Raw genomic sequence first — 115,343 nt, forward strand, 5'->3', positions numbered from 1 at the left:
TTTTAAATTCTTTGTTTTTAAATTCTTTGTTTTTAAATTCTTTGTTTTTTTGGGGGGATTTGATGAAAAATCTTTTTTAGTATTTTTTATAACCAATGATAAAAGAGCTTGCCAAAAGCAAGAGATAATTTTAAAAATGAAAAAATCTTTTTTTAGCGTTTTTGTATTGTTAGTGTAAAACTTGGCGTTAATTCAAGCGGTAATCTCTTAAAAAAGTGCTTCTTTAGGGGTTTTAAGTTGGAGGTTAAAAGGGTGAGAATGGTTTCAAATACCCACTACACTTTTAAGAAAATGCATTTTATTATAAAATCAAATCTAAAACGATTATTTTTCACTCACAAAACTTTTATTCTTTTAAACTTTTTTAAAATTTTTTACTAACAGATCTTTTGATCTTTTCACTGATTTTTCAATCCGCTTTTTAATCTTTTGATCTTTAATTTTTCATTAACTTCCCAATCCGCTTTTTAATCTTTAAGTTTTGATTTCTAGTTTATCCCACTCTATCGCTTGCGCTATAATGAGCTGATATTTTAAAAAAGGAATAAGCATGCCTAACACCACCGCCAAAAAAGACTACACAAAATACAGCGAAAAACAGCTTTTTAACTTTTTAAATTCTATCAAGGTTAAGCAAAAAAGAGCGTTAGAAAAATTGAAGGAAATCCAAGCTCAAAAACAAAGAATCAAAAAAGCGCTCCAATTTAAAGCACTCCATTTAACCGAAAACGGATACACCATAGAAGAAGAGCGAGAAATCTTAGCAAGGGCTGAAGATACCAAGAACCACCTTTGTTTTAAAAGCATAGAGGATTTTAAAAAGCATTGTGAAAACTTAAGATTTAAAAATGCTGATAATTGAAACCAGTAAAAAATTTGATAAGGATCTTAAAATTCTTGTTAAAAACGGGTTTGATTTAAAGCTTTTGTATAAAGTGGTTGAAAATTTAGCCAAAGAGCAACCCCTAGCTCCCAAATACAAAGACCACCCGCTCAAAGGCGGTTTAAAAGATTTTAGGGAATGCCACCTAAAACCGGATTTATTGCTTGTCTATCAAATCAAAAAACAAGAAAACACCCTCTTTTTAGTAAGGTTAGGCAGTCATAGCGAGCTGTTTTATAAACTACCCATAACGCTTAAAAAGAACACAACAATCGCAGTTAACTCTAAACCGCTATAAAAAATAACTTAAGCGTTCAACTCTACTTTTTCTCAGTGATGCTCTCCTTTAAGCCTAGCCCATAGTTAAATCTCTGTTTCATCAATTGATCACCACCGCAAAGAAGCCTTATTCTAGTAGAAGCCTTGTTTTTATGAAGCGCTTTTGAAACAAGCTCTGTAACGCTAATAACCAACTCTTTTTCATTCAATCATGGGGTCTCTTTAATGATACACGCTCACTAAATAGCATGAACGCTCCTTGAATTTATTCTCATCTCGCTCCCATTATGCGCTATCAATTAACAAGTTTCAATATAATATAAGATCTTGTTTTTTTATAACTTTGTTAAGGATTAAAATGCGCGTGTTTGTTTGCTTTTTAGGGGTTTTTGTGTCTAACGGCTTGGCTCGTTTTGGCTATGTGGTTTTAATCCCCCTACTCATTTTATCAGGGAGTTTAACCCCACACCAAAGCTTCCAACTGGGTATTGCGGTGCTAATGGGCTATGTTTTTGGGAGTTTTTTAATCCAATTTTTAAGCCCGTTAATGTCATTAGAAAGCATCGCTAAAATCAGTTTTGGCTTGATCGCTTTGAGTTTTTTAGTCTGTTATTTTGATAGTATCCCTTTCTTTTGGCTTTGGATCTGGCGTTTTATCGCCGGTGTGGCTAGCAGCGCGTTAATGATTTTAGTCGCTCCTCTCTCTTTGCCCTATGTCAAAGAACATAAAAAAGCCTTAGTGGGAGGGCTTATTTTTAGCGCTGTAGGCATTGGATCTGTCTTTAGCGGGTTTGTTCTGCCTTGGATCAGCTCTTATAATATCAAATGGGCATGGATTTTTTTAGGGGGCAGTTGTTTGATAGCCTTTATCCTTTCCTTAGTGGGGTTAAAAACCCGTTCTTTAAGGAAAAAATCCGTTAAAAAAGAAGAAAGCGCGTTTAAAATCCCCTTTCATTTGTGGTTATTGCTCATTTCTTGCGCGCTCAATGCGATTGGTTTTTTACCGCACACGCTTTTTTGGGTGGATTACTTGATTCGTCATTTGAATATCTCCCCCACTATCGCTGGGACTTCATGGGCGTTTTTTGGTTTTGGAGCCACGCTTGGCTCTTTAATCAGCGGCCCGATGGCTCAAAAGCTAGGGGCTAAAAACGCCAATATCTTTATCCTCATTTTAAAATCTATCGCATGCTTTTTGCCCATTTTTTTCCACCAAATCTCTTTACTCAATTTAAGCATCTTTATAATGGGAGCAGCCACAACCGCCAATATCAATTTATTCAGCATGATGGCTTTAAAAATTGCAGGCGCGAAGCATTTCGCTCAAGCGTCTTCGTGGGTGGTGTTTTCTTTTGGTATTTTCCAAGCGCTTTTTTCGTATCTTTTTACGATCTTTTTAGGGGATTTGGGCTATGTTTTGATTTTTGTTATTTGTGGGGTGTGTTTGGTTTTAAGCTTCATCGTTCTTTTCCCTATCAAAATGCAAACAGCTACCAATAAATAGAAAAATTATGGGGTTTCAAAACCCTTGATGCCGAGAAAATCCTTAAAACCCTTTAAGGAATTTAAGATTTTTTCACGCTCTAAATGGCACATGATAAAAACGAGGTTAGAGCCGTTTTGATCCTTTAAAATATGTTTAGGCGGGTAAATGACATGCATCACGCCGTTAATACTCACTAAAAGATCGCTTCCAATATCAATAATCCCCTTTATGCGTAAAATCTGCGTGCCGTATTGATGCAACAACAAACTCAGCCAAATCCCAAACGCGCTCCATTCCATCACCCCTTCAAACCTGATGCTTAAAGTCTCAAAGCCTTGCGAGTGTGAATCTTTTGGCATTCTTGGCATAAAATTTCGCGCCCTATTTTTGCACGAAAAAAAGCTTTCGTAATCTATATTTTTCTTGTCAAAAATTTCTGCGCTAGGGTTAAGGGATTGTATTCGCTCTTTTAGTTTTATTAGATCCACGCTGTCGTTTTGCAAATCCATTTTGGTCAATAAAACGCTATCAGCAAAAACGATTTGCTCTTTAGCTTCGTTGTTGGTTAAATGCGTTTTAGCGTTCAATGCATCCACGCAAGCCACCACGCTTTGAATCTCAAAATGTGCCCCTAAAAAAACATCGCTCAAAATCGTCCATAAAATCGGTGCCGGGTTGGCTAAACCGGTGGTTTCAATGATGACGCGCTTTAAAATTTCGCCGCGCCATTCATAGTTATTGAGCGTGGCTTTTAGAGACTCCACTAAATCTAAGCGTTTGTTGCAACACACGCACCCTGCGTTAAGATAGAGCATTTTTTCACCGCAATATTGAACGCTTAAGATGCGCTGATCCAAAGCGGCTTGCCCGATTTCATTGATGATGAGGGCGACGCCTTGGTGATCCATTTGGTTTAAATATTCGCTTAAAAAACTCGTTTTACCGCTGCCTAAAAAACCGGTGATGAGCGTGATAGGGATTTTAGGCATCAGTGAGTGGCGTGTGGGTTTTGATTTAAAAACGCTAACAGATTAGAATCTAGCGCGTCCATTTCTTTTTTGGATAAGTTTTGTGCCTTACCCCATAAATCGCCTAAATCATTCACGATCACGCTCTGCCCTTTTTTATCGCGCAGCACAAATTTTGCGCCTTGCCAATCATCAATTTTTAGCCCATAAAACGCCAAAATTTGATTGAGCAACCCCACCCGTTTGAGCCTCGCTCTTTTGCGTTCTCTGGCGTTTTCATTCGTGCTAATAAGTGCATTTGGCTCTTTCAAATTTTCATCACTCCAATGAAAAGAGCTGATAAGTTCCCCGCATAAAACGCACATCTTCCAACCTTTTAATCAAACGCCAAAAATCTTTTTGGCGTTATCGCTATTTTTTCCTAGGGTTTCGTTTTAAGAAATCATCAGCGATTTCATTGAATGTTACCCAACGCACGCCCTCGTGCTTGTTGATATGCTCAATGATTTTTTCATGCATGAGCAACACTTGCGGACGGGCGCTCACATCAGGGTGGATTGTCATGCTAAACACCGCATAATCCATCTCACGATAAACCCAATCAAATTGATCGATCCACATTTGCCCTATATCGTGCGGGCTTACAAAACCAAAACTATTGGGGGATTTTTTGATAAACATCATCGGTGGCAAATCGTCCAAATACCAGTTCGCAGGGATTTCCACTAAATTTGTTTCCACCCCACGGATTAAAGGCTTCATCCAATCCTTGGCTTCCAAACTATAATCAATCTTGCTCCAACTATCCCCCACGCGCACATAATAGGGCGTGAAATCATTGTGCATGAGCGAGTGGTCGTATTTGAAGCCGTGTTTTAAAAGCAATTCATTAGTGATATTAGAAAACTCCCACCACGGCGCCACATAGCCTGTGGGGGCTTTGCCGGTGAGATCTTTAATCAATTCAATGCTTTTTAACAAAACGTCTTCTTCTTGCTTAGCGCTCATAGCGATAGGGTTTTCATGCGAATACCCATGTGCGCCCATTTCATGCCCTGCATCCACGATCATTTTCATTTGCTCTGGAAAAGTTTCAATAGAATGCCCCGGTGCAAACCAAGTCGCAGGGAGATGGTATTTTTTAAACAATTTCAAAAGCCGTGGGATCCCCACTTCACCCGCAAAAAGCCCGCGCGAAATATCATCAGGCGAATCCTCTCCACCATAGCTCCCCAGCCAACCAGCCACCGCATCAATATCCACACCATAAGCCACTAAAATTTCTTTTGCCATAATCGCTCCTTTTTAAGTGAGTTTTCCAAACCCCTTTTTGGTGAGTTTGGTGTCAAAATCTTGTAAATAAGGGATTTTTTGGCGTTGCAGTGCCGCTTCGTTTAAATCCATTTCAGCGATAATGACTTCATTAAGCTTGGTGGCTTGCGCGATGATTTTCCCATTGGGTGCGATGATTCTTGAATCGCCGGCAAACTCTAGCGTTTGTTTTAATTTAGCGTTAGTTTCTTCCCCACTATGATTGCACGCGCACACAAAACAGCCATTTTCCAACGCTCTAGCCCTGCTCAATAAATCCCAATTATAAGCCCTAGCTTTGCCAAACGCGCTAGGATAGATTAAAACCTCAGCCCCTTGTAACGCTAAAAGATTCGCACCCACGCCAAAGCCGATTTCATAGCAAATTTGCAAACCCACTTTCGCGCTAAAATCCCCAAAATCCAGCGTAAAAACCTCGTATTTTTTGCCCCTTCTAAAGCGCGATTTTTCATCGCCCCACAAATAGATTTTACGGTGTTTGCCAACGATTTTACCTTTTGGTGGAATGATATAAGCGCTATCGTAAAGTTTTTGATTGGTTTTTTCAATGCTGCATGCCACTAGATGCACTTTATTAGATTTTGCAAAATCGCTTAACGCGCTCAACGACTCGTTTTTTAGCTCGCCATGCTCTATCGCTTTAAAATCCAACCCAAAATCCGCGTCTTTATCATTCACGAAATAACCGCTATCAAACAATTCCGGTAAAACAATGAGATTCGCGCCTTTGTCGTGGGCTTCTTTGGCTAGGTTGAGCGCTAATTGCAGGTTTTCATTTAAGGCGTAGGGTTTGGATTGCATTTGAATCACGGCGGTTTTTAGGATTCTTTTAGCGGGATTTTTTGTTTTCAAGATCCACTCCCATTTTTGTTTTTATTGTATAGGATTAAAAATTAAAAGAGGGTTAAAGGGGTTAAAATCCGCATGCGTTTGTGTCAAAACTTACCATTATTGTTTAAGAATCGTAATAACGCGCTAGAGAGCGAGCTCACAAACACGCCGATAAGAAAGATTAACCCATTAAAAAGATGCAAGAATAAAAGTGCTCCTAAAATGCCTAGTAAAACCCCATACCCCCCTAAACGCCACACATTGAAAGACATTTCCAAACCCAGGGCGAATTTTTGAAATTTTTGCTTTTCTTCTTTTTCTCCTGAATTTTGTTTCCTTAAATCCAAACGCTTTTTAACGCCGTAATACGAAGACAACGCCACGATAAAAAACCCCAAAAACCCCCCCTCAAAATTCAAAACCCCTTGAAATGCTTGGAAAAAATAAACGATGATCGCGCTAACTATATTGATAGAAAGTAAAACAAGCAAGCATTGGATTTGGCACATGGGCTTTTATGGTATTTATTTTGTTTTGTTTTGTGTGTATTTAGGGTCTTTGGCTAATTCTTTATAGTCTTTTTGCATGTTTTTATAAGCTTTATAGACATTAAGAAAGCTCGCTAACACGCCCCAAATAACCCCAAGCCAAAAAAGCCACGAAATATGAGTGAGCTCTTTAAGCCCATAGCCTATAGCCACGCCCATAAGGATCGCTACCACCATAGACAGCCCTAAGCTCAAATAATTCGCCCCCTCTATGAATTTATAATACTTTGGCTTTTTCAAAAAAATCACACGCCCTTTATGATTTCATCAAAACTTTCATCGGCTTTTGCGATCGTAAAATCAATCATCTCTTCAGTCATAGGCTCACAAATAAAGCCGGTTTCAAAGCTTGAACATGCCAAATACACGCCCTTAAAAAGCATTTTTTGATGGAATTTTGCAAACATCTCCGTATCGCTTTTTAAAGCGTCATCAAAATCACGCACCGCATTTTCATTAAAGAAAAAGCCAAACATGCTCCCCATGTTAAGCGTCTCTAAAGCGATGTTATAGTTTTGAGCGCTCTTTTTTAAACCTTGAGTCAAACGAACGGCTAAAGCGTTCAAGCGAGTATAAAGGGTTTTGTCTCTTTTGATTTTATAAAGCGCGCTCAACCCCGCGCACACCGCTAGGGGGTTACCGCTCAAAGTGCCTGCTTGATACACGCCTCCAATGGGCGAAAGCAAGTCCATAATTTCCGCACGCCCCCCAAAACACGCCAAAGGAAGCCCCGCGCCTATCACTTTACCAAAGGTTACCAAATCCGGCACGACGCCATAAAATTCTTGCGAACCGCTCAAACTCGCTCTAAAACCGCTCATCACTTCATCTAAGATCAGCACCGCTTGGTATTTTTCACACAAAGCCTTTAAGCCTAGTAAAAACTCTTTTTGAGCCGGCACTAACCCCATATTCCCAGCAATGGGTTCAATGATAACACAACCCACATCGCCTTTTTTAAAGCATTCTTCTGCGGAGTTCAAGTCGTTATAACGAGCCACCAGAGTGTGTTTGCTAAAATCGTTCGGCACGCCTAAAGAAGAAGGAGAGCCAAAAGTAGTGCACCCGCTACCCGCTTTCACCAACAAAGAGTCGCTATGCCCATGGTAGCACCCTTCAAACTTGATCAAATCGTCTTTTTGGCTATAAGCTCTAGCGAGTCGTATCGCGCTCATGGTCGCTTCTGTGCCGCTATTCACTAAACGCACCTTATCTAAGCCTTCATAACAAGAAATGATTTCCTTAGCTAAAGTGGTTTCTAACTCCGTGGGAGCGCCAAAAGAAGTGCCTTTTTTTAATGCATTAATAATATTTTCTTCAATTTCTTCATCAGCATGCCCAAAAATCAAAGGCCCCCAGCTTTGCACAAAATCTATATAACGGTTGTTATCCACATCATAAAGATACGCCCCCTTACCTTTTAAAATAAAGGGTGGAGTGCCTTTAACGCTCTTAAACGCCCTAACTGGTGAATTGACCCCCCCAGCGATCACTTGCTTAGCTTCATTAAAATCATTAATGCTGTGCAACAACTCCATGATTTTACATTATCCCTTAATCATGCTTTCAAATTGGATTTCCACTTGCGACCAAGTCAAGCCCTCATGAAAACTTTCGCATCGTTTAGCCAAGCTCGCTAATTCGTTTTTCAAGCCAAAATTCAATAAATCCAAGACCCCTTTAACCACGAGCTTATCATCAGCAATCGTGTATTGCATAGGCACTTTCACTAGCTTTTCATTCATCCTCACATAAGCCGTAAGAGAACCTGCATGATCGCCTTCTATCACATTCCTAAAAGTTACTTTAATGTTAGTGTTTTTAAAAAGAGCGAAAAAAGCTTCCTTAACGTTTTTGTTTTTAGTGTCATCGCCCAAATTGACTTTCAAGCTATCCATGCTCGCGCTCGCCCCTTCTAAAAGGGTTTTCAAACTATCTTGAGATTTGCCTAGTTTATAAGTGATGCTTTCAAAACTCCCACTCACTGGCGTTTTAGCCTTAGTTTTAAAGGCTGTCCATGTCGTTTTAGCTGAAGATAGATCCAAATTCACCGCTTGCAAAAACCCTGCTAGTAAAACCGATACCAAAACCATTTTTTTCATTCATTATCCTTTAATGTGGTCTTATCAAAAACGCCTATTATTTTAGTGTAAAAATACGCATGCTTACAACTAAAATGATTCATTTTGATAATCATTTGCACTCTAAATACGACTTAAAGATACAATTGCGTTTATTTTAAACTCTTTTTGTAAATAATGCACTGAACCAAACATTTTCAATCAGTAAAAAAATATTTTTATTGGAGCGCATGACTTAAGAAAAGGGAACAACCTCTACGCTATGATCTTGAATGCAGAAAAATTCATGGCGATCGGAGTTTCAGCCTGAAGCCATCTTCATGCAAATCGCCTTGCTCTAAAAGCTCATCCGCGCTAGGGCTAGAATAATGTTTGGCTAAAATAATGAAATAGGCGTTGTTATGCACCCCAATGAGGTTAGGCTGGAAATAGGGGAAAGTTTCAGGGTTTAGAATCCATGTTGCGGCTTTGTTATACGCCACAGAGAGCCTTTGTCCGGCTCCACTACCCCACAAATCATACCCGTTCTCAAAAAGCAATTCTCCTGATATAGTTATCGCAAGAAGCGCAAAATTGGTATAAGCTATCCCCTTAATGCCCTTTGTAGGGCCACCATGATAATCGCTCGTATCGCTCCTAGTGATCGCGCTAGGGATAACCCCGTTCTCATCTATGGCTTTAAATATCCAATCCTGCCACCGATTAGCGCTACTTTGCAAAAGGGCATGATCGTCTAGCGCTAAAGCAGAGCTCACATCAAAGAGAATCCCCCACGCCCCATGGTTAGTGTTAAGAGCCGATTGAGAATACTGACGCATCCGCCTAATGAAATCTTCATATTCTGGGCTAGGAAATTCTTTTTTGACAAACCAATAAGCCATGTTCATATAAGGCATGTAAAAATTGATATTGTCCTCGCTTTGATAAGTGTCCACGCTTTGAAGCTCATTAGCCCAAGCGTTTAAAATCTCTATAGCTTTTAAGCCGTATGGTTTGTTTTGGCTCACTAAATAGCCTAGCGCTAAGTCATAGGAAACCATAGCGGATTTTTTAAAACTCTTGGTGCAAGAATCAGGCTCTCTAACCCCAGTAGCAGTGTAGTGTTTTGATGCGTTAAGTTGCGCGCATGGCTGTATTGTTTGGGAAAGCTTTTTATCAAGGTGGAGTTTTTGGGGCAAATCTATAGATTTAAAATCCCTAAAAAAGTAATCTTGCTCAGCGTAAGCTTGAACGCAAACGCAAACACATATGAATAATAAGAATAAAACAAATCTTTTCATCTCTCGCCTTTGCTTGAATTGATTAAAAAATAGCGTTTTATGGCAACGCTTTTAACAACAGAAATTTCACGCCATTACATTATGCGTGTGTCTTTGTGCATCTTATGAAACACCCTCTATAATCCCACCCCACACGCTATAATTTAGTGGAGTGTATCTGGCTTGATTAAACTATTTTCAAATACAACAGGGCTTCATTGTAACGTTTTCAACAACACAAATTTGAGCGCATGCGTATTAAGGGCGCTAGCCGCTGAAAGGGGCAAGACAAAGAGCGCTGATTGTTCATTAGGGCTATTTTCAAAATCGCTGGTTAAATTGGGGTGTAAAAATCCTAAATACGGCTCTAAATCAAACGCCTCTAATTTTTGCGCTTCCAAGTTTAAAAAGGCGCAAAAATCCTTAGTCATCTCATCAATGTTTTCTACAACATCGCATTTATTGAGCAACACCCCAAAAGGCTTATTGGCCAGAGTGGGTGAAAATTTTTCCAACTCCAACCTCAAGCGTTTGTATTGCTCTTTAATGCTCAAATCCAGCCTGGAAGCGTCTAAAACAAAGGCTAAAACTTTGGTGCGTTCAATGTGCTTTAAAAAGCTAATCCCTAAGCCTTTTCCCTCACTAGCCCCTTCAATAATGCCAGGAATATCCGCCATTAGAAATCCGCTTTTTTCATCCACGCTCACAACCCCTAAATTAGGCACTAAAGTCGTAAATTCATAGTTAGCGATTTTAGGCTTAGCGTTAGAGATGGTGGAAATGAGCGTGGATTTACCCGCATTAGGGAAGCCCACTAACCCTATATCAGCGATGAGCTTTAATTCCAAACGCACGCATTTTTCAACCCCCTCTAAGCCTTTTTGCGCGTAAGTGGGTTGCTGTTTAGTCGCGCTTTTAAAATGCGCATTCCCTAACCCCCCCTTGCCTCCTTTTAAGGCTAACACCCTTTCTTTAGGTTCCACCAAATCAAGCCACAACTCATCACCTACAAAAACCTGCGTTCCTGGCGGCACGACAATAATTTTGTCTTCGCCCTTTTTACCCGCGCAATTTCGTGTGCCTCCTGGAGCCCCGTTTTTAGCCTTATGGTGTTTAGTGCCTCTAAAACTCGCTAAAGTGTCGGTATTGTTATCCACTTCAAAATACACATCGCCCCCATCGCCTCCATCGCCTCCGTCAGGGCCTCCTTTGATGACAAATTTTTCTCGCCTAAAACTCACCATTCCAGGCCCCCCCTTACCCGAAGCGATGATGATTTCCACGCTATCTACAAACACAGCTTAAATACCCTTTCTTTTATTCAGCAAACCTTTGCATGGATTTTTCCAAATGCGGCACCGCATTGAGTAATTTCTGCGTATAAGGGTGCTTTGGAGCGCTTATCACGCTATCCACATCCCCGGTTTCTACGATTTGCCCTTGATTCATCACGATGATTTTATCGCTAATATGCTCCACCACCCCTAAATCATGGCTGATAAAAATATAAGTCAGCCCCATTTCTTTTTGCAAATCCAAGAGCAAATTCAACACTTGCGCTTGAATGGACACGTCTAACGCAGACACAGGCTCATCGCAAATCACCACGCTAGGATGCAAAATGAGCGCCCTAGCAATGCCGATTCGTTGCCTTTGACCGCCTGAAAATTGGTGGGGGTAACGATCGATCCATTCTAATTTCAAGCCCACTTTTTGCATGATCTCTAGCACTTTTGCTTTGATTTCTTTTTTTGAAAAGTGAGAATTTAACAGCAAGGGTTCAGCGATAATCTCGCCCACTTTCCAGCGAGGGTTTAGGCTAGAATAAGGATCTTGAAAAATCATTTGCACCTTTTTGCGGTAATCAAACCAATCCTGTTTGCTAAAATGCAAATGGCGCTTGCCATTGAAATAAATCGCCCCGCTATCTTGCCTTTCAATCCCGGCTAAAATTTTAGCTGTCGTGCTTTTCCCGCAACCGCTCTCCCCCACGATGCTTAAAACTTCATTTTGTTCCACTTCAAAACTGATCCCATTGAGTGCATGGATCACTCTTTTAGGCTTGAATAACCCCCTGTCTATCGCATAGGATTTTTTCAATTCTTTAATTTCTAAGAGCTTCATCGCAACTCCTTTGGAAAACTCAAATAATCTGTATTTTCATCCACGGTTTCTAAGCGTTTTTTGCGGTATTCTTTGCCCGGTTTAGGGATCGCGCTTAAAAGAGCTTTCGTGTAAGGGTGTCTTGGATCAGCAAAAAGCTCTTTGGCACTCGCTTGCTCCACCACATGCCCTTTATACATCACCACCACTTCATCAGCGATCTGTGCCACCACGCCTAAATCATGGGTGATAAACAAAATAGAAGTGCCTTTTTTTTGTTGCAATTCTTTCATCAATTCTAAAATCTGCGCTTGAATGGTTACATCTAAGGCTGTCGTCGGCTCATCAGCGATCAAGATTTCAGGCTCACACACCATAGCCATAGCGATCATCACCCTTTGGCGCTGCCCCCCGCTGAGATTGAAAGGGTATTCATGGTATTTATCCCCGGCATGGGGAATGCCTACGCGTTCTAACTCATAGACCACCCTTTCTAATCGTTCTTTTTTATTAAGGTTAGGGTGGTGGATTTTCAACACTTCATTGATTTGAAACCCCACCGTGTAGGAAGGGTTTAGGCTCGTCATAGGCTCTTGAAAGATCATGCCAATTTTCTTGCCCCTGATTTCTTTTTGCATCTGTTTTTCTTTGAGTTGCAACAAATCCTGCCCTAAAAATTGAATGCTCCCCCCTACAATTTTCCCGGGCTTTTCAATCAACCCTAGAATAGAAAGCGAAGTGATGCTTTTCCCGCTCCCGCTCTCCCCTACAATGCAAAGCGTTTGAGACTTTTTCAAGCCAAAACTCACGCCATCTACTGCTTTATTCACGCCCTTATCGGTGAAAAAATAAGTTTTTAAGTCTTTAACTTCTAAAATCATGCAAGCTCCTTTTAAGAGGCCCGTTTAGGATCTAAAGCGTCCATGATGCCATCGCCTACCAGATTAAAACTCATGACCGTTAAAAAAATCATCACCCCAGGGAAAACGAGCATCCAAGGAGCGGTAGCGATATACTGCATGGAGTTCATCAGCATCGCCCCCCATTCAGGTTTGGGAGGTTGCGCCCCAAGACCTAAGAAGCTCAGCGCGGCCGCTTCTAAAACCGTGGAAGCAAAACCCATTGTAACTTGCACGATCAAAGGGATAATGCAATTAGGGAAAATCACCTTACACATCAAACGAAGGTGCGAAGAGCCATTGATCTTAGAAGCGATCACGTATTCTTTCTCTTTTTCGCTTAACACAGAACTGCGCACCAATCTTGCAAACCCAGGGATCCCTACAAACCCAATAGCGAGCATGGCGTTAGTGAGTGAGGGCCCTAACACCGCAACCACAATCACGATCAATAAAATAGAGGGCAAGGCGAACATAATATCCATGATACGCATGATAACCGCATCCGTTTTCCCCCCAAAATACCCCGCTATCAGCCCTAGTATCGTGCCAAAAAAGACTGCAATCCCCATAGACACAATCCCTATGGTTAAAGAAATCCTAGCCCCATAGATCAAGCGGCTCAAAATATCGCGCCCCAAATCATCGGTGCCTAAAAGGTATTTAGCATTCCCCCCATGCTCCCATATAGGTTTTAAAAGGCGATCTTGCGCGTTTTGCGCATAAGGATCATAAGGGGCTAAAAGGGGCGCAAAAACAGCGCAAACCACCAATAAAAGCACAATCCATGCCCCAACGACCGCCGCCTTATTTTTTTTGAATTGTTGGATAAATTCTCTAAAAGACTCCATTATGACAACCTTATTCTAGGATCAATAAAAGCGTATAAAATATCCACTAAGAGATTAGCCCCAATATACATCATGGCAATAATCAAAGACATGGACTGGATAATGGGGAAATCGCGCTGGTTGAGCGCATTGACGATCCACTTGCCAATCCCAGGCCATGAGAAAACCGTTTCAGTTATCATGCTCCCCCCTAAAAGCCCGGCCAACATCAAGCCTGCGACAGTCGTTACAGGGATTAACGCATTACGCAAAGTGTGCACAAAAATCACCCTAAAGGAGCTGCACCCCTTAGCTTTAGCGGTGCGCACGTAATCTTCTTTAGACACTTCTGCCATGCTCGCGCGAGTCATTCTCGCAATAACAGCGGTAGAAACCGTGGCTAACACAATGCTAGGCAAAATCAAGTGCTTAATCGTATCCACAAACGCCCCATAATCTCCTGCGATCAAGCTGTCTATCAAATAAAGACCTGTGGGGCCATCTAAATAATACACATCGCTCAAACGCCCAAAAACAGGCAACCACCCCAATTGCACGCTAAAGATATAAATCAGCATGAGCCCTAGCCAAAACACCGGCATAGAAATCCCGGCTAAAGCGAAAGTCATGCTGGAATAATCAAACACGCTATAGCGTTTGATCGCAGCCAACACGCCAACGCTAATACCCAAAACAAGAGCCATAAACAAAGCGATCAAGGCTAATTCCACCGTAGCCGGGAAGCGTTGCCAAAACTCATGCATCACAGGCTCACCAGTCATGATAGAAGTGCCAAAATTGCCATGCAACACGTTATTGATAAAGAAAAAATACTGCTCTATCAAGGGCTTATTCAAGCCAAACTGCTCCCTTAAAGCGTCAATAGCGGCTTGATTGGCCTTTTCGCCTAAAATCACTAACGCCGGATCTCCTGGCACTAAATGCACCATCATAAACACGATAATGCTCACTCCAAACAGCGTGGGAATCGCCCACAAAATACGCTTAATGATAAAACTCAGCATGCAACCCCTTTCATTTTTCTAAATACACCTTAAAGAAGCGATTCACGCTCACTCCGGTCGTTTTATAGCCTTTGACTTTAGACAAGTGCGGCACCACTGAATAAGGATAGGCTAAAGGCACATAGGGTGCGTCTTTATGGATAATTTCTTGAGCCTTTAAATAAAGGGCTTCCCTCTCCTTTTGATCCGAAACCCGTTTAGCCTTTATGAGCAGATCGGAAAAGGCGTCGCTCTTATAAAAGGAACCATTTTGAGTGGGTATAGCTGAGGCGGCTTGCTTGCTCCATAAGGTGTATAAGAAATTATCCGGATCCGCAATGTCTGCCATCCAGCCTGCAAACGCCATTTCATGCTCGCCCAGGCCCGTTCTTTTCAAATAAGCCCCCCACTCATACACTTCAATTTTCACATCAATGCCAATTTTAGCCAGGCTCGCTTGTATGAATACCGCTCCTTTTGGGTTACGAGTGGAAGTGGTAAAAATGGTGGTTTTAAAGCCGTTAGGATAGCCCGCTTGTTTCAGTAACTCCTTAGCCTTTTTCAAATCGTATTCGTAGGGTTTGATATTATAGTTATAACCCCATATAGTGGGCGGGAAAGGATTGACCATTTTTTGAGCAAAGCCTTCATAAATCACCTTGATGTAATCATCAACATTGATGGCATGATTGATAGCCAAACGCACCAAAGGGTTGTTAAAATACTTTTTTTGCGTGTTCAATGAAAGCCAGTTGGCGATTAGTCCAGGGCTTTTATCCACCACGATATTAGGAAGTTTTTCTAACTGCTCCACTTCATTAAGGTTAGGCCCGGTCATTAGCATGATTTCGCCGGTGCGTAGCGCCAAAGCGCGAGTGGAAGAATTAGGAATGGTGCGCACCACCACCTTATCCAAATAAGCTTTAGGCCCCCAATAATCCTGATTTTTTAGAAGAATGATTTTTTCATCTTTATTCCACAAAAAGAATTTGAAAGGTCCTGTCCCAACAGGTTTTTTGGCTAATTCGTCTTTTTTATTATTTTGAGCCAAATAATCAGCGTAATCCTTACTCAAAATGCTCAAAAAGTCCATGCCTAAATTGGCTAAAAACGGAGCTTCTGGCCCATTAAGCGTGAATTTGATCGTGTAATCATCTAAAGCTTCAATGCTCTTAATAATATGAGACATGCCCATGCCTTCCCAATACTTATAGCTTTTAGCCCCTGGGCTATAGTATCGTTTAGCCTTATCCATTTGGCGCTCAAAAGAAAACAGCACATCTTTAGCACTAAACTCTACTTTTTTATTCCAATACTTCGTCTGGTGGAAATAAACCCCTTTGCGTAAATGAAAGGTATATACAAGACCATCTGGGGATATTTCCCAGCTTGTCGCTAAAGCGGGTTCAATTTCTGTGGTGCCGTATTTGAATTGCACGAGCGTGTCATAAATATTGCCTGTCGCCACATAGCTTTCGCCATCAGTTACTAAAGCAGGATCCATGCTTGAGCCATCAGCGCCTCTAGCAAAAACTAAAACGCCTCCAAAACGCTTTTGCTCTTCAACAGAAACATTGGACGGATTAAGAGTGGTGTTTTCTGAAGCTTTTAAAAAAACCCCAAACAATAATAAAACAGAAAGGGATAAACCCTTGATAAAAACGCTATTCATAAACTAGTCTCCACAACACATATTCTACAAAGAGTAGAGATCTAAATTATAAATATTTTATAGCGTTTATAGGTGTTTCACAAACACCTAAAGGTTTAATTGACCTTTAAAGGTTACCCTATTCCCCAAAATTTTGACTAACCACAGAAACCTTCTTGCGGTTTCTGTCTTTATGCTCAAACTTCACAACGCCATCTATGAGCGCGTATAAGGTATGGTCTTTCCCCATGCCCACATTATTACCGGGGTGCATTTTAGTGCCTCTTTGGCGCACGATAATATTCCCTGCTCTCACAAATTCTGAGCCAAATTTTTTCACGCCTAAGCGTCTTCCTGCAGAATCTCTGTTATTCTGCGTGCTCCCTTGACCTTTCTTGTGTGCCATTGTTTAATACTCCTTTATGCTACAATTTTAGTGATTCTCACACGAGTGAAATCTCTTCTAAAACCACGCTTGGTTTTGCTGTCTTTTCGGCGGCGTTTTTTGAAAGTGATGACTTTTTTGCCGCGCCCTTCATTGATCACTTCCGCTTCAATTTTAGCCCCATTCACAAAGGGTTTCCCGCAAGAGAACTTGCCCTCTTTGGATACGGCTAACACTTCCACTAATTCCACTAAAGCCTTAGGCTCTTTATTTATTTTATCCAATAAAACAATATCGCCTTCAACGACTTTATATTGCTTACCGCCATGTTTGAATATTGCGTATGACATTTCTATTCCTTAAAAATTGAACGCTCTTTTTAAAATAAACGCTTATTATAGTGAGTATTTGCTAAAATGTAACTTTAAATTGAGATTAAATTCACATTAAAAGAATTTTTTTACTCAAAAACACCCCATTTAACCCGCCATTATTAACCCGCATTGCCCCACTCAAACCACTCACAATTGCTATTAACTTGTTTTGGAATACTTTTAGCTTGTTTGTTAAAAAACCAATAAGGATTTGATCATGCGCGTTACCTTTGGCTCAAAATACAACCAAATGAATAATTATCAAAACGCTTTACAAAATAAAATCAACGACGCTAACACGCAGATCGCTTCAGGGCTAAAAATCCGTTATGGTTATCAAAACAGCGACATTAACAACCAGAATTTAAAATTCCAATACGAAGAAAACACCTTAGATCAAGGCATTGATGTGGCTCAAAACGCTTACACTTCAACGCTCAATACCGACAAAGCCTTGCAAGAATTTTCTAAAACGATGGAGGCGTTTAAAACCAAGCTCATCCAATCCGCTAACGATGTGCATTCAGAAACTTCTCGCGCCGCTATCGCTAACGATTTAGAACGCTTGAGGGAGCATATGATGAATGTTGCTAACACTTCTATAGGGGGGGAATTTTTATTTGGGGGCAGTAAAGTGGATAGACCTCCCATTGATAGCGAGGGGAAATACCATGGCAATGGCGAAGATTTAAACGCGCTTATTAGCTCTGATAACCTTGTGCCTTATAATATCAGCGGGCAAGATTTGTTTTTGGGCACGGATAAAGACAAACACAAGCTCATCACCACCAACATTAAATTATTCAATCAAAACAAGCTCCACCCTGATGTGATGGACGCTTTAGAGCATTCTTCATTGCCTGAAGAAGTTTTTATTAAACCCGGTGATACCTTGCGAGAACTCATCGGCGATAACGACAAAGACCCCACTAATGACCCTAAAGAGTTTTTTTATTTGCAGGGCGTTAGGCCTGATGGCTCTAGTTTTAAAGAAAAATTCGCACTCTCTAAAGCCTACCAAAACAAAGAAAGCGCGACTAAAGTGAGCGATTTGTTGGATAAAATCGGTCATGTTTACGGGAACACTTCGCAAAATAAAGTTGTGGATGTGAGTTTGAATAATTGGGGGCAAATTGAGATCAAAAATCTAACGCCTGGCAGTGAAAATTTGGATTTTCATTTGATTTCTAGCGATGGGGATTTTGATGATTTAGACGCCTTGCGATCGAGCGGTAAAAGGGTTACTGAATACGTCAAAAGCGCGTTTGTAACGGATAGGAGTTTGAGCCAAGTTAAAGCGGTGCCTAACATGTATAATCCCAAAACGCTTGAAATCCCTAGCGTGTTTGTAACTAAAGACAATGTTTTAGCCAACAAAAACACTAAATTGAGTGAGATTTTTGGCGATAGCGTGGAAACTTTAAAAATCAATGCCAGCCGTTTGGACGAAACAAGCACTATTAAAATCCCAAACCTCCCTGTTTATTTGGATATTCCCATTCTTTTAGATGTGAAAAATTCTACAATTAAAGATTTGAAAGATGCGATCAAAGAACGCTTTAATAATGAAGTGGATGTGGAAATTGAAACGAACGGGCGTTTGAGGATTATTGACAATTCTTCTAAAGAATCGCCTATTTCTTTGGCTTTAAGCACCCTAGATCAAAAAGGGCTAGAAGTGGCCGGTATCCCTACCAATAACGCGAGCGAATACCAAAAAACCTATTTCAATAAAGAAGGGGCAAAATTAGAAAGCAATGTCGCTCAAACCGCTCAAAATGGCGCGGCTAATGGCTCTACTAAACTGAGTGAGGTCGCTAAGGGGAGTTTAGAAAATAGCGTTTTTAACATGAAATTAAACGATGTGAATGGCTTATTTTTAAAAGCGCAAATAAACTTGGATAATAATGGGGCTTTTTTGAGTTTGCCTAATGGCATTAAAATCCCGCTTTATGACCCCACAAGCACTGATATTCAAGCTTCTAAACCCAATGAAGTCACTTACAGGCAACTTATGGATGCGATGAGTATCGCGCTCAATTACAGCAATACTGACCCAGCCATCTACCAACAAATCAGCGATAACCCTACTTCCAAAGAAAGCAAGGAGCGCTTTATTGAATTGTTAAAACAAGCTAAAGACAACCTTTCTGTCAATTTGAATGAAGAGGGAAAAGTCATTATCCAAGACAACATGCATTCCAACACCAAAATGCAGTTCATGCTTTTTGATAAAGACGCGAATGATTTTTCTCAAAACGCCTTGCACAGCGACAAACCAAGCCTTAAATTAAACGCTAATAACGCTTTAATTATTGACAAGCCCAGCGTGAATTTTTTTGATCAATTAGAAAATATTATCACTTCTGTAAGAAAAGGGATTTATCGCCCGGACGCTTTAGGGGATACTTATTCTAGCGATATGCGTAATTTAGGCATTCAAAACGGCATCACCCTTATAGATCACTTGAGCGATCACATAGAAAAAATGATCGCTAAAAACGGCTCTCATGGCAAAGCGTTTGAAAACATTATCAGGCGTAATGAAGTTTTAAAAACGCAAGTTCAAAGCATTCGTGGGGAAACGACCGGCACGGATATGGCAGAAACTTATAACAAATTTTCCAATCTCACTAACAACTATAACGCCGTTCTGGCTTCCACGAACAAAATCAATAATTTGTCTTTAACGAAATATTTGTAACCTTTTGGTGGTTTTTAAGCGTTCTAAAAAGAGGTATTAAAAATGCTTTTAAGCTTCTATGAAGCCCCCCCCTCCTTTTGCCCTTTATTTCGTGGGCAAATCGCCTACAGGACAAGCGGCCACGCCCACGCTTGGGCGAGTGAATTTTTCTACATTTTCTTGAGCTTTTTTGGGGTCATTAACCCAAGTTTTATAGAACTCAAAAGGGCATTCCGCCACACCCTTATCCCCATCGCCACTAGCAAAAACCCCACTATAACCTCTGTGCAAGAGTTTGAAGAGTTGGTTTTGGCTTTGGTCGTATTTCCTCGCATCACGGATTTGTTGCACAGAAAGTTGAGCGTATTGAAGACCATTTTCTTCTTCCCCGCATTCGCCCAGAGTATGCCCGTCAAAACCAATAATGCTAGAATGCCCGAAATAGGAATACACCCCATCAAAACCGGTCGCATTCGCTACCGCTACATAACATTGATTAGCCCACGCCATAGCTTTCACTATCGCAATTTGTTGCTCCTTAGCAGGATACATGTAACCTTGACAGCGCACAATAAGCTCTGCCCCACGCATCGCGCAATCGCGCCAAATTTCAGGGTAGTTCCCATCATCGCAAATGATCAAAGAAACTTTCAAGCCCTTAGGCCCATCAACCACATAAGTTTTATCCCCAGGATACCAGCATTCAATAGGACACCAAGGCAAGATTTTGCGGTATTTTTGCACGATCTCACCCTTATCATTGACAAGAATCAAAGTGTTATAGGGATTCTTTTTGGCTTGCTCGTGTTTTTCCCCAGTCAAAGAGAACACTCCCCAAACCTTGTTTTTCTTACAAGCCTCAGCAAAGATTGCGGTTTCTTCTCCAGGAACGCTTGCAGCTGTGTCAAACATTTCTTGTCTGTCATACATAATCCCATGCGTGCTGTATTCGGGGAAAATAATCAGATCCAATCCGGGCAAACCTTGTTTGACCCCACCAATCACCTTAGCGATATTGCGACAATTTTCCAACACTTGTTCTTTAGTGTGGAGTCTAGGCATCTTATAATTGACTACCGCTACACCCACAGTATCGGGGCTGCTACTAATATCTCCATGTCTCATATTATGTTCCTTGTTTTTTTTTGATGAAAGTTCCTAAAAACCCTCTATTGAATTTATAAAATAATTGTGTAAATGGATTCATAATGAATGTGAAAACTTTAATCATTATAATTATTATAGGCGAGTTTTAACTTTTTTGCTCCATTGGGTAACCTATTTCTAGAAAAATGAGGTTTTAGGCGCTTCTATTTTTATGGTTATTTGATTTTCACCTCCACTAAACCATATAGCGCATTAATGCAATAGATTTTAGCCGCTCTTTGCAAGTCTTGTAATTTTAAGCTAGCATGCTCAACAAGACCCTTTTTTAACAACCCCACAACACCCGTCCCGTTTAACGCGCCCGCGCTGAAATAAGGGGTTAAAAGCTTGTTATGGATTTCTAAAATAAGATTGCTCCTAGCGCCCTCAGTGAGTTCTAGATCCTGGTTATAAAAGATTTCATCAAACATAACGCCTTTTTTAATGAGCGCTCGAGCGTTTTGATAAAAAGGGGCGTAAGTGGTCTTATGGTATAAAAAATCATTGTGTTTATCAATGGGGGCTTCACTCAAACGGATTTCTAGGCTTTTTAAAGGCTCTAAGGTTTTGTATTCTTTAATGAGCTTGCCCTTTTTATTGAGTAAAACCCTTAAAACCCCTTCTTTTTCCAATTCAAAGTCTAAAAGATTGTTATCGTATTTAAAGTTAAAATATCGAGCGCTATGCATTAAGCGTTCTTTATGGGCGTTTTTATTGTTAATCTCTAATTTTTGATCCCTTTTGATAATTTTCATCGTCTCTATAATCTCAAATTCTATTTTAGGCATCACAAAAAAGCTTTTTAAAAAGCTCTCTTCATATTCTTTTAGCGCTTTACTTTGATAAGTTACCCCACTCCCTACCCCCAAATGCAAAAAATCTTCGCATGCTCTTTTTTCTAAAGTGCGGATAGGCACGCTAAAAAGGGCTTTTTTTCCTCCAACCATGCCTATCGCCCCGCAATACACCCCCCTAGGGCGTTTTTCTAAATCTTCAATGATTTGCATGGTTTTGATTTTAGGGCATCCGGTCACAGAGCCGCAAGGGAACAACGCCTTAAAAATCTCAAACAAGCTTGTTTTTAGGGGCAATTGAGCTTCAATCTCACTTATCATTTGATACACGCTCGGCAAGCTGATGATTTCAAACAATTGATTGACTTTCACGCTATTTTTTAAAGCTAAGCGGCTCAAATCGTTACGCAATAAATCCACAATCATCACATTTTCGCTTCTATTTTTGTCGTCATTTTGCAAAAACAATCGGTTTTTTTCATCTATCAAGGGGTTATTTGAGCGAGCGATCGTGCCTTTCATGGGTTTTGTGATAATCTTAATCGCTGTGTCTAAAAACTCTAATTCAAAAAACAATTCCGGCGAAAAGCTTAAAACGCTCCCAAACTCATTTTCTATCAAAGCCTTAAAAGGCGTGTTTTGGTTGTGTACCACTTCCTTAAAAACGCGCTTTGGCTTGGCTTTAGTGTCTAAAAATAAGTCCATCGTGAGATTCACTTGATAGGTATCGCCGTTTTTGAGATGCTCTTTAACGGCTTTAAACTGCTTGAAATAAGTTTTTTGATCTAAAGGGCTGTGGATTTTAGGGTAAAACGCATGCTCTTTTAAAGGCTCTAAAGAATATTTTTTTCTTTCTAAAAATTGTTCAAAATACAAAAAAGGGGTTTGGCTTTGAAAATTTTCATCTAAAAACGCTAAGCGCGCTTCATACAAAAGATACCCCACAAAATACCCATTCCCCCTATTTTGAGAGATGAAATCCAGGGCGTTTTTCAGCTCATTAAGATTAGTGGCTGTGAGTTTTTTAACGCTTTTTTGATATTTAAAATCCCCAAAAATCATTTAATTTCTAGCAATGGCTTCGTATTTGTCTATCAAAAACACCGGGTTATAGCTCATTTTAGACCTTCTTAAGCCCTCTAATCCTAGATCTTCTTCTCTGTTAGCGTAAGTTAAATGGCTAAACTCATTCAAAAGCAATTGCTGGTTGATGATTTGATACGCGCCTGCAATATCTGTGCGGGCTTTTTCAATGTGGATGAGCGCGGTCTCTTCGTTTAAAACTTCCCCAAAACTAAACGAGACTATTTCCCCATTAACCCTAATAAGCCCCCCCTTTAAATCCAAGCTTTCATAATTTTCTAAAACGCTTTGAATGCCTTTATTTTCGTTGATAAGCCCTAGATCATCGGTCTGGCTTTCTAAAAACCACTCCTTGGAGGCTTCTAAAACTTCCTTTCTGTTTTGAGAAGAAATTTTTTCATAAACAAAATTCGTGCAATTGGTTAAAAACTGGTTTAAGTGGTTTTTTTTCTTATGGTATTTTTTCCCTTTGAGCGCGATTAGTTCTTCAATAGAATAAACATAATCGCTCCTGTCTCGGTTGTAAGTGAAATCAAACACCCCTACAAAATTGTCTTTCAAATCGTCTTTTTGCTCTAAAGTCAGGGAGTGGAATCTTAAATTTTTTTCTAATTTCAAAAGCTCTTCCACACATTCAAACGCATTCTTACCGATAGGATAGAAATAAAAGGGTTTTTGATTTTCATAAGTGGTTTGAATCACCAAACAATCCCTAATCACCGCCACTTGAATGAGCCTTGCGTGCTGCCATAAAAAGCAATTGGTAAAACTCACATCCGATAAAACGATTTTTTGAGCGCTTAAAAACCTTGAAAACAAGTCCTTATGCGCTAGGGTAATTTTTTCAAACATAACAACTCTCTTTTATTTTTTTAACTCTTTTAGGGCGTTTTCTTGAAATTTTCTAGAAATCTTAAAAACCTCTGCATAAAAACCCGTAAGAATTTCTTCATTCAAATGCTTGAAATCCCTTTGGCTGAGTCGTTTTAAAATTTCTCGCTCTCTTTTAGGGCAATAAATGGGGCTTTCTTGTTTGATGAGAGCGATTTTTAAAGCGATTCCTAAGCGTTTGTCTAAAAGATCGCTCAATTCATTATCTAATAAATCAATTTCAGCCCTTAAAATTTCTAAAAGACTATCCAAATTCTTTTGCATCTAATCAAACCCCTTTTAAGCTTTCTTCTTCTAACCGCCATAAATCTTCTAAAGCCTCTCTTTTTCTTATCACTCTGATTTTGTGATCTTCTAGGGCTAATTCTAAAAGTTTGGGGCGCGAATTGTATTGACTGGCCATGCTAGAGCCATAAGCCCCAACCTTCTCAATCGCTATTTTATCGCCTGGCTCTAATTCTGGCAAATGGGCGTCTTTTAAAAAAGTGTCGCTGCTCTCGCACACAGGCCCTACCACATCGCAAGGCGAAATCTCACGCCCCTTAGAGAGCGTTATAACCCTTATGGCATGCTTAGCATGATACAAACTGGGGCGTAAAAAATCATTCATACCCGCATCTACAATCACAAAGCGCTTGTTTTGAGCCTTTTTTTCATACAAAACCTGCGTGATCAATTCCCCACTCTCAGCCACGATGGATCGGCCCGGCTCACAAATAATCGTCAAATCCAAGCCTTGAAGCGCGTTTAAAATCCCTTGCGCGTAATCATAAAGCTTGATCGTTTCTTCATTTTCATAGCTCACGCCAATCCCTCCGCCCACATCAAAAAAGCGCAAATCTATCCCTAACGCTATCAAAGATTTAGCGATTTTAGCCACCTTTTGGCTCGCTTCTATAATCGGCTCTAAATCTAAGAGCTGTGAGCCGATATGAAAATGCACGCTAACAGGCTCTAAAAACGCGCTTTTTTTAGCCCAAAGAAACATTTCTAAAGCTTCTTTTTCTCCCACGCCAAACTTATTTTCTTTCAAACCGGTAGAAATATAGGGGTGCGTTTTAGCGTCAATGTTAGGGTTGATTCTAATGGAAATCCTGGCCTTTATCCTTAAAGATTGGGCGATTGTTTCAATCGTTGTTAATTCCATAAAACTTTCTACATTCAAAAATAAAATGTTGAGTTTTAGGGCTTGTTCTATTTCAAACGCGCTCTTACCCACCCCGCTAAACACGATCCTATAAGGCTTGATCCCAGCTTTTAAAGCCCTATATATCTCGCCTATGGAAACGCAATCCGCCCCGCTCCCTAAATGGGCTAATAAAGAGAGGATACTCAAATTGGAATTCGCCTTTAAAGCGTAGCAAATCAAAGATTTACGCCCCTTAAACGCTTCTTTATAATTCAAAAAAGCCTGTTTGATCTTGTCAAAATCATAGAGGTAAAAAGGGGTTTTATAAGTTTGAAACAGCTCTTCATAATTAAACATAGAAAAACCTAGCCATAAAATTTGAACGAAGCATTATAGCAAAAAAGCTAAAACGCCACTCGCATGCCCACATTCCCGGTTATATTAATGTCTTGGTATTGCAAGCCCATCTTAAGCCCCACCCCCGCATTCACATACATCAAACGCCACAAATGCATTTCGCCTCCTGTGATCACGCTCGCAAAAGTGTTGAAAATTTCCCCCTTGCGATACAATAAAGTGTTTTCACCCACAAAACGCACCATATTACCGCCTTTAGATTTGATCAAAAGATCCCTACCCAATCTCGCCGTTACAAAATAATAGGAATTTTGACCAAAATACTTACGGCTCTCCAACCCCATGTTGAGCGTTAAAACCGATTCGTTAGAAGGGTTTGAATGCATGAGAAATTGTTTGTAAGAGGCATCATTCATTTTGCCCTTCATGCCGCTCAAGCCTATGAAATGATAGCTCAAACCCACTTGAGGTTTTAACACCACGCTTTTTTGTTTGAACATGAAATCATAGCCGTAATTCCCATTCACGCTCGTTGTCCAAGTGTTATAACTATAGCGTTGGTTCAACACAGAAAGCAAGGGATTAGAAGAATTGATATTATTTGCATTGCCTCCATAAGTTTCATTCGCACTCAAAGTGAATTCGTTCCTTTTTAAAAAAGCCCTCGCATACATCCCCACATCCACATTATTACCCAAAGAATGCATGATGTTCCCATTAAAGTCGCTATACCCATAAGCCACATAACCCCCAAGGATCACATTTTTAACTAACCTGTCATAGCCCACATTCAAGCCATAAAGCGTGCCATTGCCCCCAGAAATAAAGCTCGCTCCCCCCACCCCTTGAACCCAAAGGTTATTTGGGTGTTTGCTGAGTTGAGAGTATTTGACAAAAACCTCTAAAGTGCTAGGGTTAGAATCGCTAAAACGCTTGTTTTTAAGCTCTAACAAAGAAAAATCAGACTCTCCCTCTCTAGCCCTAAAATCAGAGAGTTTGGTTAAACGGCTGGTTTGTTGGGTGTAACTCGCCAATTCTAAAAGATTGGTAGCGTTATCCCTAAAATTAGGGTTAGAAATCAAGCTTGCGGTGTTTTGAAGATCTTTTGTTACGCCTAAGATTTCATTTAAAGAGTGGTTTTTTAAATAAATCGGTGCAAAAAGCGGGTTTTCTTTAGTGTCCATCATCAATGTTGAAAGCCAATTGATAGCGCTATTCCCCCCAACAGCCTCAATTTGATTCAATGCACTTTGCCCTTGAATGCCCACAATGTAATCTTGTAAGGTAGGGGGGGTAAAGTCCATGATCTTGTTGCCGTAAGACATTTTAACCTGGTCATGAAGAACAGAAAGACTTAAAATGTTGTTTTGATGGGCGTTGTTTGAGTTAGGTAGCGCTACGCTTAATAATAACCCCTTATCTTGTAATAAAACCCGTTGGCCTAAATAAGTCAATACGCCGTTTTTTTCCTCTATGTGGTTCCCGTTGATATTGATTAAGGTATAGAGCTTCAAATACGATTGCAAGCTGTTGGGGTTGATATTGTAATCAATGTAACGGCTGCTTTTTAATAAAGTGTAAGTCGTATTATTGGCCATGCTGTTATTGACATTGATAAAAGGCGTTTGGGTGGTGTTGAGATTAATGATCCCCTCTGCTTGAATGAGTGGCGTTGGCGTTTGGATATTTTCTAAATTAAAATGTATCGTTCCCAAATTATTCAACGCCCCCCCCACTTCTAACCCATAAATCCCAGTGCTTAAAGAAGCGTTTGAAGCGATCACTAAATTTTGAAGCACCCCTATTTTTTGCGTGGCGTTGTTGTTAAACGCCCCTTGAATGTTTAAGTTATTCGTTACAAAGCTGGCGTTTTTTTCTAACACCGCTTGGTTGGAAATCGTGAGATTGTTGGCTTGGAATTGAGCGTTATTGTAAAGATACAGGTTTTTAACGTTTGCAGAACCTTTAATCTTTGAAAAATCAACCACCCCATTAGCGTAAATATTGCCTGAAAAATTGAAATCATTCGCCGTAACCATCAAGCTCTCATCGTTATTGTTTAAGGCGATTGGCGCGTTACTTGATGCATTACTAGAAGAAGCGTTATTTTGAGTGGTGAGCGCACAAGGGTTTGTAACGCTAGCTGCAGTTGGATCGCTTTGTTGCGCGCAACTAGCGTTGATAAATAGATCGCCTTGAGACACGGAAACATTGTTACTAGCGGCATTAATCTCAAGGCCGTTGCTAGCGTTAAGCGCGGTGATGTTAATGTTAGAAACTTGATTAGACAATAATTGAAGCGTTCCAGAATGGTTAGTGAATGAGATATGATTGTTTCCGGCAAAAATGAGCGAATTTCCTGCGTTAAAACTAAGCGTGCCTCCATTAGCGTTAGAGAAAGTGGAATTTTGCACAAAAACATTGCCTTGCGCGTTGAAACTAAAATCCCCTTTTTGCCACACTTGACTCAAGCCATAGGGAGCGAAAAGCCCCTTTTTACCAAGATTAGGGATCAAATCCCCCAAACCTTGTTCATAAATAGGCCCTAAGCCTTTAGCCGCTAGGACTTTGTCTAAAACGCTTTTAATCTGCTGGTTTTGCAGCAAGCTTTCTAAAGAATTGAGCGCATCTTGCCCTAAAAATTCGCCAATCATTTGTTTGCCCAAAGCCACTACATCGTTTTTTAAAGCCTCGCTCGGTTTGACAATATCTTGCAGCATCACGCTTATGATTTGCCCTATATCGTTAGCGGAAATAAAGCCGGTGATCTGATTGAACAACCCCTTTTTACTCAATAAATCATTGATGGACATGCTCCCTATAAGCTTTTCAGGGTTTTGCAAATCAATGCCCCCTAGTCCGGCTAATCCCCCCACTAGCCCGGTCCAAAAGCCTAATTTTTGCCTGATCAAATCCTTAATCGCCGTGTTCAAACCGCTATCGTTCATGAGGTTATCAAAATTATTCTGCCCTAAAAGCTGGCTTAGGGTTTGATTTTTTTGCTCAGGCGTTAAATACCCCCCGATCACGCTATTGCTCCCTAGCGTATTTACTATCAAATTCCCTAATCCCCCGGCTTTATTGATGGATTGCATTACCACTTCGCCCAAAATATTAGCGAGCCCGGCTTGATTGAAAACCTTATTGATGCCCTCTTGGCCTAGCATGCTAAAAATCCCATCGGTTTGCGAGCTTACGATATTCGCTTGGTTGAGAATGAGCGAAGTTTGGCTGTTAAAAGTTACGCTAGCGCTCCCCCCAGTCCCCCATGCGTTCCCACTCCCTAAAGTGCCGGTAAGATAAATTTCTTTAGCGTTAAAAGTCGTGTTAATATAGCCCAAATCAGCCGAGCTAGACTCCAAAAGCTGCCCTAAATAAGTGCCTCTAAATTTTTGGCACACAATATCAGTATAATCACAAGGTGTTTGATAGCCCAAGCCCCCAAAAACCACCGCGCTATTGGTGTCTGTTTGCCCTATTTTAGTCGCTCCTATAATCAAAGTGCCGTTATTGAAATTTTGCACCACCGAATTGTTTGCGTTATCAATCAACTCGTTAATGTTTTTCCAATCGCTAGGCGTGATGAGTTTGGTAAGCTGGTTTAGTGCATCGCCTTTTAAATCGCTCAAACTTGAAAGCGAAAAATCATTCCCTAATATCTTTTTGATTTCAGGGTAGAGTTTGAGCGCCATTTGCCCTAACGCTTTGATATTATTGAAATTATAGCCCTTGTTATAGATGTGCAACGCGCTAATAGGGTTGCCTTGCGCGTTATAGGTTTGCGAAATGATAGAAGATTCAGAGCTTATATTATTATTTTTCGTGGTGTTATTACTGCCGCTGGCTTGATAGGATTGGTTGGGGTTGTAATAGCCTTTCACGCTGCTAGTGAGGTAAAACACGCCTTGTGCATCATCGCTATAAGAATACACGCCATTAGCGTTGTTATAAACCTTTTGGTAGTTAAAGATTTCAGAGCCAATGTTATAGAGCGTGTTTTTAATGCCCGGGATTTGAGAGAGCGTAACGCTCAGTTGGTTGTCTTTAAAACTCTCGGTGATTTTTAGGGCGTTATTGAGAGGGTTAGTGAAACTATAAGTTTGGTTTTTAGCATCATAAATCCCGTCATTGATGCGCATGCCAAAGAAGCTGATACGCTCATACCAATTGTTATTCATGTCCGCTTGAATGATGTTATACACACGATTTTTATTGTCGTTTAGATCGCTTAGTAAATCAATGTTAGCGATATTCAAGCTCCCTTGATTACCAAAAACAAGCTGGCTGTTTTTCAAATTCAGCACGCTGTTATTGTTAGGGTTTAAGAGGTTGCCCCCCAAACTCAAGGGCGCTTTAATATCAAGGGCTTGATGGAAAGTGATGGGGCTTTGAGAAAAAGCGTTATCATAGAAATTAAACGCCGTGTTAGAGGTAATAGCGCTAGAGCCTTGAAAATCTAAAGAAGAGTTATTGCTTAAATTAAACTGCCCTCCTAAAGAGCTCGCTCCCTTAAACACGATAGAGGAATCACTCAAACTCGTAGTAATATTCGCTGAATTGAAATTAACCGCCCCGTTAAAATTAAGGTGAGAGCCATTACTCGCAATCAAGCTCGCATAATCGTTGATCGTGGCGTTGTTGGAAACATTAATCGTGCTTTGGTTGAGGTTGAGCGAGCTGGTGTCGTTCAAATTCAAATCGCCTTGAAGATCCAAGGTTGAATGGTTGCTCGCATTGATAGAGGCGTTTTGAGAAAGATTGATTGCATTGGCTTTAATGCTGCTTGTCCCCACTGAAACGCTTAAATTGGAATTGTCAAACAACACGCTTTTAGCTGAAATTTGATACAAACCAGAGCTTAAATTAGAGCTGTTAGTGAAACTGATCGCATTAACGGCATTGAATTGAAAAACAGATTGCGTTTGCCCCACATAGCCCCTAAAAGAGCTGTTAGAAAAATCCAGATTCAAAGCGTTGAAACTGAAATTAGGGTTGCCTCCATTTTGCGCGGTATCATCTATAAAATAGGAGTTTTGAGCCTGAATGTTCGCGCTCTTAGAGGTAAAATTCATAGATGAGCTTTGCGTGCCAGCGGCGCGGTTATACAAAGTCGCGTTCGTTAAAAGAATGCCTTGAAGCCCGTTAAAATTAAGGCTCGCGCCCCCACCGCTAGAAATGCGATTCCCGCTTTCAATGCTGCCGGTGATATAAATCTTTTGCGCTTCATAATACCCTGTAATAAAGCCTATGCATTGCAAATTCCAGCAATGCCCGCTCGCATCATTACTCCCTGCCCCCTTATTGTCCCCAAAGCGAATGATTGTATTGGATTGTGGCACATCGCTTGCATTGGTCCATATGCTTTTAGCCCCAAAAACGATCGCGCTGTTTTGCCCGGTGAATGTTTGAGAAAATTCCGCTTTAGTGAATAAAGTTTTCCCGCTCGCATAAAAATCAATGCTGTTGTCGTAATAGTAAATGGTGTTGTTTGCATTCCCTAAATTATTGTTATAGCTGTTAGGCATGTAGGTCATAAAACCGACAACATCTTTATAATACAAGTGATCCGATTTTTCCATATCCACATAATCAAACACCATGCCAACGCCCAAACGCCGGATAGAAATGCTGTTTTGTGAAAAAATCTCTTGGAAATTGTAGGTTTGGTTATTGAAAGAATACACCACATCATAAACGCCATTACCCGCGCTAGAAACGAGCTTTTCACTGCTTGCCCCATGCCCTTGGTAGTTGATGAGCTGCCATAGATTTTTACTGAAAGCGTTGTTGTATTCAATTTCTTTAGAAGAGCTTACAAGGGTGATAGGGTTGCCATTAGTGATAGCTTCACCAATATTAATCACCGAATGAGCGCTAAAAGCAATCGTCCCATCGCCAAAAGACAAAGGAGCGTTCAGGTTTTTTAAAGTGATGTTATTGAGAGTAACCTGCCCTTTCACGCTCGTGTTCGTAGGGCCATTAAAAACCACATTATCAAAGGTTGCATTCCCTGCAATATTAACAGAGCCGGTATTATTGAAATTAGCGGTATTTTGAGAACCATTACTATTGGTAGAGTTCCCAAAAACAGCACTCCCAGCGATTTGCAAATTTGAATGAGCGTTAGTGAAATCCCCCACAAACGAAGTGGTAGCGTTAGAATTATTGAAATTAAAAGAAGCGCTATTGTTGAAGTTAGCGTTATTGAACGAAGCGTTTTTTGCGCTAATCTCAAACGAACCGCTATTGAACTGGTTGTTATTTGAAAAATTCAAGCTATCGCTGCTGAATTGGTAATTCCCTCCATTAAAGTTGGTGTTTTCAAAAACCGCTTGCCCTGCATTGAAAATGAATTTCCCATCTTTAGCTTCGTTAGTGAAAGTGGTGCCATACACGGAAAGTTTACCGTTAGCGTTTAGGCCATTCAAATTCTGCGAATTGTCCATGTTTTGCGTGGAAAAAGTCATAGAGCTTGAATAGATTCCGGCGTTATGTTGCGTGATGGTAGCGTTAGCGATATTGATACTATCTACCCCATTAAAGATTAGATTAGCTGCCCCACCGGTGCCTATACGATTGCCAGAACGCAGATTCGCTGTGATATACACATGATAAGCGCTATAAGTGCCATCAGTCGTGCCTGTGCATTGGTAATAGGGCCAAGGCCCGCAATGCCCATTAAGAGCGCTCCCTGAAGTGTCCCCAAAAGACACCGTGTCGCTAGAAGAAACGCTATTTCCAGTCCATGTTGAGTTATACCCAATCACCAGATTACTACCACTAGCGCTAAAAGTTTGTTTAAACGAGTTAGTGTAGCTCCCCCATATTTGAACGCTCGGCAAGTAATAAGTCCCGCTCTCTGTAAAATTTTGAGATTTAGGAATATAATATTTATGGTTATACCAAGGCATGTCAGCATTAATATAATTTGAAGCGGATAAGTCAAATTGTGATCCGCTGATTGTAGGGGGTGGCGTGTAAGTCCCGCTCTCTAAAGCTTGGATAATAATGGAATTAGGGCCAAAAGTTTCTTGCAGTTTGTAGATAGTATCCCCTATTTTGTAGCCCACTTGATAGACTTGTGCAGGGTTTGTAGAGGATTTAGGGGTCGAAGAGTCAGTGGGTTTAGAGGTTGTAGCGTTTTCATTCAAAAGCTGCCCGGTAACCCCATTGTAAGTGATCATATCCCACAAACCTTGAGTGAAACTTTGCGGTTTTGAAGAGCTTTCGTTCGTTTTTAGGGCGTTTGTCAAGCCGTTGATCGCATGGTTTAAAAGATGATTATAAGTGATCCCACCGCTAGAATTTAAAATCGTTACGCTATTTTTATCCCCTAAACTTGTGAGATTGAAAGTCGTCCCTTGAGTGAGAGTGATTTTAGAACTCCCAAAATCAAGGGTTGAACCATTGTTCAAATCATTCTTACCGCTTAAAGTAACGCCACCGGTAATGGTCATGTTGCTTGTATTAATAGAAGTGTTAAAAGTCGTGTTGTTAAAACTCGCGCTCTCATTAATGGTGATTTTACCGGTATTGTTAAAAGTGGCGTTATTAAAGGAAGCGTTTTGGATCGTTAGTTGGTGGTTTGAATTGTTAAAGGCTTGCTGGAAAATTACAGAACCCTTAAGAGTGGTAGCGCTGCCACTAAAGGAGCTGTTTTGAATTTGGGGGTGCTGAGCGCTGTTAGCTGGATTAGTTTGGTTATTAAAAGTAAAAGTCCCCCCATTAAAGGAGCTGTTTTGGAAAGTGGCTTGATTGTTAAAAGTATAAGAAGCGTTACTAAAATTCGTGCCATTAAAAGAGCTTGTGCCTTTAAAAGTGAAGCTACCGCTATTAAAGGCGGTATTATTGGTAGCGCTAAATTCTTTATTGAAAGTGAATGCCCCCCCATTCAATTTCGCCCCGCTAAAAGCGGCGTTCTCTTCAAAAGTGAAACTGCCGCTTGCATTGCTAAAAGCCGTATTAGTAGCGTTAGTCGTCCCTTTAAAAGAATAGCTAGGCCCAGAAGTGGAGCAATTAGCCCCTACGCCAACACTAGCTAAAGAACTGCAAGTATCCCCATTTAAAGAAACCGAACCGATAGTAATAGCGCTGTTGGCATTGCCTATATTCACTTGTGAAGTTTTAAACGCACTGATATTAGAATTGATATTGACCTGATTAGCGTTCAAGTTTAAAGTGGCTGTGCCGGTGTGCGTGCCAGCTCCAGATCCCACACGATTGCCCACTTCTAAAGCGCCGTTTAAATTGATTGCGCCAACATTAAAGCTTACATCATCTTTGCCTTGATTATAACCTTGATACGAAGTGAAACTATTAGAACCGCTCAAATCTAAAACAACGCTATTGCCTAGATTGATCGTGAGATTGCCCCCAACATAATTGGTAAAACCGCTTAAACTATAAGTCCCCGTTTCATTCCCGCTACCCACAAAAATAGCTTGATAGTTTTGAGAAGATAAATAGTTAGCGGCATTTCCAGCATCATAGCCTTTATGATTTGCCCCCCACACGTTCTTTAAACACCCTGCAAATTCCCACCATGCACAATACTGACTGCCCTTAACCCAATGCACATACTCACCCCCCACTTTTGGGTTTAACAAATCCCACAGATTATTCGCATACACCCCACTAGCAAACCCGCCAATCAGTAAAGGCATAAGCCATAAAGGACGCTTTAAGATTGTTTTTTGCTTGCGTGCTATCTTTTTTGGTTTCTTTTTAAACTTTTTCATTAAATGCTACCCTCTCATTTCCTAGATAGTAAAATCTCCCCTTTAAATCAAAGCGCATTTTTTCCAAACAAACGCCAAAAAAACAAAGCGCACACCAGCACAAACAATTCCTTAAACAGCCATTCGCTTTGAGCGTGCGAGCGGACAAATTCAGCGCTTTGAAGCGCGGCTTCGCCTATTTTTTGAGCGTTTAAGATATAAGGCGTGTAATAAAAAACAAAGAGCAAGCACAACGCCCCTATCGCCACGCCAAGGATCAAATACACTAACGATCTTTTATAGTAAATGAACGAAATGATTTCATAAAGTAACACCACAAAACCGATCGCACCCAAAAGATAATTGAAACGCACAAAGATTTGCGCCATGAGTTTCCCGCTCTCAAAGGGAGTTAGATTCAATTCAGGTAAAATACTTGAAGCTTTGAAAACAATGGGTGCGACTATCGCTCCTAAAATGATCAAAGAGCCGCCCAAAATACCTAAAAGAAGCAAATACACCCCTAAACCAAATTTTTTCATCTTCCACCTTTTTTAAGATTTTTGCAACAAATGGTTGCAATCCTTAAACTGCCACACTTGAACTAAAGGCATAAAAAATTCTAAAAGGGCTTGAATGTCAGTGATTCTGTCTTTTAACCCGATAAACACTTCAATCTTCACGCCTTTTTCTAATAAAAGTCTAATTATAGAATCACTATACTTGTAATCCAATAAAAATTCTAATTCTTCTAAAGAACCCTCTTTTTTAAAACGCTCCAATTGGGCGTTCAAGCCCACTTCCTTATAAAAGTTATCCATGTAGCTTTGCGGATCTTTTTGAAACGAAGAAAGTTGTAAGCGTTTGAACGCTAAACTCTTATGCGCTAGCATGCAAGGCGAAAACAATAACAAGGAATTGATGCGGCGCTGTTGTAAGATTTCATTATAAGCGTATTCTATCGCCTTAATCGCCCCCATAGAAAAGCCTGAGATATCATAAGCCCCTTTTAAAAGCCACTCTTCAAACAAAACGCTTTCATTAATGAACCCAAAACCACTAAAAAAACGCATTTTCATCCGTTCAACAAATCATACAAATGAGAATGTTCTAAATATTCTTGCTCCAATAACAGAACGCTTAATCGCTTGCAAGCTGCAATTTGCGGCTTTAAAAACTCCAGTTGCTCTTCATAAAGAACGCTTAAAGACTCTTTTGTAGGGGCTAAAAGAAGCTCACTGGCCATAAATTCGTTCAAAAATTTCGCTTTTTGCAAGTCTTGTTTAGACAGACTATAACGCTCCTTATAGAGCAACTCTAAAATAATCGTCCCGCTCAAATACACTTTAATGTAATTTTTAATCTCGCTCTCGCTGTGGATTTTATTTTCATTAAAAGCGATAAATTCCCCTAATATTGGCGCTTTATCAAATTCAATTTCTAGCCAATACGCACTCAAGGCTTTCGCGCTTTGATACAAAGCGACTAATTCCTTTTGGTTTTCGTCTAAAGTTTGGGGCTTTTTCTTGCCGTAAGCGATCTTGTCTTTCACTTCTAAAATGTCGCTCTCAGTGATTTCGTTTCGTTGGTGTTTTAGGGCGTTTAGAGCGCTTTCATTGATTAAAGTCGCTAACATCGCCCCGCTAAAACCCACGCAAATTTTAGCGATCTTAAGATAATTGAGCGTGTGCTTTTTGTTTTCTAAAAGCTTTTCTAAAATGCTCTGCCTTTCTAGTAAATCCGGTAAAGAAATGAAAATACGCCGATCAAATCGTTTGCTCCTTAATAGCGCTTCATCCATCACTTCCATTTGGTTAGTCGCTCCTATCACCACCACCTCATCGTTTTGTAAAAACCCATCCATTTCGGTTAAAAGCTGATTAAGCGTGGCCTCTCTTTCATCGCTCCTATGCCCTCCCCTAGCCTTACCCAAAGCGTCAATTTCATCAATAAAAATAATAGAGGGGGCATGCCTTTTAGCGTGCATGAAAAGTTCATGCACTTTTTTAGCCCCAGCCCCCACATAAATTTGAGAAAACGCGCTCCCGCTTTCATAAAAAAACGGCACTCTGGCTTCACTCGCTAAGGCTTTAGCGATCATGGTTTTCCCCACTCCAGGAGGCCCGATTAAAAGCACGCCTTTAGGGAGGAAAATCCCTAAATCCTGGTATTTTTTAGGGTTTTTTAAATAATCTATCACTTCTAATAATTCTTCTTTGACTTCATCCACCCCTGCAATGTCTTCAAAACGCACCCCTAGCGCATCGTATCGCTGGAATGCATTTTCTAATTCGTTTTTGTGAGCGCTCTCTAAACTCATTTTAGTGTCCAATCGTTTGGGCAAGCGCCAAAAGATCCCAAAAAGCATGCTAGAAATGAAAAAAAGCAACGCTAAAAAGATTTTAGAAACCTTGCTTAAATTTTCTCGTCTTTCTATGGGCATGCTTTCTGGGATTTTATAAACCCTTAAAAAGGCTTCTTTGTTGGTTTTATAAAGACCTTTGTTAGCATAAAAATAATTTTCATCTTCAATTAGAGTCTGTTTAGGGTGAGACTGGATCACATAAAAAAAATCCTTACTGGATATGAGCCTAGAAACATCGCTTAAAATTAAAAAAAGAAGCAAGCAAAAAGTAAGGATCAAAAACCCTAACGCCAAAACAAGCGAGCGGTTTTTGATGCGTTTAAAGGGAGCGGTGAGGTCTTCTAAAAATTTAGAAAACGGCATGATTTTCCCTCTCCTTAATTTCATACTCTTTGATTTCTAAAAAACTGGTCCTTAAAGGCTTATCGCTTTTGATTTTAATGGGGTTGAAGAATTGATCTAAGGCTTTAAATTCGCCGTCTTTTTGCGCTTCCACTAAGGCTTTTAGGGGCGTGTTGAGTTTGAGTTGCAATTGCCTGAACGCCTTATTTTTATGAAAAATCAAATCTTTGATCGCATTCAAACGCTTTTTAGAATCTTCCAAACTCACGCTATCGTGCATCAAACTAGAGGGGGTGTCTTTTCGTTTGCTGTAAATAAAAGGGTGGATGTGCGTTAAAGGCAAGCTTTCTAAATTTTTAAACGCCTTTTCAAAAACGCTTTCGCTCTCGCCCGGATGCCCCACAATAAAATCCGTGCCGATAGCAAAATTCTTAGAAGCGATTTTTTCTAATAATTCCCTATCGCTTTTGGTGCGGTTTCTTCGATTCATTCTCTCCAACATGAAATCATGGCTATGCTGTAAAGCGATATGCAAATGTTTTTCTAAAAAATCCTCTTCTAAAAGCTCTAAAAATTCATCGTTGATTTGATTAGGCTCTAAACTCCCAATCCTTATGCGTTTTAATCCAGCAATCTGGCTTAATTTTTTAATCAACCTTGCAATATTGCTTCCCCTATCTTTCCCATAGCTCCCCACATTGGTGCCGGTTAAAACCACTTCTTGAACCCCTTTAGAGCATAAAAGGCCCACTTGCTCTAAAATTTTCCCCTCTTCAAAACTCCTAGCCCTCCCTCTCACGCTTGGGATAATGCAATAATTGCAATCAAAATCACAGCCTTCTTGGATTTTGATAAACGCCCTAGTTTTTCCCACAAACTCGCTCACCATCGTGGTGTCTAAGTGCTTGTTTTCTAAATTGTCATCTATAAAAAAACGCTTTTTTTCTTGTAAAAGCGCATTAATCTTTTCTTTATTGTCATGCCCAAAAACGCCCTTTAAAAACCCTTTTTCAAAAAGTTCTTTGCCTTGGGTTTTCACCCCGCAGCCAGTAAATAACACTTCTTTATCCAATCGCGCCATTTTTTTAGCGTAACTCCTTACCGCGCTATCGGCCCCATTGGTTACGGTGCAAGAATTGATCACAATAATATCGGCTTCTTGTTCTTCTAAAGTCGCGCTAAAATCCTTTAAATTTTCGCCCATCACTTGCGTGTCAAAAAGATTCGTCCTGCACCCAAAAGTTTTGAAATAGACTTTTTTCATTTTTGTTCCCTTTTATTCCCAAAACCATCGCCTAGAGCGTCAGCATCCACTTTAAGCAGCTTGCTGGTAGTATAAGCGATATGGATATTTTCTTCTTTCAAAAAGGCTTCAACGATTTCAGCCACAATCTTGCTCCTTAAAGACATGGTCGCATACGAATTGGTTTGATACCACACCGAGATTTTTATCCCGTTATTTTCAGGCATCAAAAAGCATCGAGGCTTCACACTCAAACTCCTTAAAGAATACCGGTCGCGCATTTTATTGAGCTGTTTATAGGTAATATCCGTGTATTCTTTAGACAATTCTGTAGCGATGTTGAGCGCAATTTTAGAAGCTTTTTTAAAATCAGAATCAAATGTAATGCAAAAATCCACGCCATCCCAAACCGTTTTCATCCCAAAATGGCTGTAATTAGCGAACATGGTGGTGAAAATATAATTATTAGGCACAAAGATAATTCGGCCCGCTCTCCTGTTGTTCGTGTAGGTGGTAAAGGTTACATCTTCTAAAATCGTAATGTGCAACATAGAAATATCCAACACATCGCCAATAAAAATATCCGTCCCCTTAGCGATACGCACCCTATCGCCCACATGCACGCTCCCTCCAATCAAAATGATAAACCACCCAAGCAAACTCATGAACAAATCCTTCATCGCAATCGCTAAACCTGCGCTCGCAAAGCCTAAAACCGTGACCAAGTAAGTAACGTTTTCCAAATAAGAAAAAAGAAAGATCAAAATGATCACGCTCACATTCACGAAGTTAATGGCTTTATTCACGGTATAGACGCGTTCATTATTTTCAATGTATTTACTGGAAATGATTTTTAAAATCCACGCAAACACCACGCTCAAAAGGGCCGCTAAAAACACATAAACCAATTTAAAAAGCTGGTTTTTAACTTGAGATTTGACAATGCTTATAGCTTCATCGCTGTCTTTTTGAAAAATCCCGATCGTGGTTTTTAGAATGTTTTGAGCCCCTTGCAATTCCAGGCGTTTGGCTTGAGTTTGATAAATCTCATCGCTTAATTTCGCGCTTTTATCCAAAGCGTGCCACTCATTTAAAAGCTGGTGTTTTTGATCTAAAAGTTTTAAAACTTCTCCTAAAGAAGTCTGGTTATTTTTAAGATTTTCATGCTTTAAACGCATGCTTTTAATGAAAGAAATGCCATCAATGATCGCAATAGGGTTAGCGATATTAGGGATATTGGGGATATTGGGGCGCTCTATCAAGTCCTTAAAAGGATTGACCCCATAGCTTTCAAACATTTTTTGCTGAGATTCTAAAGCCTTTAAGGTATGCTCCAAGGTGCTAATCTTTAATAAATCCTTGCTTTTTTTATTTTTTAAGCGCCTTAATTCCTGCCTCACGCTCTCTTTTTCGGTATAAATTTGATTGTAAATCTTGTAGTTTTCAAATTTTTTCAACCACACGTTATCGTCTTTGGCGAGTTTTTTATCCACCAAAGCCATTTGTTTTTGTATAGAGGATAATTCTTGGCTCTTATCCTCTGCTTGCAAAAACAAAAAACAAAAGAATAATAATACCCTTAATGCCATTTTTCTAACACCTTTAAAATCGTTTCTTTAGGGATATGAGAGGCAATCTCAAACGCTCCAATGCCTTTAGGCAGAATGAATTTTAGGGTTTGGTTCTCGCTTTTTTTATCTAAAAACAAGCGTTCGTAAAATTTTTGAAGATCAAGGATTTGGTAATTGAATATCAAATCAAATTTTTTCAATAAATTTTCTATGCGTTCGCATTCTTTTAGAGTGAGCATGCCTAAAGAAATGGCTAACTCATTAGCCATGCGCATGCCAATAGCGATCGCTTCGCCATGCAAAAATCGCTCATAATCAGTCTCTTTTTCTATCGCATGCCCAAAGGTATGCCCATAGTTCAACCCAGCCCTGATGTTTCGCTCTTTTTCATCTTGAACAACGACTTGAGCTTTGATACTGACGCTTTGAAAAACCACTTCTTCTAAACAATCTTTTAAATCCTTTGTTTCTAATATTTCTACCAAGTTTTTATCAAAACACACCGCCATTTTAATGATTTCAGCAACCCCCGCTTGAAATTCCCTTTTTTCAAGGGTTTTTAAAAAAGCTAGATCCATATAAACCGCTTTAGGCTGGTGGAACGATCCGATTAAATTCTTGCCATAAGGCGTGTTGATCCCCGTTTTCCCCCCCACGCTCGCATCCACTTGAGCGAGTAAAGTCGTAGGGATATTAATAAAATCAATCCCCCTAAAATAAATACTGCTCGCAAACCCCACCATATCGCTTATGACTCCCCCACCAAGGGCTATCATTAAAGAATGGCGGTTTAATTGCATTTCAAAGGCGTTGTTTAAAATCCGCTCTAACGAATGGAAATTTTTGTATTTTTCCCCGGACTCTATCACGCACACTCTGACTTCTAAGGCGTTCAAGCGCTCTAATAAATAGGGTAAATGCAACCCAGATACGATGCTATCGCTAATGATGAGTGCTTTTTGTTTCAATTTTATTTCAGGCAGTTCCCCCAAAAACACTTTATAGCTTTTTTCTTTTAAAGGGATTACAATTTCTTGCATTCTTTCACTCCGCTACAGGGATAAAAATTTGAGGGTTATCGTCGTTTAAAAACGCTAATTTTTCCACTTTAGTGGATAAAAACCACCAAAAGCGCGTGTGCGTGATGCACTCTTCAAAAGGCATGAAATGCAAAATGGGATTTCTTAAAGAATTGAGATACATGATAGGGTTTTTAATATCGGTTTGAAAAATCTCAATCTTGCGGTTAAAGGTGTTGGCTAAATTTTCGTAATGATTGACAATCTCGTTTTTATAGCGCTTGTTAGGGTCAAAATCATAGAGCAACAAGCCCAAATCCATTTGCATAGACACATCAAAAATCACTGAAGACATGTCTTCATTAATGCTTAAACTTTCATTCAAAACCACCACGCTTTGAGTGGTTTTAGACAAGCCAGAAGTGTTGGTTTTATAAACCGGGGTGGCTGTTTTATACAAGGCTTTTCGGTGTTTTTTAGATAAAAAAAGCTCTCTACCCACCACGATTAGGCCCATTTTTTTTTGGTGGTCTTCATGGAGTTTTTGGATAAAACTTTTCCCATAAAAATCAAAATTCACTTCAATGCTTTCGGTTTCTAGCGATAAGAATTTATGATAAAACTTAGGGCTAGTGGGGTGTAAAACCTGAATGTAGAGCTTGTAGCTCTTTAAACGCTTGTGCAAAAACAAGGCTTGATACACATCGCGCATCATCGCTTTTCTGTTCTGCAAACGCATATCAATGTATAAATAAATGCTCTTACCAAAGGGGGCTGGGAACTGCCCCACGTTGCTTTTGACTTGATGATACACCGCGTTTAAAATTTCTGGATTGCCCGCCACTAAAAGAATGTCTCGTGGCTGGATAACCAAAGATTTAGTGGAGAGCAACAAAACATCGTTGCGATAAAGCCCCACAATCCTGTATTCTTTTTGCCTGATAGAGCCAATATGCCTGTAAGCAAAAATGCTCCCAAAAGGCACATCAATCTCCATGATCTCGCCCTTGCCTAACCCAAACTCTCTAGGGGTGCTAGGGATATTAGGCAAACGAGAAATGAATTTATTGGCTAAAACTTCAAACTCATCAATCAAAATAAGCTTTTCATCTTTATTTTCTTCATTGTTTTCTAAAGTTTTTTCGCTATCTCTTTTCACGCTCAAAACCACGCGCATGCGTTTGAAATGGGTTTGAATGATTTTATGAATGATGCGTTGCTCTTTAAAATCTTGTATGATTAAAAACGCATCGCTCACCTCATCGTTTAACACTTGCAAAAGCCTGAAACTAGAAGTCGCATCAAAACAATAAAAAGCGAAAGTGCTCGGGTAGTTTTTAGGGATAAGGCTCTCATTTTTGACGACCACTATATAAAAATTATGATTAGAATAATGCCTTAGCACCAAGTCTAAAAAATTTTTTGCTACAATGCCATCTAAAATAAGGGCGATTTTTTTCAATTCCAAACTTCCTAAAAAATGATTACGCCATTATATCCAAGATTAAGGCTTAAACGATGGATTTTCAACTCCAAGCTATTGACAAACACGCGCGAGCTGGTCTTTTAAATTTAGCCCATTCTCAAGTGGCAACGCCTGTTTTTATGCCCGTAGGCACGCAAGGCTGCATCAAATCTTTAGACGCTACAGATGTGCAAGAAATTTTAGGCACTAAACTCATTTTAGCCAACACCTATCACATGTATTTAAGGCCGGGCGAGAAAGTGGTTGAACAATTAGGGGGTTTGCATCGTTTCGCTCAATTTCATGGGAGTTTTTTAACCGATAGCGGGGGGTTTCAAGCCTTTAGTTTGAGCGATAATGTCAAATTGCAAGAAGACGGGATTATTTTTAAATCCCACATTGATGGGAGCAAGCATCTATTCACGCCCGCTAAAGTTTTGGACATTCAATATTCTTTGAATAGCGATATTATGATGGTTTTAGACGATTTGGTGGGCTTGCCCGCTCCGCTAAAGCGCCTTGAAGAATCCATTAAAAGAAGCGCTAAATGGGCGAATCTTAGCCTAGAATACCACAAAGAAAAAAACCGCCCGAGCAACAACCTTTTTGCCATTATCCAGGGCGGCACGCATTTGAAAATGCGAAGCCTTAGCGTGGAATTGACGCATAAAGGTTTTGATGGCTACGCTATAGGCGGTTTAGCGGTGGGGGAAAGTGCTGATGAAATGCTAGAAACCATCGCGCACACCGCCCCCTTGCTCCCCAAAGACAAGCCTCGCTACTTAATGGGCGTAGGCACGCCTGAAAATATCCTAGACGCTATCAGTTTAGGAGTGGATATGTTTGATTGCGTGATGCCCACCAGAAACGCCAGAAACGCCACCCTTTTCACGCATTTTGGCAAAATTTCTATCAAAAACGCGCCCTATAAATTGGATAATACCCCTATTGAAGAAAATTGCGCTTGTTATGCTTGCAAACGCTATTCTAAAGCCTATTTGCACCATCTCTTTAGGGCTAAAGAACTCACCTACGCTCGTTTAGCCAGCTTGCACAATTTGCATTTTTATTTAGAGCTGGTTAAAAACGCCAGAAACGCCATTTTAGAAAAGCGGTTTTTGAGTTTTAAAAAAGAATTTTTAGAAAAATACCACTCTTGTTCGCATTGAGTGGTAAAATGTAAAAAATACTAAAAAGCATTTTTTACAATCAATGACAAAGAGCTTGCGTGAGTAAGCGATAACTTTTTAAAAAAAAGCGGTCTTCTTGGGTTAGGGGGTTATTTAAGGGGGGTTGTAGGGGGAATTATTTCAAAATACCCCCTATCCCCTTAAGGAAGTGAGTTTTTACTATAAAAATTAAATTTAAAAACCCTATTTTTTGAAAAAATGTAAGGTTTTGAGTATCCATTCAAGGATAACAAAACCCTATCTTTGATAAATCTCAGGGTGGGTGCTTTTAAAACGCCTGTGAAACCAAAAATAACTTTCCGGGTGGTTTCTAATCACCTCTTCGCACAAACTCGCTTGGGCTTGCGTGCATTCTAAAATATCGTTTTGTGCGTTATCAGTGATTTGAGAGCGGATACTTGGGTAATAAGTCGCTGTGTAATGCGAATAATCGTCATTAAAATCAATGAATACTGGCTGGATGTCTATATTGTAACGGCGCGACAAAATAGAAGCGATCGTGGTGTGCGTAGCGTCTCTATCAAAGAATTTCACCACCACCCCGTCTTTAGGAACGACATTTTGATCCACTAAAATCCCCACAAGGCCATTGCCTTGATTATACATTTTAATGAGTTCTTTCATCGCCCCTATTTTATTGACAAAGCGCACCCCAAACGCCTCTCGCCGGCTCATGATCATGTGGTTGATGGGAGCGAATTTAGTCAAACGCCCCAAGCACCCCCTACCATAGTTCTCATAATATTGCGCTAAAGTCGTGCCTACCGCTTCCCAATAGCCAAAATGCATGCATAAAGTGATCGCTTGGCCTTCCTTGTTTAAAGACTTCCACACGTTTTCTTCATTGATGAGCGTGAAACGAGCGTCGTATTCAGCCTTAGGGATAAAGATCACTCTAATGGTTTCTAAAATGATGAAAGCAAAATTTTCATACCCCTTTTTAATGATCCTTTTTTTCTCTTCTTCGCTTTTAGAATCCCCAAACACAAAATCCAAATTGGCCTTAGCGTCAAAATAACGGCGCCTATCAAAGGTTTTCATGAGCCATGCTAAAGCTTTAATGCACCTTAAAAACCAAAAATGAGGCATTTTAGCTAAAACAAACCCCAGAATATTCACTAAAGATTCCACGATAAGAATATTCAAAATGCGCAGTTCTGTTTTAAAACCCTTGTCGTCTTTGTTCAATATCTTTTCGTGTATGAGTCGTTCTTTATAAGTCATTCTTTTTCCTTTAAAACGTTTAAAACGCATTCTTTAATTTTTTTAGGATCTATGTTTTGGATAGAAAAATCCTTTTTATGGTAGTTGGCGTTTGAATTACCGGTGAGCGAAACATTGATCGGGCTTTCTAATTTAAAACGCTCCATGGGCGTGTTGCCATAAAGGGTGATACTAGCCTTTTGTAACGCCCATGCTAAATGCGTGATACCCGTATCGCCCCCAATAATCACATCCATTTTAAAGAGCAACGCCTTAACCTCGTTTAAAGTGAGTTTAGGGAGCAATAACACATTGCGCTGGTGTTTTAAAGCGTGATAAAGCGTAATGGCCTTCTTTTCATCAGCATGCCATAACAAGCAAATTTGAAAATTTTCTAAAATTAACGCCAACTCTTTAAAACGCTCTATGGGGTAAGTTTTATTGATTTTAGAAGTTTCTAAAACAAAAAGGATTTTTGGTTTATTTTTATTCAAGTTTAACGCGTTGATTTTTGGAGAAGGCTGGTAAGAAAACGCTTTAGCCCTAGAGCTTAAACCCTGTGAAATTTCTTTTTCTGGCAAGTTTAGGGCTTGAGAAAGGAGCGTGGAATTACGCTTTAAAATAGGTTCATCATAAGCGATAGAAACTTTTTGCGAGTAAAAAAACGCGCTCAAACCCTCCCTAGCCGAAGCGTAATCAAAGCCGACTTTTTTAGGGGCTTTCAACATTTGCGTGATGAGAGCGGATTTGACTAGGCCTTGCATGTCAATGATTGTATCGTATTCATAAGCCCTTAAATTTTTAAAAAGCTTGAAAATCTTCAAAGGGTTCAAGGTTGTAAGCACGCTTTTTAAAGCGATGGGGTGTAATTTATCAATATAGGGGGAATGCTCTAAAATCGTGCTAAATCTTTCATCCACGAACCATTCTATTTGAGCGTCAGTGAAACGCTCTTTAATAGCCGCTAAAAACACCGCACTCACGATAATATCCCCAAGCGCTGAAAGCCTGACAATCGCTATTTTCAAGCAAACTCTATCGTCAAAGGAATGGGCTTAATGAGTTTGGGGAGCATTTCTTTAGCCAAGTAAAGCGCATCATTAGAATGGATCACAAGCTTGTTTTTTTCTAGCGTGTATTTTAAATGGTGGCTGTCTGTTAGGCACAAATTTTCGGCTAAAGAAAGGATAAAACTCAGCCATTGCAAGGTCAAAAGGCTTGGCATCATCGCGCTCATGTGGGCGATAGCGTTGTCTTTAGGGATTTTTTTATGGCTGAATTGGGCTAATAAGCAAATGATCGCTCTATCCTGGTGGCTAAAGCCATAACTCAAAGCGTTTAAAATGAAATACGCGCTGTGCTTGTGGGCTAAATAGACGCTTAAAATCTTACCCATGCTCGCTAATTCCCCCGCAATCTTTAAATGGAAAAGGTATTTTTCATCTATTTTATGCAAAGGCGATAAGGCTTCAAACAATTTCATGCATTCTTTTTTGACCTTTTGGCTGTGCTTTTCATGGGGCAAAAAGCGATCTTTTAAAGAGATGAGAGAGGGGTTGATATTGGGGGGGAATTTATGGTAATGGTGGCGCAACAAATCGCTCAAAAACACGCCTTCTCTCACCCCCACCCCACTAGTGATCATTAAAGAAGTTTTTAAATGCTCCAAAACGACTGATAAAATCAACGCCCCACTCCTAATGCTATCCAAACGCTCTTCATTCACCCCTAAAAGCCGTAATTTGTCTTCTTTGAGCATGACGATTTTTTCAATGAACGCTAAATTTTTATGTGCATCTATTTCATAACCATGCAAAGAATCTATAGGGTAACAAAAGCGTTTCATCAGCACCTTACTCAAGGCTCTGATCGTCCCCCCCACCCCAAAGGCGTTTTTATGCTTAAAGGGCAATTTAGAGACCTCTTTTTGGATAAAGGCTTTAGCCAATTTGACATCTAAGGCTTTGTCTAAAAACATTTCTTTAATGCGAATCGTGCCGACATCAAGCGAGATGAGATCCTTAATCTTGCCTTTTTCAATCAACGCGCACTCGGTGCTACCCCCTCCAATGTCTATCGTGATCCCTGAATTTTTATGCAACAAATTCGCGCACGCGATTCCGCCATAGAGCGCTTCTTTTTGCCCATCAATGATTTTGATTTGCAAACCGCAAGCCTTTTTCACTCTCGCTACAAACTCTAACCGATTAGGGGCATCGCGTACCGCTGAGGTCGCCACGCACAGGATTTTTTTGCTTTTGTATTTGAGAGCGATTTCTTTAAATTCGCTCAAGGCTTTAACGGCTCTTTGCATGGGGATTTCTTGTAAGATTCCATTAAACGCATAACAACCCTCTGAAATCCTAACCTTAGACTTAGTCTCAAAAAGCAAGTAAAACCCAAACTGGCTCGTCTTTTTAAAGACTGCCAAACGCACTGAATTAGAGCCTATATCAATCACGGTCGTGATTTTAGCCATTACTAGCCTTTAATCTTGCTCTTTTAAGATTTCGTATTTGTATTTCAATTCCTCTTTGCTCTCTGCGTTGTTGGGATCCGGTAAAATCGCATCTACAGGGCATACGCTCACGCAACGCGGCTCATCATCATCATACCCGTAACACTCTGTGCATCTGTCTGGATCAATATTATAAATGGGATCGCCCTCTTCAATCGCCTCACTAGGGCATTCTTCTCTGCAAGCATCGCATGCAATGCATTCATCGTTCACCAATAATGACATGACTAACTCCTTTTAAAAAGTTTGAATACGATTTTTACTCTAAATTAGCTTAAAATTCAATCTAAAAAGACTATTTTTTTTTGATTATAAGAATGGGGGCTAATTTCTAGCACGCCTAAAACCCCTAAATCTTTTAAATGAGTGTAATCTGGCTTGTGGGTTTCTACAAACACGCTCAAGCCCAAACGCCAAGAAAATTCTACCATGCCCTTTAAATCTTCTTTCAAAAGCTCTTCATCTAAAATGACCCCATCAGAGCCTTGAACAAGCGATTCTAAAAGCTGGTAATGGCTGATAAAAAGATCCTCATGGACAATCAAAGAGTTCGCATGGCGGCGCAACAACCCTAAAACTTCTAAATCAAACACGCTTGGCGCACCTATTTCGTATAATCCTTTGAAATTGACAATGACGCAATCGGTGTGGGTGTTTTCTTTCAAAAGCTTTTCTAAAACCTCATCAGGGGTTACAAAAACACAATTTTTGGTTTGAGGAATGATTCTAGGCAAGTAAGGGTTATACGACAGGCTTTTACCTAACATTTCATAAGAAAGCATGCCCTCTTTTAAGGCTAAGCTTTTTTGTAAATTTTCTAAAATCCCTATTTCTTGCATTCTTGAATGATCTTATTGTGTTCTTTCAATTCGGGTTCAGTTTGGATAAACTCTTTAGCGATGCTAGAAAAGATTTTTTTAGCCTCCAAACAATTCCCTAATTTGTAATAACCCCACGCCAAAGAGTCTAAATAGATCGCTGAATTGTAGTCGCTAGTGTCTAGGGCTAAAGCTTTTTTAACCAAATCTATACCTCTTTTAACATCCATGTCATAATCTATTAAGGAATACCCTAAAAAATTATAAAAGAAAGCGTCTTGCGCGTCTTCTTTATCTTTAGTTTTAGCAAGCCATGCTTGGCGCTCTTTGGTGGCTTGCTCTAATTTTTGAATGATGGGCAACATCTCTTCTTTGGTGAGCTTTTTATTTTTCGCGCTCAAGCTTTCATAATGATAAATGGCCTCTAATCCTAAGAATTTAGGGTCTTTTTTTTCTTGATAGATCAAAGAAGCTTGTTTGGAAGCTTGAGCGAATTTTTTTTGCGCGGTGTATAAGTCTAATAACAAACGCCTATCAAAAGGGAATAATTCTGCGATTTTCTGGGCCTTATCAAACTCTTTTAACAAGATTAATACCCCTATGTAAAATTGGGCGTTTTGAACAATAGGGTTTTTTTCATACAAACGAGCGAAAGTCGTTTTAGCCAAATCAAGCTCGTTAAATTGCGTGAAGGTGTTGAGTGCTTTTTGGCACAATTGTTCTGAGCAACCATACCTGTCTATATGAGATTGCAACAAATCCAAGCCCTCTTTTTTACGATTTTGCAAAAAATAGATCGTAATGAGTTTTTCTAGGCTGTCTTCATCATGCACTTGGTTATAAAACTTATTCAACAACGGGAAAGCCTTATCCAAACGCTTTTGAGTCAAATACAAAGTCCCTAACACATTGTCTGTGGCTATGGTCTTTTCTTCTTTACGGATTTTGTGTAATAGTTCAATCGCCTTATCAATCTGCCCCATTTGCACATAGCCATCCACTAAAATCTTATTGATAGAAACATCGTTACGATTATTGGTGATTTTTTGATAGAGCATGGCTAAATGCATAGCGGTTTTAATGTCCCCTAAACTCGCCGCTGAAATGGCCGCTTCTTTAGCATACACCACTTTATTGGTTTGCTTGTAAAGATTCATATACCCTTTTTGAGCGGCTGCAAAATCCCCTCTATGGAAAGCGTCTGAACTCAATAAAATTTGATGGTCTTCTGAAAGGGTTTCAGCCTTAAGGCAAAACAAGCTCAAAAACAATAAATTTGCTAAAAATCTTTTCTTTATTGGAATATCCATTATTTTATTTCCTTTTTTGTGTAACTAAAGTGAATTTTAGCGCACTTTAGTCTCTTTGGTTTTTTGTGTGATGCCCGGACAACTTTGACAAAAAGCTTCTTTTTGCTCTTTAGAGAAAGTTTTCACGCTCTCCCAAAAAGGAAAAGTTTGGCATTGCTTAGGGCGCACGCTATAAATCTGGCATTTTTTGGTTTCTAAATCCAAAAACACGCACGCCAAACCCAACTCTTTAGCGTCTTTTTCTAATAAAGAGAACTTATAACCCACCTTTTTAACGTATTTTTGACTGAATTCTTCTAATTCTAATTTTAAAAAAGCGCTAATTTTTTGCATTTCTTGGATACTTACAAAAATATACCCGCTTTCTCCCACGCAACACTTTGCCCCACAACCCTCGCATGCCTTAGAATTAAAACTGAAATCAAAATCTCGCATTAAACTACCCCTATCCTATTGGAGATCAATACTCACGCTAAATTGCACCAACAGCCCTTCATCATCTTTAGAAATTTTTAAGGGCAATTGGCTTTGAGCGCTCGGTAAATATTTGTTGATTAAGGTGAAAAAAAGATAGGTTTTTTCCAATTCGCTCGCTCTGGCCATGATAAAAAACTGGGTTTTTTGAAGAGGGTTTTGAGAGAGCAAGGGTTTGATTTTATAGGCATCAAAACATTTTTTTAAAATCTTTTCTAAAATCCGCCTGGACTCTTCATCATTAAAAATCTTTAACAAGGATTCGCTTGTTTCTTTTTGATTACGATAGTTTGTTAGAGCTGTTTCAAAATGCCTTTGCGCGTATTCTAAAACGCTTTTTTTACGATTTTCTTCTAAAAGGATTTTTTTTAATTCCAGCATGCTAGGCCACAGAAAATACTCGGTGTTCAACCAACCCAATAAGGAAAAAACCCCTAAAAAAACAAGGTTTTTGATGATAAACCCTACATCGCCTGATTGTTCTCTGTCTAAGTGTGAAAAATGCAATGGCTTCATTTAATAGACTCCGGGTTTTTTATCAGTAAGGAATTAGAAAAGTTGGTGGAAACAAAATTAAACCACCCATCGCTTAAAGGGAAAAATTCCGCCCTAGAATAATCAAACATGGGGTTTAGTTTGTTTTGAAACAAAAAATAAAAGGCTTCTTTAGAAGGGGTTTTACCACTAACCACCACGCTTTGCTGGTCTATTTCAATGCTATTAATAGTGATGGAATCCGGCACAATATTCAAAAGCCCTTGCAAAACATCTCGTATATCATCGTTGTAATTCAAACGCTTTTTGGCTTCTTTAATGAGTTTTAAGGTTTCATCAGTCTTAACCTGTAAGCGGCTGATTTCATGGCGGTAGAGCCTTTCTTGGATCGTCAAACTGGACACATTGTCTTGAGTGTTTTTAATGGCGTTGTGCATAAACCACACTAACCCCCCTATCACCACAAAAGATAAAAAAATGTAAAAAACCCAAATTTTAGAAAGCTTGCTGATAAGGTATTTCGCTCTTGGCTCAATATAGCTAAAACGCATGCTTTTCATTCTCCATGCGCGCTAAAATATTCAAGCGCTCCACTAAAGAAAAATCAAGCCTATCCACTTCTATCATCAAAGTTTCTTGCAAATGCATTAACGCTTTGTGGTGGATTTGACAACTGTCTAAAACAACCACCTTTTCTACAAAGTCTATCTCTCTAGAATGATAGACGCTGCGCAATCCCTCTTGCAAAACATCTGCAATTAAGGGGATATTCGTCATGCCTTCAATCAAACTATAAGCGTCCTCATTTTTTTCTTTACTATCCTTACTGCTATCTAGCCCCATCGCTTCTTCAAGGCTGTCAATATCTTCTTGGATTTCACTCAAAAACAAATTCACAGTCTCATTATCCATTCCCATAGAATCTTCTTCTTTGCTCTCTATAAACTCTTCAGGTTGTTCTTCTAAAAACACGGATTTGGCTAAAAAAATCTCTTTTTTATCCGCAATCAAAAAATAAAATCTTGAACGCTCCAAAAGCAAATACAACAACGGCTTATTTTCTAAATGATCGCGCACAAAATCATAAATAAGGCTAAAAGGCGAAAACAAAAAATCCACATCCTGGATTTTAAAACGCTTGAAATCCTTTAAAAAATCCTTAGATTCCACATAAACGCAATACTTTTGATTGACTTCACAAGCATGATAATCTTGATTTTCTTGTTTGATTTGTTCAAACGCCTGTTTTTCGCATAAAACCTCTTTAGCTTTACTCATCGCGCTGAAATAAGTGTAGGGGTATTTTTGGCTATAAGTTCTGGCGATTTTTAAGGCTTGAATAGGGACTTCACCATTTTTAGTCTCCACTTTAGTCTCAAAAGTTTTAAAAAATTTCTCTTTAATGCGATCGTTTTTGATCCTTATGACTTGAGTGGATAAAAGATTGTGATCCACATTAAAAGAGATATACACTTGAGAGCAAAATCTCTCTTTAAATGTTTTTTTTAACCCTTTAAGCACCCAAACCCCTTTGAGATTCTTCAAATCCAACAGAATCCATGCGCGTCTTTAAATATTCTTTAGCCTTTGAAAGCTCCCATTCTTTAGGGATGATCACAGATTCTAGCATGTAATAGCGCACTTCGCTAAAAGGCTTAGGGATTTCAAATTGATCCCAAGTGTTCAACCGCCATGCGTTTTTACAAACCACCCGACAAGCGCTAATCCCCACGCCTGATTTTTGAGCTAAAGCGATCACCCCATCCGCTATGCTGTGCCGTGGGCCTTTAGGGCCATCAGGAGTGATAGCGACATCGCAACCTTCTTTCAAGCGTTTGAGCCCCTCTATCAAAACCTTAACCCCTCCTTTTTTGCTAGAGCCTCTAATGTTTTTAAAACCAAAGCTTTCAAACAAACCCGCCGCAATAGAGCCGTCAAAATGCTGGCTTGCGATCACATAAATACAAGGTTTTTTAAGTTTTAAATAAGCAAACCCAATCATGCCAAGCTCCCCATGCCAACAGCTTACAATAAAGGGTTTTTCTTTTAAATTTTGAGCTAAAAAATAGCGGTTTTTGCAAGTTTTATGCAACAACCAAAGGACTCCAAACGCCAAACGAGGGACAATCTTTAAAACGATATTTTTCCTGAAAAATTTTAAGCTCAATTCTCGCCTTTAAACCCGCTTTTTCATTGGTTATTTTGATTAGTTGCCTTTAATGGCCGCTATCAAGCGCCCTTTAGAATGAGAAATAATCTCCACTTTTACAAGCTCGCCCGGATTTCTTTTTTCCTTACAAGTTACTTCAATGAATTTCCCCGTATCGCTGCGCCCCTCAAAACCCACGATTTGATCATCCATTTCACGCCTGTTTTCCACCAACACCACATGCGTTTTACCCACTTCCAACTTGGCTTTTTCCTCTAAAATTTCTTTGTGCCTGTTTTGCAGCCTCTCTAACCTTGAAGATGAAACCTCTAATGGCACTCTTTCTTTCCAAGCTCCCGCTTCAGTGAAAGGGCGTGGGGAATAAATGAAACTATAGAGCGTGTCAAAGCGCACTTTTTCTAGCACCTCCATCGTGTCTTCAAAATCCTTATCGCTCTCATTAGGAAAGCCCACGATAATATCCGTGCTAATGCCCACTTCAGGCACTAAAGCCTTTAACCTCTCCACCCGATTTAAAAACCACTCTTTACTATAACCTCTTCGCATCATCTTTAACACCGCACTAGATCCGCTCTGTAAGGGCATGTGGATACTCTTGCACACTTTAGGGTTTTTGGCAAAGCGTTCTAAAAATGCATCATTCATGTGCAAAGGGTGAGGCGAAGTGAATCGTATCCTTTCAATGCCTGAAATTTCGCTCAATTTATCCAGTAAATCGCTAAAATCCACTTTCGCATGCTCGCTACTGAAACGAACGCCGTAATTATTCACATTCTGCCCTAAAAGCATGAGCTCTTTAGTGCCATTACTCGCCAATTTCTCAGCTTCTTTTAAAATCAAATCCATAGGGATAGAAATTTCTTTCCCCCTAGTGTGCGGGACGATGCAATAAGCGCATTTTTTATCGCACCCTATAGAGATGTTTAGTAACGATCGGATTTGAGCCTTTTTTTCAAAAAATTCAAACGCATACGCGCTTTCATCATAATCAATCGCCACTTCAACCGCTTTTTCTTTATGGATCACTTGAGAGATTTTAGACACATTCCTAGCCCCTAACACAAAGCTCACGCTTGGGGCTTTTTTCAAAATGTCCGCTCCCATGTGGCTTGCGGTGCACCCGCAAACCCCGATTTTGGCGTTGGGTTTTTTGATCTTAGCGAATTGCCCGATTTCTGAAAACAATTTCCTTTCAGGTTTTTCGCGCACGCTGCAAGTGTTGATTAAGATCAAATCCGCTGTTTTAGGGTCGCTAGTCTCTTTATAATCCAGTTTGGATAGTTCGCTTAGTAGATGCTCGCTATCCCTAGAATTCATGGCACAACCCATCGTTTCAATATAAACTTTCAATACGAGCCTTTAAATAATGTGCAATTCATAAAGAAAATCTTTTTCATCAGTGCTGACCCTCACCTCATCTAAATAAGCTGTATGGCCTTTTTCTTTGAAAAAATCCACCGCCTTGAGCATGTCTTTATGGGCGTTTGTGGGGGCAAAATAAAAAATAGAACGCTTATCTTCACTAAATTTGTGGTACAAATCCTCTAATTCCACGCTCTTGGCGTCTGATTTTCTCGTATTCTTGGCTAAAACTAATTTCATTGACTCTTTCCTTAATTGATTTGGATTTCCCATTTTAACGCATTCTGTCTTTAAAACAAATTAGATCACCCTTTTCCCCCCTAAAAACAAGCGTTCCACTTCTTTAGCATGCAATAAAAATTGCAAAATCGCTTGCTCTTTGGTGAATTTTTCATTAAAACCAAACACGCTCAAATCCGCCCTCTTATTGGCTTCTATCTCGCCATTATTTAAAGCTAAAGCTTTAGCCCCATGCCTAGTCGCTCCTAAAAGAGCGATCTTAGCTAATTCCAATAACGGCATGTTATGGGTGAGCAAGAACGCCCTTAATTCGTCTAAAAGGCTCAGCGAAATGTTAGAACTCAAGCCATCAGTGGCCACGCTCACGCTCAAACCGGCTTCTTTAGCTCTCTCTAAATCCAACGCTTTCCCACTCAACAAGCGGTTAGAAAAGGGGCATGTGATTAAAAAAGCGTTTTTGACTTGAGACTTGATCCTTTTTAACGCTTCTAAAGAAGCGAACTGGTTATGCACAAATAAAGTGTGCGTGTCTTTAAACATGTCAATGTAATCGTTCGCGCCTTTATAGAGCGATTTGAAATGAGACTCCTTTAAAAAATGTTGGTAAAAATTTTCAAACCACCCTTTAGAATTTTCTACCCATTCTAATTCTTCAAACGATTCTAAAAAATGCGTAGAAAGCAGGCTTTGTGAATCTTTGGCCAATTGGATGACACTCAAAGCCATGTCTTTTTGGACCGAATAAGGGGCATGCACAGCGAGAGCGGCTTTGAGTTTTGCATCTTCTAAATCTTTTAACTCTTTAAATTTGGCCTCAAACGCCTTTAATTTTTCTAAAGAATAGCTACTCCCTAAAAACTCTAAAAACACGACAGTGCTCAAGGGGCTTTCTTTTAACAAATCAACTTCTATCAAGTGGTTAGAAATCGCTCCCACGCTCCCCACCCCGCTTTTTAATTGCATAATGATGGCGTTTTGAATAGCCCCTTGGCAATTTTCTAAAATCGCCCCCCCATTGTTTAACACGCTCCCTAACCAGCCAGAAAAACTCCCGTAATCAAAACTCGCCTTGTTGTTGGAAAATTCAAAATGGGTGTGCGCGTTGATAAAAGCGGGCAACAGAACGGAATTTTCAAAAAACTGCGCCTTTAAGTGGGGGTATTTAAGTGTTAAACTTTGATAATCGCCTATTTCAACAATCTTTTCATCAAAGACCACGCCATAATCTTCTAACACTTCGCATTTTTCATTGCACAAAAAAACTAAAGACGCTCCTATGATTTCTTGCATGCATTCTCCTTAATAAATGTGGTTTGCCCTTTTAAGATCATTCTTTGAACTTCGCCGTATAATTCTAAACCATAAAAGGGCGAATTTTGATTACTCACTCTTGTTTGAGCGTTTAAATCTACGATCATGAGATTGGCTAATTGATTTTCTTTAACCTCGCCTGCATTGAGTTTTAAAAACTTCGCTTGATTGATCGCCATGACTTTAATGAGCTGTTGGAAGCTGATAACCTTCTTTTGAACTAAAAAAGTGTAAGCCACGCTGAAAGCGTCCTCTATGCTCTCACACCCAAACGCGCTTTCTTCAAAAAGCTCTGCGTTAGAATTTTTAGAAGCATGAAGGCTTGTGAGCATGGCGATTTCGTTATTCTTTAGGGCTTCTTTTAGGGCGTTTTGACCTTCTTTATCCCTTAAAGGAGGGGCGATTTTAAATCGGGGTTCATAATCTTCATACACGCTCTCATCTAAGATCAAATGGCTTAAGGGCGTTTGGGCTTGTAATTTCGCTCCTAAATCGTTAAAGGCTTTGATGAGTTTGAGCGTGGTAGCGCTATTCACTTTATCTAAAAGCACGGGGATTTGTAACGCTCTAGAAACTTCCATGAAACGCACCAAGCGCGTGTTTTCAAACGCATTGTCTACAAAATTCTGCCCCAATTCATAGGCTAATGCCCCGCTATTTAGGGCTTCAAAAGAATTTTCCAAAGAAATTAAAAGGGGCAAGTTGTAGGATTTGGCGTAGTGGCTGATGAGTTCTAAAAAAGCGTCAGATTGCGCGATTAAAATTTCCCCCCCTTTATTTTTAAGCGTAGCGATGTCGGCTAGTTGGTTGTTTTTGAGCGCCATGATATTTTTAATACCGCTTTGATCGCCATTGAAAATATTGAGTAACCCCACCCCCCCTTTAAAAGCCTTTTGTTTTAAATTTTCATAACCCTCTAAATCAGTAACGCTCAAATCAATGAAGCTTGGCAGCACGAATAATTTTTCACACTCAATCACTTCTTCATTATTAGTAGGGCTTAAGTTTTCTTCAATCTCTATAATGAGGGAATCTTTTAAGCGAATGTCCGCTCTTTTTAAAACCTCATCATCATAAAACGAAGCGTTTTTTAACAGCATCAAACCCTCCTAATTTTGTAAAAAGTTAGTCAAGCTTTCTAAAGAATTTGTCATGATCAATATTCCCATTAAAATAAGCACCAACCCTGAAACAATTTCAATCGCGCGGTTGTATTTCTTTAATGATTTTAAAAATAAAAGCGCTCTTTCTAGCATTAAAGCCACCAATAAAAAAGGGATCGCTAAGCCCATTACAAACACCACCATAAGGATTAAGCCATAAGTATCCTTGCTCGCGCTCATGATCACTATAGAAGTGAATATCGGCCCGATGCATGGCGTCCAACCCAAAGCGAAACTCATGCCCAAAAGAAAGGGGTAAAAGCGTTGCATGCTATTAGATTTACTCGCTAAACGAACGCTTTGAGTCTTATACAAAAATGAAAAACGGAACACGCCTAAAAAATGCAAACCAAAAAGGATCACAATCCCCCCAGCGATATAATTCACCCAAGCAAACGAAAAGCTATGGATAAGCTTGGCCATAGACATGCCCACGCCCAAAAACACGAGCGAAAACCCCACCACAAACATCAAGGATTTTAAAAAAACCGAAACCCTTTTAGCCTTACCATCTTTAATATCCTCTAAAGAAATTTGAGAAATATAAGACATATACGCCGGGATCAAAGGCAACACGCAAGGGCTTAAAAAAGTTAAAATCCCAGCTAAAAGCGAAGTTAAAAGAGGCGCTGTGTCAAAGAGGTTAACAAGCGTGTTATCAAACATCATCCAATCCTTTTTTAAATATTAAAATAATCGTTTCTTATATTTTTTATAATAACAAAACTTCACTTAATCTTAGGCACAATCTCGTTATTTTCTACCACAAATGCCACGCTGCCATTCTCTTTAATTTTATCCTCTAAAATGAGTTCAGCGAGCTTGTCTTCTACCATTTCATAGAGTGCGCGCTTTAGGGGTCTAGCGCCATAAAATCTGTCAAATCCCGCTTCGGCGATCAATTTTTTTGCCTTTTCGTCTAGGGTTATATTAATGCCCCTTTCAAGCGCTTTTTTTTGAACGTTTTCAAAGAGTATCCCCACGATATTGATGATAGCATGGCTATCTAGGGCGTTAAAGGAGATGATTTCATCTAAGCGGTTTAAAAATTCCGGCTTGAAGAATTGCCTCAAGCTCTCTTTAATCGCTTTTTGTTTGTCGGCTTCACTCAAATCCTCTTCTAAAAGCGCGCCGCTAGCCACATTGCTAGTTAAAATCAAAATCGTGTTTTTGAAATCCACCCTCACGCCCTTACTATCGGTTAAATGCCCCTCATCTAAAACCTGTAACAAGAGGTTAAACACATCCGGATGGGCTTTTTCCACTTCATCTAACAGCACCACGCTATAAGGCTTTCTGCGCACCGCTTCGGTCAATTGCCCGCCTTCTTCATAGCCCACATACCCAGGAGCGGCCCCAATAAGACGGCTGATAGCGTGCTTTTCCATGTATTCGCTCATGTCAATTCGTATAAGATTTTTATCGCTATCAAACAAGAATTGCGCCAAAGCTTTAGCGCTCTCGGTTTTACCCACGCCTGTTGGCCCTAAAAAGAGAAAACTCCCTATGGGCTTGTTGCTATCGCTAAGCCCGGCCTTATTCCTTTTAATCGCTTTAGCGATCGCTTTGAGCGCTTTTTCTTGCCCCACCACTCTTTTTTGCAATTCGCTTTCAATGTTTAAAACCCTATTTTTTTCGCTTTGGAGCATTTTTTGGACCGGGATATGCGTCCATTGGCTCACGATCTCAGCGATATTGTTTTCGGTTAAAGCGTTTTGTAACAACGCCCCATTTTGCTGCATCGTTTCCCATTTATGCTGCAATTCTTTTTCTTTCTTTTCCTTTTCAGGGATTTTAGAGTATTCAATTTCAGCCGCTTGCTGGTAATCCCCATTGCGTTTAAACCTTTCAGCCTCTTTTTTCAAGCCCTCCATTTCCATTTTCAAGCGTGAAATTTCTTTGAACACTTCTTTTTCGTTTTCAAATTGCACTTCTAATTGGATTTTTTTCTCTTTCAAATCGCTCAATTCTTTAAGGATTTCTTGCATGCGTTTGGCATTGCTCTCTTTTTTTTCCATTTCAAGGGCTTGTTTTTCCATTTCCAGTCTTTGGATGGAGCGTTTAACGCTAGAGAGTTTGGCCGGCTCTGATTCCATTTGCATTTTTAATTGAGCCGCCCCCTCATCAATCAAATCAATCGCTTTATCGGGTAAAAACCTATCGGTGATATAACGGCTAGAGAGTTTAGCACTCGCTATGAGCGCGGAGTCATTGATAGTGATATTATGGTGCGTTTCTAAAGTTTCTTTCAACCCCCTTAAAATCTGTAAAGCTTCATTGATACTAGGCTCATTGAGTAAAATGGGTTGGAAACGCCTTTGTAGCGCCATGTCTTTTTCAAAATACTTGCGGTATTCTTTTAAAGTGGTCGCTCCAATCGTGTGCAATTCCCCCCTAGCGAGCGCGGGTTTTAAAATATTCGCCGCATCCATGCCCCCCTCACTAGCCCCAGCCCCTACAATCGTGTGGATTTCATCAATGAATAAAATCACATTCGCACTTTTTTTAACTTCTTCAATCACCTTTTTCAGGCGCTCTTCAAACTCGCCTCTGTATTTCGCCCCAGCCACCAATAAGCTTAAATCTAAAGCGATGACTCGTTTGTTTAAAAGCGTTTTAGGCACTTCCTTATTCACAATGCGTTGGGCTAACCCTTCCACAACCGCCGTTTTCCCCACTCCAGGCTCACCTAGTAAAATAGGGTTATTTTTTGTTTTTCTAATCAAAATTTGCATCATGCGAATGATTTCTTCATCCCTCCCGATCACGGGATCTAGCTTATTTTCTAGGGCTTTTTGCGTCAAGTCAATGCCAAATTTTTCTAAACTTTCCAAATTGGAATCGTCGTTTTTATTTTGGATAGTCGTGCCTTTTCTTAAAGATTCTAAAGTTTTTTGCAATTCCTTAGTGTCTAAATAAGGTTTTAAAACGCTTTCAAAAAGGCTCATGTTCGCCAAAAGATACACATCGGTAGCGATGAAAGAATCGCCCCTTTTAGCCATCAAGCCTTGAGCGTTTTCTAAACTTTCTATTAAAGCTTGGTTTAATTGGATATTTTGCTTATTGATTTGTGAAACTTTAGCGAACTTATTCAACTCGCTTTGAACGCTAAGTTTTAAAGCTTCAATATCCACAGGCATTTTTTGTAAGGCTTGAATGAGAATGCCTTGGGAGTTATTGAGCATGGCAAAAAGCATGTGCAAGGGCGTTACTTCAGCGTTTTTATGGTGTAAAGCTAAAGCGAGCGCGCTGTCTAAAGTCTCATGCAATTGGTCAGTCATTTTTTCAAATAAATTCATTATCAATCCTTTTTGAGTTGTAAAATCTTTACTATTTTACACTATTTTAACCCTCAAAGGTTCTTAAAACGCTCACACTAACGACAAACTCTCCAAAATACGCTTTTTAGACAACTCGCAATATTCTTTTTCAATCTCTAAACCCACGCTAAAACGCCCTAAAGCGTTGGCTTCTAAAATAGTCGTGCCAGAGCCGCTAAAAGGATCAAAAATCGTGTCTTCCAAAAAAGAAAACAATTGGATGCAACGCCTGGGTAATTCCCTTGGGAATGGGGCTGGGTGCTTTAAGCGCTTTTTGGATTCACCGCTAAAATTCCAAAGCCCATTCGTATAGAGTAAAAATTCCTCTCTACTCATTGTAGAAGTTTGTTTTTTTCGTTTGTATTCGTTTTTATAAAAAACAACGATCAATTCCACAGGAGCGATCGCATAAGGCGCGCTAGCTTGCAGCCAACTCCCCCAAGCGGTGCGTCTTGAAATATTGCTTTCATTCCAAATGATCGTATTTTGGTATTTCCAACCGCATTCTTTAGCCACTATAGTAATATCAGCCCCTAAACTTTGCTTGCCATGTTTATTCGTATCTAAAGGGACATTCAAGCACAATCTCGCCTGTTCCTTACCCCAAAAATAACAATTTTTAAGCCAATTTTTACACCAATTCAAATAATCATCATAAGCCCTAAAATCATTACTCCCTTGATATTCAATGCTCAAATTATAGGGCGGTGAAGTAACGCACAAATCATAAAAACCTTTTTCAAAAGTCTCTAAAACGCTCGCATCGCCATGGTATAAATCCAATTTTTCCAAACTGAAATAAGGTTTCATAAAAGCCTTTTTAAATCTTCTAATAAATTTTCTATGCCCTTAATCTTAGAGCTTTGATCAAAATGGCTTTTGGCTAAATAAAGACCATCTAGTTCATGCTCCATGACGATCCTAGCCTTTTTAGGCTTATTTTTAAAGCTGATTTCATCATCGTTATCCGGCGTTATCATGAAAACTTTAATGTGAGAAGTTACGGGCGATTGCAGAAGCTTTAGTTTCCAATAAGGCGTCTCTGTAAAACGCTCTCTAAACGAATTTTTTACCGATAAAATCGCTAGGATTTTGACATTATCCTTGTTGGTTTGATAAAGAATTATATCTCCATCAGGTAACACGCTATATTCTCCAAAATGCACCAATAAAGCCCGTTTGACTCTATCCAGCTCACCATTAATGCGCTTAGCCCTTAAGATTTTATCGTTCGTCATTTTGACATTGTTTTTAATACAGAAATCTTTTAATAAAAGTTCTATGATTTTTTCTAACACCCTTCCTATGGTGCTGACAAAGCCTTGTCTGGCCAAAATACTGGCCTCTTCCTTGCTTTTATTTTGCTTGATATAATCGTTCATTTTATCATTTAAAAAGCGTTCTTTTTCTTGTGCGTAAAAAACCTGTAAAAACTTGTAAGGCTCAGGGTATTCTCTCACAAAATCTTTAAAACGCTCTAAAATAATATCGGCTAAACTCAATCCAAACACCTTAATCCATAGAAATCCATCAAATTATAATACAAAACTTTTTGATAATGGCTGGTGTTTAAACAAGCTATAATATTGACAGAATTTAATTGAGGGCTAGATATGCAATTTTTAAATCAGTCTTTAGGATTTTTGGCCTTGATGCCAAAAGAAGTTCGAACGATGAATTTTTAGAAATCAAACAAGTATCCTTTCAAAGTCAATTAATCAAAGAATTTGATTTTAAAATGAAACCCATTGATTCAAAAAAACAAGAGCTTGTCAATCTTTTTAATCTCAAGTTTGGTCGTTTTTCTTGGGAAAACCATCTTGCATAAAGTTTTTATTATGGAGGCTTTGGAGTGTTTGAAAAGAATAGAAAAAGAAAGCATCCAAACTATCTATATAGACCCCCCTTATAACACTAAGAATTCTAACTTTGAATATGAAGACGCTCATGCTGACTATGAAAAATGGATTAAAGAACATTTGATTTTAGCGAAGGCTGTGTTAAAACAAAGTGGTTGTATTTTTATTTCTATGGACGATAACAAAATGGCTGAAGTTAAAATCATTGCCAATGAGATTTTTGGAACGCGCAATTTTTTAGGTACTTTTATCACTAAACAAGCCACAAGATCTAACGCTAAACACATCAATATTACCCATGAGTATGTTTTAAGCTACGCCAAAAATAAAGCGTTCGCTCCTGGTTTTAAAATCTTACGAACGCTTTTGCCCATTTATGCTAAACCATTAAAAGATTTAATGCGAACGATTAAGAATGTTTTTAAACAAAAAGGACAAGCTCAAGCCCAACTTGTCTTAAAAGAACAAATCAAAGAATTATCTCAAAAAGAACATTTTAATTTTTTAAAAAATTATAATTTGGTGGATGAAAAAGGTGAGATTTATTTCGCTAAAGATCTATCCACGCCTTCACACCCACGCAGTGTAGCGATAGAAGAAATCAATCTTTTTTTAGAACCCTTAAAAAGCAGAGGGTGGAGCAGCGATGAAAAGCTTAAGGATTTATATTATCAAAATAGACTTATTTTTAAGAATAATCGCCCTTATGAAAAATATTACCTAAAAGAATCGCAAGATAATTGTTTGAGCGTGTTGGATTTTTATAGCCGACAAGGCACAAAAGATTTAGAAAAATTAGGCTTAAAAGGGCTTTTTAAGACGCCAAAACCTGTAGGATTGATTAAATATTTATTGTTATGCTCCACCCCTAAAGATTCTATTATTTTAGATTTTTTTGCAGGCAGTGGGACAACAGCGCAAGCGGTTATGGAAGTTAATAGGGATTATTGTTTGAATTGGTCTTTTTATTTGTGCCAAAAAGAAGAAAAAATTAAAAATAACCCGCAAGCTGCTAGCATTTTAAAGAACAAGGGGTATCAAAACACGATTTCAAACATCATGCTATTGCGTTTAGAAAAGATCATCAAAAGCCATGAATATGAAATTTTAAGATAAAACAAATAGCGTTTTAAATATTATTTTTCAAACCCTACACCCTATCCACGCTCAAAATAGTAGCGCTCGCTCTGGCTTTTTCATTGTTTAATTCAATTTTATCGCCCCTTTTTAATGCCTCTAATTCTATCGCTTGATTATTTTTGCTCACCAACGCCCCGAATTGGGGTAATTTCAAATTGGCATGAGCGAGTTTGAGGGCGTTTTCTAGCCTGTTTAAGCGTTCTGTTTTAGTTTGTAAAAAAGGGCTTGTTAATGTTTGAGTAGAGATTTTTTCTAAAAGCGTTTTTTTAAAGCGTAAAAATTCTAGGGTTTTATTTTCTAAAGCGATTGTTAGTTTCTCTAGTTTTAAGGTGTTTAAATGGTGCTTGTTTTCAAAACTCAATCGTTTTAAAGAAGCCGCTAAATGCTCTAAATGCGCCTTTTTTTGATGGAGCAAAGTTTTAAAAGAGCGGTGCAATTTCACATTAAACCCATCAAGTCTTTGCAACCATTCATCGCTATTAGGGAGCAAAATCTCCATCGCGTTTGAAGGCGTAGAAGCCCTTAAATCCGCCACTAAATCGCTCAATAAAAAATCGCTCTCATGCCCAATAGCTGACATGCTGAAAGTTTTAGCCAAATATAGAGCGTCAGCGATTTTTTCATCATTGAAAGAATACAAATCCTCCATGCTCCCCCCACCCCTAGCCACTACAATCGCATCAAAAGCGTTTTTTGTGTCATGAAAACTATCCGCATAAGCGATGCTCTCCACCACGCTTTGAACGCACCCCTCCCCTTGCATTAAAGTGTTGATGCAGACTAATTCGCATATCGGCCATCGTTTGGAAGCGATCTTTTTCATGTCCGCCCAAGCGGCTGAATTTTGAGAAGTGATGACTGCCACTCGTTTAGGAAAATGCGGTTTGGGTAATTTATTGGCTTCATCAAAATAGCCTTTAAGGCGTAATTTTTCTTTCAATTGCTCTAAAGCTAAAGTTAATGAACCTATATCCTTAGGCTCTATTTCAAAGCAATTGATTTGATAATCCCCCCTTGGAACATACACGCTAATGCCCCCAAAAACAACCACTTCCTGCCCTTCTTTTAAAGCGAATTTAAGCCTGTTAGCGTTCCCTTTAAACAGCACGCATCTGATGACTGATTGGCTGTCTTTGAGCGAAAAATACGCATGGCCGCTCACCTTATGGATAGTCAAATTACTCACTTCCCCTTGAACCCTAACTTGCAAAAAAGTCGCTTCTAAAAGGGCTTTGATTTGCGCATTGATTTCGCTCACGCTCAATACATGCACCAACTCCCCCTTTTATAGCAAACGAGTAATATCATTGAAAAGCCCTAAAAACATGACAAAAACCAAAAACCCCACCCCCGCTAGCCACAACGCATTTTGTATGGGTGTTGGCAAAGCGATATGAAAAATATTTTTAAAAACAACCCCTAGCATTTGCGCCCCATCTAAGGCTGGAATGGGTAATAAGTTTAAAATCCCTAAATTGATAGACAAAAACGCCCCAAACAACAAAAGCATGCTCACGCTATTGGCATGGCTTAACGCCCCCACAATGCCTACCACCCCACTCAATTCTTTAACTGAAGCGCTCCCCATAATCAAACGCCTTAAAGAATCCACAATCAAAACAACGCCCTCTTTAAACCGACTCAAGGCCTGCTTGAACGCCTGAATTAAGGAATAAGAAACAATGCCTGTTTTTTGCATGTCCGGCTTGATGCCTATCGCTTTATACCGGATCATTTCATTAGGATCATTAGATTCGCTTATTACCGCCACGATTTTGGGGGTCAGGCGTTTTTCTAAAATCCGGTTGTTTCGCTCTATTTCTAAAATTAACTCGCCTTGAGAACGCGCCACTATGCCTCTAATCTCTCTAAAACTCGCTATTTTTTTGTGGTTGATAGAAAGGATTTTATCCCCCTTTAATAGTCCGGCTTCTAGCGCGTTTTTTTCTAAATCGCCAATGATGGGCAGTAAGACTTTTTCCCCACCCAATGCCAGAAAAAAATACACTAAAATCGCAAAAAGAAAATTAAAAAACGCCCCCCCAAATAGTATCCATAGCTTTTGGAAAGGGCTTTTTTGCGCATAGCTATCATTCGCGCTTTCATTCGTTTCATTTTCTTCTTTATCCATGCCCTTTAATTTCACATAGCCCCCAAGCGGGATCAAAGACAAAGCGAATTGCGTGCCAAAAAGCTTGAAAAAACAGAGTTTTTTACCAAAACCAATGCTAAAGACTTCTACCTTGACCCCACAAATCCTAGCGATAACAAAATGCCCTAATTCATGGACAAAGATTAAAAACGCCAGCATTAAAACCGCTACAATGAACATCATACCCCTGCAGGCTCTTTGGTGTTAGGATCTTTTATCATCGGCTCTTTTGAAGGCGTGGGTGGTGTGGGGGGCATGGGATCTGTGGTTTTTTGGCTTTCTTTATTTTCTTTATTTTCTTTATTTTCTTTATTTTCTTTATTTTCTTTTGGGGGTTTTTGCCACAACTCTGTCAAAGCTGCCGCTTTTTTAGGATCCATTTTGGCTAGAATTTTGCCTAATTCTTGAGGTTTTAACGCCATTAAAATTTCTAAGGCGTTTTGAGTGGGTAAATTTTCTAAAATCAAGGCGGACTTAGAATCTTTCATTTTAGAATAAGTCTCGCCAATCTTGCTGTCTTTAGCCTGCTTGATTTCTCTCAAAATGCCTTCGTTTTCTTCTATCAAATTTTTAAGGCGTTTTTTTTCTTCCGTTTGTAAGGTTTTAAAGGCTTCTTCTTTAGCCGCTAAATTTTTCAGTTTTTCTTCCACTTCTTTTTCTTTTTTGCTTAACAGATCGTTTTTTTCATCTAAAAGGCGGGCGTTTTCGGTTTGCAAGATCCTTAAAGACTGCTCTTTTTCGCTCAATCGGCGCAAATCGTCTTTTAATTCGGCTTTTTTAGATTCAAAAATCGCAGAGCATTGCAACAATTCTTGTGCGGCTTCTTCGCCAAAGAGCGCTTGTAAAATCAAGCCCATTAACAAAATTTTACGCATGCAAGCCCCCTTTTTGCCAGTGTAAAATCATGGCGTTTTCGTCCAAAAGAGCCTGCTCTTTTTTTTCCAAAATTTCCTTTTCTTTTTGCTTTTCATTTTCTAAAATGATTTTAGCTTTTTCTAATTCCTGGTTAGCCAAAAGATAATCTTTTTCTAAAACTTTTAAATCCTTAGTTAAATTCTCGCCCTCTTGTTGGTAATATTCTATCTCCATTCTTAGAGCGCTTTTTAATTGCTGGGTTTGTAAAAAAAGGCTCATTCCCCCCAACTCAGGGTTTTTAAACGCGCTCAATTGGGCTTGTTTGTCCAAAACTTCTCGCTCGTTTTGTTGCAATTCTAAACGCTTGCTTTCAAGCTTTTGCTCTATTTTTTCTAACGCAAGGGTTTTTAATTGCACCAACACAGAAGCGAATTTTTTCATAGAAAAATCGTGTCTTCTCTTTCAGGGCTTGTAGAAATAAGGCCAATTTTTACCCCCACTTCTTTTTCAATAAAACGGATATACTCTCTAGCGTTTGGCTCTAAATCCTCTAATTTTCTCACGCCCACGCTTTTTTTCCAGCCTTTAAAAGTTTGATAAATCGGCACGCAATCTCTCAAATCGCTAGGGAAAGCCTCTAATCTTTCGCCCTTTCTTTCATAAGCCACGCACACCTTAATCGCATCAATCCCGTCCAAAACATCTAATTTCATTAAGGCTAATTGCGTGCAACCATTCAAAGCGCAAGCGTATTTTAAAGCCACCAAATCCAGCCACCCGCAACGCCTTGGGCGCTTGGTTGTCGTGCCAAACTCCGCGCCCTTAGTCCTTAAATGATCGCCCATGGGTGTAGTGTCTTCGCTAGGGAAAGGCCCATTACCCACACGAGTGGAGTAGGCTTTCATGATACCTATGACTTCATTGATCGCTTTAGGGTTTAAGCCGGTGCTCACGCATGCGCTAGCGCTCGTGGTGTTAGAGCTTGTTACAAAAGGGTAAGTCCCTAAATCAATGTCTAAAAGCGTGCCTTGCGCCCCTTCTAATAGGATTTTTTCACCCTTTTGGTTCGCTTCTATCAGCATGCTTGTCGTGTCTTTGATAAAGGGGCAAATTTTTGGAGCGTAAGCTTTAAAATACCCTCTCAAATCTTTTTCGTAATCCTCGCCCAAATCATACGCTTCCTTAAAAGGCTCAATGGCTTTGAAATGAGCGTTTAGCTTTTCTTCTAAGATCTTATCGTCTAGTAAATCCCCCATTCTTATCCCGCTCCTGGCCATTTTATCCTCATAACAAGGGCCTATGCCTTTTTTAGTCGTGCCGATGTTTTGAGATTTTTCTTTAAAAGCGTCTTTTTTGGCATGATAAGGCAAGATCACATGGGCTCTGTCGCTGATAAACAAACGATTTTCTAAATCCTCAAACGCGCTGATTTCTTCGCACAAATCCTTAACGCTCACGACCACCGCGCTAGAAATGATGTTCTTGCATTGTGGGTATAAAACTCCTGAGGGCATTAAATGCAAAGAATGCTTAACCCCCTTATGCACAATGGTATGCCCGGCATTATGCCCTCCTTGATAGCGCACCACAAAGTCATAATCTTTAGCGATCCTATCAACAATTTTTCCCTTCCCCTCATCTCCCCACTGGATCCCCACAACGACATCTGCCATAAAATATTATCCTTAAAACAAAGTAGATTGGATGGTTTAAAAGCTTGTTAGAATACCAAAAAAAAGTAAAGAGCCTCTTTATAAGCCCTAAAAGAGCTTAAAAACCTATCGTGTAATTGATATAGAACGCATACAAACGCCTGTAATCCACATCAGCCCCGTTCGCTTTCAAATACCTTTGATTGATAGCTGGGATTTTCACGCCAAATTCCATACCATGCTGAATGCTTTGAGACGCGCTCAAAAACCGGCGGTGCATGGTGCTGGCAAAATGAGCCCTTAAGCCCAAATTAAACAAAAATTGGAAATTCGTGGGAGTGGGGTATTCTTTAAACGAGTTTTCAATTTGACCTCTTAAAGAGCTATCCCAAGTGTTACCCGCTATTTGAATGCCCCCAAACACCCCCACATTCAAGGACTGATCGCTAAAAACCCTTCTAAAGATATTCCATAAAAAGTCCGTGCCAGCGCCATAAGTAAAGATGTTCGCCTTAACAGCGCTGCTAAGACTGCCCAATTGCGTAAAGCCATAATCAAAGAAAGCGTAATACCGTAAGCCTATATTCTTCTTGCTCCCAAAAAATTGCTTATAGCCCACTTGAATGCCAAAGCCATTAATAACCCCATGCTGAGAGCTTGTGCCTGGCCCAAATTGGGGTAGGTATGGCTCATCGTAATTCTTTAGCATTCCTCCTAGCTGTTTTAGATTCTCTTGGTAAGTAGCGATTCGATCCGAGATGGTTTTCACATCCTTTTGAAGCATTGATTGAAGCATCGATCCTGCACCACCGCTCTTATTCAAGCTTTCTGCGATCTGGTCTAGCTTTGCTGCAGAAGTGTCATTAAAAAGCTGCATTTGGGCTAATAGCCCTTTTAAAAACACCGAATTGCTATCCAGATTCACTCTTGTAAGCGCGTTTAAAAGCGCCACGCTCTCGGTGGCTAAGAGACTGAATTCATTTTGAGAACCATAGAGAACTTTTATAATTCCTACATATTCAGGAACGACTCCATTATTGCTGCCATTATTACTATTATTAACCAAGTTATAAAGCACATTACTCAAATACACTTGCAAGGCTTGAACGCTATAAGCGTTTTTATTCGTTTCAAAGCGTTGCTCAATTTGGGGGAGTATTTTTTTAAACTGGGTTAACTCTGCGTTGTTGTTGCCAACAGTTGTATTAGTATTGATAATTTGATTGCCTATCCCTAAAAGAGCGTCCATGGTCGTGTTTGTCGCTAAGGCTAAAAGCCCGTTACCCCCTGCCATACCCACGCCCACTTGGCGGAAATCATCAATGACATTATTCCTTAGGGTGCTGCCTTTGTTATTGATGTTTTGTTGCGCGCCACCGATTTGATAGCCCACTCCCATATAAAAGCCATCGTCTTCAGCTAACGCCATGCTTAAAGGAAGGCTAAAAAGCAGAGCGGTTTTTAAAAGCCCCTTTTTAAGTGCGTGGTATTGACCTTTTCTCATTCTTGTATTCTTTATCTCTTTTGTATTGGTATTTTTCATCAAGAGCCTTCCTTAAAAACCGACTGAATAGCCCACATAGAAGCTAAAATTCCTCATATAGCTCGCACTTGAGCCTTGGGTTGCAAAATATTTATGAGCGATAACAGGGATTTTCACCCCAAATTCTATCCCTTGGTCTAGCCTGTGCTTGTTGAAATTGGTTTTTGCAAAGTTGGTGCGCACGCCCAAATCAAACAAGAATTGGAACGAACTGGACTTGACATCAGGCCTTTGCCCGCTCAATAAGTTCGTTACATTAGTGCTCCAAGTTTGCCCTGCAATTTGAGCGCCAAAGAAAAGACCGATTGTAGTCCTTTCCCTCCTTCTAGAGCGTTCATACACATTGTATAAAAAATCCGTTCCTACCCCATAAGTAACAAGATTCGCCCCCACTTTTAAATTTGTATCGCCAAAATTCGCATAGCCATAATCCAAAAACCCGTAATACCTTAAGCCAATATTTTTCTTATGGGTGAAAAATTGTTTATAGCCCATCTTAGCCCCAAAGCCGTTCATGCTCGCTGACTGATAATCTTTGAGTGAAAAGAGGTTAGGGATATAAGAAATCTTATAAAGAGAACTAGCCGAATATTCAAACTGATTCAAGCTCGTATTAATGATGTTTATGACTCTATCTAGCCCTTTCTTATAAATAAGCTGACTCCCGCTAAAACAAGACGATGCACTGCTACAAATATTTTTTTCAATAAAACTCCCTAACCTCAAAGTCTCACGATCTAAAGAAATCCCGCTCTTAATCAAAGCGTTGATCTCGCTAACCGTAGAATTAGCCCCTATCAAGCCCGTTTGCGAAGAAAAATTTTGCATGCCCGTGGCAATATCGCCCACGCTCACGCCATTATACGCTCCATTAGTCCCGCCCGTGCCTAAAAGCATGACTTTCATGATGTTTTCGTATAGCTGTTGGTTATTGTTTTGTTGGATTTTGCTCAAATCCACTTGCCCTAAAGCTAAAACGATGTTTTGAGCCACTGAGAGCATGCTATCCGTGATACCGATTTGTTCTTTCCCTACATCCACCACCAAAGGCTTAATGACACCTTCTGAAGCGTATTGTTGGGATAGATCTAATAGTTTTCCTAAAATCCCTAGAGATTCTTCTAAATTGACTAAGGCTTGGTTTGATGGTCCGTTTTGCTGTGATGGTTGCGCATTATTTTTCAGGCTTTCACTCAAAAGAATTTTTGTTTTATTCCCTAAAATATCCAAATAATAAGATAAGGGAATGGCAGAAGTTTGCAACCTCACAGCCCCATCTCTGATTAACTGCTTTAATTCTTGCGCTTGGGTGAAGCCTGGATTTTTCAATTCCTGTCTGGCCAAACTCGTTTGATAATCTATGACAAAAAACGCCCCATCTTCTTCAGCGTTGCACAAAGACATGCTCGCTAGTAAGGAAAGAGCGATCGTTTTTTTAAAGGAGTGGTTTTTCAAAAGTATCCTTTTTGCTTTGATAAGTGATTTTACTTAATCTATACTTAATCTATAAAAGAAACTCTCTAATTTTAAGATAATCATTCTTAATTTGCTATTAAGTGTTTCAAAAAAGCATCAAATTGACATCTTTTAAGCAAAATGTTATAATACTCGCTTAATTTTATTTGGGGTGTTAGCTCAGTTGGGAGAGCGCAACGCTGGCAGCGTTGAGGTCAGGGGTTCGAACCCCCTACACTCCACCATCATTTATTACGCTTATCTATTACGCTTATCCTTTTTCTTTATTGATCAAACCCGTTTTCTTGCTAGTATTACCCATAATTAATTATAATCTTAGGAATTGTTTTTCATCAAGGGAGTTTGAGCGTGAGCAGTTTGTTTAAAATGCGCATTCTTAGTTTTAAAAAGAATAAGCGGGCGGTGTTTTCACTCTATCTTTTTATCGCTTTATTAGCGCTTTCTCTTTTAGCCCCCTTGTGGGTGAATGATCGCCCCTTATTCATCTATAAAGATAGTAAAGCGTATTTCCCTATGTTTAAAAACTATGCGGAAGTGGAGTTTGGAGGCGATTTTTTCACCCCTACGGACTATAACGATCCTTATGTGCAAAACACGCTTTTAAAAGACGCTTTCATTATCCATGCGCTCATCCCCTATAGCTATGATACGATCATTATGGATTTAGACTCGCCTGCCCCTAACCCTCCAAGCTTCAAACACCTTTTAGGCACAGACGATCAAGCCAGAGATGTGTTAGCCAGGCTGGTTTATGGCTATCGGGTTTCGTTAGTGTTTGGGATTTTACTCACCCTTTTTAGCGTTCTTATTGGCGTGAGTTTGGGGGCGTTTCAGGGGTATTATGGAGGGCTAGTGGATTTAGTGGGGCAAAGATTGAGCGAGATTTGGAGCGCGATCCCCATGCTTTTTTTACTCATTGTGATTTCTAGCGCGTTCAATTCCAATTTTTGGATCATCTTGTTTTTAGTCTTGCTCTTTAGCTGGATGGGGCTTTCTCAAGTCGTGCGCACGGAGTTTTTAAAAGCAAGGAACATGGACTACACCAAAGCCGCTAGAGCGCTTGGGGTGAATGATTTAAAAATCATTTTCTACCATGTTTTACCCAACGCTTTAGTGGCAACGATCACTTACATTCCTTTTTTAATGGCGGCTAGCATTTCCACTTTAGTGTCTTTAGATTTCTTGGGTTTTGGCATGCCTATAGGGAGTGCGAGTTTGGGCGAATTGGTCAATCAAGGCAAGGATAACCTCACTACGCCTCATTTAGCGGTTGTAGCCTTTGTAGCCATTAGCTTGTTGCTTTCTGTTTTGGTGTTCATTGGCGAAGGGGTGCGCGATGCTTTCAACGCTAACATGCTCAAATAAAGGGGTTACATGCTAGAAATCAAAAACTTGAACTGCGTTTTAAACGCGCATTTTTCGCTCCAAAACATCAATATTTCTTTAAGTTATGGCGAAAGGGTGGCGATCGTGGGCGAGAGCGGGAGCGGGAAAAGCTCTATCGCTAATCTCATCATGCGTTTAAACCCCAGATTCAAGCCTCATAATGGCGAAGTGCTGTTTGAAACAACCAACCTTTTAAAAGAAAGCGAAGAATTTATGCAGCATTTAAGGGGAAATATTATCGCTTACATCGCTCAAGACCCCCTATCCAGCCTAAACCCCTTGCATAAAATCGGCAAGCAAATGAATGAAGCCTATTTTTTACACCATAAAAACGCTTCTCAAACGCTCCTTAAAGAAAAAGTTTTAAACGCCATGAAACAAGTCCAATTAGATGAAAAATTTTTAGATCGTTACCCTTATGAATTGAGCGGAGGGCAGCGCCAAAGGGTGTGTATCGCTATGGGCATTATTAACGCGCCCAAACTGCTCATTTGCGATGAGCCTACCACCGCGCTAGATGCGCAAATCCAAAACCAGATTTTAGACTTGCTCAAGCAATTGAGCGTGGAAAAAAACATCGCCCTTTTGTTCATTAGCCATGATTTAAAAGCGGTTAAACGCTTGGCTGATAGGGTTTATGTGTTAAAAAAAGGCGAGATCGTAGAAACCAATTCCACCAAAGAGCTTTTTAATGACCCTAAGCACGAATATTCAAAACTCTTGATTCAGGCTTCAAACTTGCCCGCTAAAAACTTAAAAGCGCTAGATGAGACGCTTTTAGAGGTGAAAGATTTTAGCGTTTATTACTTGCAAAAACGCTTCTTTAGATCTTCTTTAAAAAAGCCCCTTATCGCATCAGTCAATTTTTCCCTCAAAGCTAAAGAAAACATCGGCATCATTGGCGAAAGCGGGAGCGGGAAAAGCTCTCTAGCGTTAGGGCTTTTAAAACTCGCTCTAAACAGCGGGGAAGAAAAGATTTTAGGCCAAAGCGTGGGGCTTTTAAGTTCTAAAGCGTTCAAACCCTACCGCAAGATCTTGCAAATGGTGTTTCAAGACCCTTACGCTTCATTAAACCCTCGCTTAAGCATTCAAAGCATTTTAATAGAAGCTTTGCACTTTGCTTACCCTAAAGCTTCCAAAGAAGAATGGCACCATTTAGCTGAACTTTGTTTAGAAGAAGTGTGTTTAAACCCTGAATTGCTTAACTTTTACGCTTATGAACTCAGCGGTGGGGAGCGCCAAAGGGTGGCGATCGCTAGAGCAATCGCTTTAAAACCTAAAATCATTCTTTTAGATGAGCCCACTTCCGCTTTGGATAAGAGCATTCAAAAAAGCGTGTTGGAATTGTTGTTGAATTTACAAGAAAAGCAAGACTTGAGCTATTTGTTTATCAGCCATGATTTAGATGTGATCAAAGCGTTTTGCGATAGGGTGTTAGTGATAAGTGAGGGGAAAGTCGTAGAAACAGGTGCTATTGAAGAGGTGTTTGAAAACCCCAAACACGCTTATACGAAGCGTTTGTTGGAATCCAGGCTTTAAAGCTTTATTTTAAAATTTATGCCTTTAGTATGTATATGTTTTTTAATCGCTTTTTTCTACAAACAAAACAAAGAAACTTGATAAGGGGCTGTTTTTGAATAAGGGTAGTTGTCAATAAAGAATGAAAAAACCTTAGATCCTTTGGGCAAAATCTTTTCTTTAAAAATTTTTTCATAGCTTTTTTTGACAAACCATTTAAACGCATGCTCTTCTACAAAATTGTGAGGGTTTTTAAGCACTTCTAGGCGTAAAACACATTTGTTTAAAGTAAATTTGGAATGGTTTTTGACTCCCACTTGCAAAGAAAAGGCGTTGCTATAACTTAAAGGGTTAGCGTGTAAAATGCGTGTTTCTATGGGGTAGATCGCTTGAGTGAGTAAAATATTCAAAACAAAAGGCATGCTTAAAAACGCGCCCAAAAAAGCTGTTGTTGCCATATAGCTAGCTATGCGGTTTCTTAAAAGCAAAGCCAAAAGGAGCAAAATCGCGCAAAAAAGGATTAAAACGCTCGCTATTAAAACGCTGATTAAAGTCGCTTGGCTTAAAAATCCCTTAAAAGACTCCAAAAAAGCTTGGATAAAGGCAAGAGACGCCATGCGTTTTTAAGGCTCTTTACTCTCGGCAATGCTAGATTTAACCTTGCTTTTAGTGTCAATCCAAATATTAGGCACAGCCCCACCTGGAGTGAGCATGATTTGAGCGTTATTGTTCGTTTTTAACGCTTCATTAAACTGGCCTTGAACTTCAATCTGGCGCAGCCTTAAAAGCTTGTCGCTCAAGCTTTGTGAAATGCTTAAATTGGCTTGAGATTTTGCCTTAGCTTCAATCACGATCGCATCCGCCACGCCCTGAGCCTTAATCCTGTTAGCGTCCGCTTCCCCTTTAGCTAGAGCGGCTTGTTTTTGAGCTTCTTGCTTGGAGCGCTCCACCTCGTATTTCACCCTTTCTGATTCTTGGCGCGCGATTTGGACTTTTTCAATTTGTTCTTTGATCTTAGCGGGCAAAACGATTTCTCTCAATTGGATAGAGCTTAATTCCACAGGGGTGTTGGGGAGTTTAGAAACTTCTTTATTGATACCGCTATTGATAAGAGCGGCAATCTCGTTGCGCTTAATGGGTAAATCTTCAGCCGGATAGCGCCCCACGACAGAGCGCACCACATCGCGCACCACAGGGTTGATGATTTTTTGCTCCCAAGACAAGCCATAAGTAGCGATCGTTTGGGGGGTGGTTTGGGGGTTTAGGCGGTATTGCACGGTGAGCTCAATAGAAACGGTCAAACCCCTGCTATCCATCACGTTAATGGCGTCGTTTCTAAAAATCCCTTGATTTTTACCCGCCACGCCCATGTCTTCGGTGCGTGAAAAATTGATATTTCTGATCCTTGTATCTACAATGAGAATGTCTTGAATGATAGGTACAAAAAAGTGGATTCCTGGCTGTAAGGGTGTGGGTTCGTATTTCCCAGCGGTGATTTTAATGCCAATTTCTCCTGAGCTAATCACTTCAAAAGGCTTGGCCAAAAAAGCGATAACGCCTAAAAGGACAATGACGATTAAAACCGATAGTTTTTTAGAATTAAAAGAATTAGACGGCGGGATGAAACGCCCCCCATTATTAGGCGTATTAGGCGTGGGGGTTTCTCTTTGAGGATTTTTCTTTTTTAAATGTTCGTTCAAATCAATGGGCATGAATTTCCTTTTTAAATATTTTAACGGCGTTTGGGTTTTTTAGAATGGTGGTTTGTTTTAGGGTGTCTGTCTCTGTGCTGACCCTTTTTGAAAGAACGCGCTCGCTCATGCGGGTGCGTTTTTTGGTTAGAGGGTTTTGGCGTTTTTTCTTTAGGGTTTTGAATCGCATCAATTTCTTGCTGGTTCAAGCCAATTTTACTGGTTTCAAACTGCAAACTCAAAAGTTTTAAAACCAATTGAGACGGCTCAAAAATTTCGGTAAGCTGTTCATAAAGGCTGATGATCCCTTCAGACACTTTAGCGTCATGCAAGGTTTTGATGATCTGATTTTCGTTAATGGTGGGGATTTCAAAAAGTTCAATCTCTGAATCAATTTCTTTTTGCATGCGTAAAAGCTCTTTGTATTCTAAGGGGGTTACTAAAGTGATCGCCATGCCTTTTTTGCCCGCTCGCCCGGTTCTGCCAATGCGATGGATATAGCTCTCGGTATTTAGGGGCAAGTGGTAATTGAACACATGGCTTACACCGCTAATATCAAGCCCACGGCTCGCCACATCCGTAGCCACCAACACATCAGCGTCATTTTTTTTAAACGCCATGATAGAAGCGCGCCGATCCCTTTGATCCATATCCCCATGCAAGGCGGTGCTTTTGTAATTTTTAGAAGCAAGGAATTGGTGCAATTCATCGGCCTCTTTTTTGGTGCGCGTGAAAACAATGCTCTTTTCAGGTGCTTGAGTGTCCAAAAGGTGCATGATCGCTTCAGCCCTCTCATGCTCATTGATCACATAAAAGCGTTGGGTGATGTCAGTGTTAGTGATATTAGAGGGGGCAATATGGATTTTAATAGGGTTTTCTAAGATCTTATCCGCTAGCCTTTTGATCGGCTCTGGCATCGTGGCTGAAAAAAGCAAAATCTGCGCTTCGCTAGGGAGGTAGTCAAAAATCTCTTCAATGTCGTCTAAAAACCCCATATCCAGCATTTCATCGCTTTCATCTAAAACGACCACTTTAGGCACAAATTTATGGATGCGCTCGTTCTTTAAATGATCCAACAGCCTTCCTGGTGTAGCGATCATCACTTGGGGGTTTTTCTTAATGAATTCGCATTGTTTTTTAACGCTCTGGCCTCCATACACGCACACGGTTTTAGTCCTGGTGTGTTTACCCAATTTAAAAATCTCATCGCTAATTTGCATGGCTAATTCTCTGGTGGGCGTGATCACTAAGGCCTCTATGGTGTGGTTGTTTTTAAGGTTGTTGATAATGGGCAGAGCGAAAGCGGCGGTTTTTCCTGTGCCTGTTTGGGCTTGCGCGATGACATCTCGGCCTTGCAAAACAGCCGGAATGGCCTTTTCTTGAATGGGGCTTGGGGAAGTGAAGCCGGCTTCATAAACGGATTTTAAAACCGATTCTTTTAAGCCCAAATCATTAAAACTCGGCTTATGATAAGCGTCATCATCAATTTCTATAGGGAGTGGTGGTTGATTCAATTCCATGGGAGATTCATACCTCAATTTAATTTGAAACTTTATAAAAAGTTAATAAAAGGCTAAAATTAAAATCTTTGATTTAAAGTTTATAAGATTTTTGAGTATAGCATAAAAATGCGCTCAATTAAGTTTAAAGTTTTTATAAAAGGCTTATGCTAAAATAATTAGAATTAAGGAATAAAGAAAGGGTTTGATTGAAACGGGTGTTTTTGTGGCTTATTTTTGTATTAGCCTTTCACAAGCTTTTGGCCGAAAAAATAGGCGATATAGCGAGCGTGGTGGGCGTAAGGGATAACCAGCTGATTGGCTATGGGCTTGTGATTGGCCTAAATGGCACAGGGGATAAGTCCGGCTCAAAATTCACCATGCAATCCATTTCTAACATGCTAGAGAGCGTGAATGTTAAAATTTCTGCAGATGATATTAAATCTAAAAATGTCGCTGCAGTGATGATTACAGCCTCCTTGCCCCCCTTTGCAAGACAGGGCGATAAAATTGATATTCACATTTCTTCTATTGGCGATGCGAAATCCATTCAAGGAGGGACTTTGGTGATGACCCCTTTAAATGCGGTAGATGGGAATATTTACGCCCTCGCTCAAGGGGCTATCGTTTCGGGTAATTCTAGTAATTTGCTCTCAGCCAATATCATCAACGGGGCGACTATTGAAAGGGAGGTTTCGTATGATTTGTTCCATAAAAACGCCATGACTTTAAGCCTGAAAAACCCCAATTTTAAAAACGCTATCCAAGTGCAAAACACTTTAAATAAGGTATTTGGCAATAAAGTAGCCATAGCACTAGATCCAAAAACCATTCAAATCACCCGCCCAGAGCGTCTTTCTATGGTAGAGTTTTTAGCCTTAGTGCAAGAAATCCCTATTAATTACAGCGCGAAAAATAAGATCATTGTAGATGAAAAATCAGGCACGATCGTTTCGGGAGTGGATATAATAGTGCATCCTATAGTGGTTACAAGCCAAGACATCACGCTTAAAATCACTAAAGAGCCTTTAAGTGATTCCAAAAACACGCAGGATTTAGACAATAACATGTCCTTAGACACCGCTCACAACACGCTGAGCTCTAACGGGAAAAGCATCACCATTGCCGGGGTGGTAAAAGCCTTACAAAAAATTGGCGTGAGCGCTAAGGGGATGGTTTCAATCTTGCAAGCCCTAAAAAAAAGCGGCGCGATTAGCGCTGAAATGGAGATATTATGATAAACAACAATAAAGCCATGTTAGAGCAATACAATGTTTCTAAATTAGCGAGCGAAGAGAAATTAAAAGCGTTGGCTCAAAATAAAAACGACAAGCTCCTCAAAGAACAAACCGATTCTTTTGAAGCGCTGCTTTTAAAATTCATGCTGGATAGCGCTATGAAAATGGATAACCCTTTGTATCCTAAAGCCCCAGGCGATGAGATTTACACATCCATGTATAAGGACACCCTTTCTAAAGAATTGAGCGGGAATTTTGGTTATAGCGAAATGCTGTTTAATTTCTTAAAAGAGCAAGAAAAACAAAAACCATGAAAAAATCCAAGCATTTAAAACGCCCTTATTTAAAAAACTCCCCTTTGAAACGCTCTAATAAGGCTTCTTCTTTCAAGGAGTTGTTAAAAAAAGAAGACAATGTGATTTCATTAGAAAATTTTAAACCCAAAGAGAGCGAGGATTTATTAGAAAATTTTTCCAACAAAAAAGACATGCAAGAGTTATTAGAGCTTTTAAACCAATTCATTTTACAAAGCTACAAGGTGGAAAAGGAATTTAAGGATTATAAAGCCCTTTATGAATGGGTCATAGAAATTTTACCGCAAGCCATTTGGGTGGTGAATGAAAACGGGAGCTTTTTTTATAAAAATTCTTTAGCCAATCAAAGCCATGAGGTGTTCAATAAGGCTAAATTAGGAAATTTTAACACCGAAATTGAACATGAAAATAAAAGCTATTTAGTCCAGCAAAACAGCATTCAAGGCAAGCAAATCATCACCGCAACCGATATTAGCACTCAAAAACGCCAAGAGCGGCTCGCTTCTATGGGGAAAATCTCAGCGCATTTAGCCCATGAAATCAGAAACCCCGTAGGCTCTATCTCTCTTTTAGCTTCGGTGTTATTAAAGCATGCGAACGAAAAGACTAAGCCCATTGTTGTAGAATTGCAAAAAGCTTTATGGCGCGTAGAAAGGATCATTAAAGCCACCTTGCTTTTTTCTAAAGGCATTCAAGCCAACCGCACCAAGCAAAGTTTGAAAACGCTAGAGAGCGATCTCAAAGAAGCCCTAAATTGCTACACTTACTCTAAAGACATTGATTTTCTTTTTAATTTTAGCGATGAAGAAGGGTTTTTTGACTTTGATTTAATGGGGATTGTGTTGCAAAATTTCTTGTATAACGCCATTGATGCGATTGAAGCCTTAGAAGAGAGCGAGCAGGGGCAAGTGAAGATTGAAGCGTTCATTCAAAATGAATTTATCGTCTTCACCGTTATTGATAATGGCAAGGAAGTGGAAAACAAAAGCACTTTATTTGAGCCTTTTGAAACCACTAAATTAAAGGGTAATGGCCTAGGGTTAGCCCTGTCTTTGCAAGTCGTTAAAGCCCATGAAGGGAGCATTGCGCTATTAGAAAATCAAGAAAAAACCTTTGAAATTAAGATTCTTAACGCTTCTTAATTTTGATAATTATCCCCCCTTAAAAAATGAGTTTTACAAAAATGAGTTTTACGATAAAACAAAATTTTAAAAAGATTAAAGAACATTAAATTGAATAGGGTTTATCAGTTTTTGACAAAAATAAGACAAAAAAATTTTTTTATTAACTCTTTTGGTGTAGGATAGCGATCAAGGTTTTTATGAAAATAAAAGCCTAAAAACATTTTATAAAAAAAAGGACTTTTGATGAAAACATTTGAAATTTTAAAACATTTGCAAGCGGATGCGATCGTGTTGTTTATGAAAGTGCATAACTTCCATTGGAATGTGAAAGGCACCGATTTTTTCAATGTGCATAAAGCCACTGAAGAAATTTATGAAGAATTTGCGGACATGTTTGATGATCTCGCTGAAAGGATTGTTCAATTAGGACACCACCCCTTAGTCACTTTATCCGAAGCGATCAAACTCACTCGTGTTAAAGAAGAAACTAAAACGAGCTTCCACTCTAAAGACATTTTTAAAGAAATTCTAGAGGACTACAAACACCTAGAAAAAGAATTTAAAGAGCTCTCTAACACCGCTGAAAAAGAAGGCGATAAAGTCACCGTAACTTATGCGGACGATCAATTAGCCAAGTTGCAAAAATCCATTTGGATGTTGCAAGCCCATTTGGCTTAAGCGACCAAAAAGAAGCCAGCATGAGAGATTACAGCGAGCTTGAAATTTTTGAGGGAAACCCCTTAGACAAGTGGAATGACATTATTTTTCATGCGAGTAGAAAGCTTTCTAAAAAAGAGCTAGAAAGGCTTTTAGAGCTTCTGGCTCTCTTGGAAACTTTTATAGAAAAAGAAGACTTAGAAGAAAAGTTTGAATCTTTCGCTAAAGCTTTAAGAATTGATGAAGAGTTGCAACAAAAAATAGAGAGCAGAAAAACAGACATTGTGATCCAATCCATGGCGAATATTCTTAGTGGGAATGAATGAGCTTATCCGCTATGGCTTGATATTCCTCTTTTTTTTAAAGGCGTTTGGGCTTGATTATGGGATAGATAAAACGCTAGAATTAAAAAAAGATGAAGTGTTTAAAGCGATTATCAAAGACACTTCAAACGAACAAACCAAAGAAATCATGCTCTATTGGACGCTATATGCAAATAAAGGTTTAGTCATCAACATGCGTTTTAACCATTTCCCTTACCAGTTTATTTTATACACCGATCATGCGAGAAACACCTATAACCTCAAAGTTTTTGAAGAAAAATTTTCTTCTAACAGCGTTCTGTCGCTTGTGTTTAAAGATTTCAAAGAAGATAAAGCCGCTTTAAGGCTTTTAGCCCTTATGCCCCTTGTTTTTTCTCCTAAAGAGCCTTAAGGAATTTGCATGCAAGAAAAACAACTCAAAGCCATTCAAAACAAGATCGCTTCTTGGATCAAAGAAATAGAAAGCGCCTTTATAGATGAATTGTTTTCTAAGATTGGCCCTTCAAAAATGTTGCGCTCCAAACTCATGCTCGCTTTATTAAATGGAAAAACAGACGCTATTTTATTGGATAAAGCATTCAATTTGTGCGCGATTGTAGAAATGATACAGACCGCTTCTTTATTGCATGATGATGTGATTGACAAGGCGACCATGCGCCGAAAACTCCCCAGCATTAACGCTCTTTTTGGTAATTTTAACGCCGTGATGCTTGGGGATGTGTTTTATTCTAAAGCCTTTTTTGAACTCTCTAAAATGGGTGAATCCATCGCTCAAACCCTCTCTAATGCGGTTTTAAGGCTCTCTAGAGGCGAGATTGAAGATGTGTTTGTGGGGGAATGTTTCAATAGCGACAAACAAAAATACTGGCGTATTTTAGAAGACAAGACCGCTCATTTCATAGAAGCGAGCCTAAAGAGCATGGCGATTCTTTTAAATAAAGACGCCAAAATGTATGCGGATTTTGGGTTGCATTTTGGCATGGCGTTTCAAATCATTGATGATTTATTAGACATCACTCAAGACGCCAACACTCTAGGTAAGCCCAATTTTAGCGATTTTAAAGAAGGCAAAACCACTTTACCCTACTTGCTTTTATATGAAAAATTGAATCCGCATGAACAAGGGCTTTTAATTTCCTATTTCAAACAAGATAGTCATGAAATCACAGAATGGACTAAGGAAAAATTCAAGCAATATGGTATCATAGAAGAAACCCTTAAAATCGCTCAAGTTTATTCTAAAAAGGCCCTTGAAGCCATTAAGGGGGAAAACAATTTGATTTTAGAAAAACTAGCGCAAGATGTCATTTATAGGACTTTTTAATGGAGTTAGAAACTCATTTGTCAAAATATTTCACCCTAGCCTTCACGCATAAAAGCATGAGCTTAGAAATGCGCGAAAAACTCGCTATTAATTCGCCCATAATGCTTAAAGAATTTTTACAAACGATTAAAAACCATTGCCCCAATATCAAAGAGTGCATGGTGCTATCCACATGCAATCGCTTTGAAATCTATGCGAGCCTGAAACACGGCGCTAATACTCATGAGCAAAAAAGCGCGTTATTAAAAATCCTAGCTCAAAATAAAAAAATGAGCGTGTCTGATTTAGAAAAATGCGTTTTAATCAACACTGATGAAAGCGCAGTCCATCATGTCTTTAGCGTGTGCAGCAGTTTGGATAGCCTAGTAGTGGGGGAAACTCAAATCACAGGGCAGATGAAAAACGCCTATAAATTCGCTTTTGAAGAGAAATTTTGCTCCAAAGATTTAACCCGATTGCTCCATTTTGCTTTCAAATGCGCCGCTAAAGTGCGCAATTTAACCGGCATTTCCAAGCAAGGGGTTTCCATCTCTTCAGTGGCAGTCAAAGAAGCGCTTAATATTTTTGAAAAAGAAAAAATTAAGGATAAAAAAGCCCTTGTGATAGGGCTTGGCGAAATGGCTCAATTGGTCATCAAACACCTTTTAAACAAGCAATTTGAAGCGCTTATTTTAGGGCGTAATGCGGCTAAATTTGAAGATTTTGTCAAGGAATTAGAAGAGCCTAAAAAAGCGAGCTTTCAAAATATAGAACATTTAAAAACTTATATCAACGAATACGAACTGCTTTTTTGCGCCACTTCTTCGCCGAACTTTATCGTGCGAAATTCCATGTTAAAAGAGACGATTTTCAGGCGTTTTTGGTTTGATTTAGCCGTGCCACGGAATATTGAAAAGCCGACGCTAAATCATATTTTCTTATACAGCGTGGATGATTTAGAGCCTATGGTGAAAGAAAATGTGGGAAACAGGCAAGAAAGCAGGACGAAAGCTTATGAGATTGTAGGGCTTGCTACAATGGAATTTTACCAATGGATCCAAAGTTTAGAAGTAGAGCCTTTGATTAAGGATTTAAGGGAATTGGCTAGGATTTCAGCCCAAAAGGAATTGCAAAAGGCGCTCAAAAAACGCTATGTGCCTAAAGAATACGAAGGCAATATTGAAAAGATCTTGCACAACGCTTTCAACACCTTTTTGCACCACCCGACCATCGCTTTAAAAAAGAACGCCCAAAAAGAAGAATCCGATGTGCTTGTGGGCGCGATTAAAAACTTGTTTAATTTAGACAAATCTAACGCTAACCATGTCCAGAATTTGAATCTCTATAAATGCGAATATTACGAGGAATAATGCATGCTATTTTCAAAACTTTTTGCCCCCACTCTCAAAGAACCCCCAAAAGACGCCGTGTTAAAAAGCCATAAGCACCTAGCTCAAGCAGGATACATTTATCAAGTAGGCAGTGGGATTTATAATTTCCTGCCCTTAGCTAAAAAAGTGCTAGACAAAATAGAAAACATCACGCACAAACGCATGCAAGAGCATGGGGCGCAAAATATTTTAATGAGTTTTGTGGTTTTGGCGAGTTTGTGGGAAAAATCAGGCCGTTTGGATAAATACGGCAAGGAATTATTGGTTTTTAAAGACCGAAAAGACAATGATTTTGTTTTAAGCCCCACTTTAGAAGAAAATATCACCGAAATTGCTGCTAATTTCATTAAAAGCTACAAGCAATTACCCATCCATCTCTATCAAATCCACACGAAATTCCGTGATGAAATCCGCCCACGATTTGGGTTAGTGAGAGCGAGGGAATTTATCATGAAAGATGGTTATAGCTTTCATGAAGACGCTGAGAGCTTGGATAAGGAATTTTTAAACACGCAAAGCGCTTATAAAGAGATTTTAAGCGATTTGGGTTTGGATTTTCGCATTGTGGAAGCGGATAGCGGGGCAATTGGGGGGAGTAAAAGCAGGGAATTTGTCGTTTTAACAGAATGCGGGGAAGACACGATCGTGGTGTGTCAAAATTGCGATTATGCCGCCAATATTGAAATCGCTAAACGCTCTAAAAGGCCTGAGCCTTTAAATGTCCCCAAAGCGCAATTAGCGAAATTCCCTACCCCTAATACCACTAGCGCTCAAAGCGTGGCGGAGTTTTTTAAAACAGAGCCTTATTTTGTTTTAAAGGCGATCATTAAAAAAGTGATCCATAAAGATAAAGAAACCCTAGCGTGCTTTTTTGTTAGGGGCGATGACAATTTAGAAGAGACTAAAGCCCTGAACGCCTTAAACATTATAGGAGCGAACGCTTTGGAATTAAGAGAGGCCAGTCAAGAAGATTTAGACAAAGCAGGGTTGATAGCGGGATTTATAGGGCCTTATGGCTTGAAAAAGCATGTTTCTTATATTATCTTTGATGAAGATTTAAAAGATAGCGATTGCTTGATCGTTGGGGCTAATGAAAAGGATTTTCATGCAGTGGGCGTGGATTTAAAAGGGTTTGAAAACCTTGTTTATGCGGATATTGTCCAGGTTAAAGAGAGCGATTGTTGCCCTGATTGTCAAGGAGCGTTGAAATACCATAAGAGTTTGGAGGTGGGGCATATTTTCAAACTCGGGCAAGGCTATGCTAAAAGCTTGAAGGCGAGTTTCTTGGATAAGAATGGCAAGGAGCAATTTTTTGAAATGGGGTGCTATGGGATAGGCATTAGCCGATTGCTCAGCGCGATTTTAGAGCAAAAAAGCGATGATCTAGGCTGTGTGTGGACGAAAAATACCGCTCCTTTTGATGTGGTGATCGTGGTTTCTAACCTGAAAGATGAAGCGCAAAAAAAACTCGCTTTTGAAGTGTATGAAAGGCTGCTTCAAAAGGGCGTTGATGCGCTGCTAGATGACAGAGACGCGCGTTTTGGGGCGAAGATGAGGGATTTTGAATTGATTGGGGAACGATTAGCGTTGATTGTTGGGAAGCAAACTTTAGAGAATAAAGAATTTGAATGCATCAAACGCGCTAATTTAGAAAAACAAACGATCAAAGACATTGAATTAGAAGAAAAAATTTTAGAAATGTTAGCGAGCGAATGAGGGGGAGTGAGTGGGAAAATTAGTGATTGGCTCTAGGGGGAGCGAATTGGCCTTATGGCAAGCGAATCACATTAAAGAACGCCTGAAAAAAGAATGCTTGATAGAAAGCGAGATTCAAATCGTTAAGACTAAGGGCGACAAAATCTTAGACACCCCTTTAAATAAGATTGGCGGTAAGGGGCTATTCACTAAAGAACTAGAAGAATTGCTTTTAAAAGGTGAAATTGATCTGGCGGTGCATTCTTTAAAAGATGTGCCGGTCGTGTTTGAAAAGGGGTTGGACTTGGCATGCATCACCAAAAGGGCTGATGTGAGGGACACTTTTTTGAGCGTGAAATTCCCTGATTTGATGAGCTTGCCTGAAGGGGCCAAGGTTGGCACGACTTCTTTAAGGCGTTCCATGCAAATCAAACTGAAACGCCAGGATCTAGACACAGAGAGCTTAAGGGGGAATGTCCAAACCCGTTTGAAAAAGCTTGAATGCGGAGAATTTGACGCTATCATTTTGGCTGAAGCCGGACTGCAACGCTTAAACATTCAAGGAGCGAAATACCGCAAGGCTTTTAGCGTAGAAGAAATGATTCCTAGCATGGGTCAGGGGGCTTTAGGGGTAGAAATGCTCAAAAACCACAAGCATTTTATTACGCTCCAAAAACTTAATGACGAGAAAAGCGCGTTTTGCTGCCATTTAGAAAGAGAGTTTATTAAGGGGCTTAATGGGGGGTGTCAGATCCCTATAGGCGTGCATGCGAGTTTAATGGGCGATAGGGTTAAAATCCAGGCGGTTTTAGGCTTGCCTAACGGGAAAGAAGCCATCACTAAAGAAAAGCAAGGGGATAAAACTAAGGCGTTTGATTTAGTTCAAGATCTTTTAGAAGAATTTTTACAAAGCGGGGCGAAAGAGATTTTAGAAAAGGCGCAGTTGTTTTAATGCGTTTGTTGATTGCGTTAGGTTTGAGTTTGTTAAGCTTGAACGCTAAAGAAGCGGATTTCATCTCTGATTTGGAATACGGGCTGGCTCTTTATAAAAACCCTAGGGGTGTTGCGTGCGCGAAATGCCATGGCATCAAGGGTGAAAAACAAGAAATCACTTTTTATTATGAAAAAGGCGAAAAAAAAATCCTCTACGCCCCTAAAATCAACCATTTGGATTTTAAAACCTTTAAAGACGCCCTGAGTTTAGGCAAAGGCATGATGCCTAAATACAACCTGAATTTAGAAGAAATCCAAGCGATCTACCTTTACATCACCTCTTTAGAGCATAAAGAAGAACATAAGAATTCTTCCAAGCCTTAATCAAAGCGCTTGATTTATGTTAAAATAGGGCGTTGTATTTTTGTTTTTTTGTTATTTAAAAAAGTCTGATTGAGCGCTTTCAAGGATTAAAATTATAAAAGAAGGTAAAGATGAATATCAAAATTTTAAAAATATTCGTTTGTGGGTTATTTTTTTGGAGCTTGAATACCCATTTATGGGGGAAACAAGACAATAGTTTTTTAGGGATTGCTGAAAGAGCCTATAAAAGCGGGAATTATTCTAAAGCAATGTCTTATTTTAAAAAAGCATGCAACGATGGGGTGAGTGAAGGTTGCACGCAATTAGGAATCATTTATGAAAACGGGCAAGGCACTAGAATAGATTATAAAAAAGCCCTAGAATATTATAAAACCGCATGCCAAGCTGATGATAGGGAAGGGTGTTTTGGTTTAGGGGGGCTTTATGATGAGGGTTTAGGCACGGCTCAAAATTATCAAGAAGCGATTGACGCTTACGCTAAGGCGTGCGTTTTAAAACACCCTGAGAGTTGCTACAATTTAGGCATCATTTATGATAGAAAAATCAAAGGCAATGCCGATCAAGCGGTTACCTACTACCAAAAAAGCTGTAATTTTGATATGGCTAAGGGGTGTTATGTTTTAGGCGTGGCTTATGAAAAAGGCTTTTTAGAAGTCAAACAAAGCAACCATAAAGCCGTCATCTATTATTTGAAAGCGTGCCGATTGGATGAGGGGCAGGCTTGCCGCGCGTTAGGGAGTTTGTTTGAAAATGGCGATGCAGGGCTTGATGAAGATTTTGAAGTGGCGTTTGATTATTTGCAAAAAGCTTGCGCTTTAAACAATTCTGGTGGTTGCGCGAGTTTAGGCTCTATGTATATGTTAGGCAGGTATGTCAAAAAAGATCCCCAAAAGGCTTTTGATTATTTCAAACAAGCATGCGATATGGGGAGCGCAGTGAGTTGCTCTAGGATGGGCTTTATGTATTCGCAAGGGGACTCTGTTCCAAAAGACTTGAGGAAAGCCCTTGATAATTATGAAAGAGGTTGCGATATGGGCGATGAAGTGGGTTGCTTCGCTCTAGCGGGCATGTATTACAACATGAAAGATAAAGAAAACGCCATAATGATTTATGACAAGGGCTGTAAGCTAGGCATGAAACAAGCATGCGAAAACCTCACTAAACTTAGGGGGTATTGAAAATTTAATCCATAATCATCATCGTGTTTAACTCAAAACTTTTCAAAGATTTGGCTCTGTTTTAAGAGCTAAAGCAGAAACCCACCCTATTAATTTTTAATCTTTAGTGTTTTTAGGGTTTTGTCTATTTTCAAAAAGAAAACTTTTTGAATGTTTTTTGTGGTTGTTTGGTTGTGTTTGTTAGTGTGTTTTTATAATGTAAATTTTTATTAGGTTAGCTTGAATTGGGTTTTAGGTTTAAAAGTCCTATAAAAATGTTTTAGCGTGTTTTTTGCACTATGGATAGATATGCATTTGGTTGTGTTTTTCAATGGCTTTAATTTATGGCTTTGCGTGGTTATTATTATAAGCACGCTACAAACACGAATCACACGATAACAGAGCGGTATGCATGTGCTATAAAAAGACTTGATAAAAATAATGAAAAATAGTTAAATTTCAAGCGTTCTTTCAAAAATTGTTGTCAGATGAGACAGATAAAAACGCTTTTAGTTTAAAGATAGAGTTTTAGGGGTTTTTTGTGTGGGTTTAGTTATTCCTTAATTTTTTAAAAAATGGGGTTTTTAAAACTCATAAAAGGATAAGGGGTATTTTGAAATCATTCCCCTACAACCCCCTTTTTTAAAATCCCCCTAACCCCCTAAGAGCGCGTTATGAGAAATTATCGCTTACGCAAGCTTTTTTATTTTGGTTGTCAAAACACCCAAAGGTATTTTTTAGATTTCATAACCAATATCCAAAACAGAGCTAATTTTTTAAACCCTACAAAGACCAATAGATCGCTCCAAAGAACACCACACTCCCTATCAAAACGCTTATAAACATGCGTTTAGTGTCCTTAAAAGCCACCATTAAAAACGCGCTCAAATAAAACAATAATAAAAACACGCAAAAAATCCCCAAAAGCGCTTGAAACACGATACCCACCTTAGCCTTATGCAGCATGATGAGCGCGCCTAAAAAACCCCTTTCAATGGTTTTGATTTTTGTTTGGTCGCCTTTAGTTTCAAGGTTGATTTCATACAAAGGCGTGCCAATGATTAACGCTCCCCTATGCTCTCTAGGCTCTATCTTTTTAGGCATAGCGATATGGTTTTCTTTTATAAAGTCTTTCAAAAAATCCAATCGTTCTTCTTTTTTCAAAGATTTTTCTAAAACCCACTCTTTGATGTTAGCGCCAGTGTCTTGGCGCACTTTAAAGAGCAATGAAAGCCCGCTAACCGCAAAAAGAAGCGCCAAAGGGAAGAAAAAAGTGGTCGCATAGATGTGAAAATAACGCATCATTGCCGTCATTATTGCAACCTGTGGCTCACGAATTTAGAAAAATTATCCAAGATTAACCCCCCTTTTCTAAACCCTAGCGCGCAAGATTCATAAGCAAAAAACACATTAGGCTGGTAATACAACCCGTTATGCGAATTGAGCTCGTAAAACTCTTGATAAACGGGTTTGTGGTTAGAATAAACGCCATCGGTTTTTAAAAGCGATTGCATGGAAGCTTCAAAGATTTCACTATTCGCCCCTTCCCTACCAAAAGCCACTTTTTTGATTTGCTTTTTATGGGCTAAAGGCTCATAACTCGTTTCTAACAATAAGGGGTGGTTGGGGTATCTGTCCCATAAAAGTTTTAAAAAACGCTTGGATTGGAAAAGGATCGTATAAGCCGGGTTTAAAAAAATCGTGTTTTTACTTTCCATCATGCCTTGCATCAAAAGGGCTAATTCTGGCTCATCAATAGCGATGTTTTCCCATGGGATCAGTTTGAATAAAAACTCATAATTCAAGCCGTTTTTAAACACGCCCTCTTCTGCATTAAATTCCACCTCATCAATGTAAGAAAAATCCGTTTCAAACCCCACGCTCTGAGCAGCGTCTTGCAAAAAACGCATGGTGCGCTCTTCTTCAATATTCCCCCTAACGCTTGAAAAAAGGATTTTCCACCCCTCATACAACTCTTCAAAACGGCTCGTGTCTTCGCCCAAAGTTACCATGCGTTTGAAATTCTCGCCAAGCGCTTCATAAAGGTTATTGAATTGCTTGTTTTCATCATAGCCATTCGCTTTGAGTAACGCCCATTGAATCACCGCCGTTTCATAGAGCATGGTGGGGGTATCAGCGTTAAATTCCAGTAATTTAATGGGCTTGCCATCAAGCCCCCCGGCTAAATCAAAACGCCCGTAAATATGCCAATGCACTTCTTCTTCAAAACTCTGTTTGATCATAGGAATGAGCGCGTTAGGAATATCCAATTCAAAAAAGCGATCGTTTTGAATAGCCTCTTCAGCCGTCTCTACAAACATGTCATAAAGCTCATTACAAGCGTCATAATAAGCGTCCGCTTCTTTTTGAGAGACAACCACCATTTCATCAGCGATATAAGATGACATGTCATCATTCGTGTGCCAATCTAAGCCAATTTCTTCTAAAGTCTTATTGTCTAAAGGTTTTAAAGGAATCACTTGCATTTTTTAACCTTAAATAGATTTTATGCGTTAAAGCCCCTTGTCCCAGAGCTTACCGCCGGCGAACTAGTAGGCCTACTAGAGCCAAAAAACCCGCTCTGCCCCTTACTCGCTGTGCCCATGCTTGAAGCGCTAGGCGCGCTTTTAGAAAAGGAATTTTGAGAGCGTTGGTAAGCTTGTGGGGATTTGTAGGTCCGTTGGGCGTTTTGCTGGTAATTAGGGTTATTGAAAAGCTTATTGCCAATATAACTCCCTAAAATCGCCCCCGCCGCGCTCCCTAAAATCGCGCTCCCCAAGCCAAAGCCTGAGCTTTCATTACTCCCTCCATTATTAGGCTGGATAAGCTTGCTCGTGCCGTTATCAATTTTGGCTTCTTCTTCTTTGATGAGCTTTTGAATCTCTTCATTGCTTAGCACTCGTTCATTGCCTTGCAAATCGCGCACTATAATGTGGGTTCTTGAGCTGGGGTATTCTTCAACAACCTTGTAAGATTTATCCTTTTGCTCTTCTAAAATCACAAACGCGCCTTTTTGAACGCTTTGACTTAAAGAGCTTTGCTCTTTGGGTTTGTCATCAGCATTGCTCTTACACCCCACAATGCTCACCATCACTAACGCGCTCAAACCACCCACGATCGCATAATCAGAAATCTTTCTGTAGGGTTTTTTCATGAGAGTAGCCTTATACTATGCCTTATAATGGTATAAGAAAGGCACGCCCTTAATCACGCCAGATTCAAAAATCTTTTTAGTGGTATTTTCCACTTTGGTGCGTAAATCTTCAGGCTCTTTTTGGGCGTTAATATCGTATTGGGTGGAATAAATCTTTTCAAGAATAGAGATTTTATCTTCCACGCTCGCTCCCCTAGCCCTAGCTTTCGCCATTTCTTCTTGGATCAAAGCCGCTTTTTTAGCCGAATTGACCCCAAGCCACCCCACTACAACCATTCTCACGGTGTTTTCTTTCAAGTGATCCCTGAGTTTAGTGAGCTCTTTTTGGCAATGCGGGCACATGGGATCAGAGACAATATAAAGGATTTTATCCTTATTTGCAACGTTAGTAGAGGGCAACTCTATCGCATAATCAGCCGGTATTTCATTAAAAATAGCGTTCAATTTCGCACTATTTTGTTGGGTGGCGTTAAGGGCTTGGATTTTTTGATTGGTTTCTGCAACTAATTTCACATCATCGCTTTTATTGCTAAAGAATATGTTGCTAAGCCCTATAACTAAATTACCATCCTTACTCACTACAAGCGGAATATTGTATTTAGTGTCCGGATCTTCAATAACGACCACTTTTAAATCCTGACTGGATTTTAAAGGCTTGATTTCTAAAACACGCACCTTTTTATTGGTTTGTTTTTCAATCACGCTCACTAAATTATCCTGCATCCGTTTGTCATTAGCTGAAACTGAATGTTTAGGGGCTGCCCCTAAGCCTACAAGAAGTAACGCGCTCAACACACTCGCTCTTAATATCATTAAAACTCCTAAAGTTCAATAGCCTAAATCCCTACAACAAAAGGAATAAGCGTTTCAAATGGGTATAATACCATAAAATCCCCTATTTTCATAAGGCTTAAAAAGGTTTAAAGATGATTATCATTCCTGCTAGATTAAAATCCAGTCGTTTTGAAAATAAAGTGCTAGAAGATATTTTTGGCTTGCCTATGGTGGTGCGTTGCGCTAAAAATGCAAATCTGGTAGATGAATGCGTGGTCGCTTGCGATGATGAAAGCATCATGCAAACATGCCAAAAATTCCACATCAAAGCGGTGCTAACCTCCAAACACCATAATAGCGGCACAGAACGCTGTTTGGAAGCGGCGCAAATTTTAGGGTTAAAAAACGATGAAAGGGTTTTAAACTTGCAAGGCGATGAGCCTTTTTTAGAAAAAGAAGTCATTTTAGCCTTATTAGAAGCCACCCAAAACGCCCCTTTCATGGCGACTTGCGCTAAAGTCATTGATGAAGAGCAGGCCAAAAGCCCCAATTTAGTCAAGGTGGTTTTAGATAGCCAAAATAATGCCTTGTATTTTTCGCGCTCCCTTATCCCCTTTTTACGAGATTTTGATGCAAAACGCCAAACCCCCCTTTTAGGGCATATCGGTATTTATGGCTTCCATAATAAAGAAATCTTAGAAGAATTATGCGCTTTAAAACCTTGCGTTTTAGAGGAAATAGAAAAATTAGAGCAATTAAGGGCTTTGTATTATCAAAAAAAGATTGCAGTGAAAATCGTTCAAAGTGAAAGCATAGGCATTGACACCAAAGAAGATTTGCAAAACGCTTTGAAAATTTTTAGCCCCGATCTCCTTGAGCGGTGAAATTTAAAAACACTCAAAACATTTTTCACCATCAAAAACCTCTTTTTAAATCCAAAAAAAAGCAAAATTTCTTGATTTTTGCTCAATTTTATTAAAAATTCAATAAATTTATGGCATAATTTAAACTAATTGTAAATAAAGTCTCAATTTGATACGATTTTACAAATAAAACATTACTTTAAGGAACATTTTATGAAAAAAACGATTTTACTTTCTCTCATGGCGTCATCGCTCTTCGCTGAAGATGACGGCGCTTATATGAGCGTGGGCTATCAGATCGGTGAAGCCGCTCAAATGGTGAAAAACACCGGCGAAATCCAAAAAGTTTCCAACGCTTACGAAAATTTAAACAACCTTTTAACCCGCTATAACGAACTCAAACAAACGGCCTCTAACACTAATTCAAGCACCACTCAAGCGATTGACAATCTAAAAGAGAGCGCTAGCCGATTGAAAACGACCCCCAATACCGCCAATCAAGCCGTGTCCTCAGCGCTCAGCTCTGCGGTAGGCATGTGGCAAGTGATCGCCTCTAATTTAGCCAATAACTCGCTATCTACTAGCGAATACGAAAAACTCAAAGCGACTTCTCAATTGCTCCAAAACACCCTAGAAAATAAAAACAATGATCTCACGATTGGAAATGACTATGACCATCTTTTAACTCAAGCTAGCACCATTATTAATACCCTTCAAACTCAATGCCCAGGAATAGACGGAGACAATGGCAAACCATGGGGCATTAATGCAAGCGGGAACGCATGCGCTATTTTTGGCAACACCTTTAACGCCATCACTAGCATGATAAATAGCGCTAAAAAAGCCGCTGCAGACGCCCGAAGAACTAGCCCAGAAAATCCAAACCAACCAAGCGCGTTTACCAACCCTGATTTCAATAAAAACCTTAATCAAGTATCAAGCGTTATCAATGACACGATCTCTTATCTCAAAGGGGACAATTTAGCAACCATCTATAACACCCTTCAAAAAACGCCCGGTTCTAAAGGGTTTCAAAGTTTGGTGAGCAGATCTAGCTATAGTTATTCTCTCAACGAAACCCAATATTCTGAATTCCAAACTACCACCAAAGAGTTTGGCCATAACCCCTTTAGAAGCGTGGGATTAATTAATTCTCAAATTAATAACGGGGCGATGAATGGCGTGGGCGTGCAATTAGGCTATAAGCAATTTTTTGGGAAAAATAAATTTTTTGGGATCCGTTATTATGCCTTTTTTGATTACAACCATGCCTATATCAAATCCAACTTTTTCAACTCCGCTTCCAATGTTTTCACTTATGGCGCAGGCAGCGATCTTTTATTGAATTTCATCAATGGCGGATCCGATAAAAACCGCAAAATCTCTTTTGGCATTTTTGGAGGCATCGCTCTAGCAGGCACGACATGGCTTAATTCCCAATTGGTGAATTTAAAAACCACCACTAGCATCTACAACGCTAAAATCAACAACACCAATTTCCAATTCTTATTCAATACCGGTTTAAGGCTTCAAGGAATCCATCATGGCGTTGAATTAGGCGTGAAAATCCCCACCATCAACACGAATTACTATTCTTTCATGGGCGCCAAATTAGCATACCGAAGACTTTATAGCGTGTATTTCAATTATGTTTTGGCTTATTGATATTGAATCGGTTCTCATTATTAATGAGAACAAAGCCAACTTTTTGGCTCTCAATGAATAACGGCATCATTTTACTTGACTTTTCACAAAAAACACACTAAAATTTCTTTTCATTTTTGAGCGAAATTCCAGATTAGCTCAGCGGTAGAGTAGGCGGCTGTTAACCGCTTGGTCGTAGGTTCGAATCCTACATCTGGAGCCATACTTTTTGACTCATCTTTTTTCTTATAGCAAAACTTCATGCAATCCCTTTTGATTTGATCCATAACGCATTGACTAACACCCCCACCACAACCCCTATCGCTAAATTATGCGTGTATAAAACCACCGCCACGACTAAAAGCATGTTCAGCGTGTCATAGAGCTTGATTTTTTTAACGTTCATAATGGATTGGAAATTAAAAGTGGTGAAAGAAATCATCACCATCACCGCCACAACCGCCACAATAGGGATCTTAACCACGTATTCATTAAACACTAATATCAGCACCATTAAAGAAAAGCCGGCAAAAAAAGTAGAAAGCCTTGTTTTAGCCCCGGATTTTGCGTTAATGATAGACTGCCCCACTAAAGCGCACCCTGTCATTCCCCCTAAAAGCCCTGAGATGATATTCCCCAAGCCTTGCGCTTTAGTTTCTTTGTTTTTATCGCTCACGCCGTCTTTTAAAATAACGTCTAAAGTTTTAGCGGTCAATAAGCTTTCTATCGTGCCTACTAGCGCTAAAGAAAGAGCGTAAGGCAACAATTCTATAACGATTTTAAAATCCAAATTTTTGGGGATAATGATGAAATGAAAGCCTGAAACCCCTTGCTCAATGCTCCCTAAATTCGGTGCATGCACATCAAAAATCAAAGCGATCGCGCTCACTATAAGGATACAAATCAAATTAGAGGGGATTTTTTTAGTGATTAAGGGGAAGAGGTAAATGATGAGTATCCCGATAGCAAGCAAAATAAACACCCCTAAATTTTGGTTTTGAAGGAATTTGAATTGCTCCATTAAAAGCAAAATGCCTAGCGCGTTCACAAAGCCATACATCACTGATTGAGGGATAAATCTTAAAAGATTCCCTATTTTCAAATAGCCTAAAAGAATTTGCAATATTCCTGCCATAAGAGTCGCCACGCCCGCGTATTCAAGCCCATAATTTTTAACCACGCCCACTAAAATGAGCGCCACTGAACCGGCCGCTGCACTAATCATCGCCTTTCTAGCCCCAAAAAGAGACAACACAAAAGCCATATAAAAGGTCGTATAAAACGCCACGCCCACATCTAAACCCACCATGATCGCAAAACCAGCCGTCTCTGGGATCACAGAAAGCCCCACCACAAAACCAGACAACAAATCTTTTTGAACGTTGCTCAGCCATTCTTTTTGTATCTTTTCAAACATGCCTTTCTTTCCCATTAGAATGGCTTGATTGTAACCAAAGATTTAAAAACCAATTTCAAACCGGATAAAATCCCTTTTCTTAAATCAATCTCTATGATATTTTATTGTAAAAAATACTTAAAATTGTTTTTTTTTTTTTTCAAAATATAAATTTTAAGTTAAGAATAAGCATTTTATGGTAAAATGGCGAAATTTCATAAACATGACTATCATGGGAATGTGAAACCAACAAAAATCTATTAAAAGGAGAAAACATGAAAATCAAAAAATCTCTCTTGCTCTCTCTTTCTCTCATGCTCTCATTATCAAGGGCTGAAGACGATGGATTTTACATGAGCGTGGGCTATCAGATCGGTGAAGCGGTTCAAAAAGTGAAAAACACAGGAGCATTGCAAAATCTTGCAGACAGATACGATAACTTGAGCAACCTTTTAAACCAATACAATTACTTAAATTCCTTAGTCAATCTAGCCAGCACACCCAGCGCGATCACCGGTGCGATTGATAATTTAAGCTCAAGCGCCATTAACCTCACTAGCGCTACCACCACTTCCCCCGCCTATCAAGCCGTGGCTTTAGCGCTCAATGCCGCTGTTGGCATGTGGCAAGTCATAGCCTTTGGTATCAGCTGTGGTCCTGGCCCCAATCTTGGCCCAGAACATTTAGAAAATGGGGGCGTTCGATCGTTTAGTAACACGCCCAACTACAGCTACAGCACTGGTAGCGGAACGACCACCACCACTTGCAATGGAGCTAGCAATGTAGGGCCAAATGGTATCCTATCTAGCAGTGAATACCAGACTCTCAATACCGCTTATCAAACTATCCAAACCGCTTTAAACCAAAATCAAGGGGGCGGAATGCCTGCCTTGAACGGCTCCAAAAATATGGTAGTCAATATCAACCAAACTTTCACAAGAAACCCTACCACAGAAAACACTTACCCCGATGGAAATGGCAATTATTATTCAGGCGGGTCTCCAATCCCAATCCAGCTAAAGTTTAACAGTGTCAATGATGCTGAAAACCTTTTGCAACAAGCCGCTACTATCATGCAAGTCCTTACCACTCAAAACCCGCATGTGAATGGTGGCGGTGGGGCATGGGGGTTTGGCGGTAAGACTGGGGGTGTAGTGGATATTTTTGGCGAGAGTTTCAACGCGATTAACGAGATGATTAAAAACGCTCAAGCCGTTTTAGAAAAAACTAAGCAGCTTAACGCTAATGAAAACACTCAAATCACGCAACCAGACAATTTCAACCCCTACACTTCTAAAAATAAGCAATTCGCTCAAGAAATGCTCAATAGAGCTAACGCTCAAGCAGAGATTTTAGGTTTAGCTCAGCAAGTTGCGAACAATTTCCACAGCATTCAAGGGCCTATCCAACAAGATCTAGAAGAATGTTTGGCAGGATCAGCTGGCGTGATTAACGACAACACTTGGGGTTCAGGTTGCGCGTTTGTGAAAGAAACTCTCAATTCTTTAGAGCAACACACCGCTTATTACGGCAACCAGGTCAATCAAGATAAAGCCTTGGCTCAAACCATTTTGAATTTTAAAGAAGCCCTTAATACCCTGAATAAAGACTCTACAGCGATTAATGATGGTATCTCTCACTTGCCTAACGCTAAATCTCTTCAAAACATGACGCATGCCACTCAAAACCCTAATTCCCCAGAAGGTTTGCTCACCTATTCTTTAAATGCAGACAAATACAACCAGCTCCAAACCACCACGCAAGAATTAGGCAAAAACCCTTTCAGGCGCTTTGGCATGATCAGTTCTCAAACCAATAACGGGGCGATGAACGGGATCGGCGTGCAAGCGGGTTACAAACAATTCTTTGGCAAAAAAAGGAATTGGGGGTTAAGGTATTATGGCTTTTTTGACTATAACCATGCGTTCATCAAATCCAATTTTTTCAACTCCGCTTCTGATGTGTGGACTTATGGGGTGGGAATGGATGCGCTTTATAACTTCATTAACGATAAAAACACCAACTTTTTAGGCAAAAATAACAAGCTTTCTGTGGGGCTTTTTGGTGGCTTTGCGCTAGCTGGGACTTCGTGGCTTAATTCCCAACAAGTGAATTTGACCATGATGAATGGCATTTATAACGCTAATGTCAGCACTTCTAATTTCCAATTTTTGTTTGATTTAGGCTTGAGAATGAACCTCGCTAGGCCTAAGAAAAAAGACAGCGATCATGCCGCTCAGCATGGCATTGAATTGGGCGTGAAAATCCCCACCATTAACACGGATTATTACTCTTTCATGGGCGCTAAACTAGAATACAGAAGGATGTATAGCCTTTTTCTCAATTATGTGTTTGCTTACTAAAAACCCTCTTTAAAAAAGGGGTTTGTTTAAAAACGCTTAAAAGCCTTTTTAAATTAAGCAAATAAAGAGAGCTTGGATAATCTCTTATAATCGCTCTCAAGCTGTAAAATTAAAGTGATCAAAACCCTATTTTTGCAATCATTAAAGAAAAATTTTTAAAGATTATCACTCTTTTTTGATAAAGTAATCATTTAGAATTTAGGGAGTTTTTTATGGAAGAATCAACAGCGTTTATTTTGGCTCTTGTAGGGCTATTCACCGGCATCACCGCCGGGTTTTTTGGTATTGGTGGGGGGGAAATTGTCGTCCCTAGCGCGATTTTTGCCCATTTTAGCTATAGCCATGCGGTGGGTATTTCGCTCATGCAAATGCTTTTTTCTTCAGTGGTCGGCTCTATCATCAATTACAAAAAGGGCTTATTGGATTTGAAAGAAGGCTCCTTTGCCGCGCTTGGAGGGCTAATGGGGGCGATTTTAGGGAGCTTTATCTTAAAAATCATTAACGATAAAATTTTAATGAGCGTGTTTGTGGTGGTGGTGTGCTACACCTTTATCAAATACGCTTTTTCTAGCAACAAGAAGCCAGAGCATTTTGAAGAAATGCATTTTGATTTGCATGCGAATAACAAAACGCCCGAAAAAAAGCGCACAATCCCTTTTGTGTCTATGGATAGAACGCATGGGGTTTTGATGCTCGCCGGTTTTGTTACCGGCATCTTTTCTATCCCGCTAGGCATGGGTGGGGGGATTTTAATGGTGCCGTTTTTAGGCTATTTTTTGAAATACGATTCTAAAAAAATCGTGCCTTTGGGGCTATTTTTTGTGGTGTTTGCTTCTTTATCTGGAGTTATTTCTCTTTATAATGGGAAAGTTCTTGATGATACAAGCGTTCAAGCCGGGGTGATCACCGGTGTTGGAGCGTTTTTAGGGGTGGGTATTGGGATCAAACTCATCGCTTTGGCTAATGAAAAGGTGCATAAAATCTTATTGCTTCTCATTTATGCTTTAAGCATTTTAGCGACTTTACACAAGCTCATTATGGGTTAAAAATTTAAAAATAAATCAAGGGCATTTTTTAAAGATGAAATAGCAAAGAGCTTGATTCTAATCAAGCGGTAATCTCTAAAAAAGCGCTTCTTTAGGGTTAGGGGGTTTAGTTTGGGGGTTGTAATGGGATAACCCCCTACCCCCTTAAAAAATGAGTTTGAAACAAAAAATAAAATTAAAAACCCCATTTTTAAAAAAATAAAAAGTTTTAGTTATCCTTATTTGATGAGAACAAAAACACAAAACTTAAAAAAGAATGTCTTCAAAGTAAGGGTAATTAAAAAATGAATTATTTAGGGCGTATTTTAGCGTTTTTTAAAATAACCCATAAGACAACCCAAACGCTTAAACCCCCTATTTTAACCCCCATTAGGGGGTTTAGTCATTACCCCTTAATGCGACTTTTTATCATTGATGTATTTTTTCAATTCACCCCTTTTGATATAAGGGATAAACTCGCCATAACCCTCTTTTTCCATGTCTTTTAAGGGGATAAACCTTAAAGCCGCGCTATTGATACAATACCTTAAGCCCCCTAATTCTTTAGGCCCATCGTTAAACACATGCCCTAAATGCGCCTTACCAATACGGCTTAATACTTCAATGCGTTTCCTATTAAGGCTCTCATCGTCTTCGTATTTCACCACATCTTTATTGATAGGTTTAGAAAAGCTTGGCCACCCGCAACCGGAGTCGTATTTATCCGCTGAAGAAAATAACGGCTCGCCTGTGGTAATATCCACATAAATGCCCTCTTCTTCTTTGTTGTAATACTCATTTTCAAAGGGCTTCTCAGTGTGTTTGTTTTGCGTCACCTCATACTGGAGTTTGGTGAGTTTTTTCTTTAAAACTTCATCGCTTGGTTTGGTGTATTTATCGTCATCCACAATCACTTCATCCGCCTTTTTCAAATCAATATGGCAATAACCACCAGGGTGTTTTTTCAAATAATCCTGGTGGTATTCTTCAGCCCTCACATAATTTTTTAAAGGCTCTACCTCAATAGCGATTTTGCCTTTTACTTCTTTTTGCAACGCTTTTAAGGCGTGATCTATCACTTCTTTATCCGCGCTATTGACATAATAAATCCCTGTGCGATACTGCCTGCCCACATCATTACCCTGCTTATTCACGCTCACCGGATCAATCACCTTAAAATAGTAACGCAACAACTTGTCCAAACTGATTTTTTTAGGATCATAAACGACTTTCACGCTTTCAGCATGATCGCTCTCATGCAATTTTTCATAATTCGTGCTTGAAGTCTTGCCATTAGCGTAACCAGAGCTTGCGTCTATAACGCCATAAATCCTCTCCATATACGCCTCTAGCCCCCAAAAGCACCCCCCAGCCAAGTAAATCACTTTTTCATCGGTTTTAGGGTGTTTAGCCCCTATGCTTTCACTCGCTTGCATAATTGCTCCTATCGCTAAAAAAAGATAAAAATTTTTCAAATAAGATAATACCTTCATTAAATAACCTTTGTTTTAATTTTAATGGTGTTCGCCATTATAACTAAAAAAAATGGTAGTTGTTCTTTAAATTGAGTTTAAATTTCAATAAGGCTTTGTTCTATTAAGTAACAAAAGTTAAAATCACATCCATTCAACAATCTTGCCTACCACATTGGCTTCATAGCATTTGATAGAGGTTTTTTGACTGGGTTTTTTAGGCAAAATGGCTTTTAAAAAGCCGTAATTTTCCATTTCTTTCAATCTGGCGTTCAAATTAGGGGCTTCTAAAATCCTGCCATTCAAACTCACTTCGCCCAAAAAGGCGGTTTTATTGTCAATTTTTCTGTTTTTAAAGCTTGAAAGAATACTGGCAATGACCGCTAAATCGCAAGCCGGCTCGCTAATCTTAATGCCCCCGCTCACATTAATGAACACATCATGGCGGTTTAAAGGGATTTCTAGCTTTTTTTCTAATAAAGCGATGAGCATGTTAAGGCGGTTAGTGTCAAACCCGTTCGCTAATCGTTTGGGTGCCCCGAAACTGCACTCGCTCACCAACGCCTGAATCTCTAAAATCAACGCCCTTGATCCTTCTAAAGTGATGGTAATCGCGCTCCCCTCCATAGGCTCTTCTTTAGAAAAAAACAAGCTTGAAGCCTCTTTAGCGCTCACCAAACCCTGCTCTTTCATCTCAAACAAGCCGATTTCACTCGTAGGGCCAAAGCGGTTTTTAAAACTCCTTAAAATCCTTAATTCCCTACTGGGATCGCCCTCAAAATACAGCACGCTATCTACCATATGCTCTAGCACTCTAGGCCCTGCGATGCTCCCTTCTTTAGTGATATGGCCGATGATAAAAATAGCAATATCTCTTGTTTTGGCCAAACGCATGAGTTCAAAAGTGATCTCTCGCACTTGCGAAATAGAGCCGGGCGCTGAAGAAATCTCTGGCGAATAAAGCGTTTGAATGGAATCAATCACGCAAGCAAAATAATTTTCGCTCTCCATATTAGCCTTAATCACAGGCCAATTGATTTCATTGAGCAGATACAATTCTTTTTCTATGCAATCTAATCTAGTGGCGCGCATTTTAATCTGGCTCAAGCTCTCTTCCCCGCTCACATACAAAACCTTTTGCTGGTTTTTGGCTAAGCCAGAAGCCACTTTTAAAAGCAGAGTGGATTTCCCCACCCCAGGACTCCCCCCTACTAAATACAGCCCCCCTTTAGCGATCCCCCCACCCAAAACAATATCCAATTCGCTTTGAGTGGAAGAAAACTTGATGACTTCTTCATGTTCAATTGCAGCGATAGAAACGCTTTTTTGCGCTTTTGGGATCGGATTTTTAAGCGTGTTTAAAACTTCCTTTTGGGCTTGGTTCAATTCTATAAAACTCTCCCATGCGTTGCATTGAACGCACTTACCCAACCACTTAGGGCTTGTAAAACCGCAATGCTGACACTCAAATAAAGAAGTTTTTTTAGCCAAGATACCACTCTTTTTTAAAATCACACAGCTAAAGACCAGATAAAAATGGGGTTTTGGTTTTGTTCTATAGCAAAACTCATAAAGCTAAACTAAAAACAAGTTAAAAGCTATAAAGCACCACCTTGTTCTATTTTTCTTAAAGCCTTCAAAATATAGCGTTTGATATAAGATCCCACGCTTTCTTCTTCTTCGTTAGCCATTTTCTCTAGTTTTTGGTATTGTTCATCAGAAAAATACAAGCTTACAGCACGAGTTTTTTTATTAGCGTCTGCTTTTGGTTTGCGTCCTAGTTTATTTTTAGTTTCCCTTAAGTGAGTTTCATCTGTGTTTTCTGTCGTTTTCATCAAGTTCCTTCAATCATCATCGCAAATCGCTTTAAACGAAAATAGCATGTTAGCATAAAAGTAGTGCGTAACGAACAATGTTGCAAGCACTAATCGTTCCTCATTGTGAGTTTATTAGCGCTTCACTTAAAAAAGACCTCCACCCCCTAAAAAGTTCAAAACAAATCAAATCGGTAATACCCTGATACTGCGATCCAATAATTCCTGTAAGGCGTTTTCAATGGCAAATAAAGTCCCAGTAGTCGCGCTCATACACCCATCACATGCCCCCATGTAGCGGATATACACATCAATGTAATCATCGCTTTCTTTAATGTCTAAAATCTCTAAATCCCCTCCATCCATCATAAGCATCGGGCGGATATTTTCATCAATGACTTTATCCACCGCTTTAATCTTTTGAACCATAGTCATTTCCCTGAAAGCCAATTCCCCGCTTTGAGATTTGTTAGCGGTAGCTTTAAGTTTTTCAGCTTCCATTTCTTCGCGCACTTCCTTAAGAATATCCACCAGGTAATAATCCCTTTTTTCATGCCCTCCAGGCCTCACACAGCTTTTACAAAAAGCACCGGCTTTGGTGTAGTTAGTGATTTCTTCAACACTTTTTAAATCATTGAGTCTAATCACTTCTTTAATCGTGCCTAAACTCACCCTAGCGCACTCGCACACGATGATTTCTTCTTCAAAATCTTCAGCGTTTTTCCCCAAATACATGCCGGCAGCTTTTTTGATCACATCATACGCCATCACCGAGCAGTGCATTTTTTGCCCAGGAACAGCCGGCGTGTCCGGATCGTCTCTCAAGCCTCTTTCCACATCTAAATTCGTGATTTTTACCGCATCTTGGACTCTTTTATTCAAACACAATTCCACCATCATGTCTGAGCTTGCGATCGCCGTTCCGCAACCAAAGCTTTTAAACTTCGCATCAACAATCTTATCCGTGCTTTCATCTACAAGCCAATACAATCTCACCGCATCACCGCATGCTTCTGCGCCATAATCTGCTACAATGAGCTTAGCGTTTTTAGCTTTAGCCTGCTCTTCGGTGATGACCCCTAAATGCGTAGGGTTATCCATGCGCCTTTGAACTTCTTTAGAATACGCGTCCCAAAGGACTGATCCCACTAAATCATGTTTTGCCATTTTGATTCCTTTATATCCTTTTTAATAAGAGCTTGAAATGTTTCTCAACCTTGTAGCCGCTTGAGAGAAAACTTCAATCGTTTTATCAATTTCAGCTTCCGTGTTAAAACGGCTCAATGAAAGCCTGATAGCGGTATGAGCTAATTCCTTACTCGCTCCAATCGCTACCATGACAGGATTAGCCTCTAAATCCTCACTCGCGCACGCGCTCCCTGTGGAAGCGGCGATATTAGAGCGATTCAAATCCCACAGCATGGCCTCTCCTTCAATCCCTCTCACGCTGATTAAAGTCGTGTTAGGCACACGATGGATTCGATCCCCCACCACCATCACATCAGGGATTTTCAAAAGCGCTTCTTCTAATTTGTCGCGCAATTTCCCTACCACTTCTTTTTCATAGTCTAAATGCTCTACGGCTAATTTCATCGCTTCGCCCATGCCCACGATATAAGGCACATTCAAAGTCCCGCTGCGCCTGCCATTCATATGCTCCCCGCCATGAAAAAGAGGGGTCAATCCCACCCCACTTCTAATATACAACCCCCCAATGCCTTTAGGCCCATGAAACTTGTGCGCGCTAAAAGAAAGGAAATCCACGTTCGCCTTTAACACATCTACAGGGATTTTACCAATCGCTTGCACCGCATCGGTATGGAACAACACGCCCTTTTCTTTACAAATAGCCCCAATTTCTTCAATAGGGAAAATGAGACCGGTTTCATTATTCGCCCACATCACGCTCACTAGAGCGGTTTTTTCTGTGATCGCTTCTTTGACTTGCTCTGCGGTGATACTCCCATGCTCATTAATGGGCAAGTAAGTAACCTCCACCCCCAAGCTTTCTAAAAAATTACAAGTGGATCGCACCGCCGGGTGCTCTGCAACCGTGGTTATAATATGGTTTTTGCCTTTTTTCAAGCATTCATCAAAATACACACCCTTTAAAACCCAATTATTGCTCTCTGTCGCGCAAGAAGTGATGATCACATCATCTATATCCCTAGCGTTAATGCCTTTATAGAGCTTATCTAGCGCTTCTGCAATGGCTGGGTGGGTTTCTGTGCCAAACTGGTGTAACGAGCTAGGGTTCCCGTAATGATCCCTTAAAAAAGGATCCATGATTTCTTTGACTTTAGGGTCAATCCTAGTTGTAGCGTTATTGTCTAAATAAATTCGTTGTAACAAATGAGTGTTCTCCTTAAAATTTTACATAGATTTCTTATCTAGGTCTAAATTATGATTAAATACAAGATATTTTCTTAATTTTAACTTAAAAATAAGATGAATTTTAAAAAACATTTTGAGAAACACGAATACCTCCATTAAAAACCAACATAGCCATTATCAACTCGCTTAAGGTTTTTTAAGGGGTCTCCCGCGCCTGTCTTTCAAAGCGTCTATCCCCCCTTGTTGGTAACGCCTCTCCCACACATAGAGTTTTTGCAATTGTTTCGCCACTTCTTTTTTAGTGGGCTTAATGCCTTTAAGGTTATAAAGAGCGGTAACGATAATGGGTTTTGGGATATTAAACCTTTGGATAAATTCCAAACAATCTTTTTTGAGCTGGGAGTCTTGCTTGTTTTTGGTAATATCCACATGGCTTAAATATTGCAACACGTAAAGGCGTTTTTCTTCATCTTCTTGCGCGATTTCTGGGGCCAACTCCATGCCTTGACTAACGCCTTTAAAAAACTTATTTGAAGCCTCTTGTGGTGTGGAGTAAACGCTCAAATAAGTTTCTAACAACGAAATCACTTTTTTTTGCTGTTCCAATAGTGCGTCTATTTTGGCGCTCAAACGATTTATTCTACTTTCCATGCGTTCAATGGTAACCACCAAAAATAAATAACTATTTAATCATTAAAAATGATTATTCTAATACCATGCTCCAAATTAAGATGTATTTTTATGATCATGCTACAATAAGAAAACACAAAACGATTTCAAAGAAAAAGGGCTTAAAATGAAAACTTTTGAAGTGATGATTCAAACCGATTCGAAAGGGTATTTGGACGCTAAATTTGGCGGTAACGCTCCTAGAGGGTTTCTCAATCCAAACGGATTACCCACTTATTCGCCTAAAATCTCATGGCAAAAAGTGGAAGGCGCTAAAAGCTACGCTTTAGAATTAATAGATCATGACGCGCAAAAAGTGTGCGGCATGCCGTTTGTCCATTGGGTCGTGGGCAATATTTCTTACAATGTTTTAGAAGAAAACGCTTCCATGATGGATAAAAGGATTGTTCAAGGGGTCAATTCGCTCACTCAAGGCTTTATCCGTTCACCGCTTAATGAAAGCGAAAAACAACGCTCCAACCTCAATAATAGCGTCTATATCGGCCCCATGCCCCCTAATGGCGATCACCATTACCTCATTCAAGTGTATGCCCTAGACATTCCTAAACTGGAATTAAAAGCCCCTTTTTTCTTAGGCGATTTGCATGACAAAATGCGCAACCATATCATCGCCATAGGGAGAAAGGAATTTTTATACAAGCAGTTTGTAAGGAAATGAACTGCTTGTTTGTAGGTTTAATTCAATAAACCTACAAATAGAGCATGGGAGCAAAAAACGATGATTGGTTACAAACGGAATTTTTGATATACCTCTAAAATCCTCTTTTCATCTAGCATGCTTTCTTCAATCCTTGTGCCTATCAAATCGGCATGGTGTTTTTTAAATTCTTTTAAAGGGATCAAATCGTCATAAACGATAGCGTTTCGCCTCTTTTTAGCTAAAGGGAAGTGCCATTGCGTGAGTTCTTTATCCTTAATATGGTGTTTATCTTTAAGTTTTAAATTTTCATAAAAATCACCATTATATTGCCAAATTTCAAAAGGCTCGCAATCGTTATAAAACAGCCAATGATCCCCCCATGCGTCTAAAAACCCAAAATCCCCATCATTGCGAACAAACACTTCAAAATCTTGCACCACAAAATTAATGCGCGAATACATCACAACCTCTTTAATGCTCTTAGGGATATAAAAACTTTCATAAAGCTTTTTAGCGTCATAGATATGATCGCAATCAATTTTTACTACCCATTCATTTTTAGGGATAAAAGAAAGCGTATAATTATAGTAATGATAAAGTTGGTGCCACAAACTCGGGCAATCCTTTAGCATGACTTCATAAGGATAGCTGATAGGGATAAACGAGGGGAACTTTTTACAAAACTCTAAAATCACTTCTTTAGAGCCATCATCGCAATCATTAAAACCAATGACCCCCCTTTGAATGGCAGGAAGCATAGAAAACAAACTCTCTTCTAAAGTAACGATTTCATTTTTGACTCTAATAAAAGCCCATGGGTTTAGAGAGCTTTTAGGGTTTTGACTTTCTTTATCATAGTCAAAATAACCTGAATGCGTGGGATTGGGTAGAGTTAAAGTGGGATGGATAACCCTATCTTCTAAATGCCCCCCCCCCCCCATAATTATAATTAAGAGAACTATTTTTATAAATACTCTTATTGCGTTCCATGAAATTTTCATTATTTAAAGAAGCGATAGCTAAAAACACGCTTTCTTGATGGTCATGGTTGAATAAAGCTTTTTCTTGAAGAGAATGAAGTTTTTTAGCCTCTAACATTTCCTTAATTTCATGATTGATTTCATAATAAGCGTCCCTATCATGGGCGTTTTCATGGGTGTTTTTTGCCCCTTTTAAACTACGAACGCACCTCACCACAAAAGGCATCCTCTCTTTAACAAAACCCTTGATTTTATTCTTTAACCCCATAAAAACTCCTAATTGAAATAAAAACGCTATCGCAAGCAAAACCTTATTATACTACACTTCTACTATACTTCAAGCCAAACGCTCCCTAACTTCCTTATCTAATTCTAGCACTTCATCTAAAGTAGAGAGCTTGAAAGATTTTTTAGCATACAATTCTAAGGCTTGAGAGATGATTTGAATAAAGCCACCAAAAGCGATTTCTTGATTCAAAAACTTCTCCATCGCCACTTCATTGCTCGCATTCAGCACCACGCCAAGCTTTGGGTTTTCCAACAACAAGTCTTTATAACGCCACAAAGTGTAGCGCTCCATACTAATGGGTTCGAATTTAATCGCGCTTAAAGCGTATAAGTCTAAGGGCTTAATGGAAGCACTCAACGAAGCGAATTTGGGGTTAATAGCATAGCTTATGGGTAGTTTCATGTCCGCGCTCGCTAAATGCGCAATGACAGAGTTGTCTTCAAATTCCACCAAAGCATGCACGATAGAACTCCTTTCAATCACAGCGTCAATCTTTAAAGACGCGCCAAAAAGCCAGTAAGTTTCTAAAATTTCAAAAAGCTTATTGACCATGCTCGCTGAATCAATGGTGATTTTAGATCCCATGCTCCAATTAGGGTGCTTGAGCGCGTTTTGCGCGTTTTGAATAGGAATAAATTCTAAGGGCGTGTCCCTAAAAGCCCCCCCACTCGCGCTAATGATTAAGGATTTAGGCTTTAAAGTCTTGTTTTGCAACAACGCCCACAAACCAAAATGCTCGCTGTCAATGGGCGTGATTTGTGAAATGTCTAATAAATGCCCCGCGCTCACTAAGCTTTCTTTATTCGCTAGGGCCAGTTTTTTGTTCCTTTGTAAGCTTTTAAAGCTCGCTTTCAATCCTGCCACGCCCACAATGGCGTTAAGGACTAAATTTGAGGCGCACTCTTCTATCATCGCATCAATGCCCTCTAGCCCCACAAACACTTCCGCGCCCAAAGGCTCTAAATCATTCAAATCGTTAGGATCTAAAATCGCCACTTTCTTGGGTTTGAAAATTTGGATTTGCTCATTGATTAAAGCGATATTTTTCCCACAGCTTAAGGCTTCTATTTCTACGCCAAATTTTTTTGCGATTTTTAGGGCGTTTTTCCCAATAGAGCCGGTGCTTCCTAAAACAACCATTCAATCCCCTAAAAACACCGCCGTTTCTTTCCAAACTTCTAAAAAATACAACAGCGCATGCAAGCTTAAAGCCCCAAAAAGCATGGAATCCAATCGGTCTAAAACGCCCCCATGCCCGGGTAAAATCTTACCGCTATCTTTGATTCCGGCCTTTCTTTTCAAATAGCTTTCATACAAATCCCCAAACACCGCCACAAGAGCGATTAAAAAACTAAAAAAGAGCGCCATAAGAAAACCTCCGCTCAATTTCCCCATGCCCACAAACGATCCTAAAACGCTCGCCAAAACAACGCCAATCAACGCACCCTCTAAAGTCTTATTCGGTGAAGTGGGCGTGAAAGGGATTTTGCCTAAAAGCTTGCCTCCAAAAAACGCCCCCACATCGCTTGCGACCACCACGACTAAAAGCCAGATGATCGCTACTGCACCAAAATCCTTATAAACTCCAAAAAGCGCAAAAAACCCAACGCCCGGATACAAAAAGGGTAAAATGGCTTCGCTGTGGTGTGCTTTTTGATAAGCAATGACGCTAGCCATGACCATCGCGCTGATAAGAGCGCATTCTATAGGACGCCCGTTAAAATACGCCGCTACCCATGACAACACTAAAATGAAATACAGGCTAAAGCTCGCTTTAACCTGGAACAACCTTAACGCTTCAGAAAACCCTACCGCATAAATCCCCCCTAAAACCGCCCAAAACAACAACAAATTGTCCGCATACAAAATCAAGCCCGCCACAATGATTAAAACAAACCCTGTAATGTAACGAGACTTTTCTTTAAATAACTCTTCTTTCACTTTTTTCCTTAATCAATTAAATATCAGCGAAACTAAAAAATAGCTAAACGCGCTAATCAAAACAACGCCCACCAAATTAAGCCACAAACCGGCTTTAATCATATCCGTTATTTTAACATACCCAGAGCCATAAGCTATCGCATTGGGTGGGGTGGCTACAGGGAGCATGAACGCGCAAGTCGCGCTCAAGGCTACAGGAATGGTCAATAACAAGCTCTGATGGTTTTCATAACCCATGCCTACCGCAACCCCTCCAATCACCGGTAAAAACGCCGCAGCGGTGGCGGTGTTAGAAGTGATTTCGGTTAAGAAAATGACCATTAAAGTGACCATGACAATGATGAATAAAATCGGTAAATGCGAAAATCCAGAGACTAAATGCCCGATCCACAAACTCAACCCGGTTTTAGAAAATTGCGCGCTCAAAGCTAACCCGCCGCCAAATAAAAGCAACACATCCCAAGGGAGTTTTTTAGCAACACCCCAATCAATGAGCCTATCGCCCTGATTGTTAGCGGGCAAAATGAATAAAAGCGCAGAAACCCCCATAGCGATCACTGAATCAATTTTATCTATCTTAACGCCCCAAGCTTTTAACATTACGCCTAAAAAAATCCACCCTAAAGACGCTAAAATAAAAATAACGCCCACAGAGATTTCCGCTTGACTCAAGCGGCCTAATTTTTTTAACTCTACCCTAATGACTTCCTTACCCCCTGGGATTTCTTTAATCTTTAAAGGGAAAATCGCATAAGTGAGCAAGAGCCACGCTAAAATGAGCATGATAAAGGCTAATGGTGTTCCAAACACCATCCACTGAGCGAAATCAATTTCAATATTGAAAGCGGTTTTCATATAGCCGGCCAATAAAGCGTTAGGCGGCGTGCCAATCAAAGTGCCTAAAGAGCCAATAGAAGCCGCATAAGCGATGCCAAGCATCAAGCAAATACTGAAATTCGTGCGATAGATAGTAGTCTTTTCTTGAATGACTTGGGTAATGTCTTTGCCCTTATGCACGATATTACTCATAATACCCCCATGCGCTTTGGTGATTTCTTCTTTTTGATACCATGAATGAGAGGCGTTTTCTTTGCCCACCAGTTTAGCGACTAATTGCAAAACGCTCATGCCAACAGGGAGCATCATCACCGCTGTTGCGGTATTGCTCACCCACATAGACAAAAAGCCTGTGGCTATCATGAAACCTAAAATCAACCTCCTAGGGCTTGTGCCTACTAATAAAATAATGCTTAAAGCGATGCGCGTGTGCAAGTTCCATTTTTGCATGCTTAAAGCTAAAATAAACCCTCCCATAAAAAGAAAGATAATGGGCGATGCGTAAGAAGAGCTAACGCTAGAGAATTGATCCACGCTAAAGATGCTAAAAAGCACCAAAGGTAAGAGCGCGGTTGCAGGCAGGTCAATGGCTTCAGTCATCCACCATATCCCCATTAAAACAGCCACCCCAGCCACAACAGGCATCGCCTTATAATTTAAGGAATTAAGCTTGGGGATTTCTTCTACAATGTGAGACATTTGAGCGTCTAAAGCGTAATAGATAATGAGTGCGATTAACGCCCCTCCTATGAGACCAAACAAACGAACGATCTTGGTGCTTTTATCATCAGTATTCGTATCGGCATGCGAATGATTTTCCATGGTGTTTTACCCTTTAAAATTACTAACCTACATGCTACAATAAAACTTTTTCAAAACTAAGATTTTAGAAAAATCATATCAAAATAGGAAAAAGAGTGGTAAAAGAAAGTGATATTTTAGTGGTTGGTGGGGGGCATGCAGGCATTGAAGCGAGCTTGATTGCGGCTAAAATGGGGGCTAGGGTGCATTTAATCACCATGCTCATAGACACGATCGGTTTAGCGAGCTGTAACCCGGCCATTGGGGGCTTGGGTAAAGGGCATTTGACTAAAGAAGTGGATGTTTTAGGGGGGGCTATGGGGATTATTACGGATCATAGCGGCTTGCAATATCGTGTGTTAAACGCTTCTAAAGGGCCGGCGGTTAGGGGGACTAGAGCGCAAATTGATATGGATACTTACCGCATTTTTGCAAGAAATCTCGTTTTAAACACCCCTAATTTGAGCGTCTCTCAAGAAATGACCGAAAGTTTAATCCTTGAAAACGATGAGGTAGTGGGCGTAACCACGAACATTAACAACACTTATAGAGCTAAAAAAGTGATCATCACCACAGGCACTTTTTTAAAAGGGGTGGTGCATATTGGCGAGCATCAAAACCAAAACGGGCGCTTTGGGGAAAACGCTTCCAATTCTTTAGCCTTAAATTTAAGGGAGCTTGGCTTTAAGGTGGATCGCCTAAAAACCGGCACTTGCCCAAGAGTGGCGGGCAATAGCATTGATTTTGAAGGCTTAGAAGAGCATTTTGGGGACACAAACCCTCCCTATTTCAGCTATAAAACCAAAGATTTTAACCCCACCCAACTCTCTTGCTTCATCACCTACACTAACCCCATTACCCACCAAATCATTAGGGATAATTTCCACCGAGCCCCCCTTTTTAGCGGTCAAATTGAAGGCATAGGCCCAAGGTATTGCCCTAGCATTGAAGATAAAATCAACCGCTTCAGTGAAAAAGAACGCCACCAGCTGTTTTTAGAGCCTCAAACCATCCATAAAAGCGAATATTATATCAACGGCTTAAGCACCTCTTTACCCCTAGATGTGCAAGAAAAGGTCATTCACTCTATCAAAGGATTAGAAAACGCCCTCATCACGCGCTATGGCTATGCGATAGAGTATGATTTTATCCAGCCTACGGAATTGACCCACACTTTAGAAACCAAAAAAATCAAAGGGCTTTATTTGGCCGGGCAAATCAATGGGACTACCGGCTATGAAGAAGCGGCGGCTCAAGGGCTTATGGCTGGGATTAATGCGGTATTAGCCTTAAAGAATCAAGCCCCCTTTATTTTAAAGCGCAATGAAGCCTATATCGGTGTTTTGATTGATGATCTAGTTACTAAAGGCACGAATGAGCCTTACAGAATGTTTACTAGCCGGGCCGAATACCGCTTGCTTTTAAGAGAAGACAACACGCTTTTTAGATTAGGCGAACATGCCTATCGTTTAGGGCTTATGGAAGAGGATTTCTATAAGGAATTGAAAAAAGACCAACAAGCAATACAAGAAAACTTGAAACGCCTTAAAGAATGCGTCCTTACCCCTAGCAAAGAAGCGTTAAAACGCTTGAACGAATTAGACGAAAACCCTATCAATGACAAAATGGATGGCGTTAGCCTTTTAGCGCGCGATAGTTTTAATTTAGAAAAAATGCGCTCCTTTTTTAGCTTTTTAGCCCCCTTGAATGAGCGGGTTTTAGAGCAGATTAAAATTGAATGCAAGTATAATATTTATATTGAAAAGCAACACGAAAATATCGCTAAAATGGATACCATGCTCAAAGTTTCTATCCCTAAAGATTTTGTGTTTAAAGGCATTCCAGGCCTTAGCTTAGAAGCGGTAGAAAAATTAGAAAAATTCCGCCCCAAGAGCCTTTTTGAAGCCTCAGAAATCAGTGGGATCACCCCGGCGAATTTAGACGTTTTGCATTTATACATCCATTTGCGAAAAAACTCTTAAAGGATTTTTAATGAACGCTTTAGAAATCACCCAAAAGCTCATCAGCTACCCCACCATTACGCCCAAAGAATGCGGTATTTTTGAATACATTAAATCGCTTTTTCCCACTTTTAAAACCCTAGAGTGTGAAAAAAATGGCGTGAAAAACCTTTTTTTATACCGCATTTTTAACCCCCCCAAAGAGCATGCAGAAAAAGAACATGCAAAAGAAAAGCATGCAAAAGAAAATGTTAAGCCCTTGCATTTTTCTTTTGCAGGGCATATTGATGTCGTGCCTCCTGGAGATAATTGGCAAAGCGATCCCTTTAAACCCATCATTAAAGAGGGGTTTTTATACGGCCGTGGGGCGCAAGACATGAAAGGGGGCGTGGGGGCGTTTTTGAGCGCGAGTTTAAATTTTAACCCTAAAACCCCTTTTTTGCTTTCTATTTTACTCACAAGCGATGAAGAAGGACCAGGGATTTTTGGCACTAGGCTTATGCTAGAAAAACTCAAAGAAAAGGATTTGCTGCCTCATATGGCGATTGTGGCTGAACCCACTTGCGAAAAAATTTTAGGCGATAGCATCAAAATTGGCCGAAGAGGCTCCATTAATGGCAAACTCATTTTAAAAGGCACTCAAGGGCATGTGGCTTACCCGCAAAAATGCCAAAACCCTATTGATACGCTCGCTTCGGTTTTACCCTTAATTTCAGGAGTTCATTTAGACAATGGCGATGAGTGTTTTGACCCTTCAAAATTAGTCATCACCAACTTGCATGCAGGGCTAGGGGCTAATAATGTGACTCCAGGGAGCGTAGAAATTGTCTTTAATGCGCGCCATTCTTTAAAAACCACTAAAGAGAGTTTGAAAGAATATTTAGAAAAAGTTTTAAAAGATTTGCCTCACATTTTAGAATTAGAATCAAGCAGTTCGCCTTTCATCACGGCTTCTCATTCAAAGCTTACCAGCGTTTTACAAGAAAATATTTTAAAAACATGCCACACCACCCCCATTTTAAACACCAAAGGAGGCACGAGCGATGCGCGATTTTTTAGCGCTCATGGCATAGAAGTGGTGGAGTTTGGCGTGATTAATGACAGAATCCATGCCATTGATGAAAGGGTGAGCTTGAAGGAATTGAAGCTTTTGGAAAAAGTGTTTTTGGGGGTTTTGGAGGATTTGAGCGAAAAATAAATGAAATAAAGTAATCGTTTTAAGTGGGTTTTTGTTTTTAACGCCAACGCCTTTTTAGCCGATACAAAACCGACTCAAGCTTTAGCATGCTAGTATCCATTTATCATGGCCTTAAGAGTGGGGTCATGCTTGACAAAGTAACCAAAGCTTGCTAAATAATGTTCCCCTTTTTTGTTAAAAAATATTCTTTAAAGCTCTTACCAAACCACTCTTAAAGGGGTGGCTCAACCAACTTTTTAAGACAAACTCTTTTAAGCCCTATCTTTAGAAGTATCCCTTTTAGCATAGCAATTAAGCTCAAATAACACGCAGTTAAAATAAAAATAATTTTTTTCTTCATCTCATCAATAAAGGTTCAATAAAGCTTTAATCGTCAATATTTGATTATAATTATAAAGGATTACATTTTTTTAATAGGAGATTATCATGCTAGGAAGTGTTCAAAAAACCCTTTTTAGGGTCTTGTGTTTGGGCGCATTGTGTTTGAGAGGGTTAATGGCAGAGCCAAACGCTAAAGAACTTGTTAATTTAGGTATAGAGAGCGCAAAGAAGCAAGATTTCGCTCAAGCTAAAACGCATTTTGAAAAAGCGTGTGAGTTAAAAGAAGGTTTTGGGTGTGTTTTTTTAGGGGCGTTTTATGAAGAAGGGAAAGGAGTGGGAAAAGACTTGAAAAAAGCCATTCAATTTTACACTAAAGGTTGTGAATTAAATGATGGTTATGGGTGCCGCCTACTAGGCAATTTATACTATAACGGACAAGGCGTTTCTAAAGACGCCAAAAAAGCCTCACAATATTACTCTAAATCTTGTGAATTGAACCATGCTGAAGGGTGTACGGTCTTAGGAAGCCTACACCATTATGGCGTAGGCACGCCTAAGGATTTAAGAAAGGCTCTTGATTTGTATGAAAAAGCTTGTGAGTTAAAAGACAGCCCAGGGTGCATTAATGCAGGATACATGTATGGTGTGGCGAAGAATTTTAAGGAGGCTATCGTTCGTTATTCTAAGGCATGCGAATTAAAAGATGGTAGGGGGTGTTATAATTTAGGGGTTATGCAATACAACGCCCAAGGCACAGCAAAGGACGAAAAGCAAGCGGTAGAAAACTTTAAAAGAAGTTGCAAATCAAGCGTTAAAGAAGCATGCGACGCTCTCAAGGAATTAAAAATAGAACTTTAATTTCAATGAAGTTAAGCTAAACGCGGTGTTTAGCTGGCTTTTACACTTTTTAATGTTTTAATGAAAAACACGAACCCCACGAACCAATCTTTTAATGATTATAAAAGACTTTTATCGAATCCGTTCATTCCAAACGCCGTTTTGAGATTGGTATTTTAAGGGTTTAAGCAGTTTTTATTCAAACCCTTAAAAAGGGTTTTTTCCTACAACGCCTTTAATAGCACGCTATTTAAACGCTCATTAAAACTTTTAGCGTCTTTTAAAGCCCCTTTTTCTAAAAGCTTCGCCCCATCATAAAGCAACCAGATAAAAGCGCTCAACTGTTCTTTATCTTCGCATTTTAAGAGTTTTTGTAAAATCGCATGGTTAGGGTTTAATTCTAGCGTTTTCTTGCTTTCAGGCACGCTTTGCCCCATTTGACGCATCCAATTAGCCATCATCGCATTTGGTTCATCGCCTATTAAAGCCACCGCTGAAGTGAGATGATTAGAAAGCTCTACGCCCTTAATCTCATCTTTAAGATTTTCTTCAAACGCTTTGATTAAATCTTTAAACTGATCTTTCACCTCATCATGGATTTCTTCCAAGCCAAGCTCTTTCAAACTCTCGCTATGGCTAGCGTCTCTAAAAGGCGTTTTATCGTATTCGTTCACGCCTGGCATCACAAACGCATCAATTTCATCGCTCAATAACAAAACATCATAGCCTTTTTGAGCGTATTTTTCTAAAAGCGGAGACACCTTTAATAAGTCTAAATTTTCGCCTAAAAGGTAGTAAATGCTTTTTTGATTTTCTTTTAAATTTTCTTTGTATTCTTTTAAAGAAATCAATTCTCCTTTGTCTTTAGAATAGAATCTTAACAATTCTAAAAGTTTTTCTTTGTTTTCAAAATCCCCATACAAGCCTTCTTTTAACACTTTCCCAAAAGGCTCATAGAATTTATGGTAATTTTTTTCATCTTTGCTCAAGCGTTCAATCTCGCTTAAAATCTTTTTCACTGAAGCTGAACGGATATTGGCTAAAATCTTGTTTTGCTGTAAGATTTCACGGCTCACATTCAAGGGCAAATCTTCGCTGTCAATCACGCCTTTAACAAACCTCAAATAAGAGGGCAACAATTCTTTGTCATCATCAGTGATAAACACCCTTTTAACATAGAGCTTGACCCCGCTTTTATAATCCACCCTAAACAAATCAAAGGGCACTTTGCTAGGGATGTAAAAAAGCGTTGTGTATTCTAAAGAGCCTTCCACTTTATTATGGATATAGCTCAAAGGCTCGCTGTTATCATGCGCAAACGATTGGTAAAAGTCTTTGTAATCTTTGTCTTTCAATTCGCTCTTATTCATTTTCCATAAAGCGCTCGCTTGATTGATCTGATCGCATTTTTCTTCTTTAACTTCTTT

The 115,343-nt window shown here is 39.7% G+C and carries 105 protein-coding genes, 2 tRNA genes and 1 pseudogene (1 of these 108 only partly in view); 31 read left to right on the forward strand and 77 right to left on the reverse strand.

The genetic code is table 11. The features are described 5' to 3' along the window. The first annotated feature begins 550 nt into the window (after positions 1–550). The gene (locus EXS92_RS00845; protein WP_001134062.1) at positions 551–862 is read left to right on the forward strand and encodes a type II toxin-antitoxin system antitoxin; all 312 of its coding nucleotides are present in this window, start codon (positions 551–553) and stop codon (positions 860–862) included. Further along, complete coding sequence (locus tag EXS92_RS00850) at positions 849–1,181, forward strand: type II toxin-antitoxin system RelE/ParE family toxin (protein WP_021176254.1); 333 nt, start codon at positions 849–851, stop codon at positions 1,179–1,181. Before EXS92_RS00845 ends, EXS92_RS00850 begins: the two co-directional genes overlap by 14 nt. Before the next feature lie 22 nt (positions 1,182–1,203). On the opposite strand, the gene EXS92_RS00855 is transcribed toward EXS92_RS00850, so the two are convergent. After that, complete coding sequence (locus EXS92_RS00855; protein ID WP_001003039.1) at positions 1,204–1,371, reverse strand: hypothetical protein; 168 nt, start codon at positions 1,369–1,371, stop codon at positions 1,204–1,206. 149 nt (positions 1,372–1,520) lie between these two features. Here EXS92_RS00855 and EXS92_RS00860 point away from each other — a divergent pair, with 149 nt between their 5' ends. Further along, positions 1,521–2,666 (forward strand): YbfB/YjiJ family MFS transporter, encoded by a 1,146-nt coding sequence (locus EXS92_RS00860; RefSeq protein WP_001263617.1) that lies wholly within the window; start codon positions 1,521–1,523, stop codon positions 2,664–2,666. A 5-nt stretch (positions 2,667–2,671) separates the two neighbouring features. Here the strand turns inward: EXS92_RS00860 and EXS92_RS00865 are convergent, their stop codons facing one another. The 17 genes from EXS92_RS00865 to rplU form a co-directional block, all read right to left on the reverse strand. Continuing rightward, positions 2,672–3,637, reverse strand: coding sequence for a CobW family GTP-binding protein (locus tag EXS92_RS00865; protein ID WP_165515226.1), 966 nt, complete (start codon positions 3,635–3,637; stop codon positions 2,672–2,674). After that, complete coding sequence (locus EXS92_RS00870) at positions 3,637–3,981, reverse strand: hypothetical protein (protein ID WP_021176252.1); 345 nt, start codon at positions 3,979–3,981, stop codon at positions 3,637–3,639. Before EXS92_RS00870 ends, EXS92_RS00865 begins: the two co-directional genes overlap by 1 nt. Positions 3,982–4,027: 46 nt before the next feature. Continuing rightward, positions 4,028–4,909 (reverse strand): polysaccharide deacetylase family protein, encoded by an 882-nt coding sequence (locus tag EXS92_RS00875; protein ID WP_165515228.1) that lies wholly within the window; start codon positions 4,907–4,909, stop codon positions 4,028–4,030. Between the two features lie 12 nt (positions 4,910–4,921). After that, complete coding sequence (locus EXS92_RS00880) at positions 4,922–5,800, reverse strand: carbon-nitrogen hydrolase family protein (RefSeq protein WP_165515230.1); 879 nt, start codon at positions 5,798–5,800, stop codon at positions 4,922–4,924. Positions 5,801–5,883: 83 nt separating this feature from the next. Next, positions 5,884–6,288 carry a hypothetical protein gene (locus EXS92_RS00885; protein WP_000336521.1) on the reverse strand — a complete coding sequence of 135 codons (405 nt, stop codon included), beginning with the start codon at positions 6,286–6,288 and terminating at the stop codon, positions 5,884–5,886. A 15-nt stretch (positions 6,289–6,303) separates the two neighbouring features. Beyond that, on the reverse strand, positions 6,304–6,567 hold the full coding sequence (locus EXS92_RS00890; protein ID WP_165515232.1) for an AtpZ/AtpI family protein: 264 nt from the start codon (positions 6,565–6,567) through the stop codon (positions 6,304–6,306). A 5-nt stretch (positions 6,568–6,572) separates the two neighbouring features. Further along, a complete protein-coding gene (gene hemL, locus EXS92_RS00895) occupies positions 6,573–7,865 on the reverse strand; it encodes a glutamate-1-semialdehyde 2,1-aminomutase (protein WP_165515234.1) in 1,293 nt (430 codons plus the stop codon). 9 nt (positions 7,866–7,874) lie between these two features. Next, complete coding sequence (locus EXS92_RS00900) at positions 7,875–8,429, reverse strand: YceI family protein (protein WP_000738980.1); 555 nt, start codon at positions 8,427–8,429, stop codon at positions 7,875–7,877. A gap of 263 nt (positions 8,430–8,692) precedes the next feature. Further along, a complete protein-coding gene (locus tag EXS92_RS00905) occupies positions 8,693–9,688 on the reverse strand; it encodes an alginate lyase family protein (RefSeq protein WP_165515236.1) in 996 nt (331 codons plus the stop codon). A 194-nt stretch (positions 9,689–9,882) separates the two neighbouring features. Then, positions 9,883–10,965, reverse strand: a complete 1,083-nt coding sequence (obgE, locus tag EXS92_RS00910) for a GTPase ObgE (RefSeq protein ID WP_165515238.1) — start codon at positions 10,963–10,965, stop codon at positions 9,883–9,885. Positions 10,966–10,984: 19 nt separating this feature from the next. Further along, complete coding sequence (locus EXS92_RS00915; protein WP_000770466.1) at positions 10,985–11,791, reverse strand: ABC transporter ATP-binding protein; 807 nt, start codon at positions 11,789–11,791, stop codon at positions 10,985–10,987. Continuing rightward, positions 11,788–12,651, reverse strand: a complete 864-nt coding sequence (locus EXS92_RS00920) for an ABC transporter ATP-binding protein (protein WP_000599856.1) — start codon at positions 12,649–12,651, stop codon at positions 11,788–11,790. The genes EXS92_RS00915 and EXS92_RS00920 overlap by 4 nt, the downstream gene beginning before the upstream one ends. 11 nt (positions 12,652–12,662) lie before the next feature. Next, complete coding sequence (locus tag EXS92_RS00925) at positions 12,663–13,520, reverse strand: ABC transporter permease (RefSeq protein ID WP_000443396.1); 858 nt, start codon at positions 13,518–13,520, stop codon at positions 12,663–12,665. Beyond that, positions 13,520–14,524, reverse strand: coding sequence for an ABC transporter permease (locus EXS92_RS00930; protein WP_165515240.1), 1,005 nt, complete (start codon positions 14,522–14,524; stop codon positions 13,520–13,522). Before EXS92_RS00930 ends, EXS92_RS00925 begins: the two co-directional genes overlap by 1 nt. Positions 14,525–14,534: 10 nt before the next feature. Then, a complete protein-coding gene (locus EXS92_RS00935) occupies positions 14,535–16,175 on the reverse strand; it encodes an ABC transporter substrate-binding protein (RefSeq protein WP_165515242.1) in 1,641 nt (546 codons plus the stop codon). A 118-nt stretch (positions 16,176–16,293) separates the two neighbouring features. After that, entirely contained in the window at positions 16,294–16,560 is a 267-nt protein-coding gene (rpmA, locus tag EXS92_RS00940; RefSeq protein WP_000940618.1) for a 50S ribosomal protein L27, read from the reverse strand. Positions 16,561–16,574: 14 nt separating this feature from the next. Further along, the gene (gene rplU / locus EXS92_RS00945; protein ID WP_040155413.1) at positions 16,575–16,889 is read right to left on the reverse strand and encodes a 50S ribosomal protein L21; all 315 of its coding nucleotides are present in this window, start codon (positions 16,887–16,889) and stop codon (positions 16,575–16,577) included. A gap of 241 nt (positions 16,890–17,130) precedes the next feature. Here rplU and flgL point away from each other — a divergent pair, with 241 nt between their 5' ends. Beyond that, entirely contained in the window at positions 17,131–19,617 is a 2,487-nt protein-coding gene (gene flgL, locus EXS92_RS00950; RefSeq protein WP_165515244.1) for a flagellar hook-associated protein FlgL, read from the forward strand. Positions 19,618–19,701: 84 nt separating this feature from the next. On the opposite strand, the gene EXS92_RS00955 is transcribed toward flgL, so the two are convergent. The 13 genes from EXS92_RS00955 to EXS92_RS01015 all read right to left on the reverse strand — a co-directional run bounded on the left by EXS92_RS00955 (position 19,702) and on the right by EXS92_RS01015 (position 41,715). Next, positions 19,702–20,721: an aliphatic amidase gene (locus tag EXS92_RS00955; protein ID WP_001215709.1), complete on the reverse strand. Its 1,020-nt coding sequence runs from the start codon at positions 20,719–20,721 to the stop codon at positions 19,702–19,704. A 197-nt stretch (positions 20,722–20,918) separates the two neighbouring features. Next, entirely contained in the window at positions 20,919–22,598 is a 1,680-nt protein-coding gene (locus tag EXS92_RS00960; protein WP_165515246.1) for a bifunctional chorismate-binding protein/class IV aminotransferase, read from the reverse strand. Next, entirely contained in the window at positions 22,599–23,471 is an 873-nt protein-coding gene (locus EXS92_RS00965; RefSeq protein WP_165515248.1) for a DUF2156 domain-containing protein, read from the reverse strand. It lies immediately after the preceding gene. A 12-nt stretch (positions 23,472–23,483) separates the two neighbouring features. After that, positions 23,484–23,774 carry a chorismate mutase gene (locus tag EXS92_RS00970; protein WP_147745510.1) on the reverse strand — a complete coding sequence of 97 codons (291 nt, stop codon included), beginning with the start codon at positions 23,772–23,774 and terminating at the stop codon, positions 23,484–23,486. Between the two features lie 4 nt (positions 23,775–23,778). Continuing rightward, positions 23,779–24,996, reverse strand: a complete 1,218-nt coding sequence (gene lysA / locus EXS92_RS00975) for a diaminopimelate decarboxylase (protein WP_165515250.1) — start codon at positions 24,994–24,996, stop codon at positions 23,779–23,781. Positions 24,997–25,043: 47 nt separating this feature from the next. After that, the gene (gene imaA / locus EXS92_RS00980) at positions 25,044–33,734 is read right to left on the reverse strand and encodes an immunomodulatory autotransporter protein ImaA (protein ID WP_165515252.1); all 8,691 of its coding nucleotides are present in this window, start codon (positions 33,732–33,734) and stop codon (positions 25,044–25,046) included. Positions 33,735–33,781: 47 nt separating this feature from the next. Further along, entirely contained in the window at positions 33,782–34,255 is a 474-nt protein-coding gene (locus EXS92_RS00985; RefSeq protein WP_165515254.1) for a DUF4149 domain-containing protein, read from the reverse strand. Positions 34,256–34,267: 12 nt separating this feature from the next. Then, the gene (gene bioV, locus EXS92_RS00990) at positions 34,268–34,786 is read right to left on the reverse strand and encodes a pimelyl-ACP methyl ester esterase BioV (RefSeq protein ID WP_165515256.1); all 519 of its coding nucleotides are present in this window, start codon (positions 34,784–34,786) and stop codon (positions 34,268–34,270) included. Between the two features lie 2 nt (positions 34,787–34,788). Beyond that, positions 34,789–36,441, reverse strand: coding sequence for an AAA family ATPase (locus EXS92_RS00995; protein ID WP_165515258.1), 1,653 nt, complete (start codon positions 36,439–36,441; stop codon positions 34,789–34,791). Next, a complete protein-coding gene (gene mtaB, locus EXS92_RS01000; RefSeq protein WP_165515260.1) occupies positions 36,428–37,684 on the reverse strand; it encodes a tRNA (N(6)-L-threonylcarbamoyladenosine(37)-C(2))-methylthiotransferase MtaB in 1,257 nt (418 codons plus the stop codon). Before mtaB ends, EXS92_RS00995 begins: the two co-directional genes overlap by 14 nt. After that, positions 37,681–39,252, reverse strand: coding sequence for a mechanosensitive ion channel family protein (locus EXS92_RS01005; RefSeq protein ID WP_165515262.1), 1,572 nt, complete (start codon positions 39,250–39,252; stop codon positions 37,681–37,683). Before EXS92_RS01005 ends, mtaB begins: the two co-directional genes overlap by 4 nt. Beyond that, positions 39,243–40,274 carry a 3-dehydroquinate synthase gene (gene aroB, locus EXS92_RS01010; protein ID WP_165515264.1) on the reverse strand — a complete coding sequence of 344 codons (1,032 nt, stop codon included), beginning with the start codon at positions 40,272–40,274 and terminating at the stop codon, positions 39,243–39,245. The genes EXS92_RS01005 and aroB overlap by 10 nt, the downstream gene beginning before the upstream one ends. A 4-nt stretch (positions 40,275–40,278) precedes the next feature. Then, on the reverse strand, positions 40,279–41,715 hold the full coding sequence (locus tag EXS92_RS01015; RefSeq protein ID WP_165515265.1) for a COG3400 family protein: 1,437 nt from the start codon (positions 41,713–41,715) through the stop codon (positions 40,279–40,281). Between the two features lie 56 nt (positions 41,716–41,771). Between EXS92_RS01015 and tgt the strand changes: the two genes are divergently transcribed. Next, the gene (gene tgt, locus EXS92_RS01020; protein ID WP_165515266.1) at positions 41,772–42,887 is read left to right on the forward strand and encodes a tRNA guanosine(34) transglycosylase Tgt; all 1,116 of its coding nucleotides are present in this window, start codon (positions 41,772–41,774) and stop codon (positions 42,885–42,887) included. 258 nt (positions 42,888–43,145) lie between these two features. Here tgt and EXS92_RS01025 read toward each other — a convergent pair whose 3' ends face one another. The 19 genes from EXS92_RS01025 to EXS92_RS01115 all read right to left on the reverse strand — a co-directional run bounded on the left by EXS92_RS01025 (position 43,146) and on the right by EXS92_RS01115 (position 60,794). Beyond that, the gene (locus EXS92_RS01025) at positions 43,146–44,132 is read right to left on the reverse strand and encodes a lipid A biosynthesis lauroyl acyltransferase (protein WP_165515267.1); all 987 of its coding nucleotides are present in this window, start codon (positions 44,130–44,132) and stop codon (positions 43,146–43,148) included. After that, the gene (gene waaC, locus EXS92_RS01030; protein ID WP_165515268.1) at positions 44,129–45,139 is read right to left on the reverse strand and encodes a lipopolysaccharide heptosyltransferase I; all 1,011 of its coding nucleotides are present in this window, start codon (positions 45,137–45,139) and stop codon (positions 44,129–44,131) included. The genes EXS92_RS01025 and waaC overlap by 4 nt, the downstream gene beginning before the upstream one ends. Further along, complete coding sequence (locus EXS92_RS01035; RefSeq protein WP_165515269.1) at positions 45,136–46,590, reverse strand: Ppx/GppA family phosphatase; 1,455 nt, start codon at positions 46,588–46,590, stop codon at positions 45,136–45,138. The genes waaC and EXS92_RS01035 overlap by 4 nt, the downstream gene beginning before the upstream one ends. Before the next feature lie 9 nt (positions 46,591–46,599). After that, positions 46,600–46,854: a YfhL family 4Fe-4S dicluster ferredoxin gene (locus EXS92_RS01040; protein ID WP_000055462.1), complete on the reverse strand. Its 255-nt coding sequence runs from the start codon at positions 46,852–46,854 to the stop codon at positions 46,600–46,602. Between the two features lie 56 nt (positions 46,855–46,910). Next, positions 46,911–47,468 (reverse strand): beta/alpha barrel domain-containing protein, encoded by a 558-nt coding sequence (locus tag EXS92_RS01045; RefSeq protein WP_079305646.1) that lies wholly within the window; start codon positions 47,466–47,468, stop codon positions 46,911–46,913. Continuing rightward, positions 47,456–48,757: a tetratricopeptide repeat protein gene (locus EXS92_RS01050; protein ID WP_165515270.1), complete on the reverse strand. Its 1,302-nt coding sequence runs from the start codon at positions 48,755–48,757 to the stop codon at positions 47,456–47,458. The genes EXS92_RS01045 and EXS92_RS01050 overlap by 13 nt, the downstream gene beginning before the upstream one ends. Before the next feature lie 36 nt (positions 48,758–48,793). Further along, a complete protein-coding gene (locus EXS92_RS01055; RefSeq protein ID WP_165515271.1) occupies positions 48,794–49,192 on the reverse strand; it encodes a YkgJ family cysteine cluster protein in 399 nt (132 codons plus the stop codon). A 15-nt stretch (positions 49,193–49,207) separates the two neighbouring features. Continuing rightward, the gene (locus EXS92_RS01060) at positions 49,208–49,747 is read right to left on the reverse strand and encodes a hypothetical protein (protein WP_000803123.1); all 540 of its coding nucleotides are present in this window, start codon (positions 49,745–49,747) and stop codon (positions 49,208–49,210) included. Next, complete coding sequence (locus EXS92_RS01065; RefSeq protein WP_001875580.1) at positions 49,744–50,277, reverse strand: hypothetical protein; 534 nt, start codon at positions 50,275–50,277, stop codon at positions 49,744–49,746. The genes EXS92_RS01060 and EXS92_RS01065 overlap by 4 nt, the downstream gene beginning before the upstream one ends. Continuing rightward, complete coding sequence (locus tag EXS92_RS01070; protein WP_165515272.1) at positions 50,267–51,247, reverse strand: hypothetical protein; 981 nt, start codon at positions 51,245–51,247, stop codon at positions 50,267–50,269. The genes EXS92_RS01065 and EXS92_RS01070 overlap by 11 nt, the downstream gene beginning before the upstream one ends. Further along, complete coding sequence (locus EXS92_RS01075; protein ID WP_165515273.1) at positions 51,240–51,893, reverse strand: lysophospholipid acyltransferase family protein; 654 nt, start codon at positions 51,891–51,893, stop codon at positions 51,240–51,242. The genes EXS92_RS01070 and EXS92_RS01075 overlap by 8 nt, the downstream gene beginning before the upstream one ends. Positions 51,894–51,932: 39 nt before the next feature. Continuing rightward, the gene (miaB, locus tag EXS92_RS01080; RefSeq protein ID WP_165515274.1) at positions 51,933–53,246 is read right to left on the reverse strand and encodes a tRNA (N6-isopentenyl adenosine(37)-C2)-methylthiotransferase MiaB; all 1,314 of its coding nucleotides are present in this window, start codon (positions 53,244–53,246) and stop codon (positions 51,933–51,935) included. A 9-nt stretch (positions 53,247–53,255) separates the two neighbouring features. Beyond that, on the reverse strand, positions 53,256–53,498 hold the full coding sequence (locus EXS92_RS01085; RefSeq protein WP_000780044.1) for a nuclease: 243 nt from the start codon (positions 53,496–53,498) through the stop codon (positions 53,256–53,258). Between the two features lie 60 nt (positions 53,499–53,558). Further along, positions 53,559–54,788, reverse strand: coding sequence for an adenosine deaminase (locus tag EXS92_RS01090; protein ID WP_165515275.1), 1,230 nt, complete (start codon positions 54,786–54,788; stop codon positions 53,559–53,561). Then, positions 54,773–55,909 (reverse strand): amidohydrolase family protein, encoded by a 1,137-nt coding sequence (locus tag EXS92_RS01095; RefSeq protein ID WP_165515276.1) that lies wholly within the window; start codon positions 55,907–55,909, stop codon positions 54,773–54,775. Before EXS92_RS01095 ends, EXS92_RS01090 begins: the two co-directional genes overlap by 16 nt. 9 nt (positions 55,910–55,918) lie before the next feature. Next, positions 55,919–56,638, reverse strand: coding sequence for a cytochrome c biogenesis protein CcdA (locus EXS92_RS01100; RefSeq protein WP_015643904.1), 720 nt, complete (start codon positions 56,636–56,638; stop codon positions 55,919–55,921). Positions 56,639–56,700: 62 nt separating this feature from the next. Then, the gene (locus tag EXS92_RS01105; protein ID WP_165515277.1) at positions 56,701–59,271 is read right to left on the reverse strand and encodes an ATP-dependent Clp protease ATP-binding subunit; all 2,571 of its coding nucleotides are present in this window, start codon (positions 59,269–59,271) and stop codon (positions 56,701–56,703) included. A gap of 72 nt (positions 59,272–59,343) precedes the next feature. Next, on the reverse strand, positions 59,344–60,102 hold the full coding sequence (locus EXS92_RS01110; RefSeq protein ID WP_000806055.1) for a DNA-methyltransferase: 759 nt from the start codon (positions 60,100–60,102) through the stop codon (positions 59,344–59,346). Continuing rightward, positions 60,099–60,794 carry a BsaWI family type II restriction enzyme gene (locus tag EXS92_RS01115; RefSeq protein WP_156578177.1) on the reverse strand — a complete coding sequence of 232 codons (696 nt, stop codon included), beginning with the start codon at positions 60,792–60,794 and terminating at the stop codon, positions 60,099–60,101. Before EXS92_RS01115 ends, EXS92_RS01110 begins: the two co-directional genes overlap by 4 nt. Before the next feature lie 84 nt (positions 60,795–60,878). Between EXS92_RS01115 and EXS92_RS08105 the strand changes: the two are divergent. After that, positions 60,879–61,120: pseudogene (locus EXS92_RS08105) on the forward strand (hypothetical protein). After that, on the forward strand, positions 61,113–62,267 hold the full coding sequence (locus EXS92_RS01120; protein WP_165515278.1) for a DNA methyltransferase: 1,155 nt from the start codon (positions 61,113–61,115) through the stop codon (positions 62,265–62,267). The pseudogene EXS92_RS08105 and the gene EXS92_RS01120 overlap by 8 nt, the downstream one beginning before the upstream one ends. 34 nt (positions 62,268–62,301) lie before the next feature. Here EXS92_RS01120 and xseA read toward each other — a convergent pair whose 3' ends face one another. The 7 genes from xseA to hopF form a co-directional block, all read right to left on the reverse strand. Continuing rightward, positions 62,302–63,564, reverse strand: coding sequence for an exodeoxyribonuclease VII large subunit (gene xseA, locus EXS92_RS01125; protein WP_097556813.1), 1,263 nt, complete (start codon positions 63,562–63,564; stop codon positions 62,302–62,304). A gap of 12 nt (positions 63,565–63,576) precedes the next feature. Further along, positions 63,577–64,626, reverse strand: coding sequence for an RIP metalloprotease RseP (gene rseP / locus EXS92_RS01130; RefSeq protein ID WP_165515279.1), 1,050 nt, complete (start codon positions 64,624–64,626; stop codon positions 63,577–63,579). Further along, complete coding sequence (locus tag EXS92_RS01135) at positions 64,623–65,318, reverse strand: MotE family protein (protein WP_165515280.1); 696 nt, start codon at positions 65,316–65,318, stop codon at positions 64,623–64,625. Before EXS92_RS01135 ends, rseP begins: the two co-directional genes overlap by 4 nt. Continuing rightward, positions 65,311–65,739: a flagellar export protein FliJ gene (locus EXS92_RS01140; protein ID WP_120836965.1), complete on the reverse strand. Its 429-nt coding sequence runs from the start codon at positions 65,737–65,739 to the stop codon at positions 65,311–65,313. The genes EXS92_RS01135 and EXS92_RS01140 overlap by 8 nt, the downstream gene beginning before the upstream one ends. Continuing rightward, positions 65,736–66,971 (reverse strand): adenylosuccinate synthase, encoded by a 1,236-nt coding sequence (gene purA, locus EXS92_RS01145; protein ID WP_165515281.1) that lies wholly within the window; start codon positions 66,969–66,971, stop codon positions 65,736–65,738. Before purA ends, EXS92_RS01140 begins: the two co-directional genes overlap by 4 nt. A gap of 97 nt (positions 66,972–67,068) precedes the next feature. Further along, positions 67,069–68,493: a Hop family outer membrane protein HopG gene (hopG, locus tag EXS92_RS01150; RefSeq protein ID WP_165515282.1), complete on the reverse strand. Its 1,425-nt coding sequence runs from the start codon at positions 68,491–68,493 to the stop codon at positions 67,069–67,071. 12 nt (positions 68,494–68,505) lie between these two features. Then, positions 68,506–69,948 carry a Hop family outer membrane protein HopF gene (gene hopF / locus EXS92_RS01155; RefSeq protein WP_165515283.1) on the reverse strand — a complete coding sequence of 481 codons (1,443 nt, stop codon included), beginning with the start codon at positions 69,946–69,948 and terminating at the stop codon, positions 68,506–68,508. A gap of 169 nt (positions 69,949–70,117) precedes the next feature. Between hopF and EXS92_RS01160 the strand changes: the two genes are divergently transcribed. The 3 genes from EXS92_RS01160 to EXS92_RS01170 all read left to right on the forward strand — a co-directional run bounded on the left by EXS92_RS01160 (position 70,118) and on the right by EXS92_RS01170 (position 72,894). After that, a tRNA-Ala gene (locus EXS92_RS01160) sits at positions 70,118–70,193 on the forward strand. A gap of 118 nt (positions 70,194–70,311) precedes the next feature. After that, positions 70,312–71,334, forward strand: a complete 1,023-nt coding sequence (locus tag EXS92_RS01165; protein WP_207633352.1) for an ABC transporter permease — start codon at positions 70,312–70,314, stop codon at positions 71,332–71,334. A 9-nt stretch (positions 71,335–71,343) separates the two neighbouring features. Then, a complete protein-coding gene (locus EXS92_RS01170; protein ID WP_165515284.1) occupies positions 71,344–72,894 on the forward strand; it encodes a dipeptide ABC transporter ATP-binding protein in 1,551 nt (516 codons plus the stop codon). Between the two features lie 56 nt (positions 72,895–72,950). Here EXS92_RS01170 and EXS92_RS01175 read toward each other — a convergent pair whose 3' ends face one another. Genes EXS92_RS01175 through EXS92_RS01185 form a run of 3 tightly spaced genes read right to left on the reverse strand, consistent with a single transcriptional unit; the run spans position 72,951 to position 76,084 of the window. Then, complete coding sequence (locus tag EXS92_RS01175; RefSeq protein ID WP_165515285.1) at positions 72,951–73,490, reverse strand: DUF2393 domain-containing protein; 540 nt, start codon at positions 73,488–73,490, stop codon at positions 72,951–72,953. A gap of 6 nt (positions 73,491–73,496) precedes the next feature. Beyond that, positions 73,497–74,585, reverse strand: a complete 1,089-nt coding sequence (locus EXS92_RS01180; protein WP_001121051.1) for a prohibitin family protein — start codon at positions 74,583–74,585, stop codon at positions 73,497–73,499. A 20-nt stretch (positions 74,586–74,605) separates the two neighbouring features. After that, positions 74,606–76,084: a DEAD/DEAH box helicase gene (locus EXS92_RS01185; RefSeq protein WP_165515286.1), complete on the reverse strand. Its 1,479-nt coding sequence runs from the start codon at positions 76,082–76,084 to the stop codon at positions 74,606–74,608. 188 nt (positions 76,085–76,272) lie between these two features. On the opposite strand from EXS92_RS01185, the gene EXS92_RS01190 reads away from it, so the two are divergent. The 12 genes from EXS92_RS01190 to hcpE all read left to right on the forward strand — a co-directional run bounded on the left by EXS92_RS01190 (position 76,273) and on the right by hcpE (position 86,603). After that, the gene (locus tag EXS92_RS01190) at positions 76,273–77,301 is read left to right on the forward strand and encodes a flagellar basal body P-ring protein FlgI (protein WP_165515287.1); all 1,029 of its coding nucleotides are present in this window, start codon (positions 76,273–76,275) and stop codon (positions 77,299–77,301) included. Further along, entirely contained in the window at positions 77,298–77,615 is a 318-nt protein-coding gene (locus EXS92_RS01195) for a hypothetical protein (RefSeq protein ID WP_000609406.1), read from the forward strand. Before EXS92_RS01190 ends, EXS92_RS01195 begins: the two co-directional genes overlap by 4 nt. Further along, positions 77,612–78,757: an acid survival sensor histidine kinase gene (gene flgS / locus EXS92_RS01200; protein ID WP_165515288.1), complete on the forward strand. Its 1,146-nt coding sequence runs from the start codon at positions 77,612–77,614 to the stop codon at positions 78,755–78,757. Before EXS92_RS01195 ends, flgS begins: the two co-directional genes overlap by 4 nt. Before the next feature lie 225 nt (positions 78,758–78,982). Next, the gene (gene dps, locus EXS92_RS01205; protein ID WP_000846459.1) at positions 78,983–79,417 is read left to right on the forward strand and encodes a DNA starvation/stationary phase protection protein; all 435 of its coding nucleotides are present in this window, start codon (positions 78,983–78,985) and stop codon (positions 79,415–79,417) included. 20 nt (positions 79,418–79,437) lie between these two features. Beyond that, positions 79,438–79,722: a DUF2018 family protein gene (locus tag EXS92_RS01210; protein WP_001206069.1), complete on the forward strand. Its 285-nt coding sequence runs from the start codon at positions 79,438–79,440 to the stop codon at positions 79,720–79,722. Further along, entirely contained in the window at positions 79,715–80,110 is a 396-nt protein-coding gene (locus tag EXS92_RS01215; RefSeq protein ID WP_128033415.1) for a hypothetical protein, read from the forward strand. The genes EXS92_RS01210 and EXS92_RS01215 overlap by 8 nt, the downstream gene beginning before the upstream one ends. A 9-nt stretch (positions 80,111–80,119) precedes the next feature. After that, on the forward strand, positions 80,120–81,043 hold the full coding sequence (locus tag EXS92_RS01220; RefSeq protein WP_165515289.1) for a polyprenyl synthetase family protein: 924 nt from the start codon (positions 80,120–80,122) through the stop codon (positions 81,041–81,043). Beyond that, positions 81,043–82,392, forward strand: coding sequence for a glutamyl-tRNA reductase (gene hemA / locus EXS92_RS01225; protein WP_165515290.1), 1,350 nt, complete (start codon positions 81,043–81,045; stop codon positions 82,390–82,392). Before EXS92_RS01220 ends, hemA begins: the two co-directional genes overlap by 1 nt. Before the next feature lie 3 nt (positions 82,393–82,395). After that, the gene (gene proS, locus EXS92_RS01230; RefSeq protein WP_165515291.1) at positions 82,396–84,129 is read left to right on the forward strand and encodes a proline--tRNA ligase; all 1,734 of its coding nucleotides are present in this window, start codon (positions 82,396–82,398) and stop codon (positions 84,127–84,129) included. 10 nt (positions 84,130–84,139) lie between these two features. Beyond that, a complete protein-coding gene (hemC, locus tag EXS92_RS01235; protein ID WP_165508864.1) occupies positions 84,140–85,060 on the forward strand; it encodes a hydroxymethylbilane synthase in 921 nt (306 codons plus the stop codon). After that, the gene (locus tag EXS92_RS01240; RefSeq protein ID WP_165508863.1) at positions 85,060–85,425 is read left to right on the forward strand and encodes a c-type cytochrome; all 366 of its coding nucleotides are present in this window, start codon (positions 85,060–85,062) and stop codon (positions 85,423–85,425) included. Before hemC ends, EXS92_RS01240 begins: the two co-directional genes overlap by 1 nt. Before the next feature lie 110 nt (positions 85,426–85,535). Then, positions 85,536–86,603, forward strand: coding sequence for a Sel1-like repeat protein HcpE (gene hcpE / locus EXS92_RS01245; RefSeq protein ID WP_165515292.1), 1,068 nt, complete (start codon positions 85,536–85,538; stop codon positions 86,601–86,603). A 762-nt stretch (positions 86,604–87,365) separates the two neighbouring features. Here the strand turns inward: hcpE and EXS92_RS01250 are convergent. Genes EXS92_RS01250 through dsbK form a run of 4 tightly spaced genes read right to left on the reverse strand, consistent with a single transcriptional unit; the run spans position 87,366 to position 90,549 of the window. Continuing rightward, complete coding sequence (locus EXS92_RS01250) at positions 87,366–87,896, reverse strand: hypothetical protein (protein WP_165515293.1); 531 nt, start codon at positions 87,894–87,896, stop codon at positions 87,366–87,368. Then, the gene (locus EXS92_RS01255; protein WP_165515294.1) at positions 87,896–89,068 is read right to left on the reverse strand and encodes a glutathionylspermidine synthase family protein; all 1,173 of its coding nucleotides are present in this window, start codon (positions 89,066–89,068) and stop codon (positions 87,896–87,898) included. Before EXS92_RS01255 ends, EXS92_RS01250 begins: the two co-directional genes overlap by 1 nt. A gap of 20 nt (positions 89,069–89,088) precedes the next feature. After that, positions 89,089–89,736, reverse strand: coding sequence for a UPF0323 family lipoprotein (locus EXS92_RS01260; protein ID WP_165515295.1), 648 nt, complete (start codon positions 89,734–89,736; stop codon positions 89,089–89,091). A 15-nt stretch (positions 89,737–89,751) separates the two neighbouring features. Next, entirely contained in the window at positions 89,752–90,549 is a 798-nt protein-coding gene (gene dsbK / locus EXS92_RS01265) for a protein disulfide-isomerase DsbK (RefSeq protein WP_165515296.1), read from the reverse strand. Positions 90,550–90,662: 113 nt separating this feature from the next. Here dsbK and kdsB point away from each other — a divergent pair, with 113 nt between their 5' ends. The 3 genes from kdsB to EXS92_RS01280 all read left to right on the forward strand — a co-directional run bounded on the left by kdsB (position 90,663) and on the right by EXS92_RS01280 (position 93,240). Continuing rightward, a complete protein-coding gene (gene kdsB, locus EXS92_RS01270; protein ID WP_165515297.1) occupies positions 90,663–91,394 on the forward strand; it encodes a 3-deoxy-manno-octulosonate cytidylyltransferase in 732 nt (243 codons plus the stop codon). A gap of 192 nt (positions 91,395–91,586) precedes the next feature. After that, positions 91,587–93,038 (forward strand): porin HopA, encoded by a 1,452-nt coding sequence (hopA, locus tag EXS92_RS01275; RefSeq protein WP_165515298.1) that lies wholly within the window; start codon positions 91,587–91,589, stop codon positions 93,036–93,038. Between the two features lie 127 nt (positions 93,039–93,165). Beyond that, positions 93,166–93,240 (forward strand) — tRNA-Asn (locus EXS92_RS01280). Positions 93,241–93,276: 36 nt separating this feature from the next. Here EXS92_RS01280 and EXS92_RS01285 read toward each other — a convergent pair. After that, positions 93,277–94,434, reverse strand: a complete 1,158-nt coding sequence (locus tag EXS92_RS01285) for a SulP family inorganic anion transporter (protein WP_165515299.1) — start codon at positions 94,432–94,434, stop codon at positions 93,277–93,279. Between the two features lie 254 nt (positions 94,435–94,688). Here EXS92_RS01285 and sabA point away from each other — a divergent pair, with 254 nt between their 5' ends. Further along, entirely contained in the window at positions 94,689–96,776 is a 2,088-nt protein-coding gene (gene sabA / locus EXS92_RS01290; RefSeq protein ID WP_207633353.1) for a Hop family adhesin SabA/HopD, read from the forward strand. Between the two features lie 212 nt (positions 96,777–96,988). Continuing rightward, positions 96,989–97,822 (forward strand): sulfite exporter TauE/SafE family protein, encoded by an 834-nt coding sequence (locus tag EXS92_RS01295; protein ID WP_165515300.1) that lies wholly within the window; start codon positions 96,989–96,991, stop codon positions 97,820–97,822. 392 nt (positions 97,823–98,214) lie between these two features. Here EXS92_RS01295 and msrB read toward each other — a convergent pair whose 3' ends face one another. The 6 genes from msrB to EXS92_RS01325 form a co-directional block, all read right to left on the reverse strand. Then, a complete protein-coding gene (gene msrB / locus EXS92_RS01300; RefSeq protein WP_165515301.1) occupies positions 98,215–99,294 on the reverse strand; it encodes a peptide-methionine (R)-S-oxide reductase MsrB in 1,080 nt (359 codons plus the stop codon). A gap of 123 nt (positions 99,295–99,417) precedes the next feature. Further along, positions 99,418–100,764, reverse strand: coding sequence for a DNA repair protein RadA (gene radA / locus EXS92_RS01305; protein WP_165515302.1), 1,347 nt, complete (start codon positions 100,762–100,764; stop codon positions 99,418–99,420). Positions 100,765–100,871: 107 nt separating this feature from the next. Then, positions 100,872–101,108, reverse strand: a complete 237-nt coding sequence (locus EXS92_RS01310) for a ribbon-helix-helix domain-containing protein (RefSeq protein ID WP_000858669.1) — start codon at positions 101,106–101,108, stop codon at positions 100,872–100,874. A gap of 165 nt (positions 101,109–101,273) precedes the next feature. After that, positions 101,274–102,254: an iron-sulfur cluster assembly scaffold protein gene (locus EXS92_RS01315; RefSeq protein ID WP_165515303.1), complete on the reverse strand. Its 981-nt coding sequence runs from the start codon at positions 102,252–102,254 to the stop codon at positions 101,274–101,276. A 21-nt stretch (positions 102,255–102,275) separates the two neighbouring features. Continuing rightward, positions 102,276–103,439 carry a NifS family cysteine desulfurase gene (locus EXS92_RS01320; RefSeq protein ID WP_165515304.1) on the reverse strand — a complete coding sequence of 388 codons (1,164 nt, stop codon included), beginning with the start codon at positions 103,437–103,439 and terminating at the stop codon, positions 102,276–102,278. Positions 103,440–103,607: 168 nt separating this feature from the next. Then, a complete protein-coding gene (locus tag EXS92_RS01325; protein WP_162966238.1) occupies positions 103,608–104,072 on the reverse strand; it encodes a helix-turn-helix domain-containing protein in 465 nt (154 codons plus the stop codon). Positions 104,073–104,217: 145 nt separating this feature from the next. Here EXS92_RS01325 and EXS92_RS01330 point away from each other — a divergent pair, with 145 nt between their 5' ends. Beyond that, the gene (locus tag EXS92_RS01330) at positions 104,218–104,769 is read left to right on the forward strand and encodes a YbhB/YbcL family Raf kinase inhibitor-like protein (protein WP_165515305.1); all 552 of its coding nucleotides are present in this window, start codon (positions 104,218–104,220) and stop codon (positions 104,767–104,769) included. 68 nt (positions 104,770–104,837) lie between these two features. Here the strand turns inward: EXS92_RS01330 and EXS92_RS01335 are convergent, their stop codons facing one another. The 5 genes from EXS92_RS01335 to EXS92_RS01355 form a co-directional block, all read right to left on the reverse strand. Next, a complete protein-coding gene (locus tag EXS92_RS01335) occupies positions 104,838–105,692 on the reverse strand; it encodes a beta-1,4-N-acetylgalactosamyltransferase (protein WP_165515306.1) in 855 nt (284 codons plus the stop codon). Then, complete coding sequence (locus EXS92_RS01340; protein ID WP_165515307.1) at positions 105,664–105,999, reverse strand: beta-1,4-N-acetylgalactosaminyltransferase; 336 nt, start codon at positions 105,997–105,999, stop codon at positions 105,664–105,666. The genes EXS92_RS01335 and EXS92_RS01340 overlap by 29 nt, the downstream gene beginning before the upstream one ends. Positions 106,000–106,068: 69 nt before the next feature. Then, on the reverse strand, positions 106,069–107,160 hold the full coding sequence (dxr, locus tag EXS92_RS01345; protein ID WP_165507929.1) for a 1-deoxy-D-xylulose-5-phosphate reductoisomerase: 1,092 nt from the start codon (positions 107,158–107,160) through the stop codon (positions 106,069–106,071). Next, positions 107,161–107,961 (reverse strand): phosphatidate cytidylyltransferase, encoded by an 801-nt coding sequence (locus tag EXS92_RS01350; RefSeq protein WP_165515308.1) that lies wholly within the window; start codon positions 107,959–107,961, stop codon positions 107,161–107,163. It abuts the gene before it with no gap. Positions 107,962–107,973: 12 nt separating this feature from the next. Beyond that, positions 107,974–109,620 carry an SLC13 family permease gene (locus EXS92_RS01355; protein WP_165515309.1) on the reverse strand — a complete coding sequence of 549 codons (1,647 nt, stop codon included), beginning with the start codon at positions 109,618–109,620 and terminating at the stop codon, positions 107,974–107,976. Positions 109,621–109,715: 95 nt separating this feature from the next. Here EXS92_RS01355 and mnmG point away from each other — a divergent pair, with 95 nt between their 5' ends. The 3 genes from mnmG to hcpA all read left to right on the forward strand — a co-directional run bounded on the left by mnmG (position 109,716) and on the right by hcpA (position 113,937). Further along, positions 109,716–111,581, forward strand: a complete 1,866-nt coding sequence (mnmG, locus tag EXS92_RS01360) for a tRNA uridine-5-carboxymethylaminomethyl(34) synthesis enzyme MnmG (RefSeq protein WP_165515310.1) — start codon at positions 109,716–109,718, stop codon at positions 111,579–111,581. 10 nt (positions 111,582–111,591) lie between these two features. Beyond that, on the forward strand, positions 111,592–112,758 hold the full coding sequence (gene dapE / locus EXS92_RS01365) for a succinyl-diaminopimelate desuccinylase (RefSeq protein ID WP_165515311.1): 1,167 nt from the start codon (positions 111,592–111,594) through the stop codon (positions 112,756–112,758). A 426-nt stretch (positions 112,759–113,184) separates the two neighbouring features. Next, complete coding sequence (gene hcpA, locus EXS92_RS01370; RefSeq protein WP_165515312.1) at positions 113,185–113,937, forward strand: Sel1-like repeat protein HcpA; 753 nt, start codon at positions 113,185–113,187, stop codon at positions 113,935–113,937. Between the two features lie 203 nt (positions 113,938–114,140). Here hcpA and htpG read toward each other — a convergent pair whose 3' ends face one another. Beyond that, on the reverse strand, positions 114,141–115,343 hold the 3' portion of the coding sequence (gene htpG / locus EXS92_RS01375) for a molecular chaperone HtpG (RefSeq protein WP_165515313.1). The gene runs 663 nt beyond the window's last position; the window shows 1,203 of its 1,866 coding nt (coding positions 664–1,866); its start codon lies beyond the right edge, outside the window; the stop codon is at positions 114,141–114,143.

Source organism: Helicobacter pylori (assembly GCF_011175115.1).
Taxonomy (GTDB): domain Bacteria; phylum Campylobacterota; class Campylobacteria; order Campylobacterales; family Helicobacteraceae; genus Helicobacter; species Helicobacter pylori_DF.

Coding starts and splice junctions, on each gene's coding strand:
- EXS92_RS01330 (WP_165515305.1), top strand. CDS start 104,218: ATGAAAACTTTTGAAGTGATGATTCAAACCGATTCGAAAGGGTATTTG.
- EXS92_RS01285 (WP_165515299.1), bottom strand. CDS start 94,434: ATGTTTGAAAAGATACAAAAAGAATGGCTGAGCAACGTTCAAAAAGAT.
- EXS92_RS00845 (WP_001134062.1), top strand. CDS start 551: ATGCCTAACACCACCGCCAAAAAAGACTACACAAAATACAGCGAAAAA.
- mtaB (WP_165515260.1), bottom strand. CDS start 37,684: ATGAAAAAAGTCTATTTCAAAACTTTTGGGTGCAGGACGAATCTTTTT.
- EXS92_RS01105 (WP_165515277.1), bottom strand. CDS start 59,271: ATGAATTTATTTGAAAAAATGACTGACCAATTGCATGAGACTTTAGAC.
- EXS92_RS01005 (WP_165515262.1), bottom strand. CDS start 39,252: ATGGCATTAAGGGTATTATTATTCTTTTGTTTTTTGTTTTTGCAAGCA.
- EXS92_RS01255 (WP_165515294.1), bottom strand. CDS start 89,068: ATGCAAGTGATTCCTTTAAAACCTTTAGACAATAAGACTTTAGAAGAA.
- EXS92_RS01325 (WP_162966238.1), bottom strand. CDS start 104,072: ATGGAAAGTAGAATAAATCGTTTGAGCGCCAAAATAGACGCACTATTG.
- EXS92_RS00885 (WP_000336521.1), bottom strand. CDS start 6,288: ATGTGCCAAATCCAATGCTTGCTTGTTTTACTTTCTATCAATATAGTT.
- tgt (WP_165515266.1), top strand. CDS start 41,772: ATGGATTTTCAACTCCAAGCTATTGACAAACACGCGCGAGCTGGTCTT.
- hcpE (WP_165515292.1), top strand. CDS start 85,536: ATGAATATCAAAATTTTAAAAATATTCGTTTGTGGGTTATTTTTTTGG.
- EXS92_RS01240 (WP_165508863.1), top strand. CDS start 85,060: ATGCGTTTGTTGATTGCGTTAGGTTTGAGTTTGTTAAGCTTGAACGCT.
- rpmA (WP_000940618.1), bottom strand. CDS start 16,560: ATGGCACACAAGAAAGGTCAAGGGAGCACGCAGAATAACAGAGATTCT.
- EXS92_RS00925 (WP_000443396.1), bottom strand. CDS start 13,520: ATGGAGTCTTTTAGAGAATTTATCCAACAATTCAAAAAAAATAAGGCG.
- hopA (WP_165515298.1), top strand. CDS start 91,587: ATGAAAAAAACGATTTTACTTTCTCTCATGGCGTCATCGCTCTTCGCT.
- EXS92_RS00935 (WP_165515242.1), bottom strand. CDS start 16,175: ATGAATAGCGTTTTTATCAAGGGTTTATCCCTTTCTGTTTTATTATTG.
- EXS92_RS01110 (WP_000806055.1), bottom strand. CDS start 60,102: ATGAAACCTTATTTCAGTTTGGAAAAATTGGATTTATACCATGGCGAT.
- EXS92_RS01315 (WP_165515303.1), bottom strand. CDS start 102,254: ATGGCAAAACATGATTTAGTGGGATCAGTCCTTTGGGACGCGTATTCT.
- flgL (WP_165515244.1), top strand. CDS start 17,131: ATGCGCGTTACCTTTGGCTCAAAATACAACCAAATGAATAATTATCAA.
- EXS92_RS01170 (WP_165515284.1), top strand. CDS start 71,344: ATGCTAGAAATCAAAAACTTGAACTGCGTTTTAAACGCGCATTTTTCG.
- hemL (WP_165515234.1), bottom strand. CDS start 7,865: ATGGAGTTGTTGCACAGCATTAATGATTTTAATGAAGCTAAGCAAGTG.
- EXS92_RS01355 (WP_165515309.1), bottom strand. CDS start 109,620: ATGGAAAATCATTCGCATGCCGATACGAATACTGATGATAAAAGCACC.
- msrB (WP_165515301.1), bottom strand. CDS start 99,294: ATGAAGGTATTATCTTATTTGAAAAATTTTTATCTTTTTTTAGCGATA.
- lysA (WP_165515250.1), bottom strand. CDS start 24,996: ATGTTTAATTATGAAGAGCTGTTTCAAACTTATAAAACCCCTTTTTAC.
- EXS92_RS00970 (WP_147745510.1), bottom strand. CDS start 23,774: ATGCAAAAGAATTTGGATAGTCTTTTAGAAATTTTAAGGGCTGAAATT.
- EXS92_RS01065 (WP_001875580.1), bottom strand. CDS start 50,277: ATGCGTTTTAGCTATATTGAGCCAAGAGCGAAATACCTTATCAGCAAG.
- EXS92_RS01215 (WP_128033415.1), top strand. CDS start 79,715: ATGAATGAGCTTATCCGCTATGGCTTGATATTCCTCTTTTTTTTAAAG.
- EXS92_RS00860 (WP_001263617.1), top strand. CDS start 1,521: ATGCGCGTGTTTGTTTGCTTTTTAGGGGTTTTTGTGTCTAACGGCTTG.
- EXS92_RS00930 (WP_165515240.1), bottom strand. CDS start 14,524: ATGCTGAGTTTTATCATTAAGCGTATTTTGTGGGCGATTCCCACGCTG.
- EXS92_RS01035 (WP_165515269.1), bottom strand. CDS start 46,590: ATGGCTAAAATCACGACCGTGATTGATATAGGCTCTAATTCAGTGCGT.
- EXS92_RS00905 (WP_165515236.1), bottom strand. CDS start 9,688: ATGAAAAGATTTGTTTTATTCTTATTATTCATATGTGTTTGCGTTTGC.
- EXS92_RS01095 (WP_165515276.1), bottom strand. CDS start 55,909: ATGCTGTTAAAAAACGCTTCGTTTTATGATGATGAGGTTTTAAAAAGA.
- EXS92_RS00960 (WP_165515246.1), bottom strand. CDS start 22,598: ATGATTTTTGGGGATTTTAAATATCAAAAAAGCGTTAAAAAACTCACA.
- dapE (WP_165515311.1), top strand. CDS start 111,592: ATGAACGCTTTAGAAATCACCCAAAAGCTCATCAGCTACCCCACCATT.
- EXS92_RS01335 (WP_165515306.1), bottom strand. CDS start 105,692: ATGGGGGGGGGGGGGCATTTAGAAGATAGGGTTATCCATCCCACTTTA.
- aroB (WP_165515264.1), bottom strand. CDS start 40,274: ATGCAAGAAATTGTAATCCCTTTAAAAGAAAAAAGCTATAAAGTGTTT.
- dsbK (WP_165515296.1), bottom strand. CDS start 90,549: ATGATATTAAGAGCGAGTGTGTTGAGCGCGTTACTTCTTGTAGGCTTA.
- hcpA (WP_165515312.1), top strand. CDS start 113,185: ATGCTAGGAAGTGTTCAAAAAACCCTTTTTAGGGTCTTGTGTTTGGGC.
- rplU (WP_040155413.1), bottom strand. CDS start 16,889: ATGTCATACGCAATATTCAAACATGGCGGTAAGCAATATAAAGTCGTT.
- EXS92_RS01135 (WP_165515280.1), bottom strand. CDS start 65,318: ATGCGTAAAATTTTGTTAATGGGCTTGATTTTACAAGCGCTCTTTGGC.
- EXS92_RS01055 (WP_165515271.1), bottom strand. CDS start 49,192: ATGCGAGATTTTGATTTCAGTTTTAATTCTAAGGCATGCGAGGGTTGT.
- EXS92_RS01100 (WP_015643904.1), bottom strand. CDS start 56,638: ATGTTTGATAACACGCTTGTTAACCTCTTTGACACAGCGCCTCTTTTA.
- EXS92_RS00995 (WP_165515258.1), bottom strand. CDS start 36,441: ATGCCGTTTTCTAAATTTTTAGAAGACCTCACCGCTCCCTTTAAACGC.
- kdsB (WP_165515297.1), top strand. CDS start 90,663: ATGATTATCATTCCTGCTAGATTAAAATCCAGTCGTTTTGAAAATAAA.
- EXS92_RS00955 (WP_001215709.1), bottom strand. CDS start 20,721: ATGAGACATGGAGATATTAGTAGCAGCCCCGATACTGTGGGTGTAGCG.
- bioV (WP_165515256.1), bottom strand. CDS start 34,786: ATGCGTTTTTTTAGTGGTTTTGGGTTCATTAATGAAAGCGTTTTGTTT.
- EXS92_RS01140 (WP_120836965.1), bottom strand. CDS start 65,739: ATGAAAAAATTCGCTTCTGTGTTGGTGCAATTAAAAACCCTTGCGTTA.
- EXS92_RS00875 (WP_165515228.1), bottom strand. CDS start 4,909: ATGGCAAAAGAAATTTTAGTGGCTTATGGTGTGGATATTGATGCGGTG.
- EXS92_RS01185 (WP_165515286.1), bottom strand. CDS start 76,084: ATGGAATTGAATCAACCACCACTCCCTATAGAAATTGATGATGACGCT.
- EXS92_RS00915 (WP_000770466.1), bottom strand. CDS start 11,791: ATGAAGCTCTTAGAAATTAAAGAATTGAAAAAATCCTATGCGATAGAC.
- flgS (WP_165515288.1), top strand. CDS start 77,612: ATGAAAAAATCCAAGCATTTAAAACGCCCTTATTTAAAAAACTCCCCT.
- purA (WP_165515281.1), bottom strand. CDS start 66,971: ATGGCAGATGTCGTTGTGGGGATCCAGTGGGGAGATGAGGGGAAGGGA.
- EXS92_RS01180 (WP_001121051.1), bottom strand. CDS start 74,585: ATGCCCATTGATTTGAACGAACATTTAAAAAAGAAAAATCCTCAAAGA.
- EXS92_RS01050 (WP_165515270.1), bottom strand. CDS start 48,757: ATGGATATTCCAATAAAGAAAAGATTTTTAGCAAATTTATTGTTTTTG.
- hemA (WP_165515290.1), top strand. CDS start 81,043: ATGGAGTTAGAAACTCATTTGTCAAAATATTTCACCCTAGCCTTCACG.
- EXS92_RS01060 (WP_000803123.1), bottom strand. CDS start 49,747: ATGAAGCCATTGCATTTTTCACACTTAGACAGAGAACAATCAGGCGAT.
- EXS92_RS00985 (WP_165515254.1), bottom strand. CDS start 34,255: ATGAAAAAATTTGGTTTAGGGGTGTATTTGCTTCTTTTAGGTATTTTG.
- EXS92_RS00850 (WP_021176254.1), top strand. CDS start 849: ATGCTGATAATTGAAACCAGTAAAAAATTTGATAAGGATCTTAAAATT.
- EXS92_RS00965 (WP_165515248.1), bottom strand. CDS start 23,471: ATGTTTGAAAAAATTACCCTAGCGCATAAGGACTTGTTTTCAAGGTTT.
- proS (WP_165515291.1), top strand. CDS start 82,396: ATGCTATTTTCAAAACTTTTTGCCCCCACTCTCAAAGAACCCCCAAAA.
- EXS92_RS01040 (WP_000055462.1), bottom strand. CDS start 46,854: ATGTCATTATTGGTGAACGATGAATGCATTGCATGCGATGCTTGCAGA.
- EXS92_RS01250 (WP_165515293.1), bottom strand. CDS start 87,896: ATGACGGCAATGATGCGTTATTTTCACATCTATGCGACCACTTTTTTC.
- EXS92_RS00870 (WP_021176252.1), bottom strand. CDS start 3,981: ATGTGCGTTTTATGCGGGGAACTTATCAGCTCTTTTCATTGGAGTGAT.
- sabA (WP_207633353.1), top strand. CDS start 94,689: ATGAAAATCAAAAAATCTCTCTTGCTCTCTCTTTCTCTCATGCTCTCA.
- EXS92_RS01210 (WP_001206069.1), top strand. CDS start 79,438: ATGAGAGATTACAGCGAGCTTGAAATTTTTGAGGGAAACCCCTTAGAC.
- EXS92_RS01260 (WP_165515295.1), bottom strand. CDS start 89,736: ATGAAAAAACCCTACAGAAAGATTTCTGATTATGCGATCGTGGGTGGT.
- EXS92_RS01310 (WP_000858669.1), bottom strand. CDS start 101,108: ATGAAAACGACAGAAAACACAGATGAAACTCACTTAAGGGAAACTAAA.
- hopG (WP_165515282.1), bottom strand. CDS start 68,493: ATGAAAAATACCAATACAAAAGAGATAAAGAATACAAGAATGAGAAAA.
- EXS92_RS00865 (WP_165515226.1), bottom strand. CDS start 3,637: ATGCCTAAAATCCCTATCACGCTCATCACCGGTTTTTTAGGCAGCGGT.
- EXS92_RS01195 (WP_000609406.1), top strand. CDS start 77,298: ATGATAAACAACAATAAAGCCATGTTAGAGCAATACAATGTTTCTAAA.
- EXS92_RS01090 (WP_165515275.1), bottom strand. CDS start 54,788: ATGCAAGAAATCATAGGAGCGTCTTTAGTTTTTTTGTGCAATGAAAAA.
- EXS92_RS01340 (WP_165515307.1), bottom strand. CDS start 105,999: ATGGGGTTAAAGAATAAAATCAAGGGTTTTGTTAAAGAGAGGATGCCT.
- EXS92_RS00920 (WP_000599856.1), bottom strand. CDS start 12,651: ATGATTTTAGAAGTTAAAGACTTAAAAACTTATTTTTTCACCGATAAG.
- imaA (WP_165515252.1), bottom strand. CDS start 33,734: ATGAAAAAGTTTAAAAAGAAACCAAAAAAGATAGCACGCAAGCAAAAA.
- EXS92_RS01025 (WP_165515267.1), bottom strand. CDS start 44,132: ATGACTTATAAAGAACGACTCATACACGAAAAGATATTGAACAAAGAC.
- dxr (WP_165507929.1), bottom strand. CDS start 107,160: ATGGTTGTTTTAGGAAGCACCGGCTCTATTGGGAAAAACGCCCTAAAA.
- EXS92_RS00900 (WP_000738980.1), bottom strand. CDS start 8,429: ATGAAAAAAATGGTTTTGGTATCGGTTTTACTAGCAGGGTTTTTGCAA.
- EXS92_RS01175 (WP_165515285.1), bottom strand. CDS start 73,490: ATGGCGTCTCTTGCCTTTATCCAAGCTTTTTTGGAGTCTTTTAAGGGA.
- EXS92_RS01220 (WP_165515289.1), top strand. CDS start 80,120: ATGCAAGAAAAACAACTCAAAGCCATTCAAAACAAGATCGCTTCTTGG.
- EXS92_RS01085 (WP_000780044.1), bottom strand. CDS start 53,498: ATGAAATTAGTTTTAGCCAAGAATACGAGAAAATCAGACGCCAAGAGC.
- EXS92_RS01045 (WP_079305646.1), bottom strand. CDS start 47,468: ATGCAAGAAATAGGGATTTTAGAAAATTTACAAAAAAGCTTAGCCTTA.
- EXS92_RS01295 (WP_165515300.1), top strand. CDS start 96,989: ATGGAAGAATCAACAGCGTTTATTTTGGCTCTTGTAGGGCTATTCACC.
- rseP (WP_165515279.1), bottom strand. CDS start 64,626: ATGATGTTCATTGTAGCGGTTTTAATGCTGGCGTTTTTAATCTTTGTC.
- dps (WP_000846459.1), top strand. CDS start 78,983: ATGAAAACATTTGAAATTTTAAAACATTTGCAAGCGGATGCGATCGTG.